This window comes from Agrobacterium sp. GD03872, from assembly GCF_029840625.1.
GTDB classification, from domain to species: domain Bacteria; phylum Pseudomonadota; class Alphaproteobacteria; order Rhizobiales; family Rhizobiaceae; genus Agrobacterium; species Agrobacterium fabrum_A.
Genome location: NZ_JAOCCY010000004.1, coordinates 283,638 through 398,102 on the forward strand (window position 1 = coordinate 283,638; position 114,465 = coordinate 398,102).

The following is a 114,465-nucleotide window of genomic DNA, read 5'->3' on the forward strand; positions in this document are numbered from 1 at the left end:
TACCTCTCCCTCATCGCCGCGCAATCGGAGGTGCAGTCGGTGATGCTGGTGGGCCACAACCCCACCATGGAGGCGACGCTGGAGGCGATGATCGGCGAGGATTTGCTGCATGCCGCCCTGCCCTCGGGTTTTCCCACCTCCGGCCTTGCCGTGCTTGACCATGACGCGAGCGCCGCAAACGGTAAAAATGCCTGGCGGCTCGTCGATTTTCTCGCACCCGGCAAGTAGCCGCTGCGGCGTCCGCTGAAAATTCTGGAGCGCAGCCCTGCTGAAAATCCGCTGAAGCGCTTCTTTTTTGGGCAGCCATACCTTCCTATATTGCAGCCGTGACCGTGAAACACAGCCAGGAAACTGCCATTGCCGCCTTCTCTTACGTCCCTGACAGACAGCGCGCTGATCGCTTTCGATAATCTGGCCGACCGTGCGAGCAACCTCACCCATCCGACATTGCGGCTTGGCGTCACCGGCCTGTCGCGGGCGGGCAAGACGGTTTTCATCTCTTCCCTCGTCCACAATCTTCTGAATGGCGGCCGGCTGCCGCTGTTCGAAGCGATGCGGTCCGGGCGCGTCTCGAATGTACGGCTGGAGCCGCAGCCGGATGACGCCATTCCGCGCTTCCAATACGAAGACCATATTCAGGCGCTGGTGCGCGACCGGCTGTGGCCGGATTCGACACGGGCGATCTCGGAACTCAGGATAACGCTGGATTACCAGAGCGCCAGCGGCTGGGGTCGATGGTTTTCTGCCGGCAAGCTTTCCATCGATATTGTCGACTATCCCGGCGAATGGCTGCTCGACCTGCCGCTTCTGTCGCAGGATTACAAACAGTTCAGCGACGCGACCGTAGCACTGGCACAAACCGGCATTCGCGCCGAACTGGCGCAGGAATGGCTGGCGATCGCCTCTTCGCTCGATATCAACGCACCGGCCGACGAGATGACGGCCCGACGTTTGGCCGAAAGTTTCGCAGCCTATCTGAAAGCCTGCAAATCCGACGAAAGATCGCTCTCCACCCTGCCGCCCGGCCGTTTCCTGATGCCCGGCGATCTCGAAGGATCGCCCGCGCTGACCTTTGCGCCGCTTCCGGGCCTGACGGATGAGAAAGCGCCCAAAGGCTCGCTGCGCGCCATGATGGAACGGCGCTATGACGCCTACAAGTCGATTGTGGTCAAACCCTTCTTTCGCGAGCATTTCGCCCGCCTCGACCGTCAGATCGTGCTGATCGACACGCTGCAGGCGGTCAATCGCGGCCCTGAAGCCGTACAGGATCTGGAGCGGGCGCTGGGCGATGTTCTCGCCTGTTTCCGGCCGGGCACCAACAGCCTGCTGTCGTCGCTGATCGGCCGGCGTATCGACAAGGTGCTGATCGCCGCCACCAAGGCCGACCATCTGCATCACGAAAGCCATGACCGGCTGGAGCGGCTGACCCGCCGTCTGGTGGATCGCGCCATCACCACCATCGGCATGAACGGCGCCGGCATCGAGGTCATGGCGCTGGCTTCCGTGCGCGCCACCAGAGAGGCAAGCGTGCGACAGGATGGCCACGAGCTGCCCGTCATCGTCGGCACGCCAATGGCCGGGGAAACCATCAATGGCGAGACCTTCGACGGCAATCGCAAGACGGCGATCTTTCCCGGCGATCTGCCTGAGGATCCAGAATCGCTATTCCGCAGCATCGACCAAGATGGCGACAAGGCGTCGCTGCCCGATGTCAATGTCGTCCGCTTCCGCCCGCCGAACATTGATGAGCCGGGCAGCGGCGGCATCAGGCTTTCCGTTCCCCATATCAGGCTCGACCGCGCCATGCAGTTCCTGTTCGGAGACAAGCTCGCATGAAGCTTCCCACACAAAACGATCCGCAGGCGCGCCGTCCGGCCGCTTTCACGCTCGAAACCGAAGAGACGGCACGACCGTCTGCCGCACAGAAACGCGCGCCGCGCAGTTTCGACGCCGAGATTTCGCTGACGCCCGACGAGGACGATCCGTTTCTGGCGCCTGAAATCACCGACTCCGCCGCATTGCCGGTGGCGACGCCGAAGAAAAACCGCTTCTCCTTCGGCAAGCTCGCGCTCGGTGCATTGGGCGTGCTGTTCTCGCTCGCCTTCGGGCTCTGGGCGGATCAGCTCATCCGCAACCTGTTCTCCCGCTCCGACTGGCTGGGTTATACGGCGACGATTGCGCTCATCGTCGCGCTTTTCGCCGTTCTCGCTCTCGTCGGCCGCGAAGTCTTCGGTATCATGCGGCTCAATGCCGTGCAGTCGCTCAAGGCCGATGCCGAGGCGGCAAGCCTCGACAAGAGCCCGAAACCCGCGCGCGCCATCGTCGCCCGCCTCAATGCCGTCCTCTCCCACCGGGCAGAAACGGCCAAGGGGCGTGCGGCGCTGAAGGAAACGGAAAGCGACGTCATCGATGGTCCGCATCTGATCGAGCTTGCCGAACGTGAGCTGCTCGTTCCGCTGGACAGGCAGGCCCGCGCCCTCATTCTCAATTCCTCCAAGCGCGTCTCCGTCGTCACCGCCGTCAGCCCGCGCGCGGTGGTCGACCTTGCTTATGTGCTGTTTGAAGTGACGCGGCTGGTGCGCGCCATGGCGGAGCTTTATGGCGGCCGCCCCGGCACGCTCGGCATGCTGAAGCTGCTGCGCGATGTCGTCGCCCATCTTGCCGTCACGGGCTCAATCGCCGTCGGTGACGGGCTCGCCCAGCAGGTTCTCGGCCACGGCCTTGCCTCAAAACTCTCCGCACGTCTCGGCGAAGGCGTCATCAACGGCCTGATGACGGCGCGAATCGGCATTGCCGCCATGGATCTCTGCCGTCCGCTGCCGTTCGGGGCGGTGAAGCGGCCGGGCATCGGTGATTTCATGTCCGACCTCACGCCCGATTTAAGCGGTGGAAAAACCGGTGAAAAAGCCTGATCGTTCGGGCTTGGACGGCTCAAAAGGTTACGAACGACGCCGCAAATGAGAGCGAAATAAACCAAGCATTAACCATTCCGCCGGTAGATTGCAGCCTATCGAACAGGCATCTTCGCCGGGGAAAGTATCATGTATTCGCGCTTCTTTTCGCTTGTGGGCGGGCTTGCCGCCATATTGTCCGTCAGCGGCGGTTTCGGCATGTCTGACGTCCATGCGGCATCGCGCGATCGCGACGACGTGTTCTTCCGCTCCGTGGCCGGTATCTGGAAAGGCCCGGGCGAAATCGTCGCCGGCAAATACAAGGGCACGAAGTTCACCTGCGATCTGACGGGCGAGCCGCTCGACGACAAGCAGACCGGCATCAAGCTCGGCGGCACCTGCCGCGTCGGCGTCTTCAGCCAGCCCATGTCGGCCGTCATCAGCCAGAAGGGCAACTCTTACGAGGGCAAATTCCTCGACGGCGCCGAAGGCAAGGGACTGGACATCACCTCCGGACAGGTCAGCGGCGACAAGGTCGTCGTCGGCATCAACCGCGCCAAGCTCAACGGTGCGATGGTCGCCCGCGTTTCGAACGACAATTCGATGAACATCACCATTTCCGTCAAGGTCGCCGACCAGATGATCCCGGTCATCGGCGTGACGCTGGCGCGTGATATCGACCAGCTCGCCGTCGGCTCGATCAAGCCTTAAAAGTCATAGTCTTCTCAGCCATCACCAAGCGGGAGTGTCCACCACTCCCGTTTTTCGTTTGCGCTGACAATGCCCGTCTTGTCCGCCTGCTGAAGCCATTCCCGCACGGGCTTGCCTTTTACCTCAAGGTCGGGCGCGATATCGGCAAGCGGCATCAGCACGAAAGCGCGCTCCGTCATGCGCGGATGCGGCACTTCGATACTTTCCGTAACGAGAGACTCATCCCCATAGGTCAGCACATCGATATCGATGGTGCGCGGGCCCCAGCGCTCCGTGCGCACCCGCTTCATGCCCCTTTCAATGTCGAGGCATAATTGCAGCAGCGCGGGCGCCGAAAGCGAGGTTTCGACCAAAGCGCAGCAATTGAAGAAATCCGCCTGATCCGTCTTGCCCCAGGGCGGCGTGCGGTAAAGGCCGGAAACGGCCAGCAGTCGGCAATCGCCATGCGTATCGAGTTCGTGGAGCGCCCTTGCCATGGCGGCGGCGGGATCGCCGATATTGCCGCCGAGCCCCAAGGCGGCGATGGTCATCCTTTCAGGCACGGTGCTCAACGCTCACCTGCGCATAATCGAGAATGCCCGGAACCGGCGCCGAAGGTTTGCGTACCGTGATCCTGAGCCAGACGATCTGTGGATAACGGGCGCGAAGCGCCTTGGCGATATCGTTCGCCAGCGCCTCGATGAGATAACGGCGCTGGCCGACGACGATTTTTTCGATGACGGCGAAAGCCACGCCATAATCGACGGTGTTTTCGATATCGTCGGTTTCCAGCGCATCGCCCGCCTCGACTTCCATCTCGGCGTCGACGAAAAAGCGCTGGCCCAGCACCTCCTCCTGCTCGAGAAGGCCATGACGGGCGAAAAAGGAACAGTTTTTAAGGATGATGGTATAGCGGCTCATCGCATCGCCTCCATGGCAGGACTGTTTCGCCTGAAAACCGCGCCATCTCCGGCACACGGCATTCCGGCACTCATTGATCTAGGCATCGGCCTTTGCCGATGTTTTGGCAAGAACCGCATCGGCGATTGCCAGCGCATCGCGGGTTGCGGCGACATTGTGCACGCGAAAAATCGAAGCACCGGCAAGCCGCAGGATCGCAGTGGTCGCAGCCGTTCCGATATCGCGTTCATGGGCCGCATCCCGGCCCGTCAGCGACCCGATGAAACGCTTGCGCGACGTGCCGGCCAGAACCGGCAGGCCGAAAGCGGCAAGTTCGCCGAAACGCGCCATCAGCGCGACATTTTCGCTCTCGTCCTTGGCGAAACCGAAACCGGGATCGAGCACGACGGCATCGCGGGCGATACCTGCATCCTCGGCGATCTCAAGCGAGCGATTGAGGAATTCGAACTGGTCGGCGATGACATCGGCAAGCTTCTGCCGGTCGCGGCCGGTATGCATGATGCACACACCGGCGCGGGTGGCGGCGACCACACCGGCCATCTCCGCATCTTTCTGCAGGCCGAAGACGTCATTGACGATATGCGCGCCCGCGCCGATTGCCAGCCGCGCCGTCGAAGCGCGATAGGTATCGACGGAAATCAGCACGTCGGTTTCTCGGCGAAGTTTCTCGATGACCGGCAGCACCCGATCCTGCTCCTCGGCCTCCGTTACCTGGGCGGCGCCGGGACGGGTGGATTCGCCGCCGATATCGATGATGTCGGCCCCCTCCTCCAGGCAGGTCAGCGCATGGGAAAAAGCCGCATCGACGGCGAGATAACGGCCGCCGTCGGAAAAGGAATCGGGCGTTGCATTAACGATGGCCATAATACGGCCACGCCCATCAAGTTTCAGGGAGCGGCCATGGGCCGCTTGCCACGCGTTGCTGCCGACTGTTATCACGTAACACGCGCCTTTCGGGAATAACGGAGTGTTATGCCAATTCTTATAAGTTCCGCTCCGCCTATGCAGCAAACCTTTTTCAAGTTCAACCGGAAGGCCGGGTCATGACCAAATCATCACGTGCTCTTTGCGCCGCTTTAGCAGGCGTACTGGCACTTTCCCTACCCGGATCGGCTTTTTCCGACACCATTGTCCGCAAGACCTATTCCTATTTTTCGATCGGCGGCAAAACCGCTGCGGATCTCGACCAGCAGCTTTCCAAGCATGGCCCGCTGACGCGCAATACCGGCGCGCGCCATCCCGGTGCGACCGAAATAAAATTCGGCGGTGAACTCACCTATGTCGAGAAAAACGGCCTTTGCAGCGTCGGAACGGCCAAGGTCGTGCTGAACACCCGCATTCTCCTGCCGAAATGGAAAAACCGCCGCCGCACCACGGCGGAGTTGGCCTTCATCTGGGATACGCTACTGGCGGATATCAAGCGCCATGAGGAACGCCACGCGGAAATTGCCCGCACCCATGCCCGTACGCTCGAAAGACAGCTGGCGGCGCTTCGCCCGCAGAAAAGCTGTGAGGCGCTGCAGGAAATGGTCGGCAAGATCAGCCAGACGGTGATGGACGAGCACGACCGGGATCAATTGCGCTTCGACGTGGTGGAATCGAAAAATTTCGATGCCCGCATGACCCGGCTTCTGAAAAACCGGCTTGAACAGGGTCAGAACCGCCGCTGACGGCCGTTGGCCGCCCCTGCCAAAATCCCGAGGAACAACACGGACTTGACGTTACGTCATGTCCGATATCACCCGTGAATTCTCGTCATGGTGCGGCCGGCAAGACTCATTGTAGCTTGTTCTTACGGTTTGAAATGGTTGCGGCCCACGGCGGGTCCGACGGTTGCAACCGTCTCCGGTTCTCCCGGTGCGCACTTGAGGGCTCGCAGGTGTTTCCTCCCTCGCCTGCATGCTGCGTACCCGCCTCGCCCCGCTCCCCGCTACCAGGTGAGCGGGGCTTTTTCTGCGCAAAGCAATGGAGAAATTCTCAGCCCTGACGCTCGGGAACATGAACGACGAGACCGTCGAGCTCGTCATTCATCTTGATCTGACAGGAAAGGCGCGAGGTGGGGCGAACGTCGAAGGCGAAGTCCAGCATGTCCTCTTCCATCGGTTCCGGTCCGCCGACGCGCTCAGCCCAGGCGTCGTCGACATAGACATGACAGGTCGCACAGGCACAAGCGCCGCCGCATTCCGCGTCGATGCCGGGAATGGAATTGCGTACCGCATTCTCCATGACGGTGGAGCCGTTGCTCACGTCGAGTTCATGGGACGTGCCGTCAAAGGCAACGATGGTCAGTTTTGTCATGCCGGAAATCCAAAATGTGATCTAAGAACTGTTCTAAACACATAGAAAGGCCGGTTCGCCTTGGCAACCCGCTTCAAGGGCGCACAGGCACAACCGGCCCTGCAAAATGGCAGATTTGATGTGTTACGCCTCAGCGGCAGAGCTTGAGGATGAAGTTTTCGGCCTCGACAATGGCCGCCGCGAGTTTTGCGATCAGGGCGCTGTCATTGCCCTTCTCCTCCACAGCCGCCGCCGCCGAGGAAACGGCGGAGGCGCCGACGGCCTGCGCAGCCCCCTTCAGACGGTGGGCCGTCGCCGTGACGGCCTTGTCGTCGGCGCCCGCCATTTCATGCAGGGCGGCACGCGCGTTGCGGCTGAACAGTTGCAGCACCTCGATCTCCAGATCCTTGTCACCCATGGTCTGCCGGGCGAGATGATCGAAATCGATCGGTTTTTTACCGACGACGGGCGCGCCGCCGCAATTGTCGGGAGCTTCGAAAGCAATACTGACCGCTGCCATGGCTGGAATTCCTGTCTCGCCGTTTCCTGTTTCGTGTCACATCTGTGTCGTATTCACGCATTCAAACCGGTGCTATCGGCTTAAATTACGGCGTGACGCGGGCGAAAATCTTCTGCTATGGTTAATTTATGTTAAACTTATGCGAAACAAGGCGTTCAGCGTGAAACTCAGGTTTAAAAACTGTTAAAAAGCCGACACTTCGCCGCCGCCGCAAATCCGCATTAATTGTTTCGAACACCTAAATGTGTCACTACGGTACTGCCGTTCCCGCAGGGCTTAAGCACAAGCTTTGTTATTGCGGCACAGTGATGTAATTTCGCCCGAAAGCTGGACCACCAGCAATTCGGGATTTGGTAAATGGCGGAATTGTTCTCTCCTGAGAGATAATGTTCCGCTGGCATGATGGCGGCAGTCTGCTTGCGGAACGCAAGTGGTCAACGGCATGAAGCCGGGCGTATGTGTAACGAGGCGTAATCGCATGGCGAATAACAAGATCAGCGACTCTGTCGACGAGACTGCATTCCAGGCATTGGAAGATGCCCTGCAGCTTGGCGCTTTCGAAGAAAAGCCGGAGACGCGGAAAACTGCAGCGCCGAAGCAGCCGGAGGCCAGATTGAAGGAAGCAAGCCGACAGACCCCTGCTCCCGAGGCCGCGCGCGCGCCTGCCGAACAGACGCCCAGATCGCCCAATCTCGAAGCGGCCAATGACGGTTCCAAGCGCAGCCCGGCCATGATCCTGAAATCGCTGGAAGGCGGCTCCATCGGCGGCGCGCTGCGCAACGCCACGATCATGTCGGTGATCTGGGCGCTTGGCGGCCTCGGCATCGCACATCTTCTTTATGGCAACGCGCTGTGGAACATCGCCTCGCTGGCCGATCTCACCGCGATCCCCGGCCTGATGGCGATCGTCGTCGGCATCCTTGTTCCCGTCATGCTGTTCTTCGCCTTCGCTATCATGATGGCGCGCGCCCGCGATCTTCGCAACGCCGCCCGCTCCATGGCCGAAGTCGCCCTTCGCCTTGCCGAGCCCGAGACGGTCGCATCCGACCGCATCATGTCCGTCGGCCAGGCGGTTCGCCGTGAAGTCTCGGCCATGAATGACGGCATCGAGCGCACCATCGCCCGCGCGACGGAACTCGAAACCCTCGTTCACTCCGAGGTCAACGCGCTCGAGCGCAGCTATGCCGACAATGAACTGCGCGTGCGCAGCCTCGTGCAGGAACTGACCGCCGAGCGCGACGCCATCGTCAACCATGCGGAGCGCATCCGCTCCTCCATCGTCGGCGCGCAGGAACAGATCAAGGAAGAGCTTTCCATCGTCGGCGAAGAGCTTTCGATGCGGATCGCCACGACCGGCGAGGCTTTCGCCTCGATGATCGACACCCGTTCGGCCGCGCTTTTGGAAAAATCGCGCGCCTCGACCGAAGCGATGGGCAGCCTGATCGCCGCCAAGACCGAAAACCTGCTCCAGGCGCTGAACTCCTCCGGCACGACGATTTCCAACGAATTCGACATGCGCCTGCACAACCTCACCTCGACGCTGGACGAGCGCGGTGAAGTGCTGCTGGAGCGTTTCGCCATCCATGCCTCGACGCTGGATAGCGGCGTTGAAAGCCTCAACAGCGCGCTTGAGGAACGCACCCGCCAGCTCAACGAGACGCTGTCGAACCGCACGCTGGAACTCAACCGCAATATCGACCGCGGCCAGCAGATCATCGGCGGTTCACTGGATACCGTTCTCGACAAGCTGTCCACGACGCTTGAGGAAAAGGGTCTCTCCTTCCGCCAGAGCCTGCAGAGCACGGCGGACGATGCGATCATGGATCTCGATCTTCGCTCCGGCCTCTATGAAGAGCGGATGCAGGCGACGGTCGGCCAGGTCAATTCGGCCTTCGACGAGCATGTGGCGCAATTCGCCAGCGCCTTCGACCAGCGCGCCGGCAGCCTCGACAGCAAGCTGATGGAAAGCCTCGCCCGCATCAACGAAACCGTTGCCGGCGGCTCCGAAGCGCTCGACACCATGCTGAGCGCCGGTCTGGAGCGCATCGGCACCACCATGACCGATCAATCGCTGGCGCTCGCGACAGCGCTGGGCACGGGTCAGGAAATGCTGGAAAGCGCGCTTGAAAGCCGGACACAGGCCTTCAGTGACGCCATCGGCCAGCGCACCGCCGAAATTACCGATGCCTTCGCCAATTCGCATGCGACAATCGACGCCGTGCTGGCGGAACGCAGCAATGCCCTGTTCGGCGCGCTTTCGGCCAGCCAGAACCGTTTCGACGAGGCACTCGCCAGCCGTTCGATGGCGATTACCGGTTCCGTCTCCGGCACGGCCGAGCGCCTTGCCGCGATGCTCGACGAACGCGCGGCCGCGATCAACAACGTCGTCGCCGATGTCGAGCGCCGTCTTGCCGAAACGCTCGAAACCCGGGCCGCCGCCATCACCGGTGCGGTTTCCGGCATCGAGGACCGCATTTCCGACACGCTGGAAAGCCGCACGGCCGCCCTGCACGATGTCGTCTCCGGTGCGGAGAGCCGTATCGCAGAAACCCTGGATGGCCGCACGGCCGCGCTTTCCAGCACCATTTCCGGCGTCGAGGAACGCATCGCCGACACGATGGACAGCCGAACGCTGTCTCTCGACATGACCTTCGCCAATGTCGAGGAGAGACTTTCCGAGACGCTCGACAACCGCACCTCTGCCCTCACCGGCATTGTTGCAGGTGCCGAAGAAAAGATCGCTGGCGCGCTCGACAGCCGCACTGCTACCTTCGGCGACCTGGTCGCAGGCGCTGAAACCCGGATCGCCGAGACGCTTGATGGCCGCACCGCAGCCCTCAACGCCGTGGTTTCCGGCGCGGAAGAACGTATCGCCGATGCACTCGACAGCCGAACCATGGCGCTCGACATGGCATTCTCCGGTGCAGAGGAAAAAATCACCGAAGCGCTCGACACCCGCACCGCAGCCCTTGGCGAGTTGGTGGCAGGCGCCGAGACCCGTATCGCCGGCGCTCTGGACAGCCGCACGGATGCGCTGAAGACCGTCGTTTCCGGCGCGGAAGAGCGGATCACCGATGTGCTCGACAGCCGCACCATGGCGCTCGACATGAGCTTCTCCGGCGTCGAGGAAAAGATTACCGAGATTCTCGACGGTCGTACCGCGGCCATCCATAGCGCCGTTTCCGGCGTCGAGGACCGCATCGCCAGCGCGCTGGACAGCCGCACGTCGGCCCTTTCAGGCATCGTTTCCAGCGCGGAAGAACGCATTGCGGACGCGCTCGACAGCCGCACCATGGCGCTCGACATGACGATTTCGGGCGTCGAGGAACGGATCGCCGAGGCCATGGATGCCAGGGCATCGTCGCTTTCGCTTGCGGCGGCGGGCGTCGGCCAGCGTCTCGAAGCCACCGCTTTCACGCTTGAAAACGCACTTGCCAGCGGCCACGAGCGGCTGGAAACCATGCTCGGTTCGCAGGCGGAACGCATCGCCGGTTCGCTGGAGCGCAATAGCGGCCTGATCGAGCAGAGTGTCTCGGGCGCGGCCAACCGCATCGAAAGCGTCGTTGAAGACGGCAGCACCCGTTTTGCCCAGACGGTGGAAGAAGGTGTGTCCCGCCTCGAAACCAACCTCTCGCAATCGCATGAGGATATTCGCACGGCGCTCGACCAGCGCCAGGCGGACCTTGCCGCAACGCTCAGCTCCGCCACGACCCAGATGGGCGACATGCTGTCCGAGCAGGCGATGATGATCGGCACTACCGTCGCCTCCAGCGCCAGCATGCTGGAACTATCGCTCGAGACCCAGCAGGAAACGCTGCAGAAGGCCATCGACGGCAGCGCGCAGACGCTGGAAGAGCGCCTGCGCAACAGCGCCGGCGACATCGCCGTCAAGATCGGCGAGGCTGCCCGCGAAATCGGCGGTGCGACGGATGCCCTGTCCTCGAAAATCGAGACATCCATCGGCAATGTCACCACCCGCCTCGACGAGACCGGTGCGCGTATCGAGACCTCTCTCGATACGCTGCAGGCACGCGTCGGTGGCGATCTGGCCAATGTGAACACCTCCATCGAAGATGCCGGCCGCCGCTTTGCCGAAGCGCTGGAAGACAAGACGGCAGTGTTCGCCCGCGCCAGTGACGAAGCGGCCGAGCGCATCACCGGCATTCTCGATGAACAGACCACACGTGTCGCAGATACGTTCGAAAACCGTACCAGCCGTCTGGCCGAAACCTTCGATACCGGCACGGCGCGCATCGATGAGCGCCTCGGCACCATGGACCGGGCGTTGACCATCGGTCTTGAAAATGTCAACCGCACCATTGAAGGCAAGGCGAGCGATCTCGCCGTCAGCCTGCGCGGCGCGGTCACCTCCGCTACCCAGAGCATCGGCGAAGAGGCCGTGCGCTCCACCTCCCTGCTTGCCAAGTCCGGTTCGGAATTCGCCGAACAGGTGCAGGCGCAGAACGAAGCCTTCACCAAGGCAATCGAGGAGCGCTCCGGCGAGATCGTCAACCGTATCTCGGATGCGCAGACGCGCCTTTCCGGCCAGGCCGCCGCCGTCGCCCAGACCTTCTCCGAAGCGGGCAACATCATCGTCAACAAGGTTGCCGAGGCTGAAGCCGTCGTTCGGTCTCAGGTCGGCGTTATCTCCGAGACGCTCACGGGTGTCGAATCCGCCCTCGACGCCCGCGGCGAATCCATCCGCTCGGCGCTGGACAACCGCACCCGCGAACTCAACTCGATGCTGGCCAGCCGTTCTGCCGAACTGTCGCGCCTGATCGAGGAGAAAGCCAAGCCCGTCGTCGACGAATATGCCACCATCGGCCGCGAAGCCGCCGAGAAGATCGTTTCCGCCGCCCAGCAGAGCGCCGAGCTCCTCTCTCAGAGCAACAGCGGCATGGTCGGCATGGTGGAGCAGGCGATCAGCGATTACGCCAATGCCGGCACGGATGCGGCGAGCAAGCTCGTCGCGGCTACCCGCCAGAGCACCGACATGCTGTCGGAGACGCATACGGCCATGGCGGACGCCGTCGAACAGGGCATCGACAAATATGCCCGCGCCGGCAGCGATGCGGCCAACAAGCTGGTCGCCGCCACCCGCCAGAGCACGGATATGCTGTCGCAGACCCATAACAGCATGGCGGAAATCGTCGAACAGTCGGCAACCAACTTCAATTCCGCTGTCGAGCGCGCCGCACAGGGCTTCGGCGCGGCAGACGAGGCATTGAACGCCTCGGCGACCCGCTTCTCCGAATCCACCTCGCAGGCTGCCGACATGGTGTCCAGCTCCAGCCGTCTGCTCGAAGGAAAGATCGACCGTCTGTCGAATATTTCCGGCCAGACACTGGCGCAGGTTGCCGGCATCGTCGGCCGTTTCGAGGAACATTCGAAGGTGCTGAGCCAGGCGTCCGAACTGCTCAATGCGGCGCAGTCAAGCCTTGTCGGCACGCTGGAAGAGCGTCAGGACGCCCTGCGCAGCCTGTCGGTCGGCCTCGTCAAGCGATCCGAGGAAATCGAAAGCGCCATGCGCAATGTCATCGGCGTGGTGGAAACCACGCTCAACGACGCCGAAGAGCGTTCGCAGAACGTCGCCGGCAATCTGCGCGACAATCTGCAGGCGTCCTTCTCCGATATCGGCCGTTCGCTGGATGAGACCGAACAGCGCGCCCGCTCGGCCGCACAGACCATGCGGGGCGCCCTGCTCTCCGCCGGTCAGGATGCCAGCCGCTCGATTGAAAGCACGCTCTCCGACGCGCAGAAATATTCCGACGAGCTGGTCAACCGCCTGCGCGGCGGTGTCGAATCCTCGCTTTCGGAAGTCGACAATCTTCTCGGCAGCGCCTCGGAAAAATCCAATGCCGCTGCCGCCAGCCTCAAGGAGACGCTACGTCAGGCCGTGGAAGAAGCCGTCAGCCGCTTTGCCGGCGCAACGGACGAAATCCGCCGCTCCAGCCACGATATCCGCCGCGAACTGGATGCGACCCGCGCCGAACTGAAGCGCGGCGCCTTCGACCTGCCGGAGGAAGCCAAGGAAAGTGCGGCCGCCATGCGCCGCGCCGTTTCCGAACAGATCAAGGCGCTGCAGGATATTTCCCAGCTTGTGGGTCGTTCGACGCACCAGATGGAGGTCTCCGAACCGGTAGCCCGTGCCATTGCCGCGACCCAGCCGGTGGCGGAACGCCGCGTGGAACCGCGTCCGCAGCCTGCAGCAGCCGCGCCCGTGCAGCAGCGTCCTGCTCAGCCGCAGCCTGCCGCTGCCCCGGCCCTGCGTGGCGCCCTGCCGCTTGAGAACCGTCAGGTCGAGAGCCGTCAGGCGCCCGCCGCGACCCAGCCGGGAGCCCCGGCCGGACGGCGCGAAGAAGGCGGCGGCTGGATCAGCGATCTTCTGCGCGGTGCTTCGCGTGACGGTCAGGAAGGCTCAGCCGCTTCCACCCCGCGCACCGGTGCGGAGCAGCAGCCGACCCGCGCGGCCGACACCCGCAATCCGCGCCACATGGTGGAATCGCTGAACTCGCTTTCGGTCGATATCGCCCGCGCCATCGACCACGATGCATCGGTGGAACTGTGGCGCCGTTACCAGCGCGGCGAGCGCGACGTCTTCACCCGTCGCCTCTATACGCTGAAGGGCCAGACGACCTTTGACGAGATCAAGCGCAAATATGAGCGGGAAGCGGAATTCCGCACCGCCGTGGACCGCTACATCACCGATTTCGAGAAGCTGCTTGCCGATGTAGCCCGCACGGATCGCGACCGGACCGTCACCCAGTCCTACCTCACCTCCGATACCGGCAAGGTCTATACGATGCTTGCCCATGCTGCGGGCCGGTTCAACTGAAGTGAATGTCGCTGAAATGATAAAACCCCGGTCAAGGCCGGGGTTTTTCTTTTGGCTTATCAGCTGCTGTGTCGTCGCTTTTCACCGGTGTAAACACACGCGATTACGCTGAACTCAGATCTCGAACTTGCCCGATGCAACGCGCACCGCATGGCCGCCGATGCGGGCCCGGGCGATTTCATTGTCCTTGATATCCATGCGCAGATGGATATGGGACGGTCTTCCCATCTCCACGCCCTGCTCTATCAGGAGCGGATGGTGGCCGTCGGTCAGGCCGTCGAAATGATGGATCGCGCCGGAAAGGGCAGCGGCGGCCGAGCCGGTGGCCGGGTCTTCCGCAATGCCCATATCGGGGGAGAACATGCGGGCATGGAACTTCGCCGCATGGTTGACGCCGCCACGACAGTAGACATAGGCCGCCGTCAACAGGCCTTCGACCAGCGGCGCGGTGCGCAGCCACAGGCTGGCGTCGAAATCCATGTCCCTGATGGCGGCGATATTGTGCATCGGCACCAGCAGGAAGGGTACGCCAGCCGTCCAGATCGACGGTACGTGATTCTCAAACCCGAGATGTCCTTCGCTGACGCCGAGTGCATCGGCGAGCGCGGCGTGATCGAGCGGCAGCTCGACGCGGGATGATCTACGCGGCAGGTCGAATTCCGCGAAGCTGACCGCGCCCGCGCGCATCTTTACCGCGCAGCGCACCGGCCCCACCTTCTCCTCCAGTACGCAGACCATATCGACGTCATCATCGCCCTCGCCGTGATTGCGCTCGGCAATGGCGACCGCCGCGCCGACGGTCGGATGGCCGGCAAAAGGCAATTCACCTGAAGGCGTGAAGATGCGCAGCGAAGCCGCATGCGCCGGATTGGTCGAGCGGTTGATGAAGACCGTCTCGGAAAGGTTCATTTCCCGCGCGATCGCCTGCATGGCGGTCTGGGGAAGATCATCGGCGTCATACATGACCGCCAGCGGATTTCCCGCCATTTTCGTCTCGGTAAAGACATCGTAGATATCGTAGTTCAACGCCACATCCGTCTCCTGCCACTCGTCATTCCGGCTGATTTGGCAAACTGCATCACGCCGCCGCGCATCGCAACCCTTGTCGGCAGCCGCAAATCAAGAAGCTGTGGACCGGAAGGGAGCAACCCTTCGCGAGGGAACGCCTGCTGGTCCGAAAGGCCTTGTCCCCGGACGCCGTCTTCATGTACCAAGGATGCGTCTGGCGGCTTGATATCACTCCCCTTGGGGAGGTTTGAAGATTTCGAGCCGCTTCAACGGGTTACAGCGCCTTGCGCCGTTGTCGAGGGAAGCGGATGTCGCATTCTACCTATTCACTGTCCTTCGTCGCCTCCGCAACCGAGGAGGCGCAGACGGCGCTGAAAGAGCTGAAAGGCATTTACGGCGATACGCCGTTCGAAGAGGCGGAGGTGATCGTCGCGCTCGGCGGCGACGGCTTCATGCTGCAGATCCTCAACGAGACGATGAATTCCGGCAAGCGGGTCTATGGCATGAACCGGGGATCCGTCGGCTTCCTGATGAATGACTACCGGGTGGAGGGCCTCATCGAGCGCATCGCGGTGGCGAGCGGCAACGATTTCCATCCCCTGCGCATGACGACGACGGATTCCGACGGCGATGAATTTACCGCCCTTGCCATGAATGAGGTCAGCCTGTTTCGCCAATCGCATCAGGCCGCCAAGCTGCGCGTGGAGGTGGACGGCAAGGTGCGGCTGGAGGAGCTGATCTGCGACGGCATGATGGTGGCGACGCCGGCAGGGTCGACAGCCTACAACTTCTCCGCCCATGGCCCCATCCTGCCGCTGGAATCGCCGCTGCTGGCGCTGACCCCCGTCAGCGCTTTCCGTCCGCGGCGCTGGCGCGGCGCGCTGTTGCCGAACAAGGTAACCGTCGACATTCATGTTCTGGAGCGCGACAAGCGCCCGGTGAACGCCGTGGCCGACCACACCGAGGTGAAATCCGTTCGTCACGTTCGGATTGCACAATCCCAGGACAGGACGGCGAGGATCCTTTCGGATCCGGACCGTTCATGGTCGGACAGGGTTCTCGCCGAACAGTTCAACAATTGAAGCCAAATTGCCATGCATGTGAAAAAATCGATCCTCGTTGCCCTTCTTCTCGCCGCCGCCGTGCTGCCTGCACGGGCGCAGACACAGGCGATCGATATGCTGCCGGTCTCCGCCATATTCGTCGTCAGCAGCGGCATGTGGGAAGACCGGAATCTCGAACCGGTGAAAGGCCCGGACGGGCAGCTGCGGCCGCCGCCTGCCTCGCCCACGCGTGGTTATTACAAGGTCATCGCAATCCGCCAGGGCGACGGCGCGGCAAAAATTTACCTGCAGCGCATCGCCTATACGGCGGATGGACCGAATCTTCTGGAAAATGTCGAGCTTGAAGAGTTCAACCAGATGAAATCCTATGTCACGGATATTCGTCCCGAGAGCTCCAACGGCGCATCCGCCTCACCCGGCCTCTTCGTCACCGTTTATCTGAAAACGGACCCGGTGGCCAAGGAAGCGGAAAGCTGGACGATCCTGATCGACGAGCTGGGTGAGATGAAGATCGAGAGAGCCTCGAACTGATCGGGACGGCGGGGAATGTCCGGCTCACCGCCATGTGTTCAGTTCATGCGGACCGGCCAGAACCGCGCCGAAATGATGTTTCCATAATCGTGCGCCAAGCTCTCCGCTGCGGTCGAGACTGGAGCCTATCGTCAGCCACGGCAAAAGCGTGGGATGCAGCCCCGCATCAAAAAGGGCAAAACCAGCGGCCAGCACGCAGGTATCAGCCTGAATGCCGCAGACCAGCACCCTGTCGAGTTTCAGCGACAGGAGATAGCTGACGACATCCCGGGGCGGCGCATAACCGTGCTTGATGAATACGCGATCTGCCGCAACAAGCGACTCGTCGTCCCTGCCCGGTTTCCAGCCGAGTTGCCGCTCAAAGGGCGTCACGCTTTCGTCATGGCGCTCGACGGTAGCGATGCTGGGCATCGTCAGGGCGAGTGCGGATATATCCGCCACCAGCGCAGCCGGCGGATTGAAGCTCGGCTGGACGTCGACGATATAGAGCGCCTGTTTCATGCTTGTCCTCCAACGAAAAACCCCTCGCAATGGGTTTGCGAGGGGCAACTTTCCAGTCAAGACGCGGAGCGTCCTAGTCGATATCCGCGACTTCCACATCCGCGCCGCCGCTGATGCGATGGGCGAGAGCGGCTTCCATGAATTCGTTCAGGTCGCCATCCAGCACGTTGCCGGGTGCGGTGCTTTCCACGCCGGTGCGCAGATCCTTGACCAGCTGGTAAGGCTGCAGAACGTAGGAACGGATCTGGTGACCCCAGCCGATATCGGTCTTGGATGCGGCCTGCGCATTGGCCGCCTCTTCCCGCTTCTGCAGCTCCACCTCGTAGAGGCGGGCGCGCAGCATGTCCCACGCCTTGGCGCGGTTCTTGTGCTGGGAACGCTCCTGCTGGCAGGCAACGGCAATACCGGTCGGAATATGCGTGATACGCACCGCCGAGTCGGTGGTGTTGACGTGCTGGCCGCCCGCGCCGGACGAACGATAGGTATCGATGCGGCAATCGCTCTCATTGATGTCGATCTGGATCGAATCGTCGACAACGGGGTAAACCCAGACGGAAGAGAAGGATGTGTGGCGACGCGCATTGCTGTCATAGGGCGAAATGCGAACGAGGCGATGCACGCCCGATTCCGTCTTCAGCCAGCCGAAGGCGTTGTGACCCTTGACGAGGATCGTCGCCGACTTGATGCCGGCCTCTTCGCCGTCGTGAACTTCGAGCACCTCGACCTTGAAACCTTCGCGGTCGGCCCAGCGGGTATACATGCGCAGCAGCATGTTCGCCCAGTCCTGGCTTTCGGTGCCGCCGGCGCCGGAATGCACTTCGAGATAGGTATCGTTGGTATCGGCTTCGCCTGACAGCATGGCTTCCACCTGACGGCGGTTCGCCTCGCTCTTCAACGCTTTCAATGCGTCTTCGGCGTCCTCGACGATCTCGTCATCGCCTTCCATCTCGCCGAGTTCGATCAGCTCGATATTGTCGCGGAGCTGCTGCTCGAGCGCCTTGACGCCATTGATGCTGTCATCCAGCTGCTGGCGTTCGCGCATCAGCTTCTGGGCTTCAGCGGCATCGTTCCAGAGGGTCGGGTCCTCTGCCTTGTTATTCAACCAGTCCAGTCGTCTTATCGCCTGGTCCCAGTCAAAGATGCCTCCTCAGCAGGCTTATGGCCTGCTTGATTTCGTCGACTACGTTCACGATTTCATTGCGCATTTCGCTGGTTCTTCACCTTCATTGAAACTCGTTGCTCAAATAAATGCGGGGGGCGCGGATGTAAAGACCCGCGCCCCCGCCAAACGTCAGGACTGATGTCAATAAAGACCGCCGCCACCGCCGGTGATGGCCTGCTGCGCCTGAGGCGAGGTCTTCAGAATGTCTTCCTGCGACATATACCCGTCATCGCCGATGACAGAGAAGGTGGAAGCCGGACCCGTGCCGGGCTTGAAGGCTTCCATGATGGTGTCAGGCTCGCCTTCGATGGCCGCCATGCCGGTCTTGCGGTTGACGGCGACGAAGTTCATGCCGGCAGGCACGATAAACTTGCTCTGTTCCATGTGCTTGGCCGCATCGGCGATGAATTCACCGAAGATCGGCGCCGACAGCGAACCGCCGGTGCCGCCGCGACCGAGCGGTGCGGGCGAATCGAAACCGATATAGAGGCCGGCAACCATGTCCGGCGTGTAACCGACGAACCAGGCGTCCTTTTCATCGTTGGTCGTGCCCGTCTTGCCGGCAACCGGCAGATCGACCTTGATCTTGCCCGCCGCCGTGCCGCGCTGCACGACGCCTTCCAGCATCGAGGTCGTCTGGTAGGCGGTCATCGGGTCGAGAACCTGTTCGCGATTGTCGACGATGACGGGCTCGTCCTGGTTCTGCCAGCTGCTCGCATTGCAGCCTTCACAGGCGCGCTCCTCATGGCGGAAGATCGTCTTGCCGTAACGGTCCTGAATACGGTCGATCAGCGTCGGCTTGATCTGCTTGCCGCCATTGGCGATGACCGAATAGGCCGAGACCATACGCATCACGGTCGTTTCACCAGAACCGAGCGACATGGACAGAAGCGGCGGCATCTTGTCGTAGATGCCGAAGCGTTCGGCATATTCCGCGACAAGGTTCATGCCCATGTCCTGCGCCAGGCGCACCGTCATAAGGTTACGGGATTTCTCGATGCCGAGACGCAGCGTCGAAGGACCGGCGGAACCGCCGCCGTAATTCTGCGGCTTCCAGACCTGATTGCCGGAGACGACCTCGATCGGCGCGTCGAGAATGACCGATGCCGGCGTATAGCCGTTATCGAGCGCCGCCGCGTAGATGAACGGCTTGAAGGAGGAGCCCGGCTGGCGCATCGCCTGCGTCGAGCGGTTGAATTCCGACTGCGCATAGGAGAAACCGCCGACCATGGCCAGAACACGGCCGGTATGCGGGTCCATCACCACCATGCCGCCCTGCACTTTCGGCGGCTGGCGCAGGCGGTATTCATTGCCGGAATTGGAAAGCGGCTGTGCATAGATCACATCGCCTGCCGCCACGACACCGACAGGCGACTTGGCGGTCGCCTTTTTGCCGGTCGCATCGCGGAAAGCCCAGCGCATGTTTTCAGCGGAGATATGGCCGCGCGTGCGCTTGTCGCCATCTTCCGTTTCCGTATCGGGCTGCACGCCGATGTCGACGCCATCGGCAGCGACGGCAAGGACGACGGCGACTTTCCATTCGGGAACGTCGCGCAGGCCCTTGACCTTGGCGAGCGCCGCCGTCCAGTCACCCGCAGTCTCGATCTTTTCGACGGGTCCGCGGAAACCGCGACGCTCATCATATTGCACCAGACCGTCCTGAAGCGCCTTGCGTGCTTCCATCTGGATCTGCGGATCAAAAGACGTACGGACAGAGAGCCCGCCTTCGAGAAGCGCTTCCTCGCCGTATTTCTCGACGATCTGGCGGCGGACTTCCTCGGCGAAATAATCGGACGCGAAGATATGCGCGCCGCCGCGACGCAGATTGACGCCAAGCGGCTGCTTTTTGGCGTCCGTGGCGTCGGCGACCGTGATGTAACCGTTTTCGGCCATGCGGTCGATCACCCAGTCGCGACGCTCAAGAGCCGCCTTTTCGCGACGGATCGGATGATAATTGGCCGGGCCCTTGGGCAGCGATGCGAGATAGGCGGTCTCCGCAATCGTCAGTTCCGTCACCGACTTGTTGAAATAGGTGAGCGCCGCACCGGCGATGCCGTAGGAATTCAGGCCGAAGAAAATCTCGTTGAGATAAAGTTCGAGGATCTTGTCCTTGGAATAGGTCTGCTCGATACGGAAGGAAAGGATGGCTTCCTTGAGCTTGCGGTCGATGGTCTGGTCGTTGGTGAGAAGGAAGTTCTTCGCCACCTGCTGGGTGATGGTGGAGGCGCCGACCGGACGGCGGCCGGAGCCGAGATTCTGGATATTGACGAGAATGGCGCGGCCGAGACCGAAGACATCCACACCCGGGTGGTTGTAGAAATTCTTGTCTTCCGCCGACAGGAAGGCGGCCTTCACCCGGTCGGGAATGGCCTGGATCGGCAGGAACAGGCGCTTTTCATGGGCATATTCCGCCATCAGCGCACCGTTGCCCGCGTGCACGCGGGTCGTCACCGGCGGTTCATACGTGCTCAGAACTGCGTAATCCGGCAGGTCCTTCGTCACGCCGTGCAGATAAATCGCACCGGCGGCGGCGGCGCACAGGAAGAGTACGCTGGCCAAGCCGAAAAAATATCCAATCAGTCTGATCATACCAAGCTACCGATAATTCGAATCGTAACCATCCACGCCCGACGAAATACGGGCGCATCTTTGCATATCGCGTGCCGTTTTGCACACCATACCTTCGATGACAAGCCGGATACGGCAGCATTCGCCGATATGTTACCGGGCCGCAGCCCCGCAATCGCGCTGCGAACGCTTGCGGATTGCCACCGAATCCGGTTTCCGAGTAACGCGGCGAATGTGAGTAAAATAGGGCTTCGCCTTGGTAATCGTCCGCAAGGCCCAAGAATTGAACAGCTTTTTCGGCGACTGGCGGCATGGCGGCAACAACATTGTCGCGCCGCCTATCCGCATTTCAGCCGCCATTCGCCATGGCCTTGGTGCGGTATTGTCCCACCGCCGCCGCCAGCCTGTCGGCGACCTTCTTGCGCCATTCGGCATCGAGAAGCAGTTTTTCGTCCTCCGCATTGGAAAGGAAACCGAGTTCCAGCAGCACGGAGGGCACGTCATGGGCGCGCAGCACCTGAAAACCGGCATAACGGTGCGGATTATTGATGAGGCCCACCTGCCCCTCGAAGGAGGAGACGATGTTTTCCGCCAGCGTCACCGAAAAGGCCTGGGTTTCGCGACGGGTGAAATCGAGAAGAATATCGGCAACTTCCGGCGGCTCGCTGGAAGCGGCGACGCCGGCGATCTGATCGGACTTGTTCTCGCGCTCCGCCAGTTCCTGCGCCTGCCGGTCGGATGCCCGGTCGGACAATGTATAGACTGTCGCACCGCGGATGCCTTTCTGCTTGAGAGTGTCGGCATGAACAGAGATGAACAGGTTGGAATTGTTCTGCCGGGCTATCGTCACCCGTTCGGATAGAGCGAGAAACGTATCGGCATCGCGGGTCAGAAACGCCTTGATGCCCGGCTCCCGGTTCAGCCGTTCCGCAAGTTCCCGCGCAAAGGCCAGCGTGATGATCTTTTCTTCCGTACCGGTTGCGCCACCCGTCGCCCCGGCGTCGATACCGCCATGGCCGGCATCGACCGCGATGACGAATTCCGCAGGACGCGATGTCTTGTCATCAGGCGTGATCGCGGCAGTCGTCACCGGGGCTGGCGCCTGCCATTGCTGATCTTTCACCAGTTCCGCGAACTTGCCCTTGGTGGTGATCTCCGTATCGAGCACAAAGCGGAAAGACTGGCCGTCCTCACCCCGCTTCGTTTCGGCAACCGCCACCTGAACCGACTTTTTCGCCGTCAGCACGATGCGGGCGCTGTTCTGGCCCATGCTGCCGAAGCGGATATCCGAAAAAAGGCCGGTCGGCTTGAGATCGGATGTCGGGAAGGCGAAATTTACCGCCGGAAAGTCCACGACGATGCGCGCCGGCGAATCGAGATAGTGAATGTCGAATTCCGGCTCCTCGGCAAAATCGAGTACAATGCGCGTACGCGCCTCATCGCCGATGATGCGCGCCTGATGGGCGACCAGCGGCTCCACGGCATGGGCTGCCGGCGCAACGGAAACAAGGGTGGCGACGAAAAATGCAAGAGCCGCCGAGGCCCGCGCGATTCGCGCGCCAAGCCGCCCTGCTCCGCCTGATATCGCTGCATTGCGCGTGAAATTCATGGCCTTCAAGAAATTCCGTATTTCAGTCATTTTCGATAATCAGCGCGGAAAAACGCCGGTAACGGTGCCGTTTCAACCACGCCGCACGATAGTTTGCGCATCTGCGCCCCACAATCGCAGGCCTTGGTGAACCAATTGTTAACCCGGAAATTCCACCAGTAATATGGCATATTTAGCCAGCCTATTGCTATTATGACAGAGAAAACATACAACACGGATGAGGGTTAAAAGTGTTGACGGGATAGATGCCCGCCGGCTGCCAATCGAAAAAGACGCTGGCGCTGCAAATCGGGCAATCATCTGCCGTCGTTACATTTATCCTGAAACTCGATCAATTCCGGCCGTGGCCGGAGACCTACCCGGTGGCGCTGCCACCGCCGCTCTGAGGAGAGCAAATTCATCGGACCCCAAGGGGTCTATATATTATTGTCGTTCCGCCTGGCCAATGATGTCGCAGCAGTTTTCACATGAACCGGATACCAGGAGCAGGCCAAGCGCCTCGCCGTCGGTCCGGATGCTGCCAGTTTACAGACGCCCGGCAGGAGACTTCATTTCCGGCACATCCTTGCACTCATATGAAAGGCCCGTCCCTATGGCGGGCCTGTTCTCGTATAAAACAAGGCTGCGCCGAGGAGCACAGCTTACATGGCAGACAAAATGCTTATCGACGCCTCCCACGAAGAGGAGACACGCGTAGTCGTTGTCCGTGGGAACCGGATCGAAGAATTCGATTTCGAATCGGAGCACAAGAAACAGATCCGCGGCAACATCTATCTTGCCAAGGTCACCCGCGTTGAGCCTTCCCTTCAGGCGGCCTTCGTCGATTACGGTGGAAACCGCCACGGCTTTCTCGCTTTTGCGGAAATCCATCCCGACTATTACCAGATTCCGCTCGCCGACCGTCAGGCCCTTCTGAAAGCGGAAGCCGAGGATCATCGCCGCAGCGACGATTTCGAATCCGCTGACGCACCCGAGCCCGGCGCCCCCATGATCGACCTTTCGCAGGTGGATCAGCCGGATGTCGGCATTGTTTCCGCCAGCGAAACCATTGAAACGGTTGTCGTTGAAGAGACTACAGCTGTCGCGGAAGAGGTTTCCGGGGAAGCGGCCGTCGAGGCCGTAGCCGAAGAAGCGGCCGCAGAGGAAGAAAAGCCGAAGAAGCGCACCCGCCGCCCCCGCGCCAAGAAGAAGACGGCCGAAGAAGAAGCCGCAGCGGCCGAGGCCGCCGAAGCATCTTCCGAGGACGACGGCAGCACCGGCGGCGAAATGGCCGCGATGGTCGATACCGACACGATTTCCGAGGAAGTCGAGGGTCTTCGCCGCGGCAATGACGATGATGACGACGACGATGACGACCATCACGAAAAGGAAGTGATCGAATCCGTCGGCGCCGAAGACGCCATGGAAGAGGTTCCGGACCGCGTCGCCCGCAAGCCGCGCAAGCAGTATCGCATCCAGGAAGTCATCAAGCGCCGCCAGATTCTTCTGGTGCAGGTCGCCAAGGAAGAACGCGGCAACAAGGGCGCGGCGCTGACCACCTATCTGTCGCTTGCCGGCCGTTATTCCGTGCTGATGCCGAACACGGCGCGCGGCGGTGGCATTTCCCGCAAGATCACCCAGCCGACCGACCGCAAGCGCCTGAAGGAAATCGCGCGCGATCTGGAGGTTCCGCAGGGCATGGGCGTCATTCTGCGTACCGCAGGCGCCAACCGCACCCGCGTCGAAATCAAGCGCGACTTCGAATATCTGATGCGCCTGTGGGAAAATGTCCGCACGCTGACGCTGAATTCCACGGCACCCTGCCTCGTTTACGAGGAAGGCTCGCTGATCAAGCGCTCGATCCGCGATCTCTACAACAAGGATATCGGCGAGATCATCGTTTCCGGCGAGGAAGGCTATCGTGAAGCCAAAGACTTCATGAAGATGCTGATGCCGAGCCACGCCAAGGTGGTTCAGCCTTACCGCGACATTCACCCGATCTTCTCGCGCTCCGGTATCGAAGCCCAGCTCGACCGGATGCTGCAGCCGCAGGTAACGCTGAAGTCTGGCGGTTACCTCATCATCAACCAGACGGAAGCGCTGGTTTCGATTGACGTCAACTCCGGCCGTTCGACGCGCGAACATTCCATCGAGGAAACCGCGCTGACGACCAACCTCGAGGCGGCGGAAGAAGTGGCGCGCCAGCTGCGCCTGCGCGACCTTGCCGGTCTTGTCGTCATCGACTTCATCGACATGGAAGAAAAGCGCAACAACCGCGCTGTCGAGAAGAAGCTCAAGGATTGCCTGAAGAACGACCGTGCGCGCATCCAGGTCGGCCGCATCTCGCATTTCGGCCTTCTGGAAATGTCGCGCCAGCGTATCCGCGCTTCGGTGCTGGAATCGACCACACAGGTCTGCCAGCATTGCGGCGGCACGGGTCACGTCCGCTCGGAATCCTCCATCGCGCTGCATGTGCTGCGCGGTATCGAGGAATATCTGCTGCGCAACACCACGCACAACATCACCGTGCGCACCACGCCGGAAACGGCGCTTTACCTGCTCAACCACAAGCGCGGCACGATTGTCGATTATGAAGGCCGCTTCGGTGTATCGATCATCATTGCCGCCGATTCCGGCGTCGGTGCGCAGCATTTCGCCATCGATCGCGGTGAAGCCGTCGAAAATCCGGTGAAGATCGAAAGCCTCATCCAGATGCTGCCGAACTTCGTGGAAGAGGAAGACGATTTCGTCGCTGAAGTCGAAGAGGACGAAGACGAGGAAGAAATCGTCAAGGCAGAGGGCGCCCAACCACGCCAGCAGCCGCAGGGCGAGAACGGCGAGGAAGGCAAGCGCAAGCGCAAGCGCCGCCGCCGCCGTCGCGGCAAGGGTGGCCAGGGCGACCAGAACGGTGCGCTCGACGCCCAGTCCGGCGATGCGGAAGGCGACGATGCCGAAGGTGACGACGATGGCGTCGAAGCCGATGAGGCCGATGCTGAAAACGAAAACGGCGCAGCGGAAGCAGCAACGTCCGATGAGGATGGCAAGCGCAAGCGCCGCCGCCGCGGCAAACGGGGCGGTCGCCGCAACCGCACCGAGGACGAAGCCCTTGATGCGGCCGAATCCGACTCTGACGGCGAAGAGGGCGAAGAGCAGGCTGCCGCTGCATCCGTGACGGAAGAACCGACTGCTGCGGAAGTGGTGGAAGGTGCTGTTGCCGAGGTCGCAGAAGAGGCCGCGCCTAAAAAGCCACGCCGCACCCGCAAGGCAAAGGCCAAGACTGAAACCGAGGAAACGCCGAAGGTCGAAGCCGTGGAACCGGTGGAACCGGTGATCGTCGAGGAAACCGTCGCCGAGGTCGCGGTTGAAGAAGCTGGTGAGGCTTCGGCCGATCTGGCTTCGGAAGCGGAAGCACCGGCCACGGAAGAAAAAGTCCGCGCGAACCGGGGCAGCAATGTCTCCAGTTCGGAGCCGGTGGTGACCTCGTCTTCGCAGAACCCCGACGGCGACGAACCCAAACCCCGCAAGGGCGGCTGGTGGCAGCGCAAAGGCTTCTTCTGAGAGAAGCCGCACCTTGGATAAAAGACGCCCGCAACGATGTTGCGGGCGTTTTGTTTTATCGGTGCAAAGAACGGGCGTTGAGCGCTTACATTTCCTCTGCGCTTGTCACAGGATTCCGGTCGACGCGCATCCGCGCGGGGGAGAGTCCTTTCAGCCCAAGGAGACGTGGGCTGGTTCGATCCCTGTGACAAGCACAGGGATGAGGAACGGGAAAGGCCAACCCGTCAAACAGACCGCGTCAACCCACCATCAACGCGGATATTCTGACCGGTAATATACCCGGCCCCCTCAGATGCGAGAAATGCCACGGTGGCGGCGATTTCCTCGCTCTTGCCGTAACGCTGCATCGGCACGCTCTCGCGGCGTTCCTCCGTCGCCGGCAGGCTGTCGATCCAGCCGGGCAGGACATTGTTCATGCGCACATTGTCGGCCGCATAGGTATCGGCGAAAATCTTGGTGTAGGAGGCGAGGCCGGCGCGAAACACGGCCGACGTCGGGAACATGCTGCTCGGTTCGAAAGCCCAGGCGGTCGAGATATTGACGATGGCGCCCGCCCTCTGTTTCACCATGACCGGGGCGACGATCCGTGTCGGGCGGATGACGTTCATGAGGTAGACATCGAGGCCGGTGTGCCATTGCTCGTCGGTAATATCGAGAATGGAGGCACGCGGGCCATGGCCGGCGCTGTTCACCAGCACGTCGATGCGGCCGAATTTTTCTAGCGTCAGATCCGTGAGCCGCTGGAGATCGTCATTGGACTGGTTGGAGCCGGTGACGCCGATGCCGCCCAGTTCCCGCGCCAGCGCCTCCCCCTTGCCGGAAGACGACAGGATCGCGAGCTTGTAGCCATCCGCGGCCAGACGTTTCGCCACGGCCGCCCCCATGCCGCTGCCGCCTGCCGTTACAATCGCTACTTTTTCTGCCGACATCGCTTTTCTCCTTGTCCAATCCTAAGGGTGTCCCGCACCACATTGGCCCATCTATAACGGGTTTCAAAGATGAGTTCGAACCAGAAAGCCTTGCAGCGGCATGCAGAAAAACTGATGCTGGAAATATCAGCCTAAGCTGTTCCCTCTGCCGGATGGGCTTTCCGGCTGTCGACTGGCGCTTCCTCCCGTTCCTCCAGGCCATAGTCGCGGATCACCTGCGCGATACGCAGCCGGTAATCGGAAAAAACACCGGACCGGCCCAGCGACTGCGCAGCGCGATGCGGCAGGGTGTTGCGCCATGCCCTCACCGCCTCCTCATCCCGGAAGAAGGACAGCGAGAGCATCTTGTCCGGATTGCCGATGCTTTGAAACCGCTCGACGGATAGGAAGCCGTCGATGGTTTCCAGCTCAGCCCGCAGGCCTGCCGCGATGTCGAGATAATGCTGCTTCTCGCCTTCAGCCGGCCAGACCTCGAAAATGACGGCGATCATTGTCCGCCTCCGGCGTGCTGAGCGGAGGCGAGACGCAGGAAAAGCCGGTCCTCTCGGCGGATGAACTGTTCGCGGCGGGCGAATTCGTAATTTTCCCGCCCCGCAGGATCGGCGGCGAGCCTTGTCCTGTAGGCTTCGTAAGCGGCGAGATTTTCGATGTTGTAGACACCGTAGGCAATGGTGCTCGATCCCTCCTTCGGCGCATAATAACCAATCAGATCGGCCCCGCAGCGCGGTATCGCCTCACCCCATGTCCGGGCATATCGTTCGAAGGCGTCAACCCTGAAAGGATCGATCTCGTAGCGGATGAAACAGGTCAGCATCGTTTGTCTCCTCGTATTTTGCCTTTCTCATTTACGCTATTGCCTTGCATCAATGCTTCGGCTACCATCGAAGCATGAAAGACGGACCCCTGATCGCCAATGTCGCCGCACTGATCGGCGACCCTGCCCGCGCCAACATCCTGACGGCGCTGATGGACGGACGCGCGCTGACCGCAAGCGAGCTTGCCGAAGCCGCCGGCGTGACCCTGCAGACCGCCAGTGGGCATCTGTCGAAGCTCTCCGAGGCGCAGCTCCTGAAAGCGGAAAAACAGGGCCGCCACCGCTATTTCCGTCTTTCCGACGAGGATGTGGCGCATGTTCTGGAAGCGCTTATGGGTCTTGCCCAGCGCACGGGCGCGGTCCGCGTCCGCACGGGACCGAAGGACAAGGCGCTGCGGGAAGCGCGCATCTGCTACGATCATCTGGCCGGGGAAAGCGGCGTGGCGCTGCTTGCCGGCATCACCGCAAAAGGGCTCGTGACGTTAGGTGATGATCCTGCCCTGACGGAGAGCGGACGCGACTTCTTCTCGAACTTCGGCATCGACCTTTCGCCGCTCGAAAAAGCCCGACGCCCGGTCTGCCTGCATTGCCTCGACTGGAGCGAACGCCGCCATCATCTCGGCGGCGGGCTTGGCGCATCGCTGCTTCAAGCCATGCAGCAGCGCGACTGGCTGCGGCGCGGAAACGGCCGTGTGCTGACCTTCACTGCCAAGGGCGAAAAGGCATTTAACAGCACTTTCAGCTGCGCACCCGCCTGATCCTCCATGTGGGCAGGAGAGCCGGCGGCTTATTTCAGCCAGCCGGCAATACGTCCAACGGCCTCGGCAATGTCAGACACGGAACCCGCATAGGAAATACGCAGCGCCCTGTGGCCTTCCTCGGGATCGAAATCCATGCCGGGCGTTGCCGCCACATCGATTTCCGCCAGCATGCGCCTGGCAAAATCCATACTGTCATTGGAAAAACGGCTGGTATCGACATAGGCGTAAAAAGCGCCATCCATCGGGGATGCCAGCGGCAGGCCGATCTCCGGCAGACGCGCCATCAGGAAATCACGGTTGGTGCGATAGCTTTCCCGGTAGACATCCAGCTCCTCCGCCGCCGAAAAGGCCGCCGTCGCCGCCAGCTGTGACAGTTCCGGCGCGGAAATATAGAGGCTCTGGGCCAGGCACTCGACCGGACGGACCAGATTTTCAGGCAGCACCATCCAGCCGATGCGCCAGCCGGTCATGCAATAATATTTGGAGAAGGAATTGATGATCACGGCACTATCGGTGATTTCGAGCGCGCTCGTCTCTTCGCCGACAAAGGTAAGGCCGTGATAGATCTCATCGGAAATGAAAGCCATGTCGCGGCTTTCGCAATAGCTCGCCAGCCGCTTCAGCGCCTCACGGCCGGTAACGGTGCCAGTCGGATTGGCCGGGCTTGCCAGCAACACGCCCTTCAGCTTGCAGCCGGCCTTTGTCTCCGCCCTCTCCAGACTTGCCGGCGTCAGCGTATAGCCGGTTTCGGCGGTGACCGGCACTTCCACGACATTGAGGCCGAGCGCCTTCAGAATGTTGCGATAGGCCGGATAGCCGGGCCTTGCGATGGCGACATGGTCACCCGCATCGAAAAGGCTGAGGAAGGCAAGATTGAAGGCCGCAGACGAACCGGTAGTCACTGCGATGCGGGCCGGATCGATGGCGACCTGGTGACGCAGCCGGTAGTGACCGGCAATCGCCTCGCGCAGCTCACGCAGGCCAAGCGCATCGGTATAACCGATCCGCCCGTGTTTCAGCGCCGCCTCAGCCGCCGCAAGCGAGGCTTTCGGTGCGGGATGGGAGGGTTGCCCGACCGCCATGGAAATGACGGGGCGGCCCGCCTGCCTGCGCCTGTTCGCTTCCGCCAGAATATCCATGGCGTGAAAGGGTTCGACTGCGCTCCGCTTCGACATCGTAATCAAGGGCATGCTCTTTCCTGAACCGTATTTCAGAGACTTGCCGCAGAATCACAATCTTCACAATCATGCGACCATAATGCGGACAAGTATTTTTGCCGTATGGCATTTGGCTTAAAGTAAGGTAATTGCCTTCATAAGATTTCAAGAGGCTTCGGCCGCACAGAATGAGGACCGATATGGCGCATTTTCTCCGTTCCACCCTTCTCGCCAGCATAACGGCCCTTTCAACGGTATTCGTCACCCTGCCCGCCCATGCGCTCGACGAGCAGCAGAAGAAGGAAATGGGCGAGTTCATCAAGCAATATCTGATCGAGAACCCGGAAATCATGCTCGAGGTTCAGGATGCGCTTGAGCGCAAGCAATATGCGGCGCGCAACGCCAAGGCGGCGGAAGCCGTCGCCGACAACAAGAAGGCCATTTTCGAATCGAAATACGACCTGGCGCTCGGCAATCCGGATGGCGACGTCACGCTGGTCGAATTTTTCGATTACAATTGCGGTTATTGCAAACGCGCCATGGGCGACATGGACAATATTCTGAAGAGCGACAAGAATGTGCGCGTCGTCCTCAAGGAATTCCCGATCCTGGGGCCGGAATCGGTCGCCGCCCACCGCGTTTCCAGCGCCGTGAAATTGCTCGCGCCGGCCAAATATGCCGAATTCCAGCGCACCCTGCTCGGCGGCCGCGGACGGGCCAATGAGGATAGCGCCATGGAAGTCGCCACCTCGCTTGGCCTCAAGGAAGCTGATATCCGCAAGTCGATGGCGGAAAACCCCAATGACGCGCAGGTGCAGGAAACCTACAAGCTGGCAAACAGCCTCGGCATCACCGGCACACCGTCCTATATCGTCGGTGACGAGGCGGTTTTTGGCGCGGTCGGCGCCGATCCCCTGAAGGAAAAAATCGCCAATATGCGCAGCTGTGGAAAAGCCACCTGCTCCTGATTGCAAAAAAGCCCCCACATTCCCTGTGAGATGCCGGCCAAGCCGGCGCTTTACGGCCTTCGGGGGCTTTTCCTTGACCGCTGCGCAGTCTATAGCTGTCGCTGATTTTCTTATGGAAACGTGAATGAGCAACATCATCATCGTCATCAACGGCCCCAATCTCAACATGCTGGGAAAACGGGAACCGGGTATCTATGGTGGCAAGACGCTGAAGGACATCGAGAACGATTGCCTTCAAGCCGGTGCCGATCTCGGTTTCGCAGTGGAATTCCGCCAGTCCAACCACGAAGGCGTGCTGGTGGACTGGTTGCATGAGGCGGGCGAGCGGGCGGCGGGCGTCGTCATCAATCCCGGCGCCTACAGCCACACGTCGATCGCGTTGCACGACGCCATTCGCGCGATTTCCACGCCCGTCGTGGAAGTGCACATTTCCAACATCCACGCCCGCGAGGAGTTCCGTCACAAATCGATGGTATCCCCGGCGGCGAAGGGCATGGTCTGCGGTTTCGGACCATATGGATACATCATGGCGCTTCACGCGCTGAAGAACATCACGGCATAAAAAGAAACAAAGAATAGGGTTTGTCATGTCTGAAAAGAAACAGGGTATCGACAAGGAACTGATCCGCGAGCTCGCGAATATCCTCAACGATACCGACCTTTCGGAAATCGAAGTGGAGCAGGACGACCTGCGCATCCGCGTTTCCCGCGCCGCTCCCGCCGCCACGGTCTACGCCGCAGCGCCTGCTGCTTATGCGCCCGCACCGGCAGCAGCCCCCGTTGCCGCACCGGCCGCAGCCGCGCCGGCCGCCCCTGCGGCTTCCGCAGCGCCTGCCCGCAACCCGGCCAACACCGTGTCCTCGCCCATGGTCGGTACGGTCTATCTGTCGCCTGCCCCGGGTGCACGTCCCTTCATCGAAGTGGGCGCGACCGTCAAGGAAGGCCAGACCATCCTCATCGTCGAAGCGATGAAGACCATGAACCAGATCCCGGCTCCCAAGTCCGGCAAGGTCGTGGAAATCATCGTCAACGACGCTCAGCCCGTGGAGTATGGCGAAGCCCTCGTGGTCATCGAATAAAGGCGGTTCAGCATGGTTTCGAAGATCCTCATAGCCAACCGCGGCGAGATCGCGCTACGCGTCCTGCGCGCCGCGAAAGAGCTTGGCATTCCGACGGTGGCCGTGCATTCCACGGCCGACGCGGACGCCATGCATGTGCGCCTTGCCGACGAAAGCGTCTGCATCGGCCCGCCGCCCTCGCGTGACAGCTACCTCAACATCCACCAGATCGTTGCGGCCTGCGAAATCACCGGTGCGGACGCCGTTCACCCCGGCTACGGCTTCCTGTCGGAGAATGCCAAGTTCGCAGACATTCTCGACGCGCACGGCATCACCTTCATCGGGCCGACCGCCGAACATATCCGCATCATGGGCGACAAGATCACCGCCAAGCAGACGGCGCAGGAGCTCGGCATTCCCGTGGTTCCCGGCTCCGATGGCGAAGTGAAGCCTGAAAACGCGCTCGAAATCGCCCGGACGATCGGCTTCCCGGTCCTCATCAAGGCGACGGCGGGCGGCGGCGGTCGCGGCATGAAGGTGGCCAAGACCGAAGCCGATCTGGAAGAGGCTGTTGCGACGGCCCGTTCCGAAGCGGCGGCAGCCTTCGGCAACGACGCCGTTTACATGGAAAAATACCTCGGCAAGCCGCGCCATATCGAAGTGCAGGTTTTCGGCGATGGTGAAGGTAATGCCGTTCACCTTGGCGAACGCGATTGCTCGCTGCAGCGCCGTCACCAGAAGGTGCTGGAAGAAGCCAATTCGCCGGCTCTGACCGTCGAACAGCGTATGAAGATCGGCGAAATCTGCGCGAGCGCCATGCGCAAGCTGAAATATCGCGGCGCCGGCACCATCGAGTTCCTTTATGAAAACGGCGAGTTCTATTTCATCGAAATGAACACCCGTCTGCAGGTGGAGCATCCGGTTACGGAAGCCATCACCGGCATGGATCTCGTGCAGGAACAGATCCGGGTCGCTTCCGGCCAGGGCCTGTCGGTCACGCAGGACGATATTGAATTCCATGGTCATGCCATCGAATGCCGTATCAATGCCGAGGACCCGCGCACCTTCGTACCCTCGCCGGGCACGCTGACCTATTTCCACACGCCGGGCGGCCTTGGCGTGCGCGTCGATTCGGGCGCCTATCAGGGCTACAAGATCCCGCCCTATTACGACAGCATGATCGGCAAGCTGATCGTTCACGGCCGCGACCGTGACGAATGCATTCGCCGCCTGCGTCGGGCGCTGGACGAATTCGTCGTTGATGGCATCAAGACCACGCTGCCGCTTTTCCAGGATCTTCTCCAGAATGAGGATATTCTGAACGGCGATTACGATATTCACTGGCTGGAAAAATATCTGGCCGGTGACGCGTCTCACTAAAACGATATGGCTGGGCGGCGCAGCAGAAATAACGGCATAACGGTCGATATTCTGCTGCGCGCCTATTCCGCCGGCCTGTTTCCCATGGCCGATTCGGCTGACGATCCCGAGCTTTTCTGGGTCGAGCCCGAGATTCGCGGCATCATCCCGCTCAATGATTTTCACATTTCCAAAAGTCTCGCCAAGGCGATGCGCAAGAAGCCGTTCGAGATACGCTTCAACACCGCCTTCGAAGCTGTCATGGCTGGCTGCGCGGCGGAAGCGCCTGACAGGCCAAGTACCTGGATCAACGCCACCATTCGCAGGCTTTATACCGAGTTGCATCAGATCGGCCATGCCCACAGCGTCGAGGCATGGGAAGGCGGGGAACTTGTCGGCGGGCTCTACGGCGTTTCGCTCGGGGCCGCCTTTTTCGGCGAAAGCATGTTTTCCCGTCGCACCAATGCATCGAAGATTTGCCTCGTGCAGCTGGTGGAGCGGCTAAAAACAAGGGGCTTCGTACTGCTCGACACACAATTTACCACCGAACATCTGAAGACATTCGGTGCAATCGACGTACCCAAGCAGGACTATGCGAAAATGCTTGACCTCGCCGTCAACCGGCCGAGCCTGCAATTCTGATCGTTACGTAAGGCTATTTACTTGCCGTTGAGGGAGCGGGAACTTCCGAGTCCTGCTTGCAGCCCGTCAGCCACACGTCATAGATCGGGTGTTCCACCGCATTGAGGCCGGGGCTGTCGGCAAACATCCAGCCTGTGAAAATCCGCTTGATCTTGCGGTCGAGCGTGATTTCGTCAACCTCGACAAAAGCATCGATCTTCTGCGCTTCCGTCTGGTCGCGGGAATAACAGACCTTCGGCGTTACCTGAAGCGCGCCGAACTGCACCGTCTCGTCGATATAGACATCAAAGGAGGTAATGCGGCCGGTGATCTTGTCGATGCCGGAAAACACCGCCACGCGGTTTTCCAGCCGGGCGGCGGAGACTGGGGATACGAGGATAACGGCAGAGACCGCGGCAAACAGCGACACTGTCAGCGCACGCAAAGAACGATCCCGCGTGATTTTCCTCATATAGTGGTCTCCAAAATTTGCCTGTGTCGCGACGCCGACCGGATCAACGCCTAAGGGCGGAATGTGGCAAAAACCGGTGAGGCCGGCGTCAGCGCGATGTTTTGCACAACACCGCGCATCACAACAGCTTAGTTGCCGGGGGTCCAGGCGTCGTAATCGCCGGTCACACGCGGGCGCTCACCGGCGACTGCCAGCGACCCTTGAGGGCGATAGGCCTTGGATGTGCCGGTGAGGTTCGGCTGATGCGGCTTCTGCCAGTCGCGCGCCGCGTAATCTTCCTGGCTCGGCGGCACGTCGGTGCGGTAATGCATCCAGCCATGCCAGCCGGGCGGAATGGCTGACGCTTCCGCATAACCGTTGTAGATCACCCAGCGGCGCGGCATGCCCCAGGAGGTGGTGCCGCCTTCGTAATAGGTATTGCCCAGTTCGTCCTGCCCCACCTTCTTGCCGAAACGCCAGGTATGAAACCGCGTTCCGATCGTCTGGCCGTTCCACCAGGTGAAGATTTGCGTCAGGAGAGTCTTCATTATGTGTTCCTCGGGCTTGAATGCGCCGCAGCGATTTTCAATGCACGGCACAAGACATGCTTATGCCGCCCCTCACGGCAATTGTCCAGCATTTCGAGATATATCCGCGCTATTTCAGCTTCATCCTGAAGCCTAAATGCCGCTTCTCGAAACCCAACCGCTCATAGAAGCGGTGAGCGTCCAGCCGGGCCATGTTGGACGTCAGTTGCGCAGCGTTCAGACCCTGCCGGCGGGCTTCTTCAAGGCAATGATTGATCATCACCGCGCCGATGCCGCGACCGCGCATATCGGAGCGTGTCTGCACCGCCTCAATCAGCATTGATCTTGCCCCTCGCCCAACGAGCTTGGTCAGGATGGCGGTCTGGAAGGTTCCGACCACCTCACCGTCCAGTTCCGCGACATAGAGCGTTTCGGTGGGCGATGCCGCTATGGCCCGGAAAGCCGCGAGATAGTCCGGCAACGCCGCTTCATCGGTGGTATCACCATGGCCACCGATCTCGTCGGCGGCAAAAAGGGCGGCGATGGCCGGGACATCCTCTGCGCGCGCCGTGCGGATGATCAGTTTCTGCAATGTCGCATTCATCGGGTCAGGCTCTTTTCCATGACGATACCGGGCAAACCCTCGATGCCCGCCATGCGCTCGATTCGGTCCACCTCGACAAATCCGACGCCTTCATAAAAGGCGATTGCGACAGTATTTTTAGGCTCGACTTCCAGCCGCATGATCTCCGCATCCGGAAAACAGGTTTCGAGTTCGGCGAAGAGGTCGCGGCCGATGCCCTGCCGCTGGAGGTCGGGCGCCACATAAAGCTGGTGCAGCAGGGCCGTCTTCGCCATCTTGGTGGACATGGAGCCATAGGCCATGCCGCCAATCCGCTTGCCGTCGTCAGCCACCAGAAATTCACCGCCCTTTTTCTCGATACGGTCCTTCATGGCCTGCGGCGAATGCCATGCGGCAATCAGCTCGTTCACCTTGTCGACGCCATAGATCGCATCATAGGTGGCGTGCCAGGTTTCGGCGAGCAAGGCCCTGACCGGCTCAATGTCACGCAGACTGGCTGTGCGGATGAAAAACATGATGGGGCTCCGTCTTGAAACAGAAAAGCCGGGCTTTGATCCCGGCAAAACAATGTCAGTCCGTCTTATTCGATGTCATCCTCGGGTCTGTACCGAGGATCTGAGCGCGTTCGACCTTGTGGGTCGTTGAATCCTCGGGACAAGCCCGAGGATGACGGATGAGAGCTTTCTGCCTCAACACCTCTCGGGCGCGAGGCAGCGTCCGCTTACTCTTCCTCGATACCGAGCTTGGCCTTGACCAGCGCCTGCACTGCCTGCGGGTTGGCCTTGCCGCCCGTCGCTTTCATGACCTGGCCGACGAACCAGCCGGCAAGCGTTGGCTTCGCCTTCACCTTCTCGACCTGATCGGGGTTGGCGGCGATGATCTCGTCGACGGCCTTTTCGATGGCGCCGGTATCGGTCACCTGCTTCATGCCGCGGGTTTCCACGATTTCAGCCGGATTGCCGCCCTCATTCCAGACGATTTCAAACAGGTCCTTGGCGATCTTGCCGGAAATGGTCTCGGCCTTGATGAGATCGATGATGCCGCCCAGCTGCTCCGGCGAAACCGGCGTCGTCTCGATATCCTTGCCGGATTTGTTGAGCGCCCCGAGCAGATCGTTGATGACCCAGTTGGCGGCGGCCTTCGCATCGCGGCCGGCGGCGACGGCCTCGTAATAATCGGCAATCGCCTTTTCCGAAACGAGGATCGAGGCGTCATAGACCGACAGGCCAAGATCAGCGACGAAACGGGCCTTCTTGTCGTCAGGCAGTTCCGGCAGATCGACCTTCAGCGCTTCCACGAAAGCATCGTCGAATTCAAGCGGCAGCAGATCCGGATCGGGGAAATAACGGTAATCATGCGCGTCTTCCTTGGAGCGCATGGACCGCGTCTCGCCCTTGCCGGGATCGAACAGACGGGTTTCCTGATCGATGGCGCCGCCATCTTCCAGAATGGCGATCTGGCGGCGCGCCTCATATTCGATGGCCTGGCCGACGAAGCGGATGGAGTTGACGTTCTTGATTTCGCAGCGCGTGCCGAAACCTTCGCCCGGACGGCGCACGGAGACATTGACGTCGGCGCGCATCGAGCCTTCATCCATGTTGCCGTCGCAGGTGCCGAGATAACGCACGATGGAACGCAGCTTGGTGAGATAGGCCTTGGCCTCATCCGATGAGCGCATGTCCGGCTTGGAGACGATTTCCATCAGCGCCACGCCCGAACGGTTCAAATCCACGAAGGACATGGTCGGGTGCTGGTCGTGCATGGACTTGCCGGCATCCTGCTCCAGGTGCAGACGCTCGATTCCAATTTCGATATCTTCAAAATTGCCCTGACGGTCCGGGCCGAGCGAAATGGTGATGGTGCCCTCACCGACGATCGGGTCCTTGAACTGCGAGATCTGGTAGCCCTGCGGCAGGTCCGGATAGAAGTAGTTCTTGCGGTCGAAGATCGAGCGATGATTGATCTTCGCCTTCAGGCCGAGACCGGTACGCACCGCCTGCTTGACGCATTCCTCGTTGATAACGGGCAACATGCCCGGCATGGCGGCATCCACCAGCGACACGTTGGAATTCGGCGCATTGCCGAAGGTGGTGGATGCGCCGGAAAACAGCTTGGAATTGGAGAGAACCTGCGCATGCACCTCCATGCCGATCACGATTTCCCAATCGCCGGTGGCGCCGGGAATGAAGCGTTTCGGGTCAGGGGTGCGCACGTCTACAAGGGTCATCTGAAGCTCACGATATACGGGTTCTTTGGCCTTGGTGGGTAGAACAAATGGAGCGCGGGCGCAAGACATCTTGCACCCTCTCACGTCAGGCGCGGGATTTTCGCCGATACCGGATACGCGTTTTTTACGCTTCCCGGTTTCTATTCACGCCATGGTGACGATCGCTCTCTGCTTCATGGCTTATATCGCCTTCAATCTTTTCGTCTTTCTTGTCTATTGGCGGGACAAGGAAGCGGCGAGGAATGGCGAACGGCGTATTCGGGAAAGCACGCTGTTATCGCTCGCGCTCGTCGGCGGCAGCTTGGGCGCAATCTCGGCACAACGGCTGCTGCGGCATAAAACACGCAAGGAACCATTCCGCAGCATCCTGATATCAATCGTGATATTGCAGTCGGGCCTCGGCGCATCGCTTGCCATCATGCCGGACTGGCCGATGCGGCTTGCCGGCCCCTTGAAAACACTGCTTCAGAACACAGGCCCATAAAGACCGCTCTCAACCTCGGCCAGCTGCTTTTGCAGGCCGACCGACTGCACCTCACGGTCGAGCTTCGGCGCATAGGAAACCGAGAGCCAGCGGACGCTGTAGCCATGCTGGCGGAAAAAGGCGACGGCTGGCTCATTCTGGGCGTGGGTTTCAAGCCGGATGGTCTCGAAACCCTTTTCCTCTATCAGCCTTTCGACATCGCCCAACAGGCGGCTGCCGACACCTCTGCGATGAAAATCCGGATCGATCCAGAAATCGGAAATCGTCTCGTCGAAATGCTCCCGCGCCGCCCACCCGGCAACCGAGCCGCCAAACTCCGCCACCCTGATCGCCAGCCAAGAGGAACGGGTAAAATTGGAAAAGGCGCTGGCCGCATTGTCGTAAAGGGTCGGAGTGATGCCGAGAGCCGCAGTTGCCTGCCGCCATGCCCTGAGGCCAATGGCCGCCAGAACCTCCGCTTCCTGCTCATGCGCATTGCGAATGACGATCAAGCCGCGCCCTCCATGGCCATCGAAAGTAAACCATTGCCAGGACGATTCGACCAGCATGGTTTTGCTGGGTGCACAGCAGACTTGACCGTGGCGGCCTGGCCCGCTAACCAGAACCGGCAAGAACGGAGTTTTTATGTTCGCTCAATCGGAGTCCCGGTAAAGGCCCTGCCCGCAAGTTTATTGCGCGCCGGGCCATGCTGAAACCGAGCCGGCTGCCTTAACAGCACCCGGATTTGTTTTCACGCGTCTATATGACGCCGACCGGACTTCCAAAAAATGGACATTTCCCGCGCAGAACAGCGCATTCTTCACCTGCTCGCCCAGGGCGGCAGAATTGAACTTACCCGAGACGACGCCCATAAAATCGAAAAACTCGCGCTCTATACGCGCGACGGCTGGATTTTCGGCGGCCTCGATCTCCTCACCTTCCGCAAGCTGAAACGGAAGAGAGCCATTGCCTCCTCAGGCGGCAAGCCCTACCGCATCACCACGCGCGGTCTGGAACTCGTGCGAGGTGAGCTGGACAATAGATAAATCAACCGGGCGGCGGCAGTGCTGTCGCCCGGCATTTCGCCGAGAAGCCGCTACGACCGTAAGAGCGGATTATGGCGAGAGCCTGCGCTCTAGCTTCACCTTCTCGAGTTCGACTTTCATGATGTCGGACCATTCCATGCCGCGCCAGACGATCTCAAATCCGCAACGCTCGTAAAGACCGATGGCTGCGCGGTTTCTGGCATGGGTGTCGATGGTGGCAAGCGGCAGGCCTTGCGCGCGCATCCTGTCGAGAAAATGAAGGATCAGGGCTTTGCCGATCCCCTTGCCCTGGCAGTTCGGGTCCACCCAGAGATCGGAAATGTGATGCGGTGCCGTATCGCACGCTCCCCAGCCGGCAACAACGCCGTCCATTTCAGCGACGACAATATCACCGGCCGGAGACTTGACGAAACTCTCGAACTCGCCCCTCACCCGCTCGATGACATCAGGATCGAGATAGCTGTCATCGAAGGCGTCACCGGAACGCCATGCCGCAAAACCGACAAAGCCGACCGCATCGCGGTCGGCTTCGTTCATGTCTCGTAGCTTTAGGCTTTTCACCACCATTTGGCGGGGGTGAACTTGCCGGCTGCCTGCTCGATGGCGTGCGCCGTCTTGAACAGCGTTTCTTCCTCAAACGGCTTACCGATGAGCTGCAGGCCGAGCGGCAGGCCCTTGCCGTCAAGGCCGGCCGGCACCGAAAGGCCCGGAAGGCCGGCCATGTTGACCGTGATGGTGAAAACGTCCTGCAGGTACATCTTCACCGGATCGGAGGCGAGTTCCTCATCACCGACTGCGAAGGCGGAAGACGGGGTGATCGGCGCCAGAATGGCGTCGACGCCTTCGTGGAAGACGTTTTCGAAATCGCGCTTGATCAGCGTGCGGACCTTCTGCGCCTTCAGATAATAGGCGTCATAATAACCGGCCGACAGCACATAGGTGCCGACCATGATGCGGCGCTGCACTTCCTTGCCGAAGCCGGCCGCACGGCTCTTTTCGTACATGTCGGCAATGTCCTTGCCGTCGACGCGCAGGCCGTAACGGACGCCGTCATAACGGGCAAGGTTGGACGAGGCTTCCGCCGGCGCGACGATGTAATAGGCAGGCAGCGCGTATTTGGTGTGCGGCAGCGAGATATCGACCACTTCGGCACCGGCATCGCGCAGCCACTCGACACCCTTGGCCCAGAGCTTTTCGATTTCTTCCGGCATGCCGTCGACGCGGTACTCTTTGGGAATACCGATCTTCAGGCCCTTGAGCGACTGACCGATGGCCTTTTCGTAGTCCGGCACCGGCAGATCGACGGAGGTCGTGTCCTTGGCGTCGACGCTCGCCATGGTCTTCAACAGGATCGCGGCATCACGCACGTCACGGGCGATCGGACCGGCCTGATCGAGCGAGGAAGCATAAGCGACGATGCCGAAGCGCGAGCAGCGGCCATAGGTGGGCTTGATGCCGACGGTGCCGGTGAAGGCGGCCGGCTGGCGGATGGAGCCGCCGGTATCGGTCGCGGTGGCGCCGGCGCAGAGATGCGCGGCCACGGCTGCGGCCGAACCGCCGGAAGAACCGCCGGGCACCAGCTTCTGGTCGGAGCCATTGGCGCGCCAGGGGTTGATGGCCGGGCCGTACCAGGAGCTTTCATTGGACGAGCCCATGGCGAATTCGTCCATGTTGAGCTTGCCGAGCATGACGGCGCCCTGATCCCAGAGGTTCTGGGTGACGGTGGATTCATATTTCGGCTTGAAGCCATCGAGAACGTGCGAACATGCCTGGGTGTGCACGTCACGGGTGGCGAACAGGTCCTTCACGCCAAGCGGAACGCCCTCCAGCTCGCCGGCCTTGCCGGCGGCGATGCGGCCGTCGGAGGCTTTTGCCATGTCGCGCGCCTTTTCAGGCGTCGTCGCCACATAGGCGTTCAGCGCGCCGTTGGCCGCATCAATGGCGGAGAGATAGGCGTCGGTCAGCTCGAGGGCGGAGAATTCTTTGGCCTTCAGCTTTTCGCGGGCTTCGGCAATGGTCAGGCTCGTCAGGTCGGTCATGGTCGGCAACGGCTTTCGAAATCTTGGAAAAATCGGGCGGCAGAGGCGGTCGCTTATTCGACCACTTTCGGGACCATGAAGAAGTCCCGGTCGGTCGCGGGCGCATTGGCGACAATGTCTTCCGCCTTGTTGCCGTCGGTCACCACGTCGGCGCGTTTTTTCATGTCCACCGGGGTCACCGAGGTCATCGGCTCGACGCCGTCGACATTCACTTCCGAAAGCTGCTCCACGAAACCGAGTATGCCGTTCAGCTGGCCGAGCATATTTTGTGCTTCTTCTTCGCTGACTGCGATACGGGCAAGGCGCGCAACGCGCTTTACGGTGGCGAGATCGACGGACATGGTTCTACTCCGGTCAGAATTTTCCTACCCGCTATAATCACCATGTCCGCCATTCGCAACGGTAGAAAGCATGTCGCGCAAAAGAGTGACGCGGTTTTACGCTCACGACATGCACGGGCAAAATGTCAGAAGGACAGCGTATCGCCGGCCTTCGGCGTGTGGACGCGCGCTTGCGCCCCTTCCATGCCGGCCACGAACTTCTCCGGCGTCTGGTCGATGATCGGGAAGGAACCGTAATGGCAGGGAATGACATTGCCGAAATTGAAGAAGCGCTGGCAGGCAAGCGCGGCGACGGCTCCGCCCATGGTGAAGCGGTCACCGATCGGCACGAGGCCGATATCCGGCTGATGCAGTTCATTGATGAGCTTCATGTCGGAAAAGATGTCGGTATCGCCCATGTGATAGACGGCCGGGCCGTCTTCGAAATGCAGCATCAGACCGTTGGCATTGCCGAGCGAATGGGAAACGCCATCCTCGGTGATCTGGGCAGAGGAATGCAGCGCATTGGTGAAGGTGACGGAAAAACCGTCGAAATGCACCGTGCCGCCGGTATTGCCCATATCGACCTTCGCGACGCCCTTGGCGGAAAGCCAGGCGGCGAGATCGGCATTCGCGAGCACGGTCGCGCCTGTCTCGCGGGCAAGCTGGACGGTATCGCCGACATGGTCGCCATGGCCGTGGGTCAGGAGAATATGGGTGACGCCTTCGGCTGCCGACTTCCCATCCTGCCCGGCAAAACCGGGGTTACCGGTGAAGAACGGATCGATGAGGATCTTCGCGCTGCCGTTTTCGAGGCGGAAGGCGGAATGGCCGAGCCAGGTGATTTTCATGGGAAGTTCTCCTTTGTATCGCCGGTATATTATGACATAGGACGGCCTGAACAACCGCACTACCAATATTTAAGAGAGGCGACCATGGCCGCAAATGATGACGAGTACGTGTATGACGAGGCGACCGGTGAATGGCGACCGGCCTCCGAGCTGGCTGCAGAAGCGGCGCGTGCGAATGAAGTGCGCGATGCGGCGGGCAATGTGCTGGCGGATGGCGATTCCGTTACCCTCATCAAGGATTTGAAGGTCAAGGGCACCAGCACGGTCATCAAGCAGGGCACCGTCATCAAGTCGATCCGCCTGACCGATAATCCGGAAGAGATCGATTGCAAACATGATGCGGTGAAGGGTCTGGTGCTGCGCACCGAATTCGTCCGCAAACGATAAAGGCAACTCGCGACATGGCAACACTCACCATTGAGGAACTGGCGCAGGCGCTTCAGCCGGGACAGGCGATTGCCGGCCTCGACCTTGGCACGAAGACGATCGGGCTTGCCATGTCGGACCTGTCGCGGCGTTTCGCAACGCCGCGCCCCGTCATCAAACGGGTGAAATTCACCCAGGATGCGGAAGTACTGCTGGCCTTCGCCGAAAAGGAAAAAGTTTTCGCCTTCATCATCGGCCTGCCGATGAACATGGACGGCTCGGCCGGACCACGCGTGCAGGCAACCCGCGCCTTCGTGCGCACCATGGGCGAAAAAACCGCCCTGCCCTTCATTTTCTGGGATGAGCGGCTTTCAACGGTCGCGGCCGAGCGCGCCTTGCTGGAAATGGACGTCTCACGCGCCAAGCGGGCCGAACGCATCGATTCGGCCGCCGCCAGCTTCATTCTTCAGGGCGCGCTGGACAGGCTTTCCGCACTCGCCCGCGCGGCCGACTGACGGCCCCGCCACCAGGCGGCAATATGCTTTCTCCTGCGGAAGGCGAGAATCGCAAAAACGATCAGGCTGTCGACCGCAATGGCCCGGGCCACCAGCGGCGGCAGGCTTTCCGGCGGCAGGCCGAGAATATTGCCGTAAATCTCGAACACCAGATCATGCGTCTGGCGCGTCAGCATGTAAAAGCCGAAGCTCATGTCGTAATAGGACAGCCAGTACCAGCTGCCCAGCAATGCGACGGGACCGGCCCAGAGGATCAAAAACCACTTCATGCCGCCTGCCCCCGCGCAAAAAACGTATCGGGAAGGCCGGCAAGCACCGCCCAGCGCACCACGGCCATCAGGCAGAGGTTCAGCGCCGGCGCGTCGATATCCAACGGCAGCAACACAAAAAACGTCATCATGACGCCCAAGGCTGTCCAGCGGCTCACTTGCGGCTCCCTTATGCGCAGTCATTGCGCATGGTTAACATTTCGTTAATTCACACTGGACCGGCGGCCGTAGCGAGGCAAATGAAAGCTGTCATTATGGTTAACGACAACCGCGGGCATGTGGAAAACAATGCGGCCGCGTCCACGGACAGATGCTCCGGGCGGTCGCCGACCCGGTGAAAACATGGATGATTTTTCTCTGACGTCGCGCCTGCCGTAGGGTGCTTCACCCGCCCCGCAAACCGGGATCAGCCGTAAACACCGCGCACCAACCGTTTGACGGCGGTGGTGATCTTGTCCCAGTCCCGCTCTGACTTGAGCGGCACGCCCGCAAACTGACCGCTCGTCGCAGCCGATATGACGAGATGCTGGATGGCGGCGAACAGTACCGCGTTGACGGCGGCGGTATCCACGCCCTTCGGCGCCGCCAGCGAACCGCGCATGCGCTCCAGCCACTTGCCCAGCGATTTGGCGCGGGCTTCGGCCAACTGACGCACCTGCGGTGAACCGTCAGACACTTCCCAGGCGATGATCTTGCAGACAAGGGGATCGCTGCGCAGCGCATCCATGAAATAAAGCGCCAGCTTTTCCATGAGATCGCCATAGGTCAGCAGGAACATGCCGCCGGTGTCTTCGGGAATGCGATCCTTCACCCAGGAGCCGAGATCCTCGCCGATCGCCTCGATCAGACCGTCCAGGCCGCCGAAATAACGGTAGATGAGCTGCTTGTCGCAGCCGGCGCGGCGGGCAACGGCATTGATGCCAAAACCCTGAAATCCCTCTTCGGCAAGCAGCGACCGCGCCGCATTAAAAATCGCCTTCTCGGTCTGAGCGCGATCCTTGATGCGCTTTTCCGGTCTGTCGGCTGAAATCGCCTCTGCGGTCGCCAGCATGATTCCCTACCCGTGTTTTGAAAGGCCTCTCTCAACGGGTTAACAAAGCATGAAGGGAAGAACAACGTGGCGGAGAGGATGGGCAGAAGGTTCTTGTGGATGAAGGGTACGCCATGCCGTTTCCGGCACGCGCCGGAAAAGCATCCACGCATTTTCAGGCGCTGACATCTCCATAGTAAACCGGGAGATGCCGTTCGATTTCCATGGAATCATGAAGAACGCGACCGATGCCGACCAAATCGGGATTCAACACGCGATAAAGCAGCAGATGCCTCGGATATTTAACTAAGCCGGTTTCACTTCTCGCCCTCTCCCGGCTGTAACGGAGATGATAGCTGCGCACATCGTCTGCCACTTCCGGGCGGAGACTTGTTCCGGAACGAAACGGATCCCGCGCAACATCACGCAGCGCCGTGACAAGCAATTTTTCGTAGCGTTTTCTCGCCGCGGCCCCAAATGTCGTGTGGGTCCATCCAAGAATTCCAATAATGTCCGATTGCGCGGCTTCGGACAGACGGTACCTCGTCATGCCTTATCAGATTTGGCAAGGCGCGCTTCAGCGTCGCGTCCGAGAGCGGAAATGAAGTCGTCGAGATCATCATCCGCCACATCCGTAAAACGGCCTTGATCAAGGTCTGCGAAGCCCTGTTGCGCCGCCGCCCTCAAGGCTTCCAATCTGGTCACCTCAAGGCGCTCGCGCCTTTCAATCAATCGTAAGCCCTCGCGCAGCACTTCGCTGGCATTTTGATAGCGGCCAGATTTGACGAGTTCGTCTATGATCTCTTCGTGATGCTGTGTCAGAACGACGTTACGCGTTGGCATCAGAGCCTCCACCAGACATTAGAGTTTTTCCGCTTTTCTTCGAACCGCGAAAACACTCTAACTAACTCTCTATTTCAGCGCATTTCCGGACGGAAAACCGGGTTCCACTTTTCCTGGAAATGCTCTAGCGACGTCCAACAATACCACCGATTGGCATAATCTGCCAATATTACTCCAGCGCCATGCCGAACCAGACGCTGCCGGGCGTTTCGTGACTTTCGAGCCGCTTGAAGCCGCGTGTTTCCCAGAAGCGCATACCCGCATGGTTGCGTTCGCTGGCGCCGAGGTGGATGCCGTAGACGTTGTTCTGTCTCGCCATATCGAGCCAGCGCGACAGAAGCCGGGTGCCGCCGCCCTTGCCCTGCGTGCGCGGCAAGAGGTTCATGTGGATATGGGCCGGAAACGGGTCGGTAAGCCAGGTGGGCGTGCGGCGCGGATGGTGGATGAACTGGGCGCGGCGCTGGTCGGCGTCCCATGTCTGCTGGTCGCCGCCGGGATCGGGATAAAGGCTGCGCAGATGCGGCCACCATTCCCGCTCCAGCCGCTCTTCGTGCACCGCCGTATCGAGTGCGCCGACGATATAACCGCACACACCTTCATCATCCTCCGCCACGAAAACGGCATCGGGCCAGAGATGCAGATAGGGGACGGAATAGATATGCCCGACCATGCGGCCATCATTGTAAAGGGCGGTGGCGTCCTGCCCGGCATCGCCGGTGGCGAGGCTTATGGCGTAGAGCGCGTCTTCATCCTCGGCGCGGGCGGAACGGAACGTCAGCATTGGCGGCCGCCTTCCCTTACCCCGCATCGATGCGCGAAAGTGTCACGACAGATCAGAACACGCTTTACGCCATTGCTGTTTTTCAAATCCGAGACCCCTCCCGCCGGGACTGCAAAATCTTCATCCGCAAGCATCGGTCAAGATGCAGGCGGATAAAGAAGATCGATTATATAATTCGGATCGAAGCGGGAATCGAGCATGCCGTAAGTATGCCGCCAGCCGCCCGCGAGACGGGTCTCGAGGAAGGCATCGGCAATCTTGCCGGCGCCGAGACGGCAAAGCTCGGCGGCAGCGGCCGCAAGCGCGAACTGCTCCACCAGCAGGCGGGCCGCTCCCTCGTCACGTTCGGCAAGGGCGATTGCGGCGCGCAGCACGTCGGTGGTTTTTTTGCCGGCTGCACCCAGATCACGCTCCAACGTCTGGAAGACGAGATCGAACAGATCCTTGCCGCGCTGGAGAACCCGCAGCACATCCAGCGCCATGACGTTGCCGGAGCCTTCCCAGATGGCGTTGACGGGCGCTTCGCGATAGTGGCGGGCAATCGGCCGCTCTTCCACGTAACCGTTGCCGCCAAGGCACTCCATGGCCTCATAGATAAGCGCCGGCGCGATCTTGCAGCACCAGTATTTCACGATGGGCGTCATCACCCGCGCATAGGCGGCCTCGGCCGGATTGTTGCGGGCGGCGTCGAATGCGGTCGCCAGCCGGAAGGAGAGCGCAGTGGCCGCCGCCACATCCAGCGCCATGTCGGCGAGAACACGCGTCATGATCGGTTGCGTGACCAGCATCTTGCCGAAAACAGAACGGCCACGGGCATAATGCACGGCTTCGGCAAGCGAGGCGCGCATCATGCCGGCGGAGGCAAGCGCGCAATCGAGCCGCGTCAGTGTCACCATGTCGAGAATGGTACGGATGCCGCTGCCGGGATCGCCCAGCAGATAACCGAAGGCATCGGTGAATTCGACTTCGGCGGAAGCGTTGGAGCGGTTGCCGAGCTTGTCCTTGAGGCGCTGGAAATGCAGGCCGTTCTTCGAACCGTCTTCCAGATAACGCGGCACGAGGAAGCAGCCCATGCCGTCGCCCATCTGGGCGAGCATGACGAAACCGTCGCTCATCGGCGCGGACAGGAACCACTTGTGACCGGACAGGCGATAGATGCCCTCGCCCACCCGCTCCGCCGTGGTTCGGTTGGCGCGCACATCCGTGCCGCCCTGCTTTTCCGTCATGCCCATGCCAATGGTGACGGCGGTTTTCTGCAGGGCCGGTTTCTGCGAGGAATCATATTTGCGCGAGAGAATCTTCGGCGCCCATTCCTTCTGCACGCGCGGCGAAGCCATGATGGCAGCGACGGAGGCGCTGGTCATGGTGAGCGGGCAAAGATGCCCGGCCTCGAGCTGCGAGGTCAGGTAGAATTTCGTGGCGCGGGCCTTGTGCTCATTGCCGCGCGTATCGGGAGAATTTTCCCAGACGCTGGAATGCAAGCCTGACGACATGGAACGGCGCATCAGCGCGTGCCAGGCTGGGTGGAACTCCACCTGATCCAGACGCTCGCCACGCGGGCCGTGGGTATGCAGCTGCGGCACGCCCTGATTGGCCATGCGCGCCAGCTCCTGCGCCTCATGCGACGTGACGTAACGGCCGAGCTGGTCGAACTCGTCTCTCAGATTGCGCGACAGGCCGGAGGTCAGGTCGACGATCAGCGGATCGGAACGATAGGCGTTGATACCGGACCAGAGGCTTGGCTGGTTCAGTTCGGCGAGCGTTTCTTCTGTCCGGGAATTCTGGGTCATCCGCTGCTTCTAGCTGTTTTGTACTGGCGTTGCATAGTGGGGTGATATTGCATAATTCCACCCGCAGGAAGCGATTGAGACGATTAAACCGCCGCTTTCAGCATTTTTCGGGAATGTCCCTGATTTAGGGATTCGGCCAGGTGAATGCCAAACACGTTTCCGGCAAGATCAACGACAGTCCCCAAAAAAGCCGCGCAGAAGTTGCGGCAACAACCGGCGGGCATGCGGATAAACGCATTCTCCATAATCTGCGGCCCGACGTGGAACCTGCGGCAGGCTTTTTCGGTTGGCGACTTTGCTGAACGGCTGCACAGGGAGGAGACCATGGAGGCCAGCGTAAGAAGGCTCTTCGAGCGATATGAGCGATTTTTCAATAAGTCTCTCAAGGGTGACATGGATATGGAGGAGGTCGCCTCCCTCTACGCCTCCGACTTTATCGCCGCCTCCCCCGCCGGGGTGATGACCGGAAAGAACGATGACCACTTGAAGCAGGTCATGATGAAGGGCTACGAGCGCTATCGGACGATCGGAACGAAGGAAATGCGGATACGCGACATCCGTATCTCGCCCATCGACGACCATCATTGCCTTGCCCATGTTGCCTGGACGGCGACCTTTGATCGCAAGCGGCAACCGGATGTCGCAATCGATTTCGATGTTCATTACTTCGTCCAGAGGCTGGACGGAGCCCCGAAAGTTTTCGGCTGGGCGTCAGGAGACGAGCAGGCGCTTTTGAAGGAGCATGGCATCGTTTAATGCCTGCGCCTTCCATCGTCAGGCCGTTTGTGCTCGAGGGTTGGGGAAACATCGCCATGTTTTCATTTCAGGAGTTGCGGGCGCTTGCCCCGCGACCATGCAGTCTCTATAGAGCGCAGGACCGAATTCCGCCGCACTCCTGAGGCGTGTTCACAGCGAATGGGAGCGCACGGATCAGCATTCGGGCGTTCCGGGCATTTTCACGGGAAAATGCGGCGCCCGTCAGGAGGCAAACCGCATGGTCTTCTTCCCCCATCGCCATCTCCTCGGCATCAAGGGGCTTTCCCATCAGGATATTACCCTGCTTCTCGACAAGGCCGACGAGGCGGTGAAAATCAGCCGCCAGCGCGAGAAAAAGACCTCGACGCTTCGGGGCCTGACGCAGATCAACCTGTTTTTCGAAGCCTCGACGCGTACACAGTCCTCCTTCGAGCTTGCCGGAAAACGCCTTGGCGCGGATGTGATGAACATGTCGGTCGGCAATTCCTCGGTGAAGAAGGGCGAAACGCTGATCGATACGGCGATGACGCTGAACGCCATGCGCCCGGACGTGCTGGTCGTGCGCCATTCTTCCGCCGGTGCGGCAGCGCTTCTAGCGCAAAAGGTCGCCTGCTCCGTCGTCAATGCCGGCGACGGCCAGCATGAGCACCCGACGCAGGCGCTGCTCGACGCGCTGACCATCCGCCGCGCCAAGGGCGAACTCTCAGGCATCACCGTGGCGATCTGCGGCGACGTGCTGCATTCGCGCGTTGCCCGCTCCAATATCATCCTGCTCAACCAGATGGGTGCACGCGTTCGCGTCGTGGCCCCCGCCACGCTTCTTCCTTCCGGTATCCGCGACATGAGCGTGGAAGTCTTCCACGACATGAAGGAAGGGCTGAAGAACGCCGATGTGGTGATGATGCTGCGCCTGCAGCGCGAGCGCATGTCCGGCTCTTTCGTGCCTTCGGTGCGCGAATATTTCCATTATTACGGCCTCGATGCCGAAAAGCTGAAGGCGGCGAAGGAGGATGCGCTGGTCATGCATCCCGGCCCGATGAACCGCGGCGTGGAAATCGCCTCCGACGTGGCCGACGGTCCGCAGAGCGTGATCGAAAGTCAGGTGGAAATGGGGGTTGCCGTGCGCATGGCGGTCATGGAAACCCTGCTTGTCTCGCAAAATCAGGGTGAGCGCGTATGAGTGCCGTTACCGTTCTCAAGAACCTTCGCATCGTCGATCCTTCCCGTAATCTCGACGAGACCGGCAGTGTGATCATCGGCGCTGACGGCACCATTCTCGCGGCCGGCAAGGACGCGCATAATCAGGGCGCTCCCGAAGGGGCGACCGTTCGCGACTGCAAGGGTCTGCTGGCGGTTCCCGGTCTGGTGGACGCCCGTGTTTTCGTTGGCGAACCCGGCGCCGAGCATCGCGAGACCATCGAATCCGCCTCGCGCGCGGCAGCGGCCGGCGGTGTGACCAGCATCATCGTGATGCCCGATACCGACCCCGTCATCGATGACATAGCGCTCGTCGAATATGTGAAGAAGACGGCGCGCGACAAGGCGCTCGTCAATGTGCATCCCGCAGCAGCACTCACCAAGGGTCTGAACGGCGAGGAAATGACCGAATTCGGCATGTTGAAGGAAGCCGGCGCAGTCGCCTTCACCAATGGCCGCAAGGCGCTTTCCGATACGCTGGTGCTGCGCCGCGCCATGACCTATGCGCGCGAACTGGGCGCAGTGATCGCGCTCGAGACGCGCGACAAATATATCGGCGGCGGTGACATGAACGAGGGGCTTTTTGCAAGCTGGCTCGGGTTGTCGGGCGTTCCGAAGGAAGCCGAGATCATTCCGCTGGAGCGCGACCTGCGCATCGCCGGGCTGACACAGGCGATCTACCACGCCGCCAAGATTTCCGTGCCCGAATCGGCAGAGGCGATCCGCGTTGCGCGGCAGCGGGGCGTAAAGGCCACCTGCGGCATCTCGATCAACCATCTGACGCTCAACGAGAACGATATCGGCGAATACCGCACCTTCTTCAAGCTTTCGCCGCCGCTGCGCGCCGAAGATGACCGCAAGGCGATGGTGGAGGCGCTGAAGGACGGCACCATCGACATCATTGTCTCCTCACACGACCCGCAGGATGTCGACACCAAACGGCTGCCGTTTTCGGATGCGGCGAGCGGCGCGGTCGGGCTGGAAACCCTGCTGGCGGCGGCGCTGCGCCTGCACCATAGCGGCGAAGTTCCACTGATGCGGCTGATCGATGCGCTCTCCACCCGACCGGCGAAGATTTTCGGACTGGATGCGGGAACGCTGAAGGCGGGCGCGAAGGCCGATATCACGCTGATCGACCTCGACGAGCCGTGGCTCGTGGCAAAGGAGCAGCTGGTCTCGAAATCCAAGAACACCCCGTTCGAGGATGCCCGTTTCAGCGGCCGCGCGGTTGCCACTTATGTGGCTGGCAAAGCCGTTCATTCCTTGGCATAAGATCACCAACAGAGATCACGCGGCCAGCGCGACAGAGGGGACGTTTGAATGAGTGCTTTGACTGACTGGCAGACGGCGCCTGCCCTTCTCGCGCTTTCGGCGCTGATCGGCTATCTGCTCGGTTCCATCCCCTTCGGCCTCATTCTCACCCGTATGGCGGGGCTGGGCGACGTGCGCAAGATCGGCTCCGGCAATATCGGCGCGACCAATGTGCTGCGCACCGGCAACAAGAAGCTCGCCGCCGCGACCCTGCTGCTCGACGCGCTGAAGGGCACGGCAGCGGTGCTGGTCGCCAATGCGCTCTGGGGCTACGAAGCGTCGCTGGTCGCCGGTTTCTTCGCCTTCCTCGGCCACCTGTTTCCGGTATGGCTCGGCTTCAAGGGCGGCAAGGGTGTGGCCACCTATATCGGCGTGCTCCTGGGTGCCGCACCGCTGATGATGCTGGCCTTTGCGCTGATCTGGCTCGCAACCGCCTTCATCACCCGCTACTCGTCGCTGTCGGCGCTTTTGGCCATGCTGGTCATTCCCGTGGCTCTCTGGGTACTCGGGCCTGAAAAGACGGCGCTGCTGGTGACGCTGTTGAGTGCGATTTCATGGTGGAAGCACCGCGAGAATATCGCGCGTCTGCTGGCGGGCACTGAAAGCCGGATCGGGCAAAAGGGCTGAGACCCATTTAAGGATATGCCATGCCGCATGAGGAAACGACACGGCAGGGCATAGAGCTTTCCGCGCGGCAGCGGGTCGCGTGGCTGAGGCTGATCCGCAGCGACAATATCGGTCCCGTCACCTTCCGCGAACTCATCAATCATTTCGGCAGCGCCGAAAAGGCGCTCGATGCCCTGCCCGAGCTTTCAAGGCGCGGCGGCTCGTCGCGCAGCCCACGCATCGCCACGCAGGCGGAAGCGGAAGGCGAGATCGAAACGGCCGAAAAATTCGGCGCGCATTTCGTCGGCATCGGTGAGCCGGATTACCCGCCTGCCCTGCGGCAGCTGGATGGCGCGCCGCCGTTGATCGCCATGAAAGGATCGGCAGCGACCGCGACCAGACCGAGCGTCGGCATCGTCGGCTCCCGCAACGCCTCCATCAACGGCGCGAAATTCGCCGCCATGCTGGCGCGCGATTGCGGCCGGGCCGGCTATACCATCGCTTCGGGGCTGGCGCGCGGCATCGATGCGGCCGCACACCGGGCAAGCCTTTCAACGGGCACGGTTGCCATGCTGGCCGGCGGCCTCGACCGCCCCTACCCGCAGGAAAATTTCGGGCTCTTGCAGGAGATATATGACGAGGGCGGCACGACGATCAGCGAAATGCCCTTTGGCTGGGAACCGCGCGCCCGCGATTTTCCCCGCCGCAACCGATTGATCGCCGGTGTCTCCCTCGGTGTCGTCATCGTCGAGGCGGCGGAGCGCTCCGGTTCGCTGATAACGGCAAGGCTTGCCGGAGAAGCGGGACGGCTGGTTTTTGCCGTACCCGGCTCCCCGCTCGATGCACGCTGCGAGGGCACCAACCGGCTGATCAAGGAAGGCGCGATGCTGACCACGGGTGCGGCCGACATTCTGGAAGCGCTGCGGCCGCTGATGGAGCCGCAATTGCCCTATGAACGCAAGATCGAGGAACCGAGATCCGACACGGAGATGTCACCACCAGGGGACGACGAGCGCAACATCATCGCCGCCGCTCTCGGTCCCTCGCCCGTGGAAACGGACGATATCATCCGTCACACAGGTTTTTCCGCTGCCACCGTTCACCTGGTGCTGCTGGAGCTTGATATTGCCGGACGTCTAAACCGGCATCCCGGGGGGCGCGTGTCGCTCTTCATCGCGGATTGACAGCTTGCGCCTTCCGCTCTGGATATCGCCGACTTCGACATAGGCCATCTCGATCAGATAACACAGCATGTCGGCTCCCTCGCGGCTCGCGACCTGCCGCAGTTCCGCGAGCATCTGGCGAATGTAAGCCAAGTTCTCTCTGGTCCCTTCATTATCGGCATTATTGTTTGTTGCGTTCGGGACCATATATTTATCCTAGGAATTCCGCCTGAAACGAAGAGCAATAAGTAGATTCAAATGATGTTGCCCATCATAACCAATTTACCAAAGATTGCAATACAACAATAGATTATCCATAGGTTGCAATCACCTTGAAGCGATAAAATCGGCCTTGCCTCTTGACCCGCGCGCATTACCTGTCCATGTCGAAATATAAAGAAGGCGAATTGCGGCATTGCGCCGTGACCCGGCCACGTTAACGGACCAGTTCCAGAGAAAAACAATATGAATGTCGTCGTCGTAGAATCTCCTGCCAAAGCCAAGACGATCAACAAGTATCTTGGCTCGGGCTACAAGGTTCTTGCATCTTTTGGCCATGTCAGAGACCTTCCTGCCAAGGACGGATCGGTGCTGCCCGACCAGGATTTCGAAATGTCCTGGGAGGTCGACAGCGCATCCGCCAAGCGCATGAAGGATATTGCCGATGCGGTAAAATCCTCCGACGGCCTTTTTCTCGCAACCGACCCGGATCGCGAAGGCGAGGCCATTTCCTGGCACGTTCTCGATCTTTTGAAGAAGAAGCGCGTCCTCGGCGACAAGCCGGTAAAACGCGTGGTCTTCAACGCCATCACCAAAAAGGCCGTGCTGGACGCCATGGCGAACCCGCGCGACATCGATGTGCCGCTGGTCGACGCCTATCTCGCCCGCCGTGCGCTGGACTATCTCGTCGGTTTCAACCTGTCGCCGGTGCTGTGGCGCAAGCTGCCCGGCGCGCGTTCCGCCGGCCGCGTTCAGTCGGTGGCGCTGCGCCTCGTCTGCGACCGCGAATCCGAGATCGAGCGTTTCGTTTCCGAAGAATACTGGAACATCAGCGCGCTTCTGAAGACACCGCGCGGTGACGAGTTCGAAGCCAAGCTGGTTTCGGCTGACGGCAAGCGGCTGCAAAGCCGCGGGATCAAGACCGGCGAAGAGGCGAACCGGCTGAAGGTGCTGCTGGAAGGTGCCACCTATGTCGTGGATTCCGTCGAAGCCAAGCCCGTCAAGCGCAATCCCGGCCCGCCCTTCACCACCTCGACACTACAGCAGGCCGCATCCTCGCGTATGGGCTTTTCCGCCTCGCGCACCATGCAGGTGGCGCAGAAGCTTTACGAAGGCATCGATATCGGCGGCGAGACCGTCGGTCTGATCACCTATATGCGTACCGACGGCGTCCAGATGGCGCCGGAAGCGATCGACGCCGCCCGCCGCGCCATTGGCGAGCAGTTCGGTGACCGTTACGTGCCGGAAAAGGCGCGTTTTTATTCCACCAAGGCCAAGAACGCCCAGGAAGCGCACGAAGCGATCCGCCCGACCGATTTCAACCGCACGCCGGATCAGGTGAAGCGTTACCTCGATCCCGATCAGCTGCGTCTTTATGACCTGATCTGGAAGCGCGGCATAGCGAGCCAGATGGCCTCGGCCGAAATCGAGCGGACCACGGTGGAAATCCTCGCCAGCAATGGCGGCGAAAAGGCAGGCCTGCGCGCCGTCGGTTCGGTGATCCGCTTCGACGGTTTCATCGCCGCCTATACCGACCAAAAGGAAGATGGCGAACAGAGCGATGACGGTGACGACGAAGGCCGTCTGCCGCCGATCAACGAGCGCGAGAGCCTCGCCAAGCAGAAGATCAACGCCAGCCAGCACTTCACCGAACCGCCGCCGCGTTATTCGGAAGCCTCGTTGATCAAGAAGATGGAAGAACTCGGCATCGGCCGTCCTTCCACCTATGCGGCAACGCTGAAGACGCTGAGCGACCGTGAATATATCGTCGTCGACAAGCGCAAGCTGGTGCCGCATTCGCGCGGCCGGCTGGTGACGGCTTTCCTCGAAAGCTTCTTTACCAAGTACGTCGAATACGACTTCACCGCCGCGCTTGAAGAAAAGCTCGACCGGATCTCCGCCGGCGAACTGGACTGGAAGCAGGTTCTGCGCGATTTCTGGAAGGATTTCTTCGCACAGATCGAAGACACCAAGGAACTGCGTGTCACCAACGTTCTGGATGCTCTGAACGAGGTTCTGGCGCCGCTGGTCTTCCCGAAGCGCGAGGACGGTTCCGATCCGCGCATCTGTCAGGTTTGCGGCACCGGCAATCTTTCGCTGAAGCTCGGCAAATACGGCGCTTTTGTCGGTTGCTCCAACTATCCGGAATGCAATTACACCCGCCAGCTGACCTCTGACGGTTCGGAAGCCGAGGCCGCCGCATCGAACGAGCCGAAGGCGCTGGGCGCCGATCCGATGACCGGCGAGGAGCTGACGCTGCGGTCGGGCCGTTTCGGGCCCTATATCCAGCGTGGTGACGGCAAGGACGCCAAGCGCTCCTCGCTGCCCAAGGGCTGGAAACCTGAGGATATCGACCACGAAAAGGCCTTGGCGCTCATCAACCTGCCGCGCGATATCGGCAAGCATCCGGAAACCGGCAAGATGATTTCCGCCGGCCTCGGTCGCTACGGGCCGTTCCTTTTGCATGACGGTTCCTATGCGAACCTCGAAAGCATCGAGGACGTGTTCTCTATCGGCCTCAACCGCGCCGTGACTGTCATTGCCGAAAAGCTGAGCAAGGGACCGGGTCGCGGCCGCAGCGGCACGCCGGCAGCGCTGAAGGAGCTGGGCGACCACCCCGATGGCGGCCCGATCACTGTTCGCGACGGTCGTTATGGCGCTTACGTCAACTGGGGCAAGGTCAACGCCACCATTCCAAAGGGTCAGGATCCGGCTTCGGTGACGCTGGACGAGGCGCTGGTGCTGATCGCCGAGCGCATCGCCAAGACCGGCACCGGCGGCAAGCCTGCCAAGGCCAAGAAAACCACAGCCAAGAAGGCAGACGGCGACGCCGCAGCAAAGCCGAAGGCGACCAAGGCCAAGGCGGCAACCAAGAGCAAGACGGCCGCCAAGCCGAAGGCAGCGGCCAAACCCAAGAAGGCAGCAGAGTGAGCAAAGCGCCGCGTCAGAGACAGGGTTCCGCCAGCGACGGTTTCGGACGCACCGGGCGCGGCAAGCGGGTCAGTGAAGGCGAAGGTATCATCCATGGCGAGGTGCCTTCCCGCGAGGTGCTGCTGAAATTCATCGCCGACCATCCGCAGCAGGCCTCCAAACGCGAAATCGCCAAGGCTTTCGGCCTGAAGGGTGAAAACCGCGTCGTCCTGAAAGCGCTGCTGAAGGAGCTTGAAACCGACGGCATGGTGCAGAAGAGCCGCAAGTCGCTGACGCGGCCGGGTGGCCTGCCGCCCGTGACGGTTCTCGATATCACCACCCGTGACAAGGACGGCGAGCTGATTGGCCGCCCGGCGGAATGGCCTGACGATATGGGTGCGGCTCCGGCGGTACTGATCCGCCAGTCGTCGCAGGATCGTGGCAAGAAAGCGCCCGCAGCCGGTCTTGGCGACCGTATCCTTGCGAAGATATTCCCCTCGAAGGAAAGCACTGGTCCTGCCTACACGGCCCGTGTCGTCAAGCTGATCGACCGCCGACAGAATGCACTGCTCGGTGTATTCAAGGAGACGGCGGGCGGCGGCGGACGGCTGATGCCGATCGACCGGCGCGGCGAGGAAATGGTCATCGACCCCGATGGCGTCGGCGACGCCAAGGACGGCGATCTGATCGAGGTGGAAACCTCGCGCAACAGCGGCCGTTACGGGCTGACACGCGCCAAGGTGCTGTCGGTCATCGGCTCGGTTGCCTCGGAAAAGGCGATCTCGATGATCGCCATTCATTCCCACGGCATTCCGCATATCTTCCCCTCGGATGTTCTGGCCGAAGCGGATACCGCCAAGGCGGCCAGCATGTCCCACCGCGAGGACTGGCGCGACCTGCCGCTCATCACCATCGATCCGGCCGACGCCAAGGACCATGACGATGCGGTTTATGCCGAGCCCGACACGTCGCCCGACAATCCTGACGGTGTCATTGTCACCGTCGCCATTGCCGATGTCTCCTGGTATGTGCGTTCCGGTTCGCCGCTGGACCGCGAAGCGCTGAAACGCGGCAACTCCGTCTATTTCCCCGACCGCGTCGTACCGATGCTGCCGGAGCGGATTTCCAACGATCTCTGCTCGCTGAAGGAAGGCGTCGACCGCCCTGCCCTTGCGGTGCGGATGACCTTTTCGAAGGAAGGCCGCAAGGCCGGCCACACCTTTCACCGCATCATGATGAAGAGTGCTGCCAAGCTCTCCTACAGCCAAGCTCAGGCCGCCATCGACGGGCGGCCGGACGACAAGACCGGCCCCTTGCTGGAGCCGATCCTGAAGCCGCTGTGGCACGCCTATGCCGTGATGAAGCGCGGCCGCGACCGCCGCCAGCCGCTGGAACTCGACATGCCCGAGCGCAAGATCCTGCTTCGGCCTGACGGGACGGTTGACAAGGTCGTCATTCCCGAACGCCTCGACGCGCATAAGCTGATCGAGGAAATGATGATCCAGGCGAATGTCGCCGCCGCCGAGACGCTGGAAAAGAAGAAGCAGCCGCTGGTCTATCGCGTCCACGATGCGCCCACACTTTCCAAGCAGGAAGTGCTGCGCGAATTCCTTGGCACCATCGGCATTTCCATGGCCAAGGGAGCGGCCATGCGCGCCAATTCCTTCAACGGCATTCTGGCCCGCGCGCTCGATACGCCGCACCAGATCATGGTCAACGAAATGGTGCTGCGCAGCCAGAGCCAGGCGATCTACAGCCCGGAGAATATCGGCCATTTCGGCCTCAACCTGATGAAGTACGCGCACTTCACCTCGCCGATCCGTCGTTATGCCGACCTCATCGTGCATCGCGCGCTGGTGGGGTCGCTTGGCCTCGGCGAAGGCGGCATCACGCCGCAAGAAGAGGCGACGCTGGACGATATCGCTGCCGAAATCTCGACCTTCGAGCGCCGCGCCATGGCAGCCGAACGCGACACCGTCAACCGGCTGATCGCGCATCATCTGTCCGAGCGTGTGGGCGAGGAATTCGAAGGCCGCGTCGGTGGTGTCACCAAGGCGGGACTATTTGTCGCGCTGCCGCAGTTTGGCGCGGACGGTTTTGTTCCTATATCTACACTCGGAACCGATTATTTCCTGTATGATGAAGCCCATCAGGCCCTGACGGGGGAAAAGACCGGTCTTGGTTATCAGCTCGGCGACACGGTACAGGTGCGGCTTGCGGAAGCAGTGCCACTGGCGGGTGCGCTGCGTTTCGATATGCTGAGTCCGGGGCGCAAGATGCCTGTGGGCACGCGCTCGTTCCATAAAACCGGCCGGCGGGCCTCGCGTCTTGCCGCCAAACCAGGAACGCGGCCGCCGAGACGGCGACGTTAGGGCAGCGACAATAAATAAAAGACCGCGTCAGGCGGTTGAACGAACGGGAGAAGGACTTAAGGATGAGTGCACATCAGGGCTCGGAAACGGTCACCTTCGGAGACAACAGCGCGGAACGGCCGCTTGGCCGCTCGATCATGCGGGGAATGGCCAATCGCTGTCCGGCCTGCGGCAGCGGCCGCCTGTTCCGCGCCTGGCTGAAGCCGGTGGACGCCTGCGCAGCCTGCGGCGAGGAAATGCACCATCACCGTTCAGACGACCTGCCGCCCTATATCTCCATCGTCATCATCGGTCATATTGCCGTTGGCGGCTTCATGATGACGGACATGGTCCTCAACATTCCCATGTGGGCGCATTTCGCCATATGGGTGCCAATCACCATTCTGGCCGCGCTTTTGACGCTGCAACCGATCAAGGGCGGCGTCATCGGCCTGCAATGGGCGCTGCGGATGCACGGCTTCGACCGAAAACAGCAAAAAGTGCAGATAGACGGCTCGTCGCACTGACGGCGGGCAGGACCTTGCACGTGCCTCAGCCTCCCCGCGACGCCGAAACGGCAAGCGCAGCCATGCGGCCGCGTGACGCCGCCTCCATCATCCTGTTCGACCGTTCCGGCCCGCAGCTCCGGGTGCTGATGGGCCAGCGCAGCAGCGCCCATGTCTTCATGCCGGGCGCCTATGTCTTTCCCGGCGGCAAACGCGACCCGCGCGACCATGCGCTCCCCTTTTCGGGCGATCTGCACCCCGCCGTCCTCCACAGGCTCACCGCTTCAGCCGCGCGGCGGCTCAGCATTGCCGGCGCAAGGGCTCTGGCGCTTGCCGCTGCGCGCGAGCTTTTGGAGGAAACCGGCGTGGATCTCGGGCAAAGCGCCGAAGGTCCGGATCTTTCCCGTTTCAGATATGTGGCGCGAGCCATCACCCCACCCGGCAATGTGCGGCGTTACGACACGCGATTCTTCTGCTGTTATGCCGACGAACTCCGGCTGGATACCCGGCTAACGCGGGATTCCGACGAGCTGCACAATGTGCAATGGCTTGACATGACAGACCTTTCCGGTCTGAACATGCCGAAAATCACGCGCACGGTTCTCGAAGATGTCACAAAACTCATGATAGGTGATCCCTCATTGCCCTTTGAAAGCCCCGCGCGGCTCTATGTCACGCGCCACGGCCGGTTCATTCGAGACTTTGTATAAAGGCCGTCATGTCACAAATGAAATGCGAAGAAGCGGACGCCATTCACTGGCCCTCACTGATCGCCGCCATTTCCGCCATCAGCGCAGTGGGTGTCGCCATCGGTCTCGGCCTGCCGCTTTTGTCGATCATCCTTGAAAAACGCGGCATCTCCTCCACCATGATCGGGGTGAATTCGGCCATGGCCGGCGTGGCGGCGATGATGGCCGCCCCCGTGACGACCAAGATCGCCCATGATTTCGGCGTAGCCCGAACCATGCTGTTCGCAGTCGTCGTTTCGGCGCTCAGCGCTCTCGGTTTCTATTTCGCCGAGGCCTTCTGGATGTGGTTTCCGCTGCGAATCGTCTTTCACGGTGCGACCACCACGCTTTTCATCCTGTCCGAATACTGGATCAACATGACGGCGCCGCCGAAGAAACGCGGCACGGTTCTCGGTATCTATGCAACCGGTCTTGCGGTCGGCTTTGCTGTCGGCCCGCTGCTGTTTTCCGTGGTCGGCAGTGAGGGCATATTACCGTTTCTTGTCGGCGCGGCGATCATATTGCTCGCCGCCATCCCGATCTTCATGGCGCGCGGCGAAAGCCCGGAGCTGGATGAGCGGCCCAACCACCATTTCGTGCGTTACGTCTGGCTGGTGCCGATGGCCTCGGCAGCGGCCTTCGTCTTCGGTTCGGTGCAGGCAGGCGGCCTGTCGCTCTTCCCGATCTACGCGACGCGGGAGGGCTTCAACGAATCGCAGGCGGCGCTTCTCCTCACCGTGATGGGCATCGGCAACATGGTCTTCCAGATACCGATCGGCCTGCTCTCGGACCGGATGAAGGATCGGCGCACGATGCTGGGGCTGATGGCCTTTGCGGGTGTCTGCGGCACGCTGGCGCTGCCTTTCCTGGTGGAAAGCTGGATTCTGGTGGCGGCCCTGCTGCTATTCTGGGGCGGCCTGGTCTCCGGCATGTACACTGTCGGCCTCACCCATCTCGGATCGCGCCTGAAGGGGGCCGATCTGGTCTCCGCCAACGCCGCCTTCATCTTCTGTTATGCCATCGGCACCATCGCAGGGCCGCAGGCTGTCGGCATTTCCATGGATATTGCCGGAACCGATGGCTTTGCCTGGTCGCTGGCGGTATTTTTCGGGCTTTACGTGGTGCTTTATCTCGTCCGTTTTGTTTTCCGGGCAAAACAGGCTTGACTTTTCGGGCGCGATACGTAGTTTCGCGCCAGATTTAGCCGAGGTGAGAAGCGCCTGCGGCTTCTCTTTTGTTTAAAGGCAGGACGACCATGGCGAAAGCTACAACAATCAAGATCAAGCTGCTGTCGACAGCCGACACCGGTACCTTCTACGTCACCACCAAGAACAGCCGTACGTTCACGGACAAGATGACGAAGACGAAGTACGACCCGGTTGTACGCAAGCACGTCGAATTCAAGGAAACCAAGATCAAGTAATCTCTTGATCGGGTCTCCGACAAAAGCGCGCCCAATGGGCGCGTTTTTTGTTTGTGCTGAGAACAAGGGCCGCCACAAAGCTCCTCGCGCCCGGAAGCTGCCTGCGGGGAAATAAGGCCCTTCATGTCCCTGCAGGGCACGCAAAATGCGACAGCCACTGGCAAGGTGTTAAAGCAGGCTGCGGACAGGTCTGATCAAGCGGCCCCGCCACCCCGCTTATTGTTACAATCACCGGAATATTCGCAGCCATTCCCAAAGGCTGCCTGGAGCCGTTTCCGCCTCCCATCGCGCCGTTACACGACTGTGAACGGAACCATGATAGCAGCCAGCGCTCCGCAACATCGGCGCAACGAACAGGCGATTTTGGGGAAGAAGGCGGTCGGCCAACGACGCGATTACGGCACGAGGAACCGATTCGGACATCGTCAGCCGACCGACCCCACGATTCAGGAGATGCGGCGGACCTGAGCATCATGGGGCATTCGAACTACGCAATACCAGCCCCTGACGAGCGAAATCGCAGCGGCTGAAGCCGCCATCATTCCATCATCACAAGACGGATCAACCGCCGGAAGAACTGTTATTCTCGATTTTGAGTGTGCGCAAAAGTAAAATAAAAATCAACAAATTCTTAAGCCAGAGATACATCACCTGAGAAACATGGTTAAATATACCAAGCTGGCACACTATAGTTCCCTGCGAGATTGAATTCAATGCATTTTTCAACTTGAACTCTATTAATTCCGCTCAATTTCACGCGTTCATTGCAAAGCGATAAAATACACCTGAAGTCAAAGGCTTGCGGTTTCGAGACGGTCTACCGGGTCTTCCGAAAGACTATTTCGCCGGGATATGCCGGGGAGATTACCCAGTATTTCTTAATTAAGCCGCCACTGAAGCTCAGGCTGCGGCGGCCACGACACGATTGCGGCCGGCGTGTTTCGCCTCGTAAAGCGCCTTGTCCGCCTGTTTCAATATCTCGTCCGGCGCGCCGAAGGCGCCGCTGCTGGTGGCGATGCCGAGAGAGGCGGTAATGCTCAATTCGCGGTCGATGGAACGAACATAAAAAGGCTTGTCCTCCACGATCGCTCTCAGGCGCTCGGCAACACTTGCCGCAAGCTCCATCGGTGTATCGGGCATGACGACGACGAACTCCTCTCCGCCGTAACGGCAGGCGAGATCCGCACCGCGCACCGTGCTGCGGACGCGTGCTGCAAATTCCCGCAGCACCTCATCGCCGACATCATGGCCGTAAGTGTCGTTGACCAGCTTGAAGCGGTCTATATCGGTCATGCAGATGGAGATCGGCCGACCGCGAACGGCGGCGCGGTCAAAGAGTATCTTCAGGTGATTGTCGAGATAGCGGCGATTGTTGAGGCCCGTCAGCCCGTCGACAATGGCAAGTTCCATCGTGTGCTGGAGATTGAGCCGAAGGTGCTCGTTGTAACGCTTGCGTCTGATCTGTGTCAGCGAGCGGGCCACGAGTTCGTTCGGATCGATCGGCCGGAGAATATAGTCGTTCACACCGAGATCGAGCGCCCGCGCCACCATCTCATCCGCCCCCTGCTCCGCCACCAGGAGCAGCGGCAGAAAACGGGTGCGTTCCAGCGAGCGAAGCTGCGAGCACAGTCTCAGCGGATCGTAGTTTTCGAAATTTGAATTGACGATGACCAGCTCGAAGGGGCTGCTCGCCGCCTTGAGCAGGGCCGCCTGCGGCTCGGTGACGGCATCGACCTCTGCGACCGGCTTCAGCGCCCGCACGATGCGCTCCTGCGAGCTGGCGCGGCCATCCGCAACCAGCACACGGCCCGGCGTCTGCATCAGACCATCGCTGCGCAGCATCTCCTCGATGCCGATCTGCCGCGCGGTTTCAGCGCGCAGCCGCAACTCGTCGCTGACGGCCTTGAGGCGCACGAGGCTTTTCACACGGGCGATGAGCTGAAGGTCGTTGACGGGTTTGGTGAGAAAATCGTCGGCGCCGGCCTTGAGGCCGCGCACGCGGTCCGACGGCTGGTCGAGTGCCGTGACCATCACCACCGGAATATGCGCGGTATTCGGATTGGCCTTCAGCCTTTCGCAGACCTCGAAACCATCCATGCCCGGCATCATGATATCGAGCAGGATGATATCGACCTGCTCCTCGTCGCAGATCGCCAGCGCCTTAAAGCCATCCTCGGCGGTGACGACATCGAAATATTCCGCCACAAGACGGGCTTCGAGAAGCTTCACATTGGCCGGAATATCGTCAACAACCAGAACTCTCGCCGTCATAACCGTTCCCCAGTCGCCTCACGCATCGCCCAGATAAGTCTTGATGACTTCGATGAACTTCGGAACGGAAATCGGTTTCGACACATAGGCCTCGCAGCCGCCCTGGCGAATGCGTTCCTCGTCGCCCTTCATGGCGAAAGCCGTGACCGCGATGACCGGAATGACATGCAGCTCGTCATCCTCCTTCAGCCATTTCGTCACCTCCAGCCCGGAAACTTCCGGCAGCTGGATATCCATGAGAATGAGGTCGGGGCGATGCTTGCGGGCGAGATCGAGCGCTTCCATGCCGTTGCGCGTCTGAATCGTCGTATAACCGGACGCCTCGATCAGGTCGCGAAAGAGCTTCATGTTCAGCTCGTTGTCTTCGACTATCATGACCTGCTTGGGCATGGTGAGCAGTCCCCGTTTCGCTTTGAAACCTTCATCCAGACATATAAGTTGCCAGAGAACCGATTCCATCGTCCATTTGTTGCGCAAGGCTAGAGGGATTTGGTTTCAAAATAGGTAACTTCGGGGAAGAAATGCTGCGCGATACGAAAAACAAAGGCAATGCCGGCCAGGATCCGCAAGAAACGGCAGCCGCCATACTTGGCTGGCTGGCGAACGAACCGGACATGCTGGCGCGTTTCCTGGCGCTGAGCGGGCTGCAGGCGAACATGCTGCGGCAGGCCGTCAACGATCCCGGCTTTCTTGCGGGCCTTACCGATTTCCTGATGAGCCATGAACCGGACCTCATGGCGTTTTGCGCTGCGACCGATACTTCGCCCGAAACGGTGGCGGCCGCATGGCATCATTTTTCCGGGCCAGGGCTGGATTCAGGCGTGTATTGACGGGGGAGCCCCTTGAGCCGTTGTCACGGCCGGAGTATGGTCGGCAACGTTCTGGTTTTGTTTTCGGCTCATGTCCACGTCGCACCCCTATGACCCCGGTTTTTGCCGCGACTGTCTGGCCGGCCAGCCAGAGGGGCTGAGGCGTTGCCGTGCCTGTGGCAGCCCGCGCCTTGTTTATCACGCCGAACTCTACGATCTGAGCATCGCCCATATCGACTGCGACGCCTTTTATGCCTCCGTTGAAAAACGGGACAATCCGGAACTGGCAGACAAGCCTGTGATCGTTGGTGGCGGCAAGCGCGGGGTGGTTTCCACCGCCTGTTATATCGCCCGCATTCACGGCGTGCGTTCCGCCATGCCGATGTTCAAGGCGCTGGAAGCCTGTCCTGATGCAGTGGTCATCAAGCCTGATATGGAAAAATACAGCCGTGTCGGGCGCGAAATCCGGGCGATGATGCAGGAATTGACGCCGCTCGTGCAGCCGCTTTCCATAGACGAGGCGTTTCTCGATCTTTCCGGCACCGAGAGGCTGCATCACGACCCACCGGCCCGTGTGCTGGCGAAATTCACCCGGCGCGTGGAAAAGGAAGTGGGCGTGACCGTTTCCGCCGGGCTTTCCTATTGCAAGTTTCTCGCCAAGGTCGCGTCCGACCTGCAAAAACCGCGCGGCTTTTCGGTGATCGGCGAAACGGAGGCGCTGTCCTTTCTGGCGACACGGCCGGTCACCACCATCTGGGGCGTCGGCAAGGCCTTTGCGGCGACGCTGGAGGCGGACGGTATCCGCATGATCGCGCAACTGCAGGAGATGGAGGAAAGCGAGCTGATGCGCCGCTATGGCGTGATGGGACAACGCCTCTTCCGGCTTTCGCGCGGCATTGACGAGCGGCATGTGCACAATAACGACCCGGTCAAAAGCGTGTCTTCCGAAACCACCTTCTTCAACGATATTTCCCGCCATGAGGATCTGGTGCCGATCCTGCGCTCGCTTTCCGAAAAGGTTGCCTGGCGGCTGAAGAAGAGCGGCATTTCCGGCCAGACGGTGGTGCTGAAGATGAAGACGGCCGACTTCAAGCTCCGCACCCGCAACCGCCGGCTGGACGACCCCACCCAGCTTGCCGACCGGATTTTCCGCACCGGCCTTTCGCTGCTGGAAAAGGAAACGGACGGCACCAGGTTTCGCCTCATCGGTATTGGCGTCGGCGATCTGCGCGATGCCGGCCTTGCCGATCCGCCCGATCTCGTCGACAAACAGGCGGGGCGGCGGGCAGCGGCGGAAGCGGCGATGGACAAGCTGCGCGACAAATTCGGCAAGGGCAGCGTCGAGACCGGCTATACGTTCGGAACACGCAAATAGTTTGCTGAAGGAGGAGGTGCGGAACCGCATATCCGCCGTCCTCAGCCACAACACACATGTATTTTAGATTTTACACAAATTAGTGATGTTGCGAGCGCTCTGTCCTTAAACTTCATTAAACTTCGCATGATTGAGTGAAGCAAGTTTTGTGCATGTGGTGTATTGCGTCATGTCCCTTCGCCTCCGTCTTGTGGCTGGCATGTTGTCAGCCAGCATTCTCGCCTTTCCGGCGCTTGCCGCCGACAACAGTTCCCTGCAGATACTGGTGTCAAAAAGCGACCAGTCGCTCTCGCTTTATGAAAACGGCGAGATCGTCGCCACCTCGAAAGTCTCCACCGGCAAGGCCGGTCACGAGACGCCAAGCGGCATATTCTCGATTCTGGAAAAGCGGAAATACCACGAGTCGAATATCTATTCGGCCGCGCCCATGCCCTTCATGCAGCGGCTGACATGGTCCGGCATCGCGCTGCACGAAGGCAAGGTGCCGAATTATCCGGCCTCGCATGGCTGCATTCGCCTGCCCTCGAAATTCGCGAAGTCACTTTTCGGAGATACACGGGCCGGGGTGCATGTCATCATCACCGACCGACCGGTTTCACTGCGTTTCGTAGAACATCCCGCGCTGTTTTCCCCGCGTGACGATGCCGATGACGGCAAGCTGCTGCTCTCGGATGTGGAATTGCGTCCGGCGACTTTCGATGCGGCACTGGGAGCGGTCGAGGTTGCCGTCAATGAAAAGACGCAAGCTGTCAAACCGGCGGCCAAGGCCAAGGCCCCCTCGCCGCTGCGCATCCTGATTACCCGGCGCGGCGAGCGGGAAAAGGTGATGGATATTCAGACCGTGCTGACCCGTCTGGGCTTCGACGCCGGTTCTGCGGATGGTTATACCGGAGAGATGACGATCAGCGCCGTCAACGGGTTCAAGCGCTGGAAAGGGCTGAAAACCACCGGCCCGCTTCTGACCGATGCTTTCGTGACGGCGCTTTATGCCTCCGCTGGCGAAGACCACCCGCCGACCGGCCAGATCATGGTGCGGCAGGATTTCAAGCCGCTGTTCGAGGCCGCCATCGACATCAAGGACCCGGAAGTGGCGCTCGGAACTCATTTCTTCGAAGCCGTCTCCGTGGATCGCACCGCCGGAACCGCCGAATGGAACGGCGTGACGCTGGAAAACCATCTGCCGGCGGCATCCCGCAAGCGGCTCGGCATCACCGTGACCGAAGCGCCCGGCGGTTTCGACCAGCTGAGCGCCGCGCTCGGTCGTCTCGAAATTCCTGCAGAGATACGCAGCCGGATCGAACAGGAACTTTCAACCGGAAGCTCGATCACTGTTTCAGACCTCAGTCACCAGATGGAGACAGGGGCCGGGACCGACTTCATCACGGTTACAAGGGAAGGACCGGTGTGACGGCTTTCGCCTCACACCAGCTCCACATCAACGACACCGGGCGCAGACCGTAGCGCAGCGGCGATTTCCGGCGATATTCGGTATTTCTCGGTCAGCTCCACCTCGATCTCGCGGCTGCCCTCATCCTTGATGACGATGAAATAGACCGAACCGTCACCCTTGGTGTTAAGGTGGCGGGCAACGGTTTTCAGCGGGCCGGAATCGCGCACATAAACCCGCAGGGCCTTCTGCATCTGCACGGATTTCTCTTCCAGCGACTGCGCCGTCTGGATACGCAGACCGATGCCCTCAGGGCGTTCTTCCGCCTGCACGGTGATGACCAGCGATTTGCCGACTTCCAGCAGATCGCGGAACTGGCCGAGCCCTTCGGAAAACAGCACCGCCTCATATTGTCCTGACGCATCCGAGAAGGTGACGATACCCATCTTGTTGCCGGTGCGCGTCTTGCGCTCCTGCTTGCCGGTGACGGTGCCGGCCAGACGCCCGGCGGTCGCGCCCTGTTTCACCGCGGCGGAAAAATCGGCGAAATTCTGCACCCGCAGCTTTTCCAGCACGGGGCGATAGGTATCGAGCGGATGGGCGGTGAGGTAAAAGCCGAGCACCTGATATTCGCGCAGCAGCTTTTCGGAGGCAAGCCAAGGCTGGAAGGCGGGAAGGATGAGCTTTTCCGGTCCGCTTCCACCACCGGAGCCGAACATGTCCGATTGTCCAATGGTGCGGTTGTTCTGCGCCATCTGCGCATAACCGATGATACGGTCCAGCCCGCCGATCAGTTCGGCGCGGTCGCGGCCGAAACAATCGAAGGCGCCGGCATTGATGAGGCTTTCCAGCACCCGCCGGTTGATCTGCCTGGGATCGATGCGCAGGCAGAAATCCTCAAGGCTCGTGAACGGCTTGCCGTCGCGAACCTGGACAATGTGTTCCACCGCCCCCTCGCCCACGCCCTTGATGGCGGCCAGCGAATAATAGATGCGGTTCTCGCCCGTCTCGAATTGCCGGAAGGAAGTCTGCACCGACGGTGCGACGACCTCGATGCCAAGGCGGCCGGCATCCTGGCGGAAATCGTTGAGCTTTTCCGTGTTCGCCATATCGAGCGTCATGGAGGCCGCCAGGAACTCCACCGGATAATGCGCCTTCATATAGGCGGTCTGGTAGGAAACGATGGCGTAAGCCGCGGCATGGCTCTTGTTGAAGCCATAATTGGCGAATTTCGCCAGAAGATCGAAGATGGTGTCGGCCTGCGGCTTCGAGACGCCGTTCTTGATGGCGCCGTCGACGAAACGTTCGCGCTGCTTGTCCATCTCCTCCTTGATCTTCTTGCCCATGGCGCGGCGCAGAAGATCGGCTTCGCCGAGCGAATAACCTGACAGGACCTGGGCGATCTGCATCACCTGTTCCTGATAGACGATAACGCCCTGCGTTTCCTTCAGCAGATGGTCGATGGTCGGATGGATCGATTCCAGCTCCTCCTCGCCATGTTTGCGGGCATTATAGACCGGAATGTTCTCCATCGGGCCGGGACGGTAAAGCGCCACCAGCGCGATAATGTCCTCGATGCAGTCCGGCCGCATGCCGATCAGCGCCTTGCGCATGCCGGCACTTTCCACCTGGAACACGCCGATGGTCTCGCCACGCGAGAGCATCTCATAGGTTTTGGCGTCTTCGAGCGGGATGGCGGCAAGATCGACCTTGATGCCGCGCTTGGCAACGAAATCGACGGCGACCTTCAGCACCGTCAGCGTCTTCAGGCCGAGGAAGTCAAATTTGACAAGGCCGGCGCTTTCCACCCATTTCATGTTGAACTGGGTGACCGGCATATCCGAGCGCGGATCGCGATACATCGGCACCAGCTTCGACAGCGGACGGTCACCGATGACGATACCGGCGGCGTGGGTGGAGGCGTGGCGGTAGAGCCCCTCGATCTTCTGGGCGATATCGAGCAGACGGGCGACGACCGGCTCCTTGTCCGCCTCTTCCTGCAGCCGCGGCTCTTCCTCGATCGCCTTTGACAGCGGTGTCGGGTTGGCCGGATTGTTGGGCACCAGCTTGCAGATCTTGTCCACCTGCCCATAGGGCATTTCCAGCACGCGGCCGACGTCGCGCAAGGCCGCGCGCGCCTGCAGCGAACCGAAGGTGATGATCTGCGCCACCTGCTCGCGGCCATATTTGGCCTGCACGTAGCGGATCACCTCTTCGCGACGATCCTGACAGAAGTCGATATCGAAGTCGGGCATCGAAACGCGTTCGGGATTGAGGAAGCGTTCGAACAGCAATGAGAAGCGCAGAGGATCGACGTCGGTAATCGTCAGCGCATAAGCGACAAGCGACCCCGCACCCGAACCACGGCCCGGCCCGACCGGAATATCATGCTGCTTGGCCCATTTGATGAAGTCGGCAACGATCAGGAAGTAACCGGGAAACTTCATGCGCGAGATGACGCCGAGTTCGAAATCCAGCCTGTCGCGGTACTCCTGCTCGGTATAGCCGGGCGCCATGCCAAGCGCCGCCAGCCGCTGATCCAGCCCCTCCACCGCCTGGCGGCGAAGCTCTTCGGCTTCGGCGCGTTCCGCCGCCTCCGGATCGTCGCTGGCGCCGGTGAAACGCGGCAGGATCGGCCCGCGCTTCTTCAACACGTAGGAGCAGCGCAGCGCGATCTCGACGGTGTTTTCCAGCGCCTCGGGAAGATCGGCAAACAGCGCCGCCATTTCCTCCCGACTTTTGAGGTAGTGATCGGGCGTCAGCCTGAAACGGCTGTCATCCGAGACAATGGCGTTGTGCGCCACCGCCATCAGCGCATCATGCGCCTCATAGTCAGCCTTGGAGGGGAAAAATGCTTCGTTGGTGGCAACCAGCGGAATATCATGGTCATAAGCGAGACCGATCATGCGCCGCTCATGGGAACGGTCATAACCGGACTGGCGCTGCAATTCGATATAAAGCCTATCACCGAAGAGTGACTTCAGCGCCAGCAGCCGTTCCTTCGCCTGGGCAGCATGCCCCTCCTTCAAGGCCATATCCACCGGACCGCCGGAAGCGCCCGTCAGCGCGATCAGGCCGGCATTGGAGGCTTCTTCCAGCCATGCACGGGTAATATGCACGGAATGGCCACTGCCCTCGCCTTCCAGATAGGCGCGGCTGACGATATCCACCAGCCGCTCGTACCCTTCGGCATTGGCCGCCAGAAGCACGATGGCCGGAAGTTTCTGAAAATGGCTGTTGTGGTTGCGGCGATCCTCCGCCGCATCCTGCATGTCGATGGACAACTGGCAGCCGATGATGGGCTGCAAACCTTCATCCCGCGCCTTTTCGGAAAATTCCAGCGCGACGAAGAGATTGTTTGTGTCGGTAATGGCAATGGCCGGCTGGCCATCTGCGACGGCCTTGGACATGATTTTCTTGAGGGGCAAGGCCCCCTCAAGCAGGGAGTAGGCGGAATGAACCCGCAGGTGGACGAAACCGGGAGTTTTCAGCGTTTCGCCAGAGGTCTCTCCACGCGCAACCGTATCGCCCATATCATCATCCTGTCATTCTGAATCGAGGGGGCGATTTTCCGATTTCCGGCGCTCAAAGTCCACCGCTTTACGGCGTCCATACAGGTTTCTGCGCCGGTGTACTCTTCACAGGGCGGTGAGGATCACCGAAAAGCTGGCTACGAAGACAGCGATGGAGGCAAAGGCGGCAACGTCACGGATGAAATCAGTCATTGGTCTCTCCTTACTCGTTATGTTCCAACTTTGTTCTCATTTTGTTCGATTGTCAACAGGGTTTTGCTGATATTCCCCTTGCCAATGCCGTAGAATCGCCTTCGGTTCCCACATGGAGAACAGCAAGCCACTGACTCCAAAACGAAAAAACCCGGAGGTAAAAACACCCCCCGGGTTCGGAAAAAATTCAAATTTGGAGAACGGGCGTTCTCTGGAGAGCACCGGACGGATCGACTTTCCAGCGTGGCGCAATCCCGCCCCGGAGCCGTCATTCACCCCAATCGGCGGGAGCGATCGTTTCGAGCGCTATGGAAAAATTGGCGCACGAGGGTTGTGCATCGCGCATCAGCTCAGAAATCGACGATCTTGCCGTCGGCCAGCGTCACGCGACGGTCCATGCGGGCGGCGAGTTCATGATTGTGGGTGGCGATCAGCGCCGCGAGGCCGGATTGACGCACCAGCGCTTCCAGCGCATCGAAAACATAATGGGCGGTTTCCGGATCGAGATTGCCGGTCGGCTCGTCGGCAAGCAGCAGGAGCGGTGCATTGGCAACGGCGCGGGCGATGGCGACACGCTGCTGTTCACCGCCGGAGAGTTCCGCCGGACGGTGTTCACCACGATGGCCGACCCGCATGTAGTCCAGCAGCGCGCTGGCGCGCTTGCGCGCTTCCGCCTGCGTCAGGCCGGCGATAAGCTGGGGCATCATCACATTCTCCACCGCCGAGAATTCCGGCAGGAGATGATGGAACTGGTAGACAAAACCGATATCGCTGCGGCGGATCGCGGTTCGCGTTTCATCCGGCAGACCGTTGCAGGGCGCGTTGTTAATATAGACCTCGCCGGCATCTGGATGTTCCAGCAGCCCCGCCAGATGCAGCAGCGTGGATTTGCCGGTTCCCGAAGGCGCGACCAGCGCCACCATCTCGCCGCTCTTCAATTCGAAATCAGCCTTGCGCAGAATGGAAAGCGACGTCTCGCCCTGACCATAGGTTCTCTCGACGCCGGTAAGCCGCAGCACTGTTTTTTTTGCCATATTGCGAAGCGGTCCTTATTCGTAACGCAGGGCCTGCACCGGATCGAGCTTGGAAGCCCGCCATGCCGGGAAGATCGTTGCCAGGAAAGAGAGCGTCAGCGCCATGATGACAACGGAAATGGTTTCGCTGATATCCATTTCGGCCGGAAGCTGGCTCAGGAAATAAAGCTGCGGATCGAACAGCACCGTGCCCGATATCCAGGAGAAGAACTGGCGGATGGATTCCACGTTGAGGCAGACGATGACACCGAGCGCCACGCCGGCAAAGGTGCCGACCATGCCGATGGCCGCCCCGGTCATGAAAAAGATGCGCATCACGGAGCCGGAGCTTGCGCCCATGGTGCGCAGGATGGCGATATCGCTGCCCTTGTCCTTCACCAGCATGATGAGGCCGGAAATGATGTTCAGCGCCGCCACCAGAACGATGAGGGTGAGGATCATGAACATCACGTTTCTTTCCACCTGCAGGGCGGAGAAGAAGGTCTGGTTCCGCTGTCTCCAGTCGGTGATATAGATCTGCCGTTCGGCGGCCTGCTCCACCAGCGGGCGAATGCCATCGACATCGTCAGGACGGCTGACATATAGCTCGATGGATTGCACGATGCCGTCGGCATTGAAATAAAGCTGGGCTTCGGACAGCGGCATATAGATCATCGAGGCGTCATATTCCGACATGCCGATCTCGAAGACGCCTGAGATCTTGTAGGATTTGACGCGCGGATTGACGCCCATCGGCGTCACGTCGCCTTCCGGGGAAATGAGGGTGATATCGTCACCGGCCGTTACGCCGAGCTGGGCGGCGAGCCTGGAGCCGACAAGAACGCCCTCACCCGCCATGAAGCCGACGAGATCGCCGGTCTTGATGTTGGTGGCGACTTCCTTGACCTTGTCGATATCCTCCTGGCGCACGCCGCGCACCAGAGCGCCGGAGCCCGCACCGCCCCGGCCGGAGGCAAGCGTCTGGCCTTCCACCAGCGGCAGGGCCATGGTGACGCCGGGAACGGCGGCGAACTTCTTCGCCAGCTCATCGTAATTATTAAAGGGCTGGTCGATCGGCTGCACGATCATATGGCCGTTGATGCCGAGAATGCGCGAAATCAGCTCCGTGCGGAAACCGTTCATGACAGCCATGACGATGATCAGCGTCGCCACGCCAAGCATGATGCCGACAAAGGAAAAACCGGCGATGACGGAAATGAACGCTTCCTTGCGCCGCGACCGCAGATAGCGCCAGGCCACCATGCGTTCAAAAGCGGAAAACGGCCGGGCGGTCTTTGTCCCGGCGGAAACAGCCGCACCCTTGTCAGCCTCGGCTTGTGCCATGTCGTCTCCCTGATCTCAAACTGCAAGGCCGGTCTTTTCCTAAAACCGGCCCCTATTTCGCGGCATCCGCGTTACAAAACCGGAGCGGACTTCAGGTGAAGCCGCTCCGTCTTCCACTCGCGCTTAGCCGAGCACCCTGTTCATCGCCGCTTCGACCGTGACGGTTTCCCGCTCGCCGGTCTTGCGATCCTTGACCTCGACTTCGCCATTCGCGACCGAACGCGGACCGACGATGATCTGCAGCGGTACGCCGATCAGGTCGGCGGTGGCGAATTTCTGGCCCGCACGGTCGTCCGTGTCGTCGTAAAGAACATCCTTGCCGGCGCTGGAGAGCTGATAATACAGCTTTTCGCAAGCAGCATCGCAGGCAGCATCGCCAGCCTTCATGTTGATGATGACGACATCGAAGGGAGCGACCGAAGCCGGCCAGATGATTCCGTTCTCGTCATGCGATGCTTCAATGATGGCGGGAACAAGGCGTGTCGGTCCGATACCATAAGAACCCATGTGGACAGGGTGTTCCTTGCCGTCCGCACCCTGCACTTTCGCGCCCATCGGCTCGGAATATTTGGTGCCGAAATAGAAGATATGGCCAACTTCAATGCCGCGCGCGGAAAGGCGCTCGCCTTCGGGAATGGCGTCATAGGCGGCTTCGTCATGCATTTCGGACGTCGCGGCATAATCGGCCGTCCATTCGTCGAATACGCCCTGAAGTGCTGCGACATCGTCGAAGTCGGTGCTTTCGGCCGGAATGGCGCGATTGAGGAAGCTCTTGTGGCAGAAGACTTCGGATTCGCCGGTATCGGCCAGAATGATGAATTCATGGCTGTGATTGCCGCCGATGGGGCCGGTATCGGCGCGCATGGGGATGGCGCGCAGGCCAAGGCGCTCGAAGGTGCGCAGGTAAGCCACGAACATCTTGTTATAGGAATGGATCGCGTCTTCCTTGGTGAGGTCGAAGGAATAGGCGTCCTTCATCAGGAACTCGCGCGAGCGCATGGTGCCGAAACGCGGACGCACCTCGTCGCGGAACTTCAGCTGGATGTGATAGAGGTTAAGCGGCAGGTTCTTGTAGGACTTCACATAGGAACGGAAGATGTCGGTGATCATCTCCTCATTCGTGGGGCCGTAGAGCATCTGGCGGTCCTGACGGTCCTTGATGCGCAGCATTTCCTTGCCGTAATCGTCGTAACGGCCGCTTTCCTGCCAGAGTTCGGCCGATTGCAGCGTCGGCATCAGAAGCTCGATGGCGCCGGAACGGTCCTGCTCCTCGCGGATGATCCGGTTGACCTTGTCCAGAACACGCTTGCCGAGCGGCAGCCAGGAATAGATGCCAGCCGATTGCTGCCGGATCATGCCGGCGCGCAGCATGAGGCGGTGGGAAACAATCTCCGCTTCCTTGGGGTTTTCCTTCAGAATGGGCATGAAGTAACGGCTGAGACGCATGACGGCTTCCATTGATGCGGACGACAGCGCCAAAGACGCGGGAATCGCCCCGAATAGAGGGATATTGGCGCCGGATATAGCCGTTTCCCGTCAAGAAGAAAACCCGGCATGAAAAGAGCGACAAAGGCCATTTCAAGGTATTTTCGCGATAGCTAATTCGCATCAAAACGCTTTGGCCGGAATAATATTCTTGATCGGGTGCGACATAATGCACCATAGGGAATTTTTTGCCGACTGTAACAAATATGCAAAAAATGAGATGACAAGCATGGGGGTTTGAGCTAGCTTTAGCTTACAAAAGAGGCAAGAAGTTTAAATTCTTGTCATTTTCGCGGTCAGTCTTGGGAGGATCAGATCTTAGGCGCGCTCGTTCGCAGCCCCGGCAACGGTTACAGATCACGCGAAACCTGGAAAACAAGGCTGAAAGGCCTTGTTTTTTTTTGCTTTATACCCGCACATCAGCCCCGGCTCGTTATTCCGGTAAAATTATGACGGTGAATCGCCGTCAGACACGCTTCTGTTGTGTGCACGACGGAGATGACATCCATATGACAGGCCTTCGGCCGCGGTGATAACCGGCAAGCACAGGCGCGGGCTGCGATTACCCGCAAACCGGGCGGCCGTCCGCATCATATTCAGTCAAAAACGGGGATAATTCTCGGCAGATCATCGAGGCTGACACCGAACCACCAGGTTCCGCCGTACCAGAGCCCACAGATCAGGGCGGAGATAAGCGTCGTCCACAGGACGATCCGCCCGCCTTTGAAGCTGGATGGTGCGCTGGCGACCGTGCCGAGCGCCACATCGCCCTCCTCCTCCTGGGTGCGCAGGCCAATCGGCAGCACGATGAACAGCACCGTCCACCAGACGATGAAATAAACGGCGAAAACCGAAAGAAGCGGCATGTGATCCTCCTGCACAATGCGCTTCTTGTAACGCATTCATCGGCAGATCGGAATCACTTCTCCGCAAGAAACACTAAAAGAAAAAACAGAAGGGCCGCGCTTTGCGGCACGGCCCTAAAATCAACGAAGAAGAGACAGGCGCCCGGGCTGGTTGCCGGGAATCCCCCGGCTCAGACCTTGGTCACAAAAACCGTCACGATCGGCTTCTTGCCCCAGCTCTGGTTGGCGGCGGCGCGCACGGCGCGGCGCACCGCTTCACGCAACAGATCCAGATCCTTGCGGCGAGCGCGCGGAATGCTTTCGACGGCGCCGAGCACGGCGTCATAAAGCGTGTCTTCCATCGCCTCGTCCTCGTCGTCGAATTCCGGCAGGCCGAAGGGCACGACATCGGGATCGCCGACGAAATCATAGCGGCTATCCAGCACGACATTGACCGCGACATGGCCGGCGAAGGAAAGCTTGCGGCGATTGCTGATGCCCATCTCGTCCATATCGCCGACGAGATTGCCATCCTTGAAGACGCGGCCATGCGGCACGTCATCGATGACCTCGGCCGGGCCGGGCGCAAGGCGCAGGACATTGCCGTTGCGCACCTTCGGCACCTGCGCGATGCCGGCCTGTTCGGCCAGTTCCTTCTGCGCCACCAGATGCGCCGCCTCGCCATGCACGGGCACGACGATCTGCGGCTTCGTCCATTCATACATCCTCAGAAGCTCATTGCGGCGCGGATGGCCGGAAACATGCACCAGCGCCTCATTGTCGGTGACGATATGGACGCCCTGTTCGATGAGGCCGTTCTTGATGTCGATGATCGCCTTCTCATTGCCGGGGATGGCGCGCGAGGAGAACACCACCGTATCGCCGGAAGCGAGCGCCACGTTGCGCATCTCGTCACGCGAAAGCTTGGCGAGCGCGGCGCGCGGCTCGCCCTGCGAACCGGTCAGGATCAGCACCACCCGGTCGCGCGGAATATAACCATATTCATCTTCGGCGAGGAACGGCTTGATGCCTTCCATGATGCCGAGATCCTGCGAGACATTAACGACACGCTTCAGCGACGAGCCGAGCAGCAACACCTCGCGACCCGCGGCCTCTGCCGCCTGCGCGATCGAGCGGATGCGCCCGACATTGGAGGAGAAGGTGGTGACCGCCACGCGGCCCTCGGCATTCTCGATGATCTGCCGCAGGCCTTCGGAAACCTCGTGTTCGGAGGGCGACACACCATCGCGCACCGAATTCGTGCTGTCGCACATCAGCGCCAGTACGCCCTCTTCGCCGATGGCGCGGAAACGCGCCTCATCCGTCAACGGCCCGAGCGATGGGGCCTCGTCGATTTTCCAGTCACCGGTGTGGATGACATTGCCGAGCGGCGTGCGGATGACCAGCGACATCGGCTCCGGAATGGAGTGGTTGACGCCGACCGCCTCGATTTCGAACGGGCCGACATTGATGCGGTCGCCCGCCTTGAAGATCGTCACCGGAATTTCGGCGCGTGTGCCTTCATAGGCGCGCTTGGCTTCCAGCATGCCGGCGGTGAAAGGCGAGGCATAGACCGGCACGTTGAGGCCGGGCCAGAGATCGTTCAGCGCGCCATAATGGTCCTCATGAGCGTGGGTGATGATGATGCCCTTGAGGTTCTTCTTCTGCTCGGCGATATAGCCGATGTCAGGCAGTACCAGATCGACGCCCGGCAGGTCCGGGCCGGCGAAGGTTACGCCGCAATCCACCATGATCCATTGGCGCTTGCTTTCCGGCCCGTAGCCGTAAAGCGCCAGATTCATGCCGATTTCACCCACGCCGCCGAGCGGCACAAAGACCAGTTCGTCCTGTTTAGCCATTGTTTTTCTTATCCATTCACAAAGGCGCGCAGGCGACGGCATCATGCCGCGCCCGCCGCTCTCTTTAGCATCGGACCTGTTGAACCATCTGATAGACCGGGCCGATGCGGAACCGGTTTGTCACCCTGCTTTTCATGAGCTGCAGGAAAGCTCCAACCCGTGGAATCCGGTTCGGCGCGGGTTCATGGCCCGCACCGTCCACCTCATCCGAAAAATACGTCGCCGGCGGCGATGGAGCGCCTTCCGCCCTCATCCTCATCCAGCAGCAGATAACCATTATCATCAATTCCGGCAAAACGCCCGCCAATCGAACGATCCGGGAAATTGACGGTAATATGTTCGCCAATACCGCAGGCCGCCGCCCGCCAGCCGGCGATGATGCCGGCAACGCCCCTGCCCTCATCCCAGTCCCGCAGCACCTCCGCCGTCTCTTGGAAAAGATGGGCGAACAACTCATCGGGTGAGCAGAACGCGCCGTGTTCGGAAAGCATGGTGACGGGATAAAGCGGATTGTCCGGCTTATGGGCGATGTTGATGCCGATGCCGATGACGATGGCGCGCCGGCCATCCGGCAGCAGTTCCGCTTCCATCAGGATGCCGCAGGTCTTGCGGCGGCCGATCAGCACATCATTCGGCCACTTGATTTCGAGCGGCTCACCACCCGTCGGCAGCACCGCGCGGATGGCGCGATAGACAGCCAGCGCGAAGGCAAGCGGCAGAGACCCTATACGGTCCATCGGCGCGGGATCGATCAGGAGAAGCGAGGCGTAGAGATTGCCGGGTTCGGAGACCCATGGACGGCCGCGACGGCCGCGTCCACCAGTCTGGCGGATGGCGGTGATCCACAGATTGCCGCCATCGCCCGCCCTTGCCCTGGCGAAACATTCCAGATTGGTCGATGGCGTTTCCGCCATCGCCTCGTGCCGGAAGTCATCGATGGACATCCGGCCCGTATGCTTGTGCGTGCTGCTCAAAAGAAGGTCTTCGCCGCAACTGTCACCGCGTTGCCGAGCGCACCGCCGAAGACGATGAAGGCGACAACGAACAGGGCCGAAAGTGCGTAAACGACCTTGAGTTCACCAGCGGGACGCTCGAATTTGTCCTTGGCTTCATCGAACCACATGACCTTGACGACGCGGATATAATAATAGGCGCCGACAACCGAGCCGATCACACCGATGATGGCGAGCGGATAGAGCTTCGCCTCGATGGCTGCGAGGAAGACATAATACTTGCCGAAGAAGCCGGCGAGCGGCGGGATGCCGGCAAGCGAGAACATCAGGATCGTCAGCACAACCGCCATGAAGGGGTTGGAGGAGGAAAGACCAGCCATATCCTCGACAGTCTCGACATTGCCGATTTCCTTGCGGCGCATGGAGAGAATGCAGGCGAAGGTGCCGAGCGTCATGACCATATAAACGGTCATGTAGAGGATGACGCCGGCAACACCGGCTTCGGTGCCGGCGGCAAGACCGACCAGCGCATAACCCATGTGGCCGATGGAGGAATAAGCCATCAGGCGCTTGATATTCTTCTGGCCGATGGCGGCAAAGGAGCCCAGCAGCATGGAGGCGATGGAGATGAACACGACGATCTGCTGCCAGTCGGCGAAGACCGGCTGGAAGGCCTCGATGACGATGCGAACGAGGATCGCCATGGCGCCGATCTTCGGCGCAGCCGAAAGGAATGCCGTTACCGGGGTCGGCGCACCTTCATAAACGTCCGGCGTCCACATGTGGAACGGCACGGCCGAAATCTTGAATGCGAGACCGGCAAGAACGAAGACCAGGCCGAAGACCAGACCGAGCGAACGGGTTTCCGAGGCCAGAACCTGGGCGATTTCGGTAAAGCCGGTATTGCCGGTGAAACCGTAGACCAGCGACATGCCGTAAAGCAGCATGCCGGAAGACAGCGCGCCGAGCACGAAATACTTCAGGCCCGCTTCCGTGGAGCGCAGGCTTTCACGGTTGATGGCGCAGACGACATAGAGCGCCAGCGACTGCAGTTCCAGCGCCATGTAGAGCGAGATCAGGTTGTTGGCCGAGATCATCAGCAGGATGCCGAGCGTCGCAAGAACCAGCAGCACCGGATATTCGAAACGGCCTATGGGTTCGAAGCGGCCCTGGCCGACGGCGAGGATCATGGCGGTGATGGAGCCGATCAGCGCCAGTACCTTCATGAAGTTGCCGAAGGCATCGGCGATATAGACACCGCCGAAGGCCACGCCCGAAGCGGGGGCAAAAATGATCCAGAGACCGACGACGAGCAGGAGGGCAACGGCAAGGCCGGTGACCGTCGTTGTCGACTTGTCGCCCGAGAAGACGCCAATCATGAGCAGCGCCAGCGCGCCGACCGCAAGGATCAGCTCGGGCGTCGCAATGTGCAGACTGGCAAAAAGGATTTCAGCGGTCATGTCCAACGGGTCCTGTCGTCAATTCATAGTGAGCGCAACATTCTGCGCCGCCTGCAATGCAGCCGTATAGTTGTTTACCAGAAGATCGACCGATGCGGCTGTCGCATCGAACACCGGAGCCGGATAGACGCCGAAGAAGATCGTCAGCACAACCAGCGGATAAAGGATGACCTTTTCGCGGGTCGACAGGTCGAGCATCGATTTCAGGCTTTCCTTCTCCAGCGCACCGAAGATCACGCGGCGATAAAGCCACAGCGCGTAAGCGGCCGAGAGGATGACGCCGGTTGCCGCAAACAGCGCGACCAGCGTGTTGGCACGGAAGACGCCGATCAGCGTCAGGAATTCACCGACAAAGCCCGACGTGCCGGGCAGACCGACATTGGCCATGGTGAAGACCATGAAGGCGACGGCATATTTCGGCATGTTGTTGACGAGGCCGCCATAGGCCGCAATCTCGCGGGTGTGCAGCCGGTCGTAGACAACGCCGACGCAGAGGAAGAGCGCGCCAGACACGATACCATGCGACAGCATCTGGAAGATTGCGCCCTGCACGCCCTGAACGTTGGCGGCGAAGATGCCCATGGTCACGTAACCCATGTGGGCGACGGAGGAATAGGCGATCAGCTTCTTGATGTCGTCCTGCATCATCGCCACCAGCGAGGTGTAGATGATGGCGAGAACCGAGAGCGTGAAGACGAAAGGCGCGAAATAGTCAGACGCCAAGGGGAACATCGACAGCGAGAAGCGGATGAAACCGTAACCGCCGAGCTTCAGCATGACGCCGGCAAGAATGACGGAGCCTGCGGTCGGGGCCTGAACGTGGGCGTCGGGCAGCCAGGTGTGCACCGGCCACATCGGCATCTTGACCGAGAAGGCGGCGAAACAGGCGAGCCAGAGCCAGGTCTGCATGCCGGCCGGGAAGCCGTATTTCAGGAGTTCGGTCATGTCGGTCGTGCCGGCCTGCCAGTACATGGCCATGATGGCGAGCATGGTGAGAACCGAACCGAGCAGCGTGTAGAGGAAGAACTTGTAAGATGCGTAGACGCGATCCTTACCGCCCCAGACACCGATGATGATGAACATCGGGATCAGCGTCGCTTCGAAGAAGACGTAGAAAAGAACCGTATCCAGCGCCACGAAGACGCCGATCATGACGACTTCCAAGAGCAGGAAGGCGATCATGTATTCCTTGATGCGCTTTTCGATCGAATCCCAGCTTGCCAGCACGCAGAAGGGCATGAGGAAGGTGGTGAGGATGACGAACAGCATGGAGATGCCGTCGACGCCGAGATGATAGGCGGCGATATTGCCGAACCAGGCGTGCTTTTCGACCATCTGGAAACCGGGGTTCGAATTGTCGAAACCGATCCAGATGAACAGCGACACCAGGAAGGTGAAGACGGTCGTCAGCAGCGAGACACTGAGAATGTTGCGGCGACCGTAAGGGCCGTTCTCATTCGTCAGAAGCAGGAGCACCACGCCGACGAGCGGCAGAAAGGTGACCGTTGAAAGAATGGGCCAATCGGTCATCAGAGGGCACTCCCGAGCATCATCCAGGTGACAAGCGCCGCGATGCCGATCAGCATCGCAAAGGCATAATGATAGAGGTAGCCGGATTGCAGGCGGACCATGCGGTTGGTCACGTCAACCACACGCGCTGCAATGCCGTTCGGTCCATAGTGGTCGATGACGGCGACGTCACCCTTCTTCCACAGGAAGCGGCCGAGCGCCTTTGCGGAACGTACGAAGAGGAAGTCGTAGAGTTCGTCGAAATACCACTTGTTGAGAAGGAACTGGTAGAGGCCGCGATGGGTCTCGGCCAGACGCTTCGGCGTCTCCGGCGACTTGATATACATGTACCAGGCGGTCACGAAACCAAGCGCCATGGCGAAGAACGGGCTCCACTTCACCCACAGCGGCACGTGATGGAACTCCTCGAGGATTTCATTGCCGGGAAGCGTGAACAGGGCGCCCTTCCAGAATTCGGCATATTCTTCGCCGAAGAAATAACCTTCGAAAGCAACACCGGCGAAGATCGCGCCGACCGTGAGGATGAAGAGCGGGATCAGCATGACCATCGGCGATTCATGCACATGGTGCATGACGTCAGCCGAAGCGCGCGGCTTGCCGAAGAAGGTCATGAAGGCCAGACGCCAGGAGTAGAAGCTGGTGAACAGCGCGGCGATGACCAGCAGCGTGAAGGCGACGCCCGAGAGAACCGAATGCGAAGCATAAGCGGATTCGATGATGACGTCTTTCGAGAAGAAGCCGGCAAAACCGATCATCGTGCCCGGGATACCGACGCCGGTCAACGCCAGCGTGCCGACGGTCATGGTCCAGAAGGTGATGGGGATATGCTTGCGCAGGCCGCCCATGTAACGCATGTCCTGCTCGCCATCGACGGCATGGATGACCGAGCCGGCGCACAAGAACAGGAGAGCCTTGAAGAAGGCGTGCGTGAAGAGGTGGAACACGGCAGCGCCATAAGCGCCGACGCCGAGCGCCACGAACATGTAACCGAGCTGCGAGCAGGTCGAATAGGCGATAACGCGCTTGATGTCGTTCTGCACGAGGCCGACGGTCGCCGCGAAGAAGGCGGTGATCGCGCCGATCAGCGTCACGACGGTGAGCGCATCCGGCGACAGTTCGAACAGCGGCGACATGCGGGCGACGAGGAAGACGCCGGCGGTGACCATGGTTGCGGCATGAATGAGGGCCGAAACCGGGGTCGGGCCTTCCATCGCGTCCGGCAGCCAGGTGTGCAGCAGGAACTGCGCCGACTTGCCCATGGCGCCCATGAAGAGCAGCAGGCACACGCCCGTCATCGCATTTACCTTGTCCAGCTGCATGCCGAACAGGTTGATGACGGTTTCCGTGGAGGCGGCACCCTCGGCCGGCAGATAGGTGCTGGCGGCGGCGAAGATGGTTTCGAAATTGATCGAGCCGAACAGCACGAACACGCCGCCAATGCCGAGAATGAAGCCGAAGTCGCCGACGCGGTTGACGATGAAGGCCTTCATGGCGGCAGCCGAGGCGGACGGCTTCTTGAACCAGAAACCGATCAGCAGATAGGACGCCAGACCCACGCCTTCCCAGCCGAAGAACATCTGCAGCAGGTTGTCGGAGGTCACCAGCATCAGCATGGCGAAGGTGAAGAGCGACAGATAGGCAAAGAAGCGCGGACGATGCGGATCGTGGTGCATGTATCCGATCGAATAAAGGTGCACGAGCGTCGAGACCGTATTGACCACGACGAACATGACGGCCGTCAGCGTGTCGATGCGGAAGGCCCATTCGACATCGATGCCGCCGGACTGGATCCAGCGCAGCACGGTGACCTTGATCACCTCGCCCGGCTCGCCATGGGCGAGTGCCACGGTGAAGAACACGATCCATGACAGGATGGCGACCACGATCATCAGACCGGTGGTGACATATTCCGACGCCTTGGCGCCGATCGAGCGGCCGAACAGGCCAGCGATCAGGAAGCCGATCAGTGGAAGAAAGACGATAGCCTTGTAGATCATAGCCTTATCAGCCCTTCATCATATTGACGTCTTCGACGGCGATCGATCCGCGGTTGCGGTAGAAGACAACGAGTATTGCAAGACCGATGGCCGCTTCGGCGGCTGCGACGGTCAGAATGAACAAAGCGAAGACCTGGCCGACGATATCGTTCAGGAAGGCCGAGAAAGCCACCATGTTGATGTTGACCGCCAAGAGGATGAGTTCGATCGACATCAGGATGACGATGACGTTCTTCCGGTTGAGGAAGATGCCGAAGACGCCGATCGTGAAGAGGATGGCGCTGACCGTCAGGTAGTGGGAAAGACCGATTTCCATATTCTGTTTCCTTGGATCCGTTCGCGCCTCAGATGCCCTGGCCCGGCTTGACCTTGACCGTGGTGACGGCGGTCTTCGGGTCGCGGCCGACCTGCGTGGATATATCCTGCCGCTTGATGTCGGTGCGATGACGCAGCGTCAGCACGATGGCGCCGATCATGGCCACCAGCAGCACGAGGCCGGCGAGCTGGAAGAAGTAGACGTAATTGGTATAGAGCACATCGCCGAGTGCGGCCGTATTGGTGCGTTCGGTGACAGGCGGGATCGGCATGGTGATGGACTTGGCCGCGATCGGGTTCAGCATGCTGCCGCCGACCACAACGATCAGTTCCGCCGCCAGGATGACACCGATCAGCGCACCGACCGGGGCATATTGCAGCACGCCCGAGCGAAGCTCGGCGAAATCCACATCCAGCATCATGACGACGAAGAGGAAGAGCACCGCGACGGCGCCGACATAAACCACCAGCAGGATCATGCCGAGGAATTCGGCGCCCGTCAGCAGGAACAGCGCGGCTGCGTTGAAGAAGGTCAAAATCAGAAACAGCACCGAATGAACAGGGTTCTTCGATGCGATGACCATGAACGCAGACGCCACGGCGACGAAAGCGAATATATAAAAGAATACAGCGTGCAGACCCATCTTGGTGCCTTCTTGTCCTCATCGGGAGAAGATGGCTCGAAGGCCCCTCACCCGTTTCGTCCCCGCCGGCGAAAACCGCGCAGGCATTTTACTTTTCATCGCTCTCCGGGGTCTCCCCCGGAAAGACGGTTGCACCTTAGCGGTAAGGCGCATCCAGTGCGAGGTTGCGTGCGATTTCACGCTCCCAGCGGTCGCCATTGTCGAGAAGCTTCTGCTTGTCGAAATAAAGCTCCTCGCGGGTTTCCGTCGCGAATTCGAAGTTCGGGCCTTCGACGATGGCGTCCACCGGGCAGGCTTCCTGGCAGAAACCGCAATAGATGCACTTCACCATGTCGATATCGTAACGCACCGTGCGGCGGGTGCCGTCGTTGCGGCGCGGGCCGGCTTCAATGGTGATCGCCTGAGCGGGACAGATCGCTTCACACAGCTTGCAGGCGATGCAGCGTTCTTCACCGTTCGGATAACGGCGCAGCGCATGTTCACCACGGAAGCGCGGCGACACCGGACCCTTTTCGAAAGGATAGTTGATCGTCGCCTTCTGTTTGAAGAAGTGGCGCATCGTCAGGAAGATTGCACCGACGAATTCCTTGAGGAACAGCGAGTTGACGGCTTGGGAGAGGCTTGCCATCTCAGTCTCCAGATCTTTGAGCGAGGAGTTCAGGCATCAACCGGCCCACCCCGTCAGCTTCAATACGAATGCAACAATAACGACCATGGCGAGCGACAGCGGCAGGAACACCTTCCAGCCAAGGCGCATGAGCTGGTCATAGCGGTAACGCGGAACGAAGGCCTTCACCAGAGCGAACATGAAGAAAACCATGCAGCCCTTGATCGCGAACCAGACAATGCCCGGCACCCAGTTCAGGAACCATACATCCACGATGGGCAGCCAGCCGCCCAGGAAGAGGATGGTCGTGAGGCAGCAGATCAGCACGATCGCGGCATATTCGCCGAGCATGAACATCATGTAGGGCGTGGAGCCATATTCGACCATGTGACCGGCGACCAGCTCCGATTCCGCTTCCGGAAGGTCGAAGGGCGGACGGTTGGTTTCGGCAAGGCCCGAAATGAAGAACACGATGAACATCGGGAACAGCGACAGCCAGTGCCAGTCGAGGAACGAGGCAGGCAGGCCGAGCATGGTGCCGAGGCCGGTCTTCTGGGCCAGAACGATATCCGTCAGGTTCAGCGAACCAACGCAGAGCAGAACGGTAACGATGACGAGACCGATAGAGACTTCATAGGACACCATCTGCGCTGCGGAGCGCAGTGCGCCGAGGAACGGATACTTCGAGTTCGAAGCCCAGCCGCCCATGATGATGCCGTACACCTCGAGCGAGGAGATCGCGAAGATATAGAGGATGCCGACATTGATATTGGCGACAACCCAGCCTTCGTTGAAGGGAATAACGGCATAGGTGGCGAGCGCCAGCGTCACCGCAACCAGCGGCGCCAGAAGGAAGACGGCCTTGTTGGCGCCGGCCGGAATGACCGGCTCCTTGAGGATGAACTTCAACAGGTCGGCGAAAGATTGGAAGAGACCGAAGGGACCAACGACGTTCGGACCACGGCGCAGCTGAACGGCCGCCCAGACCTTGCGGTCGGCAAGCAGCAGGAAGGCGATGGCCACCAGAAGGCAAACGAGAAGCAGCAGGGACTGGCCGACCATGATCAGCGCGGGCCAGACGTAGCTCCAGAAAAACTGTTCCATAAATCCCCTACCCTTACTCTGCCGCAGCCTGGAAATTGTTGCGGGCCAATGCGGAGCACTCGGCCATGACGGCGGATGCGCGCGCAATCGGGTTCGTCAAATAAAAGTCTTTTACCGGCGAGGCAAACGCCGACTTGGTGAGCGCGCCGGTCTTGCCGGCCAAAGCCTCGATATCCGTGGCCTTGCCGGCGGCGATCTCGTCGGTTTCCGCCAGATGCGGATGCGCGACATAGAGCTGACCCCGGAGCGCCGACAGCGAATCGAACGGCAGCTTCTTGCCGAGAACATCGGACAGCGCACGCAGGATCGCCCAGTCTTCGCGGGCTTCGCCCGGTGCGAAACCGGCGCGGTTGCCCAGCTGCACGCGACCTTCGGTGTTGACCCAGATACCGGATTTTTCGGTATAGGCCGCACCCGGAAGGATGACGTCGGCGTTCATCGCGCCCTGATCGCCATGGCTGCCGATATAGACGGTGAACTTCGCACCCTTGTTGGAGAGGTCGAGTTCATCGGCGCCGAGCAGGAAGAGAACATCCATGGAGGCAACCATGTCTGCTGCGGCAACACCGCCCTCACCCGGCACGAAGCCGATATCGAGACCGCCAACGCGGGCAGCGGCGGTGTGCAGAACCGAGAAGCCGTTCCACTCTTCGGTGACAGCGCCGACCGAAACGGCAAGCTTTGCAGCAGCGGCGAGCACGGTCGCGCCATCGGCGCGCGCCAGAGCACCCTGGCCGATGATGATCAGCGGGTTCTTGGCAGACTTCAGCTTGTCGATGAAGCTGTGCGAGCCATTGGCCAGATCGGACAGCGTTTCAGCGCCGGAACCGAGATATTCGTAATTGTAGCGCAGTTCGCCGGCTTCACCGATCACGCCGATCGGGAAACCGCCGCGACGCCAGCGCTTGCGGATGCGGGCGTTGAGCACGGCCGCTTCGTAACGCGGATTGGAACCGACGATCAGCAGGGCGTCGGCCTGTTCGATACCTTCGATGGTGGAGTTGAACAGGTAGCTTGCACGGCCGAGCGACGGATCGAGTGCAGCGCCATCCTGACGGCAATCGACATTGGCCGAACCGAGCGACGCGAGAAGCGACTTCAGCGCGAACATTTCTTCAACGGAGGCCAGATCGCCGGCGATAGCGCCGATCTTGCTGCCGGATGTTGCGGCAACAGCCTGCTTGATCGCACCGAAGGCTTCGCCCCAGCTTGCGGGCTGCAGACGGCCATCCCTGCGGACGTAAGGGCGGTCGAGGCGCTGCGTCTTCAGGCCGTCCCAGATGAAACGGCTCTTGTCGGAAATCCACTCTTCATTGATCGCCTCGTTGACACGCGGCATGACGCGCATGACTTCGCGGCCTCGTGTATCGACGCGGATGGCCGAACCGAGCGCATCCATCACGTCGATGGTTTCGGTCTTGTTCAGCTCCCACGGACGGGCGGTGAAGGCGAAAGGCTTGGAGGTGAGCGCGCCGACCGGGCAGAGGTCAACAACGTTGCCCTGCAGCTCCGAGGTCATCGCCTGCTCGAGGTAGGTGGTGATTTCGGCATCTTCGCCACGGCCGATGAGGCCGAGTTCGGCAATGCCGGCCACTTCCGTCGTAAAACGGACGCAGCGCGTGCAGTGGATGCAGCGGTTCATCACCGTCTTGACGAGCGGGCCGATATATTTGTCTTCAACCGCGCGCTTGTTTTCCGCGTAACGCGAACCGGCGATGCCGAAGGCCATGGCCTGGTCCTGCAGGTCGCATTCGCCACCCTGGTCGCAGATCGGGCAATCCAGCGGGTGGTTGATGAGCAGGAATTCCATCACGCCTTCGCGGGCCTTCTTGACCATCGGCGTGTTGGTGAAAACCTCAGGCAACTCGCCGTTCGGGCCGCCGCGAACGTCACGCACGCCCATGGCGCAGGATGCAGCCGGCTTGGGCGGTCCGCCCTTCACCTCGATGAGACACATGCGGCAGTTACCCGCGACCGACAAGCGCTCATGAAAACAAAAGCGCGGAACTTCGGCGCCAGCCTCCTCGCACGCCTGCAACAGCGTGAAATGATCCGGAACCTCGATCTCTTTACCGTCAACCTTGAGCTTTGCCATGGTCCTACTTACGTCCTGTTGCCTGTTCGTCCCATGTCTCACACGGTCCGCAACAAATCCTTAATCGCGCCCGGCACTCTTATCGTCTGCCAGACGCTTCATGGTGTCGCGAGGCCGGAAAATTCCGGCTCCGCCAGAAGCCTCAATGCTTATTCAGCGGCTTCCAGAACAGCGCCATCATCCATGGCCCTGTAGGTATATTGGTCGATGCGCTTTTCGATTTCCGGACGGAAATTGCGGATCAGCGCCTGTACCGGCCATGCGGCGGCGTCGCCGAGCGCACAGATGGTGTGGCCTTCGATCTGCTTCGTCACTTCGAACAGCATGTCGATTTCGCGCTTCTGGGCATTGCCCTTGACCATGCGCTCCAGCACGCGCCACATCCAGCCGGTGCCTTCGCGGCACGGCGTGCACTGGCCGCAGCTTTCATGCTTGAAGAAGGCCGCGATGCGGGCAATCGCCTTGATGACGTCGGTGGACTTGTCCATGACGATCATGCCGCCGGTGCCGAAGGAAGACTTCACTTCGCGCATGCCGTCGAAATCCATGATTGCGTCCTTCATGTCCTCACCGCGAACGATGGGGCAGGATGCGCCGCCGGGGATGACGCCGAGCAGATTGTCCCAGCCGCCGCGAATGCCGCCGCAATGGTGCTCGATCAGCTCGCGGAAGGACAGACCCAGCGCGTCTTCGAAGGTGCACGGACGCTCGACGTGGCCGGAGACCATGAACAGCTTGGTGCCGACATTGTTCGGACGGCCGATGGAAGAGAACCATGCCGCACCGCGACGCAGGATGGTCGGCGCAACGGCGATCGATTCAACGTTGTTGACGGTCGTCGGGCAGCCATAAAGGCCCATATTGGCCGGGAACGGCGGCTTCAGGCGCGGCTGGCCCTTCTTGCCTTCGAGGCTTTCGAGCAGAGCCGTCTCTTCGCCGCAGATATAGGCGCCGGCGCCGTGATGGACGTAGATGTCGAAATCCCAGCCGTTCTTGTTGTTCTTGCCAAGCAGGCCGGCATCGTAACATTCGTCGATGGCCGCCTGCAGCGCCTCACGCTCGCGCATATATTCGCCGCGAACATAGATATAGGCGGTATGCGCGCCCATGGCGAAACCGGCGATCACGCAGCCTTCGATCAGCGTATGCGGATCGTTGCGGAGGATTTCGCGGTCCTTGCAGGTGCCGGGCTCGGATTCATCGGCATTCACGACGAGATAATGCGGACGGCCGTCATTTTCCTTCGGCATGAAGGACCACTTGAGACCCGTCGGGAAGCCAGCGCCGCCGCGACCGCGAAGGCCGGAAGCCTTCATCTCGTTGATGATCCAGTCACGGCCCTTTTCGATGATCTGCTTGGTGCCGTCCCAATGGCCGCGCGCTCTCACGCCCTTCAGGGACTTGTCCTTGAGGCCGTAGAGATTGGTAAAGATGCGATCCTGATCTTTTAACATGCTTCACCTCTTACCGCGGCTTCTTGCCGAAGACCCTGATATACTCGGCTTCGCCACCCTTGGCGAGCGCCTCGGCCTGCTTGATCCACTCGTCGCGTTCGATGCGGCCCTTGAAATTCAGATAACCGTCGACCCAGTCGCATTCGGCTTGTCTCCAGCCCGCGACCTGCGCGAAGGTGAAGATGCCGAGTTCGTGCAGCGTGCCCTCGATCTTCGGACCGACGCCGGAAATCAGCTTCAGGTCGTCGGGCGTTGCGGGCTTTTCGATGCCGGCCGGACGATCCTTGGAATCGAGCGACGGCTTCGCAGAGCCCGAAGCCTCCTTTTCGGCGGCCTTCACATTCGCTTCCGCAGCCTTCGGCGCGGTCGCCGGCGTCTTCAGCTTCGGATCGGTTTCCGGAGCATCCGTCTTCGGCTTGGCGGCATTGGACGGCGGAACCGGCGCGGCATCCGCAGGCGCTTCGGCCGGCTTGTCGAGATTGGAACGATCCGGCTTGATCTCTTCCGTCAAGGTCGTCAGGCCACCGACCGGAACCGACTCGTGACGATCGATCTGCGGGCCGGTCTTGACGGTGTCGCCCTTGCCTGCCTCGAACGTGTCGATGATTTCTTCCAGACGCTCGGGCGTCAGGTCCTCATAGGCATCCTTGAAGATGATGACCATCGGCGCGTTGACGCAGGCGCCCTGACATTCCACTTCTTCCCAGGAGAGCGTGCCGCTCTCATTGGTGTGCAGCGGATCGTGGTGGATTTTCTTGCGGCAGACATCCATCAGCGCTTCCGAGCCGCGCAGCATGCAGGGCGTGGTGCCGCAGACCTGAACGTGGGCGCGCGTGCCAACCGGCTTCAGCTGGAACTGGGTATAGAAGGTCGCCACTTCCAGAACACGGATATAGGCCATGTCCAGCATATCAGCGACTTTTTCGATGGCGGCGCGGGTTACCCAGCCGTCCTGTTCCTGCGCACGCATGAGCAGCGGGATGACCGCCGATTGCTGGCGTCCCTGCGGATATTTCAGAATCGTCTTTTCCGCCCATGCGGTATTTTCCGCATTGAAGGCAAACGCCACGGGCTGGAACTGATCTTCGGCTAGTCGACGAACGGACATACTTCCTCACGCCTTTTCAGTTTAACGTCTCACAACGCGATCTCGCCACCGTGACGAATTCGCAGGCGTAAGCCGCCTTGTCTTTCTGCATGAACACGATGAACTTGCTGCCATTGGGAACCGAGGCCTTGATCTCGTATCCCGACGACAGAAGCTGCTTGATGGTCGAAGAGCCGCCGCTCGACAGCGATATGCTGCCCTCGTCCGTCGCCGTCTGGGCGAGAGCGGGGGCAGACATCGCAGCGAGAAAAGCCGGTATGGCCAGCGGCAGACGCATCAGCGGTCGACCTCCCCGAACACGATGTCGAGGGAGCCGAGCACGGCTGTAACGTCGGCAAGCTGATGGCCCTTGCACAGGAAATCCATGGCCTGCAGGTGTGCGTAACCCGGCGCGCGGATCTTGCAGCGATAGGGCTTGTTCGAACCATCGGCGACCACGTAAACGCCGAACTCGCCCTTGGGCGCTTCGACGGCGGCGTAAACTTCGCCAGCCGGAACGTGATAACCTTCGGTGTAGAGCTTGAAGTGGTGGATCAGCGCTTCCATCGAGCGCTTCATCTCACCGCGCTTCGGCGGAACCACCTTGCCGTCAAGCGAGGAAACCGGGCCGATGCGGTGCTTGCCGGACAGAAGCTCGACGCACTGTTTCATGATCTTCACGGATTCGCGCATTTCCTGCATGCGGATCAGGTAACGATCGTAGCAGTCGCCGTTCTTGCCGACGGGAATGTCGAATTCGAGATCGGAATAGCACTCATAGGGCTGCGCGCGGCGCAAATCCCAGGCAGCGCCCGAGCCGCGCACCATCACGCCGGTGAAACCCCAGGCGAAGGCGTCTTCAAGCGAGACGACGCCGATATCGACGTTACGCTGCTTGTAGATGCGGTTGTCGGTCAAAAGGCCCTCGATATTATCAAGAACGGTGATGAAGGGATCGCACCATTTGCCGATATCCTCGACCAGCTCCGGCGGCAGATCCTGATGCACGCCGCCCGGACGAACGTAAGCCGAGTGCATGCGCGCGCCGCAGGCGCGCTCATAGAACACCATCAGCTTTTCGCGTTCCTCGAAGCCCCAGACCGGCGGCGTCATCGCGCCGACGTCCATGGCCTGGGTCGTGACGTTCATGATGTGCGACAGGATGCGGCCGATTTCCGAATAAAGCACGCGGATCAGCTGGCCACGCATCGGGATTTCGAGGCCGAGTAGCTTTTCGACGGCGAGTGCGAAAGCATGTTCCTGGTTCATCGGCGCGACGTAGTCGAGGCGGTCGAAGTAAGGAACGGCCTGAAGATAGGTCTTGGTCTCGATCAGCTTTTCGGTGCCGCGATGCAGAAGACCGATATGCGGATCGACACGCTCGACGATTTCGCCGTCCAGTTCCAGAACCAGACGCAGCACGCCGTGCGCGGACGGATGTTCCGGACCGAAGTTGATCGTGAAATTGCGGACGTTATGCTCAGTCATTCTAGTGCTCCGCCGAGGTGATCATGGCGATGAATTCGGGGCCGGTCATGTTCTGCGTGGTTTCGGCGAAAGAGTAGCTCGAAGGCTTCTCATCCGTGAAAATCTGCGACGCGAACTTGAAACTGGAAGGGTTATCGAAAGCCTGCAGCGAAACGGCAAAATGCTTGCCGTCCTTGGAACGCCACATCAGCGTGCTGCCGCAGTTCCTGCAGAAGCAGCGCTCACCCCATTCCGACGAGGAATAGACGCCGAGGTTCTCTTCGTTTTCGACGGAGATATCAGCGCATTCGACAGCCAGAAACGCACCGCCGGACCAGCGGCGGCACATGGAGCAATGGCAAACGCCAAATTCACGGGCACCGATGACGGCGTTGAAGCCGACGGCGCCGCAAAGACATTGCGCATGCTCTGTCGCGGGGGCTTGGCTCATTGCTTGGCCTTTTCGTCACCCGGGAGAACATATTCGGTTCCTTCCCATGGGGAGAGGAAATCGAAGTTGCGGAATTCCTGCTTCAGTTCGACCGGTTCATAAAGAACCCGTTTCAGCACGTCATCGTAACGTACTTCCACAAAGCCGGTAACCGGAAAATCCTTGCGCAGCGGATGGCCTTCGAAACCGTAATCCGTGAGGATACGGCGAAGGTCCTTGTGGCCTTCGAACGGAATGCCATACATGTCCCAGGCTTCGCGCTCGAACCATTCCGCGCCCATGTAAACGGAGGTCGAAGACGGCACGCCCTCGTCTTCCGCGACCTGCAGCTTGATGCGGACGCGCAGGTTCTGGCGCGGCGACAGCAGGTGATAAACGACATCGAAACGCTTTTCGCGCTGCGGCCAGTCAACGCCGCAAATGTCGATGATGTTGACAAAACCGCACTGCACGTCGTCACGCAGGAAGGTCAAAAGCGCGATCACGCTTTCAGGCGTCGTGTTCAGCGTCAGCTCGCCATAGGCGATATCGGCCGACACCACGAGGGAACCGCGCGCTTCCTTAACGTAAGCAGCAAGATCGTTGAGAGCTTCGCTCATTCTTAATCCGTCCTTTGCCCTTAGCGCTCGATCGTACCGGTACGACGAATCTTCTTCTGCAGCAGAAGCACGCCATAAAGCAGCGCCTCCGCCGTGGGGGGACAGCCCGGAACGTAGATATCCACCGGCACGACACGGTCGCAGCCGCGCACCACGGCGTAGGAATAATGGTAATAGCCGCCGCCATTGGCACAGGAGCCCATGGAGATGACGTAACGCGGCTCAGGCATCTGGTCATAGACCTTGCGCAGAGCGGGCGCCATCTTGTTGGTCAGCGTGCCGGCAACGATCATGACGTCCGACTGGCGCGGTGAGGCGCGCGGGGCAACGCCGAAGCGCTCCATGTCGTAGCGCGGGCCGGAAGCCTGCATCAGGCCTTCAACGGCGCAGCAGGCGAGACCGAACTGCATCCACATCAGGGAGCCGGTACGGGCCCAGGTGATCAGTTCGTCGGTCGAGGTGACGAGAAAGCCCTTGTCGGCCAGCTCGTCGTTGATTTCCGTGAAGTAGGCATCGTTGCTGCCAACCGGCTTGCCGGTCGAGGGATCGATGATCCCCTTTGGCTGCGGCGCAACGAGCGTGGTGTCGTTCTGGCTCATGCCCATTCCAGCGCTCCCTTCTTCCACTCATAGATAAAGCCGATGGTGAGAACGATGAGGAACACCATCATCGACCAGAAACCGAACCAGCCCATCTCGCCGAAAGACACCGCCCAGGGAAACAGGAAGGCGACTTCCAGATCGAAGATGATGAAGAGGATCGACACCAGATAAAAGCGGATATCGAACTTCATGCGGGCGTCGTCGAAGGCGTTGAAACCGCACTCGAAAGCGGAGAGCTTTTCCGGGTCCGGCGCCTTGTAGGCGACAGCAAAAGGCGCAATGAGAAGCGCCAGGCCGATGACGAGAGCGATACCGATGAAGATTGCGATCGGAATGTAGGAACTGAGGAGTTCAGTCATGGTCTCTTCCCTGCCCGGCCGGGTGCCGGACCTGCCTTTGCGACCCGAGGTCTCAAAGAGCGGACAAATATGTTGCAACGCCAAAGTGGTTAGCGCAGCCGCGCCCTCTCTGCAAGAGTTTAGGCACCATTTCAAGACACCTGCCGCATTGATTGGCAACAATATTGCCGGAATTGACGCAAATTTGGGCCACAATTCCGACCTAACCCCCTCAAATACAATAATAATCGATTGAACGACGCAACCGCAAAAAAGTCACACGAATTTTACGTCGGAATGGCGATGAAGTGACGATATCGGAAAATCGAAACTTGACTAAAAAATGCAGGAAAAATCGCGTTAAAAAAGCCCGGAATCAGGCGCCGGAATTGTCAAAAAATAGACTCGCGCTGGCGGCGCGTTGGTCTGGTTTTGAGGAGACATTTCAGGAAGAAGAAATGGCGCGAGTGACGGGGCTCGAACCCGCGACCTCCGGCGTGACAGGCCGGCACTCTAACCGACTGAGCTACACCCGCGCACCACAGACATTCATCTGCGTTTTCCGAGGAACAGGATGGCGCGAGTGACGGGGCTCGAACCCGCGACCTCCGGCGTGACAGGCCGGCACTCTAACCGACTGAGCTACACCCGCATCTCCTGACGACAGGAGCCAGTCCCGCCGCTCGAACCAGCCTCGGCCGTTCGATGAGCGGCTAACTACGGCGTTCGTGCGGGGGTGTCAAGCAGGTTTCACGACAAAAGAATAAGCTTCTTCATTTTGATCGGGAAAAACCTGAGGGCCTTTGAAGGCGAATGCCGCAAACGCCCTGTTTTGCGAGCTTTTCCCAACGAAAACAAAAAACTTGTCCACAGCCAGGGGCTTCCCCAGCGGTATTTCCACAGAGCCGTCAACGCGTCACTGGTTTCCGATTTTACCAAAAAGCCCGCAGTTACCGGCTTTTCCGCCCTCCCCCTGGATGGCGGAAAAGGCCGCCCCGAAAAAAAACAAAAAAACTTCACAAAAGCCCTTGCGGTTTTTTTCCGATCCGAATACATCACGGCCACCGACGCGGCGGACATGATCCGAGACACGCGAAGGGCGATTAGCTCAGTTGGTAGAGCGCCTCGTTTACACCGAGGATGTCGGGAGTTCGAGTCTCTCATCGCCCACCATTTTCCAAACCCTTCAGATCATATGTCACCAGTCAAATGTTTTTTTGGGTCGGCGCAATGTTTTGTCCGGAATTTTCCGCACATGGAATCAGGCTGCCCTGCATTTCGTTATTATGTGACCGAATCCGAACCCATGACCGTCGGAATCGCTTTTCCGGCCCTTCCTTATTCCAAATCGATACGACTGTTCCGGATTCCGACAGCTTCGCCCAATTCCTGTCTCACTGCGTAACATACCGAAAAATAAGCAGATTTATACTTTTTAAAGAGATTTCGGGCATTGTTTGCGCACCGTTTCATGATGAACGGCTGAACTGATGGATGAAGCCATGTCGATCGACGCGTTTGTAACACTCGCGCTTATTGCGCTGCCTGTTTATATTTTTTTTCGCTGGGTCCAGCAGGACTCGGAAAAAGGCAATACTCCCGAAAGCAAGAATTCCATGGGGCGGTGACCGCCCTTTGCGACCGGTCCTCGGCTTTCCCCCGAAGTCCCCCGACAGCTCCCCGATGACCGACAACAAAGCCGCAATGTCAGCTTAACGGGCTGCGTCGCGAAACATCGCACCGAACAGGCACCCGCACCGGGTTGCCTCTGCCGCATAAAAAAGCCGGGCTATGCCCGGCTTTTCTCATTCATTGCACCATCGGGATCGATCAGTTGATCGCCTTCAGATTGACGGTGAAGAACAGCGTCTCACCGGAGGAATCGTCCACGCCGTCATTGTCGGTCACGGCATAGGCCGTTCCTGCCTTGTCGAAAGTGAAACCTTCCAGCTTGTCGACGACGTAACCATTGGTCTGGGCCTTGAGGTCCGGCAGGAAGTCATGGGCTTCCTGCTTGGTCACCAGCGGCAGCTCGCCGCCAATCTTGCCCGGCTTCAGGTCGGCAATGGCGACACGATAGAGCTTCTTGATCTTGGCCTTGTCGCCGATCTGATTGTCGCGCTCGACGATATAGACATACTCGCCCTGCGCGGTGATTTCAGAAAGGCCAATCCAGCCGGCTTCAGTCTTGTCGAGCGGGTAACGCACGGCGCCCCACTCCTTGGACTTCGGATTATAGGAGACGAGCTTCACGAAGCCTTTCTCGTCCGTGCCCCATTCGCGCTGCACGGCCATCCACAGCGTGGCGTCATCGCCCTTGCCGATCATGGTCACGCCTTCGAAACCGAAGCGGGTCTCGCCGGCGAGAAGTTCCTTCGGCAGCGCGATCTCGGCCTTGATTTCACCCTTGGCGTTGACGTTGTAGAGCGCGTGCGGAACGAGCTTGGCGCTGTCGCCTTCCGAGGCCAGCCAGAAGCCGCCCTTGCCGTCGAGCGTGATGCCTTCGATGTCGAGTTTCTGAGCGGCAATGCCGTCACGCTTGATGCGCAGCACGCTGGTGATGGTGGCAGGCTTCTTCGTTGCGTCGATGGTGTAGATCGACGGCTGGTTGCCATAGACCGAGTCGGACACGGCATAGAGGATACCGGGCTTCTCGGCATCGCCGACCAGGCCCGAAAGAGCGCCCCAGCCGATCGGCGCGCCGTCGACGGTGGCGGAAACGAGCTGCGGATAGGCTGCTTCGCCCTCTGCACGCTCATAGAGCATGACATGCGAGCGGACGCCGCCATCCTCGATCAGATCGACCTCATTGGCCGTGGCAAGAAGATTGCGCGACGGGATGGCGACAGCGCCTTCCGGCGAAACGCCCGAAGGCAGCAGCTGCGTCAGCTGCGGTTCTGCGCCCGTATCCTTGTAAACCGCGACGATGGAGCCGCGCTCGGAAAGTACGAAGAAATATTTCTGGTCACCAAACGTCGCCGCTTCCAGGCCTTCCGGCTCGATGCCCTTGGCCCTAGAGCGCTTTTCCGGATAGTGGCCGATAGCCGCAACTGCGTGTTCGAGCGAGGAACCGGCTTCATAGAGAAGCTTGCCGGTCTTGTCGAAGATGGTGAAGCCGCGCGAGCCGCCCTGCCAGTCGCCTTCATTGGCGATGACGATGCGGTCATTGTCCAGCCACTTCACGGCGTCCGGCTCGCGCTTGCGGCCTTCCTGCTTGTCGGTGAATTTCAGCTGGCCGTCCGACTTCGTGTCGATGCCTTCGAGATCGACCGTGCCGGCGGAGAAATGCGTCTTAACCGTGCCGGTCTTGCCATCGATGATGACGATATGGTTGTTTTCCTGCAGGGTGAGCGCGATCTCGCCATTGGCGTTGATCGAAACAAATTCCGGCTCCGGATCCTCGGGGGAAATTTCGGCGAGACCGGTGACGTCGATCTTCTTCAGCGTCGCGCAGTCGGCAACGCCGTCCTTCAGACCAACCGTTACCAGATAACCCGCCGGCATCTGCGGCAGGGCGCCTTCATTCACTTCTTCGTCGCGCTCGTTTTCGATGGCGATGGCGGCAAAGGTCTTGTCAGGGGAAACGGCAACCGAATCGGGCTGGCCGCCGAGATCGCAGCTTGCATCGATCTTCTTGGTGGCGATGTCGACGGTTACCAGCTTGCCGGACGGATTGGCGCGGTTTTCCGACGTGTTGACGCCGGCCAGAACCTTAAGGCCAGCGACGGCAACGGAGGTCGGCTCGCCTTCGAGCAGCAGGGCGCCGCCGGCCTTGGGGGCCTTGGCGTCGGTGATGTCGATGAAACCGATGCCGCCGAGCGGGCTATCCGAATAGATCAGCGTCTTGCCGTCTTCGCTGGCGGTGATGATTTCAGCCGACGTGACGGACTTGGCGTCCTTGTCCGCGGGAAGATTATTCGCCACCGGGAAAGATGCAATGCGGTTGAAAACCGGCTCGGCAGCCGCCGGAAAGGCGGCGGATGTGAGCAGCGCAGCGGTCAAAGCCATGTGAGAAAATCGGAACGCCATTTTAATCCCCCTTTGGGTCCAGAAATACCCCATGGCTTCTGCGTCAAAGACATGACAGTGGCATGACATTTCCCTACGGGAGAATCAAAAAGCCCGGCTGCAGGAGCCGGGCTTTCGTGTTTATGCGCACATTCCGCGTTTCGAAACGCCGTGTGTTCGGATGGAAGCTACACAGGCATTCCCCTACTCTCATTCACATCTTGGCCCGAAAATGCAGGCTGTCCGAAAAGAGCTTTTCGAAGCACCACCCGCTTTTGGTAACAATGCGATGGCGTCAGGGCGTCAAAACATGTTTCCTCGTGAACCTGAAAAGCCGCTCGCCCGCCGCGGGCATTGCGGCCTTCCGGAAACCTTACGAGTTGACGGCGTCCTTCAGGCCCTTGCCTGCGGAGAACTTCGGCACGTTGCGAGCCGGGATATCGACTTCAGCACCCGTGGAAGGGTTACGGCCCTTGGAGGCTTCACGACGGCTGACGGAGAAGCTGCCGAAGCCGGCGAGGCGGATGTCGCCACCGTTCTTCAGTTCGCTCTGTACGGTTTCGAATACGGCATCAACAGCGGAAGCAGCATCTGCCTTCGTGAGACCAGCCTTTTCGGCAACAGCAGAGACGAGCTCGTTCTTGTTCATGTTTCCACCCCTTTCAATGGTTTGAAACGACTCAAATTAAGCCGGCGCAGAATACGTTCGCATCCGCGCGCCGCAACCCAAAAGCGCTGGAATCGCCTGAAAAACAAGGGGTCTGCGTTTTTTTTCACAAAAAAGGCCGACATTTCTGCCGGCCTTCCACATATTCGTGCCAAATTCGCATCACTTGTGCGCAGCTTTACGCCACATGCGCCTTCGGACACCTAACACATTGAATCTATGCAGCACCCGTCGCGAAAGGCGATTCCCGCCCCTCGCGACGATGCCTGTATCAATGCGCGATGGTCTGGCTGCCGTCGTCGACGCCTTCGACGGTTGCGATCACCGGCGTCTCGATGCTGCCGTCCCACTCGATGGGCTCCGGTTGGCGGATAAGGGCGTGCTTGATGACCTCGCCCATGCGCGATACCGGGATGATTTCCATCTCGTTCTTCACATTGTCCGGAATCTCCGCCAGGTCCTTGGCGTTTTCTTCCGGGATCAGCACCTTCTTGATGCCGCCGCGAAGGGCCGCGAGCAGCTTTTCCTTCAGGCCGCCGATCGGCAGCACGCGACCACGAAGCGTGATCTCGCCCGTCATCGCCACATCCTTCGAGACCGGAATGCCGGTCATGATGGAGACGATGGCGGTCGCCATGGCAACACCGGCGGACGGTCCGTCCTTCGGGGTTGCACCTTCCGGAACGTGGACGTGGATGTCGCTCTTGTCGAAGCGCGGCGGTTCGATGCCGAAGTCCACGGCGCGCGAACGGACATAGGATGCCGCCGCCGAAATGGATTCCTTCATCACTTCCTTGAGGTTGCCGGTGACCGTCATGCGGCCCTTGCCCGGCATCATCACGCCTTCGATGGTGAGCAATTCACCGCCGACTTCCGTCCAGGCAAGACCGGTGACGACACCGACCTGATCCTCGCGCTCGGCCTCGCCGTGGCGGAACCGCGGAACGCCCAGGAAATCCGGAACGTTGGCAGCGATGACTTCCACTGATTTGACCTTGCCCTTGATGATCTCGGTGACAGCCTTGCGCGCCAGCTTCATCAGCTCGCGTTCGAAGCTGCGCACGCCCGCCTCGCGGGTGTACTGCTGGATGACGACCATCAGGGCATCATCGGTAACCGAGAATTCTTCCGGACGCAGGGCATGTTCCTTGATCGCCTTGGGCAACAGGTGACGCTTGGCGATTTCGCGCTTTTCGTCTTCCGTGTAACCGGCGATGCGGATCACTTCCATACGGTCCATCAGCGGACCGGGAATGTTCAGCGTGTTGGCCGTGGTCACGAACATCACGTCGGACAGGTCGTATTCCACTTCAAGATAGTGGTCCATGAAGGTGGAGTTCTGTTCCGGATCAAGCACCTCAAGCAGGGCCGACGACGGATCGCCGCGGAAATCCATGCCCATCTTGTCGATTTCGTCGAGCAGGAAGAGCGGATTGGACTTCTTGGCCTTCTTCATCGATTGCACGATCTTGCCGGGCATGGAGCCGATATAGGTGCGGCGATGACCGCGGATTTCCGCCTCGTCACGCACGCCGCCAAGCGCCATGCGCACATATTCGCGACCGGTCGCCTTGGCGATCGACTTGGCGAGCGAGGTCTTGCCGACGCCGGGAGGGCCGACGAGGCACAGGATGGGTCCGCGGATCTTCGAGGCGCGCGCCTGTACGGCGAGATACTCGACGATGCGTTCCTTGACCTTGTCGAGACCGAAATGATCCTGATCGAGGATTTTCTCGGCGGCGTTGAGATCGGCCTTGATCTTCGACTTCTTGCCCCAGGGCAGACCCAGCAGCCAGTCCAGATAGTTGCGCACGACGGTCGCTTCCGCGGACATCGGGCTCATCTGGCGAAGCTTCTTCATTTCCGCCTCGGCCTTTTCCTTGGCCTCCTTGGAAAGCTTGGTCTTGGCGATGCGCTCTTCCAGTTCGGCCATCTCGTCACGGCCATCCTCGCCGTCGCCGAGTTCCTTCTGGATCGCCTTCATCTGCTCGTTCAGGTAATATTCGCGCTGCGTCTTCTCCATCTGGCGCTTGACGCGCGAGCGGATGCGCTTTTCCACCTGCAGCACGGAAATCTCGCCTTCCATGAAGCCGAGCGCCTTTTCAAGCCGCTGCTTGACGCTGACGGTTTCCAGCATTTCCTGCTTTTCGGTGATCTTGATCGACAGGTGCGAAGCGACCGTATCGGCGAGCTTCGAATAATCGTCGATCTGGCCGGCAGCGCCGACAACCTCGGGCGAAATCTTCTTGTTGAGCTTCACATAGCTCTCGAATTCCGAAACGACCGAACGCGAGAGCGCCTCGATCTCGACCGGATCTTCGGCAGGCTCCTGCAGCGGCGTCGCGGAGGCTTCGTAGAAATCCTCGCGGCCGGTATAGCTGTCGATCTGGGCGCGGCCCTTGCCTTCCACCAGCACCTTGACCGTACCGTCGGGAAGCTTCAGAAGCTGCAGGACATTGGCGACCGTGCCGACCTTGTGGATGGCTTCGGGGGCCGGATCGTCATCGCTGGCGTTGATCTGGGTGACAAGCATGATCTGCTTGTCCGAACCCATGACTTCCTCGAGCGCACGGATGGATTTTTCCCGCCCGACGAACAGGGGAACGATCATATGCGGGAAAACGACAATGTCGCGCAGGGGAAGTACCGGATAGGTACCGCCAGATGCCGCAGACGTGATGTTCGTCATATCATTTCCTTTCCTGGTCCCTTTCGGGACACTTTGCCGGACAGCTTGGGGCATCCGGCACATTCATTTCTCGAGACTGAAAGTGGAGTTTCGAAACACCGATTTCAAGTCGCCGGAACAGACGGCCCCGCTGAGCGGCAAGACCGTGAAATTCAACAAAACCCAGCGCCGGCTAGTACTCCCGACATTTCCGGTTATCCCCAATGACATGGGAACCGGGTCGCCGACGGGAATTCACATTTCCGTCATATCGCGCTGCAAATCAGTTGTAAGACTTTATCAGCAAAGCGCAATCCGCTCCAAACGCAAAATGGCGGACGGAGCTTTCCTCCACCTGATTGTCGGAAATGTAACTTACGGGGATGCTTCGAACATCCAGGAACGTTACAGCACCTCCGCGACCATGGGCCCGCGAATGCCGATGCAGTTGCCCCAGGGATCGCGGAACTGGCACATCCAGAGTTCCTCATCGATTTTCATCGGGCCACGATATAGAACGCCGCCCGCTTCACGCAGATGCGCCAGGGACTGCCCGAAATCATCCGTCCACCAATAGACGACGGACCCGGCCGCCCCGCTCTCAACCTTTTCATCGGCGGGGACGATTTCCAGCTGGATATCGCCGATCCGCAGAAATTCGAAGCCGGACGGGAGGCTGACGGATGGGACGGCCTGCGGAAACGCCTTGCCGTACCAGAGCAATCCCTCGGCGGGATCGGAAACATGAACAAGGATCGCGGTTACAGGGTTCATCGAGATACCGAAATATTGACGGGAGCCCCTTTGCTCTTCGACAAAAGGCGAAGACGCTCCATCTCTCTGTTTCTACGTATGTTCGGAGGCGAAACGCTTCCGTTTTATCGGATATGCCCGGAATGCCAGGCAGACGACGCATAAAGAAAAGCCCCCCGCAGCCTTTACTGCGAGGGGCTTTGTTCTTCTCGAACCGATCAGGCCGAAACGTTGGTCTTTTCTTCCTGACGATCCGCATAGATGTAGAGCGGACGCGCAAGGCCGCTGACGACCTCGTCGGAAATGACCACTTCGCGCACGCCTTCCAGCGTCGGCAGTTCAAACATGGTGTCGAGCAGAATCTTTTCCATGATCGAGCGCAGGCCGCGGGCGCCGGTCTTGCGGGTGATCGCCTTGCGGGCGATTTCGCGCAGCGCGTCCTCGTGGAAGGTCAGCTCCACATCTTCCATCTCGAACAGGCGCTGATACTGCTTGACCAGCGCGTTCTTCGGCTCGGACAGGATCTGGATCAGCGCGTCTTCATCAAGGTCTTCCAGCGTTGCCAGAACGGGCAGACGGCCGATGAATTCCGGGATGAGACCGAACTTCACCAGATCTTCGGGCTCCAGCTCGCGCAGCACCTCGCCGACGCGGCGATCGTCTTCCGCCTTGACGGTCGCACCAAAGCCGATCGAGGTCTTTTCACCACGGGCCGAGATGATCTTGTCGAGGCCGGCAAAGGCGCCGCCGCAGATGAACAGGATGTTGGTCGTATCCACCTGCAGGAATTCCTGCTGCGGATGCTTGCGGCCGCCCTGCGGCGGAACGGAAGCGACCGTGCCTTCCATGATCTTCAGAAGCGCCTGCTGGACGCCCTCGCCCGACACGTCGCGCGTGATGGACGGGTTGTCCGACTTGCGGGAAATCTTGTCGACTTCGTCGATATAGACGATGCCGCGCTGGGCGCGCTCGACATTGTAATCCGCAGCCTGCAACAGCTTCAGGATGATGTTTTCCACGTCCTCGCCGACATAACCGGCTTCGGTCAGCGTCGTTGCGTCCGCCATGGTGAAGGGAACGTCGATGATGCGTGCGAGCGTCTGGGCAAGATAGGTCTTGCCGCAGCCCGTCGGGCCGACGAGCATGATGTTCGACTTCGCGAGCTCGACATCGCCATTCTTGGAGGCGTGCGCAAGGCGCTTGTAATGGTTGTGAACGGCCACCGACAGGATCTTCTTCGCCTGCTTCTGGCCGATGACATATTCGTCGAGGATCTTGATGATGTCCTGCGGGGTGGGAACACCCTCGCGCGACTTCACCATCGACGTCTTGTTCTCCTCGCGGATGATGTCCATGCACAATTCGACGCATTCATCGCAGATGAACACCGTCGGTCCGGCAATGAGTTTCCGGACTTCGTGCTGGCTCTTGCCGCAGAATGAACAATAGAGTGTATTCTTGGAGTCGCCGCCGTTGCTGCCGCTGACTTTGCTCATATCTCTTTCCTTCCAGCACGCCGCAGGTCCGCCAAACGGATCGCGGTCAACTTACCGCTCGCCGATACGGCCCGTCTTGGGTGCATTGCCGTATCCGCCTCGTTTCCCGGGGTACTAGCCGTATCAGATACAGGAGCTGACAACCGGCTGCAACGAATTCCCCATCAAACCAAAGGCCACGTCATAAAAATTCAACATAGCCTTTATATATACTAATATCGCTTTCTGTTGCGGTTGAAAGCCCCGAAATTACTTTTGCGGGTTCAAACAAACGTCAAAAAGCGGCGCGCCTCAATTCGCGGCGGCGCCTTCGATTTCCTGGCGCGAGGTCAGGATCTTGTCGATCACGCCCCAGTCCTTCGCCTCGTCTGCATCCATGAAGTGGTCGCGATCAAGGGTTTTTTCAACCTCTTCGAGCGTGCGGCCGGTGTGCTTCACGTAGACTTCATTGAGGCGACGCTTCATCTTGATGATGTCGCGGGCGTGGCGCTCGATATCCGATGCCTGTCCCTGGAAGCCGCCGGAAGGCTGGTGCACCATGATACGGGCGTTCGGGGTTGCGAAACGCATTCCCTTTTCGCCGGCAGCCAGAAGCAGCGAGCCCATGGATGCGGCCTGACCGACGCAGAGCGTGGAAACCGCAGGGCGAATGAACTGCATCGTATCGTAGATCGCCATGCCGGCGGTCACGACGCCACCTGGCGAATTGATGTAGAGCGCAATTTCCTTCTTCGGGTTTTCAGCCTCGAGGAAAAGCAGCTGCGCGCAGACGAGCGAGGCCATCTGGTCTTCCACCGGTCCGGTGAGGAAAATGATGCGTTCCTTGAGAAGACGGGAAAATATGTCGTAGGAGCGTTCGCCGCGATTGGTCTGCTCTACGACCATCGGCACCAGAGCCATGGCGGTATCAACTGGATTTTTCATGTCCGTCCTTTGTCAAACTCTGCCCTTCGCGAAAAACCGCTCCGGAATCACTTCTAACCTTCATACTCCCTACATAGAGTGTCCCTGCCCCGTACTTCAAGACACGAAGCCGCATATCCTTAACGGCTCAACAGCGTTTGCGGGCCGTGAGCGCCCGCGTTGACAGGGGTTTCGAACCGGGCGATGCCGGACGGGCCTCTTTCCCTCACCACCACCATTTTTTTACTATGGCGGGCGACGAGGATAAAAATCGCCCGCCATGCACAGATATAACTTCTCACCGGCAAGAACTCGTTAGGTATTTGCTGCTGATACTAGCCAGCGAATTTCCGGTTCCCATCGGGGAATGGAGCCCATACGGGCGAAATGGCAGCTCAACAATTCCAGCGGGCATAACGCACCTCGCGCGAAAGAGCCCGCTTTTACCGCATGATGGCGCAGATAGGATTTTGCAATGCTGGATGCAAAGACGAGCACGCTACTGTGGGCGGCGGAGACGCTTACCCTTGCGGTGCTTTTGGGAACGTTGTGGCTGCACCGCCCTTCCCGCAGGCATAATCTCTATTTCGCCGCCGGTTTCCTCGTCACCGGCATCGGCACTGTCATGGTGGCGTTTCGCGGGGATATTTCCAGCTTCCTGTCCATTCAGGTCGGCAACACGCTGGCGCTCGCCGCCTTCGGTTTCTGGCTCGCGGGCCTCCTGTGCTTCGAGCAGCGTAAAGTCGGCGGCTGGATTGCCATTCCGGCCCTGCTATGGATCGCCGGAATGTTCGTGCCACCCGTGCGCGAAGACATGGTCGCCCGCATCCTGCTTTATCACGCCAGTGCGGCCACGGGCTATTTCATGCTTGCCGGCGTGCTTCTTGCCAGCAAGGCGCGCGCATCGCGCAGCCGCAAGGTACTTGCCGTGATCCTGATCCTGCAGGCTTTTGCGGGGGCGCTCGTCGCATCCATCGTCATCCCGGCCAATGCCGCTGTCCCCAACGCCATTCCAATGACATCGGCCCTCTCCATTTCCGGCATGCTGGGCTTCACCGCCATCATCATGATCAGCGCCAAGATCATCATGGAGGACACGGAAGGCCGTCTCCAACGCCTGGCAATGACCGATCATCTGACTGGCGTTCTCAACCGGCGCGGGCTGATGGAGGAGTTCGAATACATCAAGAAGCACTCGCAGGGCTCCGATCGCTATGTGGCGCTGGTTCTCTTCGACATTGACCATTTCAAGAAGATCAACGACAGATACGGCCATCAGTCCGGTGACGCCGTGCTCGTACATTTCTGTAATATCGCACAGCGCGTCATCGGCGAGCGCGGCCTTTTCGTCAGGATGGGCGGCGAGGAATTCGCGCTGGTGGCCGAAGTCGAAAGTCCTTCCAGCACGGTGGCGCTTGCGGAATCCATCCGCAGCAATCTGCGTCTTTCGAAAATCACCGCACGCGGCGAAGCGATCGAGGTGACGACCAGCGTCGGCATCTCCGAAGCCATGATCAAGGATGCCGACCTCAGCAAGATGATGACGGAAGCCGACCGGGCGCTTTATGCCGCCAAGAAGGCCGGGCGCAACCGGACCGTCATTCACGTCAATTCGGCCAATGTCGTCGTGCCCGCCCCGGACCGCGACGAAAACCCGATGGACAACAATGCCGACCGGCAGGTCGCGGCGCTGAACCGGATATCCGCCATTGCCAGCCGATAAGGATGTAGCCATACGGTGACATGCGGAAGGCCTTCACAAGCCATTTTCCCGCCCTTCCCAAAGCATCACATGCGGAATAAACCATGGGCATGACAGCGACATTTCCCTTTCTCAAGATCGATCCCGCCAGCCGCCGCGTTTCACTCGACGCCCGCGACCCGGCCTTCTACAACGATCCGAACCCGGTCTATGCGGCCCTGCACGCTGAATGTCCCACCTTCTACTGGGAAGAGCAGCGGCAATGGTTCTTCACCGGTTATGACCATGTCAGCGCCCTGCTGCGCGACCGCCGGTTCGGCCGGCAGATACTGCATGTGGCCAGCCGGGAGGAAATCGGCCTGCCGCAACCGCTCGAGCATGTGAAGCATTTCGACGCCGCCGAGCAGCATTCGCTTCTCGAACTCGAGCCGCCGGAACACACACGGCTGCGCACGCTCATCAACCGCGCCTTCGTTTCGCGGCACGTCGACAAGATGAAGCCGGAAATCGAGGAACTCGCCAACCGTCTGATCGATGCCTTCGAAGCGAATGGCGAAACCGAACTGCTCTCCTCCTATGCCGATATCATCCCGGTGACGATGATCGCCCGGATGATCGGCATTCCCGAGGAAATGGGGCCGCAGCTCCTGAAATGGTCGCATGCCTATGTCGGCATGTACATGTTCAAGCGCACGCCGGAAGACGAGCTGCTGGCCGACAGGGCCGCGCATGAATTTTCAGATTATGTGCGCAGCGTGATCGCCGAGCGGCGGGCGGAGCCGAAGGACGACCTGCTGAGCCACATGATCCATACGGAACACAAGGGCCAGTATCTGACCGACGACGAGCTCGTCTCCACCACCATCGTGCTGCTGAATGCAGGGCACGAGGCGACCGTGCACCAGATCGGCAATTCCGTGCGCATCATTCTGGAAAGCGGCGTTTCCCCCGAGACCCTGTTCAACGACGATGCCGCCACGGAACGGACGGTGGAGGAAACCCTGCGCATCTGCGCGCCGGTGCATATTTTCCAGCGCTGGGTTCTGGAACCCGTCGAAATCGACGGCGTCACGTTCAAGCGCGGCGACAAGGTCAGCCTCATTCTGGCCGCCGCCAATCTCGATCCGGCAAAGTTTTCCGATCCGCTGACCTTCCAGCCGGACCGCAACGAAGGCGCCAACGTCTCCTTCGGCGCGGGTATTCATTTCTGCATCGGCGCGCCGCTGGCAAGACTAGAACTCAATCTTGCGCTGCCGCTGCTTTTCAAACGCCTGCCGGGTCTGAAGATCGCCGAGCCGCCCAGGGTCAAGGATGTCTATCATTTCCATGGTCTGGATCGGCTCGATCTCAGCTGGTGAGATTTGATCGGTAGCGCACTCGAACGGACCATCCGCCCTCACAGCCGAATGACGTAGTCCTTCCGCGTCGTTTCCACGACCTCCCAGGTGCCCGTAAAGCCCGGACGCAGGATAACACGGTCGCCCGGTCTCAGATCGCGCGGCTCACCGCCGTCTTCGGTCAAAATGGAATGGCCTTCGAGAATGTTGAAATATTCCCATTCATCATAGACCACCCGCCATTTACCGGGCGTGGACTGCCAGATGCCGGCATAGATGCCCCCGGGAGCCTCCTCGAGATTCCATGTGGTGAATCTGGGATCGCCGGAGATCAGCCGTTCCGGCGCGGGCGCGCCGTATTCCAGTTCGGCGACATCATCAAAGGACAGAAAATTCGTCATGACGTCCCCTGTCCGTCAAATGTGGTTGGCCATACAGCTTTGCGCAATTGTGGGCGTCCCGTCAAATATTCTTGAATGTCTGGGCGGAGCGTTGCGGCGGCGGAGACGCGGCGCTACTCCATTTTCGTCCAGCCGAAAACCAGCCAGGTATATTTCGATTTCCCGTCGGGTTCGGCGGTATATGTCATCTGCATATCGCCGTCCTTCGCATAAATATCGAGCCGCGGCGCCGTATCGAGCTTCAGCCAAAGCGAGCTTTTGTCAAAAGACCATGTTCCGCACCAGACGCATGAACCTGACGGATCACCCGCCTGATGGAAATTGTAACGTCCATCAGCCGTGATCTCCAGATAATCGAAGGCGGTGTAAAATGTCGTCACGGTTTCCTGGAACAATGTCGCGCCCGCCTCCTGCTCGGGCGTCGGCTCAGTCTTCATATCCCGCGGCGGGCGGGTGGTCGCACCGCTGAGCTTCCATTTGCCGACAAAATCCTGCTGCGTCGGGAAATATTCCTCCTGCGCCTTCGCCGGCGAAGTCGGTATTACGCCCGGAATATCGGCCGTGACCACAATTCCAATCGCCAGGAAGAAGGTAACAATTCGAAGCAGTCCGGTGTAGCTTTTCATCTGGCGCATCTTTCACGATGAGATTGCAAGGGTTCTGTTCTAGGCGGATTCGGCTCCGGAATCGATAGATGCACGGCCGGGCATATGGCGCGAACTCGACAGATCGACCGCCCCGCGACGGCGAACGGTGACAGCGTTCCGGATCGATTGAAGAAGGCCAGCGCCATAAAGCACGGACCCGCTTCCCCAGATTACCAATGCGTGCAGGCAGCACCGATCCTGAAAAAACGCGTGAATTGTTTCAGATATACGCCGCCGAAGACATCCTGTTTCCAAGGTTTTCGGCGGCGGCTCGATGGCTGTGAAATTTCAAGCCGAGCGACGCGGGATCAAGGCCGGATGATGGACCACATCAGACCCTGGCAAGCGATTGTTCGAGATCGGCGATGATGTCCTTCACGTCCTCGATGCCGATCGACAGGCGCACCACATCCGGCCCGGCGCCCGCCGCCGTCTGCTGTTCCGGCGTCAGCTGCGCATGGGTGGTGGAAGCCGGGTGGATGACCAGCGAGCGGGTATCGCCGATATTGGCGAGATGGGAGAAAAGCTGCAGCCCCTCCACCAGCGCCTTGCCCGCCGCATAACCGCCCTTGACGCCGAAGGTGAAGACTGACCCCGCCCCCTTGGGCGAATAATGCTGCTGGATGGCGTAGTTGTCGCTGTCCTCCAGCCCGGCATAATGCACCCAGCCGACCTTCGGATGCGCCTTTAGCCACTTGGCGACGGCGAGCGCATTGTCGGAATGGCGCTGAACGCGCAGCGGCAGGGTTTCTATGCCGGTGAGAATGAGGAAGGCGTTGAAGGGCGAAATCGCCGGACCAAGATCGCGCAGGCCAAGCACACGGCAGGCGATGGCGAAGGCGAAATTGCCGAAGGTCTGGTGCAGCACGACGCCGGAATATTCCGGCCGGGGCTGCGACAGCGCCGGATATCGGTCCGTCGCCGACCAGTCGAAAGTGCCGCCGTCAACGATGATACCGCCCATGGAATTGCCATGGCCGCCGAGGAATTTCGTCAACGAATGCAGCACGATGTCCGCACCATGTTCCAGCGGCCGCAAGAGATAGGGGCTTGCCATGGTATTGTCGACGATCAGCGGCAGGCCGTGCCGGTGGGCGACTTCGGCGATCGCGGCGATATCCACGAATGTGCCGCCCGGATTGGCGAGGCTTTCGATGAAGATGGCGCGGGTGCGCTCGTCGATCTGCCGTTCGAAACTGGCCGGATCGGTCGCATCGGCCCAGCGCACCTGCCAGTCGAAACCCTTGAAGGCGTGGCCGAACTGGTTGATGGAGCCACCGTAAAGCTGCCGGGCCGCGACGAAATTGTCACCGTGCTGCAGCAGCGTGTGGAAGACCAGCAGCTGCGCGGCGTGGCCGGATGCGACAGCAAGTGCGGCCGTGCCGCCTTCCAGCGCCGCCACGCGCTCTTCCAGAACCGCCTGGGTGGGGTTCATGATGCGGGTGTAGATATTGCCGAACTCTTTCAATCCGAACAGGGCGGCAGCGTGATCGGCGTCGCGGAAAGCATAGGCCGTGGTCTGATAAATGGGCGTGGCGCGCGCGCCGGTGGTCGGATCAGGCTGCGCGCCCGCATGGACTGCCAGCGTTGAAAAACCGGGATTGCTGCTCGGCATGATGTTTCCTCCAATGGAATTTTGGAGGGATCATAATGCCTTGGCGTCAAATGATAAGTCCGATCCGTACCAACTATCGCACAATATTGAGACGCGGATACTCAATTGCAGGGCAACGATCCATCACCACGTTCATGCCATAGGCTTCCGCCCTGGCGGCGGCGTTGTCATCACGCACGGAAAGCTGGCCCCAGATCACTTTCGGGCGCTGCGGCAACAAAATCGCCTCTTCGACAATTGCCGGCAGATATTCCGGTGCGCGGAAAACATCGACCATGTCGACCGGTTCGGGAATATCGGCAAGCCGGGCAAATACCTTCTGCCCCAATATCTCCTTGCCCGCCTGGCCGGGATTGACGGGGAATACGCGGTAGCCCTTGGACAGGAGAAAGCGCATCACACCATGGCTCGGCCGATCCGGATTGGGCGAGGCTCCAAGCAAAGCGATGGTGCGGACATCCGTCAGGATTTTTCTGAGGTAATCCGGTTCGTAAGTATCATGCTGCATGTCAACTTATCCCTCTGTCGCATCCGGCGATTTCAACGCCCCTGGCACAGGCGTGCGCGCTGAGCGGGCCGCAAGCAACGCGTTTCCCGCATGAGCATTGCTGGTAACGCCTACTGCGGCTGTCATCCTCATCTAGGGCGTGGCGGCACATTCTTGAAGCCCTGTCCGCCTTTAAATAATGGAGGTGATGACCTCATCGTCGAGACGGTCCAGTTTCACCTCCGCAAAACGATTTCACAAAAATGCCGTGACCAAATTTGCATGGAGTTTTTTCATCCAGTTTTCAAACCGACATATATTGGCAGGAATATCGACTCAAACACCATTAACGTGCATCTCATGCGCCATTCGTCTCCTGTTTGTTTTCATTCCGTTCACAGATGAATTAGGCTTATCTAATTTTCAGAAAGTTATTCAGTAAATCAATCCATATCCAAATCTGCAACGTTACAGTTGGCGATTTACTGATGCTGTGAAATTCTTTTTCATTTTTGATAAAAATACCAGCATTCGATTGATATAGCATCCCAGGCGGGAGCCAGCATCATTCCAGCCGGAATAAGCGGTCGAAAACGGCCATGTTTTCAGGAAATAGCGCTCTGCCGCGAAAGGACAAGCTGTGCATCCGGCGCCGATACACCTGTTACGCGGGATGAAATCATGAGCAGGACAACGCGTCATTTGATGCAGGAGTTACCCGCCCTGCCCCACAAGATGCACGAACCAGAAATTTGACGCATGTCATAATCCATGCAAACGGCCGCAGCCTGCCGGACACGATCCGGCAGATCAACGCGCCCGCTTTCGGAGGGCAAGCGCCCCGTTTCGCTGCCATCGAAAATGGATTCCGGTTTCCGGACAGATGCTGTAGGCTGGCCACAATAGCCCGCGAGCGAGTCTCTACTGTGACAATTGACATTCTTTTTCTGGTGCTCCTGGGCGCGATACTGCATGCCGGCTGGAATGCGCTGGTCAAATCCGGATCCGACAAATCGCTGGACGCCTCGCTGATAGCGGCGGGGGCAGCGGCCTGTTCCTTGCCATTTCTGCCGTTCCTGCCGTTTCCGGCGCCGGTGGCCATTCCCTTCCTCGTCGCCTCGGCCTTTCTGCAGTTTGCCTATTTCCGCCTTGTCGCGGCCGCCTATACGATCGGCGATATCGGCCTTGTCTATCCCGTCATGCGCGGCGTGGCGCCTCTGATCGTCGCGGCGACAAGCAGTCTTTTTCTCAGCGAGGTTTTGAGCCCGATGGCCCTTGCCGGGATCGCCATCATATCCGGCGGCATATTGACGCTCGCCTTCGAGGCGCGTCGCGGCGGCGGCAAGGCGATCACCCTTGCGCTTATCAACGCCTTGGTGATCGCCTCCTACACCTTCGTCGATGGTGTCGGCGCAAGGCTTTCCGGCAATGCGATCTCCTATACGCTGTGGATGTCGCTTCTGCCGCCCCTGCTGCTTTTCGGGTTTGCCTTTTTCCAGCGTGGCGTGGTCCCTGTCGTGCAGCACGTGCGGCGCAACTGGTGGCGCGGCCTGATCGGCGGCGGCGGCTCCATCCTATCTTACGGGCTGGCGCTCTATGCCATGACCAAGGCGCCCGTCGCCGTCGTCGCAGCGCTCCGGGAAACCTCCATCCTCTTCGCGCTGGTGATCTCCGTGGTGATCCTGAAAGAACGCGCCAGCATCTGGCGTTATCTTGCCGGAGGCATCATTGCAGCGGGCGTTCTGGTGATGCGACTGGGGTAAAAATCGGGTCGCCCGGTGAGGTAAAATAATACCCCATAAATAAGCCATTGTTTTTGCTTTATTATTTTTACGATCTCCAAAATCCGTCATATTGACGCTTTCGCTTGCGCACCGTATAAGCGCGCCAGATCGGATTCCAGCCGGAATAGGGTCATTTGCGGTTGCCTTTGACGGCAACCAAACCAAGCAACAAGAAACGCCCGTATGCTCTTTCATAAAGAGGATGACGGGTCCACGTTAGAAAGTGAAATCCATGTCTACTTTCGTTCAGAAGCCCGCTGAGGTGGAGAAGAAGTGGGTCATCATCGACGCCGAAGGCCTCGTTGTTGGTCGCCTCGCCACCATCGTTGCAACCCGCCTGCGCGGCAAGCACAAGGCCACCTACACCCCCCACGTCGATGATGGCGACAACGTCATCGTCATCAACGCGGAAAAGGTTGCCTTCACCGGCAAGAAATATTCCGACAAGAAGTACTACTGGCACACCGGTCACCCGGGTGGCATCAAGGAGCGTACGGCTCGCCAGATCATCGAAGGCCGCTTCCCGGAGCGCGTCGTTGAAAAGGCCATCGAGCGCATGATCCCGCGCGGCCCGCTCGGCCGTCGCCAGATGAAGAACCTGCGCGTTTACGCCGGCTCGAACCACCCGCACGAAGCACAGCAGCCCACCGTTCTCGACGTGGCCGCGCTTAACAAGAAGAACGTAAGGAGCGCCTGATAATGGCCGATCTTTCCTCTCTGAAAGACCTCGCCCCGGCATCGGAAGCTTCGGCTCCCGTGCATGTCCGCAAGGTTGACACCCTCGGCCGCTCCTACGCGACCGGCAAGCGCAAGAACGCCGTAGCCCGCGTATGGGTCAAGGCCGGTTCTGGCAAGATCATCATCAACGGCCGCGATTTCACCACGTATTTCGCACGTCCGGTTCTGCAGATGATCCTTCAGCAGCCGATCGTCGCCGCTGCCCGCACGGGTCAGTTCGACATCATCGCCACCGTTGCCGGTGGTGGTCTGTCCGGTCAGGCCGGCGCCGTTCGTCACGGTCTGTCCAAGGCCCTCACCTACTTCGAACCGGGCCTGCGCTCCGTTCTGAAGAAGGGTGGCTTCCTGACCCGCGACAGCCGCGTTGTCGAGCGTAAGAAGTACGGTAAGGCCAAGGCCCGCCGTTCGTTCCAGTTCTCGAAGCGCTAATCGCTCAATCCCAATCGAATACGGAAAGAGGCAGGTTTTACCTGCCTCTTTTTTTGTCTCAATATTCATTCGAATTAGCCGCAGACGTATTGCAAAATGTTGCTTTTCAATCAACCTTACGTAGAACCATATGACAATGCTCACTCAATTTAGGTAAAGTGGCTGCGGAGATTTTGTTTGTGAATAGTACGACACAACCTGAAAGAATTTGGGGTGCCAGCAAAGGCCTCGAGATCATTTCGGATGACAAGTCCGATGACAAAGATGAATTGGTCAACCTCATTGCTTACAGCCTGTTCAAACTAGAGCAATCCGAATGGGCCAAAGAGACAAAACCAACCAGAGAAGAAGTGGACAAACACCACCAAACGCTTCAGACATCGAGGGTTAAAAGTTTACGCGACAACGCCAAAAGTCGGTTAAACGAACGAATTACAGCCACACAAAAAGAGTGGCGAAAAGCCCTTTTTGACGAAATTCGAAAAGAAGTAGCAGATACCGTCGCAGCAGAAATTGAAGAGCGCGTTACGGACAGGCTTTCCCAAGATTTAAAGCATATAAAGAACTCGACCAGCTTCAAATCCGCACTTATGGCAAACGTTGCAGGATGGCTTGTATCAATTGGACTGACTGCGATTGTGATACTTGGCACTTTTTTACTCACGCCAGTCGAGGTAATTACTAAAATCGTCGAGCGATAATAGAGCAAAACCCAACTCGCTGATTTGGAGAAAACGGCTTGCCATCCAAAACCATCGACCATGCCTTCACCGCAACGACGCTGACATCGGCCGCCACCGACCCGACCCATGCGGGCGTGCTCTCCTTCATGCGGCGCAAATATACCAAGAACCTCAAGGGCGTATCGACGGCCATCTGGGGCATTCCCTTCGATGCGGCCACCTCCAATCGGCCGGGCGCCCGTTTCGGGCCACAGGCGATCCGCCGCGCCTCGGCGATCT

109 protein-coding genes and 3 tRNA genes (2 of these 112 running past the window's edge) are annotated in these 114,465 nt (G+C 60.1%); 43 read left to right on the forward strand and 69 right to left on the reverse strand.

All coding sequences use genetic code 11. The features are described 5' to 3' along the window. From N5D22_RS12425 to N5D22_RS12440, 4 genes are all read left to right on the forward strand, one after another. Positions 1-228, forward strand: the final stretch of a protein-coding gene (locus N5D22_RS12425; protein ID WP_279655516.1) for a histidine phosphatase family protein. It extends 249 nt beyond the left edge of the window; only the last 228 of its 477 coding nucleotides appear in the window; the start codon falls outside the window, past its left edge; it ends in the stop codon at positions 226-228. A 129-nt stretch (positions 229-357) separates the two neighbouring features. Then, a complete protein-coding gene (locus N5D22_RS12430; RefSeq protein WP_279655283.1) occupies positions 358-1,836 on the forward strand; it encodes a YcjX family protein in 1,479 nt (492 codons plus the stop codon). Continuing rightward, positions 1,833-2,912, forward strand: a complete 1,080-nt coding sequence (locus N5D22_RS12435; RefSeq protein WP_279655284.1) for a YcjF family protein — start codon at positions 1,833-1,835, stop codon at positions 2,910-2,912. The genes N5D22_RS12430 and N5D22_RS12435 overlap by 4 nt, the downstream gene beginning before the upstream one ends. Positions 2,913-3,041: 129 nt before the next feature. Continuing rightward, positions 3,042-3,602, forward strand: a complete 561-nt coding sequence (locus N5D22_RS12440) for a hypothetical protein (RefSeq protein WP_279655285.1) — start codon at positions 3,042-3,044, stop codon at positions 3,600-3,602. Between the two features lie 14 nt (positions 3,603-3,616). On the opposite strand, the gene folK is transcribed toward N5D22_RS12440, so the two are convergent. The 3 genes from folK to folP all read right to left on the reverse strand — a co-directional run bounded on the left by folK (position 3,617) and on the right by folP (position 5,366). Beyond that, positions 3,617-4,132 carry a 2-amino-4-hydroxy-6-hydroxymethyldihydropteridine diphosphokinase gene (gene folK / locus N5D22_RS12445; RefSeq protein WP_279655517.1) on the reverse strand — a complete coding sequence of 172 codons (516 nt, stop codon included), beginning with the start codon at positions 4,130-4,132 and terminating at the stop codon, positions 3,617-3,619. 4 nt (positions 4,133-4,136) lie between these two features. Beyond that, a complete protein-coding gene (folB, locus tag N5D22_RS12450; RefSeq protein WP_003502532.1) occupies positions 4,137-4,502 on the reverse strand; it encodes a dihydroneopterin aldolase in 366 nt (121 codons plus the stop codon). Positions 4,503-4,580: 78 nt separating this feature from the next. Further along, on the reverse strand, positions 4,581-5,366 hold the full coding sequence (gene folP / locus N5D22_RS12455) for a dihydropteroate synthase (RefSeq protein ID WP_279655288.1): 786 nt from the start codon (positions 5,364-5,366) through the stop codon (positions 4,581-4,583). Between the two features lie 179 nt (positions 5,367-5,545). Here folP and N5D22_RS12460 point away from each other — a divergent pair, with 179 nt between their 5' ends. Then, complete coding sequence (locus N5D22_RS12460) at positions 5,546-6,172, forward strand: DUF922 domain-containing Zn-dependent protease (protein WP_279655289.1); 627 nt, start codon at positions 5,546-5,548, stop codon at positions 6,170-6,172. A gap of 307 nt (positions 6,173-6,479) precedes the next feature. Here the strand turns inward: N5D22_RS12460 and N5D22_RS12465 are convergent, their stop codons facing one another. Together N5D22_RS12465 and N5D22_RS12470 are read right to left on the reverse strand one after the other, a co-directional pair. After that, positions 6,480-6,800 carry a 2Fe-2S iron-sulfur cluster-binding protein gene (locus tag N5D22_RS12465; protein ID WP_279655290.1) on the reverse strand — a complete coding sequence of 107 codons (321 nt, stop codon included), beginning with the start codon at positions 6,798-6,800 and terminating at the stop codon, positions 6,480-6,482. 130 nt (positions 6,801-6,930) lie between these two features. Further along, positions 6,931-7,299 (reverse strand): Hpt domain-containing protein, encoded by a 369-nt coding sequence (locus tag N5D22_RS12470; RefSeq protein WP_279655291.1) that lies wholly within the window; start codon positions 7,297-7,299, stop codon positions 6,931-6,933. 478 nt (positions 7,300-7,777) lie between these two features. On the opposite strand from N5D22_RS12470, the gene N5D22_RS12475 reads away from it, so the two are divergent. Beyond that, on the forward strand, positions 7,778-14,134 hold the full coding sequence (locus N5D22_RS12475) for a hypothetical protein (RefSeq protein ID WP_279655292.1): 6,357 nt from the start codon (positions 7,778-7,780) through the stop codon (positions 14,132-14,134). Between the two features lie 114 nt (positions 14,135-14,248). Here N5D22_RS12475 and N5D22_RS12480 read toward each other — a convergent pair whose 3' ends face one another. Continuing rightward, entirely contained in the window at positions 14,249-15,166 is a 918-nt protein-coding gene (locus tag N5D22_RS12480; RefSeq protein ID WP_279655293.1) for a PhzF family phenazine biosynthesis protein, read from the reverse strand. Between the two features lie 284 nt (positions 15,167-15,450). Between N5D22_RS12480 and N5D22_RS12485 the strand changes: the two genes are divergently transcribed. After that, positions 15,451-16,224 (forward strand): NAD kinase, encoded by a 774-nt coding sequence (locus tag N5D22_RS12485; RefSeq protein ID WP_279655294.1) that lies wholly within the window; start codon positions 15,451-15,453, stop codon positions 16,222-16,224. Positions 16,225-16,236: 12 nt separating this feature from the next. Further along, on the forward strand, positions 16,237-16,737 hold the full coding sequence (locus N5D22_RS12490; RefSeq protein ID WP_279655295.1) for a hypothetical protein: 501 nt from the start codon (positions 16,237-16,239) through the stop codon (positions 16,735-16,737). 24 nt (positions 16,738-16,761) lie between these two features. On the opposite strand, the gene N5D22_RS12495 is transcribed toward N5D22_RS12490, so the two are convergent. From N5D22_RS12495 to N5D22_RS12510, 4 genes are all read right to left on the reverse strand, one after another. Next, a complete protein-coding gene (locus N5D22_RS12495; protein WP_279655296.1) occupies positions 16,762-17,238 on the reverse strand; it encodes a cysteine hydrolase family protein in 477 nt (158 codons plus the stop codon). Between the two features lie 73 nt (positions 17,239-17,311). Further along, positions 17,312-18,443 (reverse strand): peptide chain release factor 2 gene (prfB, locus tag N5D22_RS12500; RefSeq protein WP_279655298.1). Its coding sequence is split into 2 segments (ribosomal slippage): positions 17,312-18,373 and positions 18,375-18,443, totalling 1,131 coding nucleotides; the frame shifts between segments, so codons are not numbered across the junction. A gap of 98 nt (positions 18,444-18,541) precedes the next feature. Further along, positions 18,542-20,989: a penicillin-binding protein 1A gene (locus N5D22_RS12505; protein WP_279655299.1), complete on the reverse strand. Its 2,448-nt coding sequence runs from the start codon at positions 20,987-20,989 to the stop codon at positions 18,542-18,544. Positions 20,990-21,317: 328 nt separating this feature from the next. Continuing rightward, positions 21,318-22,577: an N-acetylmuramoyl-L-alanine amidase gene (locus N5D22_RS12510; protein WP_279655300.1), complete on the reverse strand. Its 1,260-nt coding sequence runs from the start codon at positions 22,575-22,577 to the stop codon at positions 21,318-21,320. 645 nt (positions 22,578-23,222) lie between these two features. Between N5D22_RS12510 and N5D22_RS12515 the strand changes: the two genes are divergently transcribed. Next, a complete protein-coding gene (locus N5D22_RS12515; RefSeq protein ID WP_279655301.1) occupies positions 23,223-26,114 on the forward strand; it encodes a ribonuclease E/G in 2,892 nt (963 codons plus the stop codon). A 224-nt stretch (positions 26,115-26,338) separates the two neighbouring features. On the opposite strand, the gene N5D22_RS12520 is transcribed toward N5D22_RS12515, so the two are convergent. The 3 genes from N5D22_RS12520 to N5D22_RS12530 form a co-directional block, all read right to left on the reverse strand. After that, a complete protein-coding gene (locus N5D22_RS12520) occupies positions 26,339-27,043 on the reverse strand; it encodes an SDR family oxidoreductase (RefSeq protein WP_279655302.1) in 705 nt (234 codons plus the stop codon). A 131-nt stretch (positions 27,044-27,174) separates the two neighbouring features. Then, entirely contained in the window at positions 27,175-27,534 is a 360-nt protein-coding gene (locus N5D22_RS12525; protein WP_279655303.1) for an antibiotic biosynthesis monooxygenase, read from the reverse strand. Beyond that, complete coding sequence (locus tag N5D22_RS12530; protein ID WP_279655304.1) at positions 27,531-27,857, reverse strand: NIPSNAP family protein; 327 nt, start codon at positions 27,855-27,857, stop codon at positions 27,531-27,533. Before N5D22_RS12530 ends, N5D22_RS12525 begins: the two co-directional genes overlap by 4 nt. 74 nt (positions 27,858-27,931) lie before the next feature. Between N5D22_RS12530 and N5D22_RS12535 the strand changes: the two genes are divergently transcribed. Further along, positions 27,932-28,615, forward strand: coding sequence for a winged helix-turn-helix domain-containing protein (locus tag N5D22_RS12535; protein WP_279655305.1), 684 nt, complete (start codon positions 27,932-27,934; stop codon positions 28,613-28,615). 29 nt (positions 28,616-28,644) lie between these two features. On the opposite strand, the gene N5D22_RS12540 is transcribed toward N5D22_RS12535, so the two are convergent. Then, the gene (locus N5D22_RS12540) at positions 28,645-29,802 is read right to left on the reverse strand and encodes an aminotransferase class I/II-fold pyridoxal phosphate-dependent enzyme (protein ID WP_279655518.1); all 1,158 of its coding nucleotides are present in this window, start codon (positions 29,800-29,802) and stop codon (positions 28,645-28,647) included. A gap of 173 nt (positions 29,803-29,975) precedes the next feature. Between N5D22_RS12540 and N5D22_RS12545 the strand changes: the two genes are divergently transcribed. The 5 genes from N5D22_RS12545 to aat all read left to right on the forward strand — a co-directional run bounded on the left by N5D22_RS12545 (position 29,976) and on the right by aat (position 33,802). Next, a complete protein-coding gene (locus N5D22_RS12545; protein WP_279655306.1) occupies positions 29,976-30,743 on the forward strand; it encodes a DsbA family protein in 768 nt (255 codons plus the stop codon). A 124-nt stretch (positions 30,744-30,867) separates the two neighbouring features. After that, complete coding sequence (aroQ, locus tag N5D22_RS12550; protein WP_020012378.1) at positions 30,868-31,305, forward strand: type II 3-dehydroquinate dehydratase; 438 nt, start codon at positions 30,868-30,870, stop codon at positions 31,303-31,305. 25 nt (positions 31,306-31,330) lie between these two features. Next, entirely contained in the window at positions 31,331-31,822 is a 492-nt protein-coding gene (gene accB, locus N5D22_RS12555; RefSeq protein ID WP_078053996.1) for an acetyl-CoA carboxylase biotin carboxyl carrier protein, read from the forward strand. Between the two features lie 12 nt (positions 31,823-31,834). After that, a complete protein-coding gene (accC, locus tag N5D22_RS12560; RefSeq protein ID WP_003521459.1) occupies positions 31,835-33,181 on the forward strand; it encodes an acetyl-CoA carboxylase biotin carboxylase subunit in 1,347 nt (448 codons plus the stop codon). A gap of 6 nt (positions 33,182-33,187) precedes the next feature. Next, entirely contained in the window at positions 33,188-33,802 is a 615-nt protein-coding gene (aat, locus tag N5D22_RS12565) for a leucyl/phenylalanyl-tRNA--protein transferase (protein ID WP_279655308.1), read from the forward strand. Positions 33,803-33,815: 13 nt separating this feature from the next. On the opposite strand, the gene N5D22_RS12570 is transcribed toward aat, so the two are convergent. From N5D22_RS12570 to gatB, 5 genes are all read right to left on the reverse strand, one after another. Further along, a complete protein-coding gene (locus tag N5D22_RS12570; protein WP_279655309.1) occupies positions 33,816-34,253 on the reverse strand; it encodes a DUF2155 domain-containing protein in 438 nt (145 codons plus the stop codon). A gap of 128 nt (positions 34,254-34,381) precedes the next feature. Then, on the reverse strand, positions 34,382-34,780 hold the full coding sequence (locus tag N5D22_RS12575; protein WP_279655310.1) for an NADH:ubiquinone oxidoreductase subunit NDUFA12: 399 nt from the start codon (positions 34,778-34,780) through the stop codon (positions 34,382-34,384). Positions 34,781-34,889: 109 nt separating this feature from the next. Next, on the reverse strand, positions 34,890-35,363 hold the full coding sequence (locus tag N5D22_RS12580; protein WP_279655311.1) for a GNAT family N-acetyltransferase: 474 nt from the start codon (positions 35,361-35,363) through the stop codon (positions 34,890-34,892). Then, complete coding sequence (locus N5D22_RS12585) at positions 35,360-35,857, reverse strand: GNAT family N-acetyltransferase (RefSeq protein ID WP_279655312.1); 498 nt, start codon at positions 35,855-35,857, stop codon at positions 35,360-35,362. Before N5D22_RS12585 ends, N5D22_RS12580 begins: the two co-directional genes overlap by 4 nt. A 206-nt stretch (positions 35,858-36,063) precedes the next feature. Continuing rightward, positions 36,064-37,569: an Asp-tRNA(Asn)/Glu-tRNA(Gln) amidotransferase subunit GatB gene (gatB, locus tag N5D22_RS12590; protein ID WP_279655313.1), complete on the reverse strand. Its 1,506-nt coding sequence runs from the start codon at positions 37,567-37,569 to the stop codon at positions 36,064-36,066. A 151-nt stretch (positions 37,570-37,720) separates the two neighbouring features. Between gatB and N5D22_RS12595 the strand changes: the two genes are divergently transcribed. Next, positions 37,721-38,053: a DUF1294 domain-containing protein gene (locus tag N5D22_RS12595; RefSeq protein ID WP_279655519.1), complete on the forward strand. Its 333-nt coding sequence runs from the start codon at positions 37,721-37,723 to the stop codon at positions 38,051-38,053. Here the strand turns inward: N5D22_RS12595 and N5D22_RS12600 are convergent. Continuing rightward, positions 38,035-38,544, reverse strand: coding sequence for a GNAT family N-acetyltransferase (locus tag N5D22_RS12600; RefSeq protein WP_279655314.1), 510 nt, complete (start codon positions 38,542-38,544; stop codon positions 38,035-38,037). The two genes, N5D22_RS12595 and N5D22_RS12600, sit on opposite strands and share 19 nt — an antisense overlap. 276 nt (positions 38,545-38,820) lie before the next feature. Here N5D22_RS12600 and N5D22_RS12605 point away from each other — a divergent pair, with 276 nt between their 5' ends. After that, positions 38,821-39,078 (forward strand): YjhX family toxin, encoded by a 258-nt coding sequence (locus N5D22_RS12605; protein WP_279655315.1) that lies wholly within the window; start codon positions 38,821-38,823, stop codon positions 39,076-39,078. Positions 39,079-39,147: 69 nt separating this feature from the next. Here N5D22_RS12605 and N5D22_RS12610 read toward each other — a convergent pair whose 3' ends face one another. From N5D22_RS12610 to N5D22_RS12625, 4 genes are all read right to left on the reverse strand, one after another. Beyond that, the gene (locus N5D22_RS12610; RefSeq protein ID WP_279655316.1) at positions 39,148-39,615 is read right to left on the reverse strand and encodes a GNAT family N-acetyltransferase; all 468 of its coding nucleotides are present in this window, start codon (positions 39,613-39,615) and stop codon (positions 39,148-39,150) included. 20 nt (positions 39,616-39,635) lie between these two features. After that, the gene (gatA, locus tag N5D22_RS12615; protein WP_279655317.1) at positions 39,636-41,117 is read right to left on the reverse strand and encodes an Asp-tRNA(Asn)/Glu-tRNA(Gln) amidotransferase subunit GatA; all 1,482 of its coding nucleotides are present in this window, start codon (positions 41,115-41,117) and stop codon (positions 39,636-39,638) included. Between the two features lie 53 nt (positions 41,118-41,170). Continuing rightward, positions 41,171-41,458 carry an Asp-tRNA(Asn)/Glu-tRNA(Gln) amidotransferase subunit GatC gene (gene gatC, locus N5D22_RS12620; RefSeq protein WP_003521472.1) on the reverse strand — a complete coding sequence of 96 codons (288 nt, stop codon included), beginning with the start codon at positions 41,456-41,458 and terminating at the stop codon, positions 41,171-41,173. 125 nt (positions 41,459-41,583) lie between these two features. Then, a complete protein-coding gene (locus N5D22_RS12625; RefSeq protein WP_035262710.1) occupies positions 41,584-42,288 on the reverse strand; it encodes a metal-dependent hydrolase in 705 nt (234 codons plus the stop codon). Between the two features lie 84 nt (positions 42,289-42,372). Between N5D22_RS12625 and N5D22_RS12630 the strand changes: the two genes are divergently transcribed. Together N5D22_RS12630 and ruvX are read left to right on the forward strand one after the other, a co-directional pair. Continuing rightward, a complete protein-coding gene (locus N5D22_RS12630; RefSeq protein ID WP_003521474.1) occupies positions 42,373-42,675 on the forward strand; it encodes an alkylphosphonate utilization protein in 303 nt (100 codons plus the stop codon). A gap of 14 nt (positions 42,676-42,689) precedes the next feature. Next, on the forward strand, positions 42,690-43,169 hold the full coding sequence (gene ruvX, locus N5D22_RS12635; protein WP_220318432.1) for a Holliday junction resolvase RuvX: 480 nt from the start codon (positions 42,690-42,692) through the stop codon (positions 43,167-43,169). Here ruvX and N5D22_RS12640 read toward each other — a convergent pair. The 7 genes from N5D22_RS12640 to N5D22_RS12670 all read right to left on the reverse strand — a co-directional run bounded on the left by N5D22_RS12640 (position 43,121) and on the right by N5D22_RS12670 (position 47,882). Further along, positions 43,121-43,438 carry a DUF6105 family protein gene (locus tag N5D22_RS12640; RefSeq protein ID WP_279655318.1) on the reverse strand — a complete coding sequence of 106 codons (318 nt, stop codon included), beginning with the start codon at positions 43,436-43,438 and terminating at the stop codon, positions 43,121-43,123. The genes ruvX and N5D22_RS12640 overlap by 49 nt on opposite strands. Beyond that, complete coding sequence (locus N5D22_RS12645; RefSeq protein WP_174029276.1) at positions 43,435-43,596, reverse strand: hypothetical protein; 162 nt, start codon at positions 43,594-43,596, stop codon at positions 43,435-43,437. Before N5D22_RS12645 ends, N5D22_RS12640 begins: the two co-directional genes overlap by 4 nt. A gap of 248 nt (positions 43,597-43,844) precedes the next feature. Further along, positions 43,845-44,489 (reverse strand): TetR/AcrR family transcriptional regulator, encoded by a 645-nt coding sequence (locus N5D22_RS12650; RefSeq protein WP_279655319.1) that lies wholly within the window; start codon positions 44,487-44,489, stop codon positions 43,845-43,847. A 154-nt stretch (positions 44,490-44,643) separates the two neighbouring features. Beyond that, a complete protein-coding gene (locus N5D22_RS12655) occupies positions 44,644-45,018 on the reverse strand; it encodes a type II toxin-antitoxin system RelE/ParE family toxin (protein ID WP_279655320.1) in 375 nt (124 codons plus the stop codon). Beyond that, complete coding sequence (locus N5D22_RS12660; protein ID WP_279655321.1) at positions 45,015-45,311, reverse strand: type II toxin-antitoxin system ParD family antitoxin; 297 nt, start codon at positions 45,309-45,311, stop codon at positions 45,015-45,017. The genes N5D22_RS12655 and N5D22_RS12660 overlap by 4 nt, the downstream gene beginning before the upstream one ends. A 169-nt stretch (positions 45,312-45,480) precedes the next feature. Next, positions 45,481-46,092, reverse strand: a complete 612-nt coding sequence (locus tag N5D22_RS12665) for a GNAT family N-acetyltransferase (RefSeq protein WP_125145951.1) — start codon at positions 46,090-46,092, stop codon at positions 45,481-45,483. Positions 46,093-46,229: 137 nt separating this feature from the next. Further along, positions 46,230-47,882, reverse strand: coding sequence for an acyl-CoA dehydrogenase family protein (locus N5D22_RS12670; protein ID WP_020808932.1), 1,653 nt, complete (start codon positions 47,880-47,882; stop codon positions 46,230-46,232). A gap of 140 nt (positions 47,883-48,022) precedes the next feature. Between N5D22_RS12670 and N5D22_RS12675 the strand changes: the two genes are divergently transcribed. The 6 genes from N5D22_RS12675 (at position 48,023) to dprA (ending at position 52,936) form a co-directional block, all read left to right on the forward strand. Beyond that, positions 48,023-48,184 (forward strand): hypothetical protein, encoded by a 162-nt coding sequence (locus N5D22_RS12675; RefSeq protein ID WP_279659042.1) that lies wholly within the window; start codon positions 48,023-48,025, stop codon positions 48,182-48,184. Positions 48,185-48,206: 22 nt separating this feature from the next. Then, positions 48,207-48,638 (forward strand): nuclear transport factor 2 family protein, encoded by a 432-nt coding sequence (locus N5D22_RS12680; RefSeq protein ID WP_125145999.1) that lies wholly within the window; start codon positions 48,207-48,209, stop codon positions 48,636-48,638. Positions 48,639-48,876: 238 nt separating this feature from the next. Then, positions 48,877-49,818, forward strand: coding sequence for an aspartate carbamoyltransferase catalytic subunit (locus N5D22_RS12685; RefSeq protein WP_003521487.1), 942 nt, complete (start codon positions 48,877-48,879; stop codon positions 49,816-49,818). Beyond that, complete coding sequence (locus N5D22_RS12690) at positions 49,815-51,107, forward strand: dihydroorotase (protein ID WP_279655324.1); 1,293 nt, start codon at positions 49,815-49,817, stop codon at positions 51,105-51,107. The genes N5D22_RS12685 and N5D22_RS12690 overlap by 4 nt, the downstream gene beginning before the upstream one ends. Positions 51,108-51,155: 48 nt before the next feature. Continuing rightward, complete coding sequence (plsY, locus tag N5D22_RS12695) at positions 51,156-51,773, forward strand: glycerol-3-phosphate 1-O-acyltransferase PlsY (protein ID WP_279655325.1); 618 nt, start codon at positions 51,156-51,158, stop codon at positions 51,771-51,773. Positions 51,774-51,793: 20 nt separating this feature from the next. Further along, complete coding sequence (dprA, locus tag N5D22_RS12700; protein ID WP_279655326.1) at positions 51,794-52,936, forward strand: DNA-processing protein DprA; 1,143 nt, start codon at positions 51,794-51,796, stop codon at positions 52,934-52,936. Here dprA and N5D22_RS12705 read toward each other — a convergent pair. Further along, positions 52,889-53,122 carry a hypothetical protein gene (locus N5D22_RS12705; RefSeq protein ID WP_020012349.1) on the reverse strand — a complete coding sequence of 78 codons (234 nt, stop codon included), beginning with the start codon at positions 53,120-53,122 and terminating at the stop codon, positions 52,889-52,891. The two genes, dprA and N5D22_RS12705, sit on opposite strands and share 48 nt — an antisense overlap. A 258-nt stretch (positions 53,123-53,380) precedes the next feature. Between N5D22_RS12705 and topA the strand changes: the two genes are divergently transcribed. The 6 genes from topA to rpmG all read left to right on the forward strand — a co-directional run bounded on the left by topA (position 53,381) and on the right by rpmG (position 61,052). Continuing rightward, a complete protein-coding gene (topA, locus tag N5D22_RS12710) occupies positions 53,381-56,065 on the forward strand; it encodes a type I DNA topoisomerase (RefSeq protein WP_279655327.1) in 2,685 nt (894 codons plus the stop codon). Continuing rightward, entirely contained in the window at positions 56,062-58,416 is a 2,355-nt protein-coding gene (rnr, locus tag N5D22_RS12715; protein ID WP_279655328.1) for a ribonuclease R, read from the forward strand. The genes topA and rnr overlap by 4 nt, the downstream gene beginning before the upstream one ends. 62 nt (positions 58,417-58,478) lie before the next feature. Beyond that, positions 58,479-58,922: a DUF983 domain-containing protein gene (locus N5D22_RS12720; RefSeq protein WP_279655329.1), complete on the forward strand. Its 444-nt coding sequence runs from the start codon at positions 58,479-58,481 to the stop codon at positions 58,920-58,922. A gap of 62 nt (positions 58,923-58,984) precedes the next feature. Next, positions 58,985-59,611, forward strand: coding sequence for an NUDIX hydrolase (locus N5D22_RS12725; RefSeq protein WP_279655520.1), 627 nt, complete (start codon positions 58,985-58,987; stop codon positions 59,609-59,611). A gap of 17 nt (positions 59,612-59,628) precedes the next feature. Then, complete coding sequence (locus tag N5D22_RS12730) at positions 59,629-60,795, forward strand: MFS transporter (protein ID WP_279655521.1); 1,167 nt, start codon at positions 59,629-59,631, stop codon at positions 60,793-60,795. A gap of 89 nt (positions 60,796-60,884) precedes the next feature. Continuing rightward, positions 60,885-61,052 carry a 50S ribosomal protein L33 gene (gene rpmG / locus N5D22_RS12735; RefSeq protein WP_003496403.1) on the forward strand — a complete coding sequence of 56 codons (168 nt, stop codon included), beginning with the start codon at positions 60,885-60,887 and terminating at the stop codon, positions 61,050-61,052. Positions 61,053-61,952: 900 nt separating this feature from the next. On the opposite strand, the gene N5D22_RS12740 is transcribed toward rpmG, so the two are convergent. Together N5D22_RS12740 and N5D22_RS12745 are read right to left on the reverse strand one after the other, a co-directional pair. Further along, positions 61,953-63,323, reverse strand: a complete 1,371-nt coding sequence (locus tag N5D22_RS12740; RefSeq protein ID WP_279655331.1) for a PleD family two-component system response regulator — start codon at positions 63,321-63,323, stop codon at positions 61,953-61,955. 18 nt (positions 63,324-63,341) lie between these two features. Beyond that, a complete protein-coding gene (locus N5D22_RS12745) occupies positions 63,342-63,713 on the reverse strand; it encodes a response regulator (RefSeq protein WP_003521498.1) in 372 nt (123 codons plus the stop codon). A 131-nt stretch (positions 63,714-63,844) separates the two neighbouring features. Here N5D22_RS12745 and N5D22_RS12750 point away from each other — a divergent pair, with 131 nt between their 5' ends. The 3 genes from N5D22_RS12750 (at position 63,845) to N5D22_RS12760 (ending at position 66,915) form a co-directional block, all read left to right on the forward strand. Continuing rightward, positions 63,845-64,153 (forward strand): DUF3572 domain-containing protein, encoded by a 309-nt coding sequence (locus tag N5D22_RS12750; RefSeq protein WP_020012343.1) that lies wholly within the window; start codon positions 63,845-63,847, stop codon positions 64,151-64,153. A gap of 70 nt (positions 64,154-64,223) precedes the next feature. Next, positions 64,224-65,507, forward strand: coding sequence for a DNA polymerase IV (locus tag N5D22_RS12755; protein WP_279655332.1), 1,284 nt, complete (start codon positions 64,224-64,226; stop codon positions 65,505-65,507). A 169-nt stretch (positions 65,508-65,676) separates the two neighbouring features. Beyond that, the gene (locus tag N5D22_RS12760) at positions 65,677-66,915 is read left to right on the forward strand and encodes a L,D-transpeptidase family protein (RefSeq protein ID WP_279655333.1); all 1,239 of its coding nucleotides are present in this window, start codon (positions 65,677-65,679) and stop codon (positions 66,913-66,915) included. Positions 66,916-66,926: 11 nt separating this feature from the next. On the opposite strand, the gene dnaE is transcribed toward N5D22_RS12760, so the two are convergent. The 25 genes from dnaE to N5D22_RS12885 form a co-directional block, all read right to left on the reverse strand. Next, positions 66,927-70,427 (reverse strand): DNA polymerase III subunit alpha, encoded by a 3,501-nt coding sequence (gene dnaE / locus N5D22_RS12765; protein WP_279655334.1) that lies wholly within the window; start codon positions 70,425-70,427, stop codon positions 66,927-66,929. A gap of 542 nt (positions 70,428-70,969) precedes the next feature. Continuing rightward, complete coding sequence (locus tag N5D22_RS12770; protein WP_279655335.1) at positions 70,970-71,653, reverse strand: ABC transporter ATP-binding protein; 684 nt, start codon at positions 71,651-71,653, stop codon at positions 70,970-70,972. Between the two features lie 15 nt (positions 71,654-71,668). Next, the gene (locus tag N5D22_RS12775; RefSeq protein ID WP_279655336.1) at positions 71,669-72,976 is read right to left on the reverse strand and encodes a lipoprotein-releasing ABC transporter permease subunit; all 1,308 of its coding nucleotides are present in this window, start codon (positions 72,974-72,976) and stop codon (positions 71,669-71,671) included. Positions 72,977-73,099: 123 nt separating this feature from the next. Then, positions 73,100-74,422 carry a proline--tRNA ligase gene (gene proS, locus N5D22_RS12780; RefSeq protein ID WP_279655337.1) on the reverse strand — a complete coding sequence of 441 codons (1,323 nt, stop codon included), beginning with the start codon at positions 74,420-74,422 and terminating at the stop codon, positions 73,100-73,102. 635 nt (positions 74,423-75,057) lie between these two features. Further along, positions 75,058-75,363 (reverse strand): DUF1467 family protein, encoded by a 306-nt coding sequence (locus tag N5D22_RS12785; protein WP_279655338.1) that lies wholly within the window; start codon positions 75,361-75,363, stop codon positions 75,058-75,060. 134 nt (positions 75,364-75,497) lie between these two features. Further along, a complete protein-coding gene (locus tag N5D22_RS12790; RefSeq protein ID WP_279655339.1) occupies positions 75,498-77,165 on the reverse strand; it encodes a ribonuclease J in 1,668 nt (555 codons plus the stop codon). Between the two features lie 203 nt (positions 77,166-77,368). Further along, the gene (locus N5D22_RS12795; RefSeq protein ID WP_279655340.1) at positions 77,369-78,109 is read right to left on the reverse strand and encodes a biotin--[acetyl-CoA-carboxylase] ligase; all 741 of its coding nucleotides are present in this window, start codon (positions 78,107-78,109) and stop codon (positions 77,369-77,371) included. Positions 78,110-78,135: 26 nt separating this feature from the next. Then, a complete protein-coding gene (gene nuoN, locus N5D22_RS12800; RefSeq protein ID WP_279655341.1) occupies positions 78,136-79,578 on the reverse strand; it encodes an NADH-quinone oxidoreductase subunit NuoN in 1,443 nt (480 codons plus the stop codon). A gap of 18 nt (positions 79,579-79,596) precedes the next feature. Further along, positions 79,597-81,108: an NADH-quinone oxidoreductase subunit M gene (locus tag N5D22_RS12805; protein ID WP_279655342.1), complete on the reverse strand. Its 1,512-nt coding sequence runs from the start codon at positions 81,106-81,108 to the stop codon at positions 79,597-79,599. Further along, positions 81,108-83,105 (reverse strand): NADH-quinone oxidoreductase subunit L, encoded by a 1,998-nt coding sequence (nuoL, locus tag N5D22_RS12810; protein ID WP_279655343.1) that lies wholly within the window; start codon positions 83,103-83,105, stop codon positions 81,108-81,110. The genes N5D22_RS12805 and nuoL overlap by 1 nt, the downstream gene beginning before the upstream one ends. Positions 83,106-83,112: 7 nt before the next feature. After that, a complete protein-coding gene (gene nuoK, locus N5D22_RS12815) occupies positions 83,113-83,421 on the reverse strand; it encodes an NADH-quinone oxidoreductase subunit NuoK (RefSeq protein ID WP_003521516.1) in 309 nt (102 codons plus the stop codon). A gap of 28 nt (positions 83,422-83,449) precedes the next feature. Further along, positions 83,450-84,064 (reverse strand): NADH-quinone oxidoreductase subunit J, encoded by a 615-nt coding sequence (locus tag N5D22_RS12820; protein WP_003521517.1) that lies wholly within the window; start codon positions 84,062-84,064, stop codon positions 83,450-83,452. Between the two features lie 136 nt (positions 84,065-84,200). Beyond that, positions 84,201-84,692: an NADH-quinone oxidoreductase subunit NuoI gene (gene nuoI, locus N5D22_RS12825; protein WP_004441327.1), complete on the reverse strand. Its 492-nt coding sequence runs from the start codon at positions 84,690-84,692 to the stop codon at positions 84,201-84,203. A gap of 36 nt (positions 84,693-84,728) precedes the next feature. Continuing rightward, positions 84,729-85,775 carry an NADH-quinone oxidoreductase subunit NuoH gene (gene nuoH / locus N5D22_RS12830; protein ID WP_279655345.1) on the reverse strand — a complete coding sequence of 349 codons (1,047 nt, stop codon included), beginning with the start codon at positions 85,773-85,775 and terminating at the stop codon, positions 84,729-84,731. 13 nt (positions 85,776-85,788) lie between these two features. Further along, complete coding sequence (gene nuoG, locus N5D22_RS12835) at positions 85,789-87,870, reverse strand: NADH-quinone oxidoreductase subunit NuoG (protein WP_279655346.1); 2,082 nt, start codon at positions 87,868-87,870, stop codon at positions 85,789-85,791. A 149-nt stretch (positions 87,871-88,019) separates the two neighbouring features. Continuing rightward, complete coding sequence (gene nuoF / locus N5D22_RS12840) at positions 88,020-89,324, reverse strand: NADH-quinone oxidoreductase subunit NuoF (RefSeq protein ID WP_020012329.1); 1,305 nt, start codon at positions 89,322-89,324, stop codon at positions 88,020-88,022. Positions 89,325-89,334: 10 nt separating this feature from the next. Then, complete coding sequence (locus N5D22_RS12845; RefSeq protein ID WP_279655347.1) at positions 89,335-90,432, reverse strand: NADH-quinone oxidoreductase subunit E; 1,098 nt, start codon at positions 90,430-90,432, stop codon at positions 89,335-89,337. 16 nt (positions 90,433-90,448) lie between these two features. Continuing rightward, on the reverse strand, positions 90,449-90,709 hold the full coding sequence (locus N5D22_RS12850) for a hypothetical protein (protein WP_279655348.1): 261 nt from the start codon (positions 90,707-90,709) through the stop codon (positions 90,449-90,451). Beyond that, positions 90,709-91,899: an NADH-quinone oxidoreductase subunit D gene (locus tag N5D22_RS12855; RefSeq protein WP_279655349.1), complete on the reverse strand. Its 1,191-nt coding sequence runs from the start codon at positions 91,897-91,899 to the stop codon at positions 90,709-90,711. The genes N5D22_RS12850 and N5D22_RS12855 overlap by 1 nt, the downstream gene beginning before the upstream one ends. Position 91,900: 1 nt before the next feature. Then, positions 91,901-92,329, reverse strand: coding sequence for a GFA family protein (locus tag N5D22_RS12860; protein WP_279655350.1), 429 nt, complete (start codon positions 92,327-92,329; stop codon positions 91,901-91,903). After that, positions 92,326-92,928, reverse strand: a complete 603-nt coding sequence (locus N5D22_RS12865) for an NADH-quinone oxidoreductase subunit C (protein WP_035217676.1) — start codon at positions 92,926-92,928, stop codon at positions 92,326-92,328. Before N5D22_RS12865 ends, N5D22_RS12860 begins: the two co-directional genes overlap by 4 nt. Positions 92,929-92,948: 20 nt before the next feature. Further along, complete coding sequence (locus tag N5D22_RS12870) at positions 92,949-93,533, reverse strand: NADH-quinone oxidoreductase subunit B (protein ID WP_059762566.1); 585 nt, start codon at positions 93,531-93,533, stop codon at positions 92,949-92,951. Then, entirely contained in the window at positions 93,524-93,889 is a 366-nt protein-coding gene (locus N5D22_RS12875; protein ID WP_035259670.1) for an NADH-quinone oxidoreductase subunit A, read from the reverse strand. Before N5D22_RS12875 ends, N5D22_RS12870 begins: the two co-directional genes overlap by 10 nt. A 438-nt stretch (positions 93,890-94,327) precedes the next feature. Further along, a tRNA-Asp gene (locus tag N5D22_RS12880) sits at positions 94,328-94,404 on the reverse strand. A gap of 39 nt (positions 94,405-94,443) precedes the next feature. After that, positions 94,444-94,520: transfer RNA gene (locus tag N5D22_RS12885), tRNA-Asp, on the reverse strand. A 445-nt stretch (positions 94,521-94,965) separates the two neighbouring features. Between N5D22_RS12885 and N5D22_RS12890 the strand changes: the two genes are divergently transcribed. Both N5D22_RS12890 and N5D22_RS12895 read left to right on the forward strand, forming a co-directional pair. After that, positions 94,966-95,041 (forward strand) — tRNA-Val (locus tag N5D22_RS12890). 317 nt (positions 95,042-95,358) lie between these two features. Further along, entirely contained in the window at positions 95,359-95,496 is a 138-nt protein-coding gene (locus N5D22_RS12895; protein WP_279659044.1) for a hypothetical protein, read from the forward strand. A gap of 202 nt (positions 95,497-95,698) precedes the next feature. Here the strand turns inward: N5D22_RS12895 and N5D22_RS12900 are convergent, their stop codons facing one another. The 6 genes from N5D22_RS12900 to clpP form a co-directional block, all read right to left on the reverse strand. Next, on the reverse strand, positions 95,699-97,897 hold the full coding sequence (locus tag N5D22_RS12900; protein WP_279655352.1) for an esterase-like activity of phytase family protein: 2,199 nt from the start codon (positions 97,895-97,897) through the stop codon (positions 95,699-95,701). A 352-nt stretch (positions 97,898-98,249) separates the two neighbouring features. Beyond that, on the reverse strand, positions 98,250-98,525 hold the full coding sequence (gene hupB, locus N5D22_RS12905; protein ID WP_003502360.1) for a DNA-binding protein HupB: 276 nt from the start codon (positions 98,523-98,525) through the stop codon (positions 98,250-98,252). 289 nt (positions 98,526-98,814) lie between these two features. After that, a complete protein-coding gene (gene lon, locus N5D22_RS12910; RefSeq protein ID WP_279655353.1) occupies positions 98,815-101,232 on the reverse strand; it encodes an endopeptidase La in 2,418 nt (805 codons plus the stop codon). A gap of 384 nt (positions 101,233-101,616) precedes the next feature. Continuing rightward, positions 101,617-101,985, reverse strand: coding sequence for a glyoxalase/bleomycin resistance/dioxygenase family protein (locus N5D22_RS12915; RefSeq protein ID WP_279655354.1), 369 nt, complete (start codon positions 101,983-101,985; stop codon positions 101,617-101,619). Between the two features lie 197 nt (positions 101,986-102,182). Then, positions 102,183-103,460: an ATP-dependent Clp protease ATP-binding subunit ClpX gene (clpX, locus tag N5D22_RS12920; protein WP_059752638.1), complete on the reverse strand. Its 1,278-nt coding sequence runs from the start codon at positions 103,458-103,460 to the stop codon at positions 102,183-102,185. 291 nt (positions 103,461-103,751) lie between these two features. Further along, positions 103,752-104,384: an ATP-dependent Clp endopeptidase proteolytic subunit ClpP gene (gene clpP / locus N5D22_RS12925; RefSeq protein WP_003521529.1), complete on the reverse strand. Its 633-nt coding sequence runs from the start codon at positions 104,382-104,384 to the stop codon at positions 103,752-103,754. A 454-nt stretch (positions 104,385-104,838) separates the two neighbouring features. Between clpP and N5D22_RS12930 the strand changes: the two genes are divergently transcribed. Further along, on the forward strand, positions 104,839-106,086 hold the full coding sequence (locus N5D22_RS12930; protein ID WP_279655355.1) for a GGDEF domain-containing protein: 1,248 nt from the start codon (positions 104,839-104,841) through the stop codon (positions 106,084-106,086). An 83-nt stretch (positions 106,087-106,169) separates the two neighbouring features. Beyond that, entirely contained in the window at positions 106,170-107,423 is a 1,254-nt protein-coding gene (locus N5D22_RS12935) for a cytochrome P450 (RefSeq protein WP_279655356.1), read from the forward strand. 38 nt (positions 107,424-107,461) lie between these two features. Here N5D22_RS12935 and N5D22_RS12940 read toward each other — a convergent pair whose 3' ends face one another. From N5D22_RS12940 to N5D22_RS12955, 4 genes are all read right to left on the reverse strand, one after another. Continuing rightward, entirely contained in the window at positions 107,462-107,803 is a 342-nt protein-coding gene (locus N5D22_RS12940; RefSeq protein WP_279655357.1) for a cupin domain-containing protein, read from the reverse strand. A 113-nt stretch (positions 107,804-107,916) separates the two neighbouring features. Next, positions 107,917-108,429, reverse strand: coding sequence for a hypothetical protein (locus N5D22_RS12945; protein ID WP_279655358.1), 513 nt, complete (start codon positions 108,427-108,429; stop codon positions 107,917-107,919). 352 nt (positions 108,430-108,781) lie between these two features. Next, positions 108,782-110,065 carry an O-acetylhomoserine aminocarboxypropyltransferase gene (locus tag N5D22_RS12950; protein WP_279655359.1) on the reverse strand — a complete coding sequence of 428 codons (1,284 nt, stop codon included), beginning with the start codon at positions 110,063-110,065 and terminating at the stop codon, positions 108,782-108,784. Positions 110,066-110,138: 73 nt separating this feature from the next. Further along, complete coding sequence (locus N5D22_RS12955; RefSeq protein WP_279655360.1) at positions 110,139-110,573, reverse strand: CoA-binding protein; 435 nt, start codon at positions 110,571-110,573, stop codon at positions 110,139-110,141. Positions 110,574-111,478: 905 nt separating this feature from the next. Here N5D22_RS12955 and N5D22_RS12960 point away from each other — a divergent pair. The 5 genes from N5D22_RS12960 to speB all read left to right on the forward strand — a co-directional run. Beyond that, the gene (locus tag N5D22_RS12960; protein WP_279655361.1) at positions 111,479-112,315 is read left to right on the forward strand and encodes an EamA family transporter; all 837 of its coding nucleotides are present in this window, start codon (positions 111,479-111,481) and stop codon (positions 112,313-112,315) included. A gap of 253 nt (positions 112,316-112,568) precedes the next feature. Continuing rightward, on the forward strand, positions 112,569-113,033 hold the full coding sequence (gene rplM / locus N5D22_RS12965) for a 50S ribosomal protein L13 (RefSeq protein WP_279655362.1): 465 nt from the start codon (positions 112,569-112,571) through the stop codon (positions 113,031-113,033). A gap of 2 nt (positions 113,034-113,035) precedes the next feature. Next, entirely contained in the window at positions 113,036-113,503 is a 468-nt protein-coding gene (gene rpsI / locus N5D22_RS12970) for a 30S ribosomal protein S9 (protein ID WP_003521540.1), read from the forward strand. A 179-nt stretch (positions 113,504-113,682) separates the two neighbouring features. Next, positions 113,683-114,204, forward strand: a complete 522-nt coding sequence (locus N5D22_RS12975; protein ID WP_279655363.1) for a hypothetical protein — start codon at positions 113,683-113,685, stop codon at positions 114,202-114,204. A gap of 38 nt (positions 114,205-114,242) precedes the next feature. Beyond that, positions 114,243-114,465, forward strand: partial view of an agmatinase gene (speB, locus tag N5D22_RS12980; protein ID WP_279655364.1) — the 5' portion only. Its footprint extends 731 nt past the window's final position; 223 of the gene's 954 nt are visible here — the first part of the coding sequence; it begins with the start codon at positions 114,243-114,245; its stop codon lies beyond the right edge, outside the window.

Bases quoted from the DNA above. Each gene is read 5' to 3' on its own strand.
- N5D22_RS12435 (WP_279655284.1), top strand. From the start codon at position 1,833: ATGAAGCTTCCCACACAAAACGATCCGCAGGCGCGCCGTCCGGCCGCT.
- N5D22_RS12440 (WP_279655285.1), top strand. From the start codon at position 3,042: ATGTATTCGCGCTTCTTTTCGCTTGTGGGCGGGCTTGCCGCCATATTG.
- folK (WP_279655517.1), bottom strand. From the start codon at position 4,132: ATGACCATCGCCGCCTTGGGGCTCGGCGGCAATATCGGCGATCCCGCC.
- folB (WP_003502532.1), bottom strand. From the start codon at position 4,502: ATGAGCCGCTATACCATCATCCTTAAAAACTGTTCCTTTTTCGCCCGT.
- folP (WP_279655288.1), bottom strand. From the start codon at position 5,366: ATGGCCATCGTTAATGCAACGCCCGATTCCTTTTCCGACGGCGGCCGT.
- N5D22_RS12460 (WP_279655289.1), top strand. From the start codon at position 5,546: ATGACCAAATCATCACGTGCTCTTTGCGCCGCTTTAGCAGGCGTACTG.
- N5D22_RS12465 (WP_279655290.1), bottom strand. From the start codon at position 6,800: ATGACAAAACTGACCATCGTTGCCTTTGACGGCACGTCCCATGAACTC.
- N5D22_RS12470 (WP_279655291.1), bottom strand. From the start codon at position 7,299: ATGGCAGCGGTCAGTATTGCTTTCGAAGCTCCCGACAATTGCGGCGGC.
- N5D22_RS12475 (WP_279655292.1), top strand. From the start codon at position 7,778: ATGGCGAATAACAAGATCAGCGACTCTGTCGACGAGACTGCATTCCAG.
- N5D22_RS12485 (WP_279655294.1), top strand. From the start codon at position 15,451: ATGTCGCATTCTACCTATTCACTGTCCTTCGTCGCCTCCGCAACCGAG.
- N5D22_RS12490 (WP_279655295.1), top strand. From the start codon at position 16,237: ATGCATGTGAAAAAATCGATCCTCGTTGCCCTTCTTCTCGCCGCCGCC.
- N5D22_RS12495 (WP_279655296.1), bottom strand. From the start codon at position 17,238: ATGAAACAGGCGCTCTATATCGTCGACGTCCAGCCGAGCTTCAATCCG.
- N5D22_RS12505 (WP_279655299.1), bottom strand. From the start codon at position 20,989: ATGATCAGACTGATTGGATATTTTTTCGGCTTGGCCAGCGTACTCTTC.
- N5D22_RS12510 (WP_279655300.1), bottom strand. From the start codon at position 22,577: ATGAATTTCACGCGCAATGCAGCGATATCAGGCGGAGCAGGGCGGCTT.
- N5D22_RS12515 (WP_279655301.1), top strand. From the start codon at position 23,223: ATGGCAGACAAAATGCTTATCGACGCCTCCCACGAAGAGGAGACACGC.
- N5D22_RS12520 (WP_279655302.1), bottom strand. From the start codon at position 27,043: ATGTCGGCAGAAAAAGTAGCGATTGTAACGGCAGGCGGCAGCGGCATG.
- N5D22_RS12525 (WP_279655303.1), bottom strand. From the start codon at position 27,534: ATGATCGCCGTCATTTTCGAGGTCTGGCCGGCTGAAGGCGAGAAGCAG.
- N5D22_RS12530 (WP_279655304.1), bottom strand. From the start codon at position 27,857: ATGCTGACCTGTTTCATCCGCTACGAGATCGATCCTTTCAGGGTTGAC.
- N5D22_RS12535 (WP_279655305.1), top strand. From the start codon at position 27,932: ATGAAAGACGGACCCCTGATCGCCAATGTCGCCGCACTGATCGGCGAC.
- N5D22_RS12545 (WP_279655306.1), top strand. From the start codon at position 29,976: ATGGCGCATTTTCTCCGTTCCACCCTTCTCGCCAGCATAACGGCCCTT.
- aroQ (WP_020012378.1), top strand. From the start codon at position 30,868: ATGAGCAACATCATCATCGTCATCAACGGCCCCAATCTCAACATGCTG.
- accB (WP_078053996.1), top strand. From the start codon at position 31,331: ATGTCTGAAAAGAAACAGGGTATCGACAAGGAACTGATCCGCGAGCTC.
- accC (WP_003521459.1), top strand. From the start codon at position 31,835: ATGGTTTCGAAGATCCTCATAGCCAACCGCGGCGAGATCGCGCTACGC.
- aat (WP_279655308.1), top strand. From the start codon at position 33,188: ATGGCTGGGCGGCGCAGCAGAAATAACGGCATAACGGTCGATATTCTG.
- N5D22_RS12570 (WP_279655309.1), bottom strand. From the start codon at position 34,253: ATGAGGAAAATCACGCGGGATCGTTCTTTGCGTGCGCTGACAGTGTCG.
- N5D22_RS12575 (WP_279655310.1), bottom strand. From the start codon at position 34,780: ATGAAGACTCTCCTGACGCAAATCTTCACCTGGTGGAACGGCCAGACG.
- N5D22_RS12580 (WP_279655311.1), bottom strand. From the start codon at position 35,363: ATGAATGCGACATTGCAGAAACTGATCATCCGCACGGCGCGCGCAGAG.
- N5D22_RS12585 (WP_279655312.1), bottom strand. From the start codon at position 35,857: ATGTTTTTCATCCGCACAGCCAGTCTGCGTGACATTGAGCCGGTCAGG.
- gatB (WP_279655313.1), bottom strand. From the start codon at position 37,569: ATGACCCTTGTAGACGTGCGCACCCCTGACCCGAAACGCTTCATTCCC.
- N5D22_RS12595 (WP_279655519.1), top strand. From the start codon at position 37,721: ATGGTGACGATCGCTCTCTGCTTCATGGCTTATATCGCCTTCAATCTT.
- N5D22_RS12605 (WP_279655315.1), top strand. From the start codon at position 38,821: ATGGACATTTCCCGCGCAGAACAGCGCATTCTTCACCTGCTCGCCCAG.
- N5D22_RS12610 (WP_279655316.1), bottom strand. From the start codon at position 39,615: ATGAACGAAGCCGACCGCGATGCGGTCGGCTTTGTCGGTTTTGCGGCA.
- gatA (WP_279655317.1), bottom strand. From the start codon at position 41,117: ATGACCGACCTGACGAGCCTGACCATTGCCGAAGCCCGCGAAAAGCTG.
- gatC (WP_003521472.1), bottom strand. From the start codon at position 41,458: ATGTCCGTCGATCTCGCCACCGTAAAGCGCGTTGCGCGCCTTGCCCGT.
- N5D22_RS12625 (WP_035262710.1), bottom strand. From the start codon at position 42,288: ATGAAAATCACCTGGCTCGGCCATTCCGCCTTCCGCCTCGAAAACGGC.
- N5D22_RS12630 (WP_003521474.1), top strand. From the start codon at position 42,373: ATGGCCGCAAATGATGACGAGTACGTGTATGACGAGGCGACCGGTGAA.
- ruvX (WP_220318432.1), top strand. From the start codon at position 42,690: ATGGCAACACTCACCATTGAGGAACTGGCGCAGGCGCTTCAGCCGGGA.
- N5D22_RS12640 (WP_279655318.1), bottom strand. From the start codon at position 43,438: ATGAAGTGGTTTTTGATCCTCTGGGCCGGTCCCGTCGCATTGCTGGGC.
- N5D22_RS12650 (WP_279655319.1), bottom strand. From the start codon at position 44,489: ATGCTGGCGACCGCAGAGGCGATTTCAGCCGACAGACCGGAAAAGCGC.
- N5D22_RS12655 (WP_279655320.1), bottom strand. From the start codon at position 45,018: ATGACGAGGTACCGTCTGTCCGAAGCCGCGCAATCGGACATTATTGGA.
- N5D22_RS12660 (WP_279655321.1), bottom strand. From the start codon at position 45,311: ATGCCAACGCGTAACGTCGTTCTGACACAGCATCACGAAGAGATCATA.
- N5D22_RS12665 (WP_125145951.1), bottom strand. From the start codon at position 46,092: ATGCTGACGTTCCGTTCCGCCCGCGCCGAGGATGAAGACGCGCTCTAC.
- N5D22_RS12670 (WP_020808932.1), bottom strand. From the start codon at position 47,882: ATGACCCAGAATTCCCGGACAGAAGAAACGCTCGCCGAACTGAACCAG.
- N5D22_RS12680 (WP_125145999.1), top strand. From the start codon at position 48,207: ATGGAGGCCAGCGTAAGAAGGCTCTTCGAGCGATATGAGCGATTTTTC.
- N5D22_RS12685 (WP_003521487.1), top strand. From the start codon at position 48,877: ATGGTCTTCTTCCCCCATCGCCATCTCCTCGGCATCAAGGGGCTTTCC.
- N5D22_RS12690 (WP_279655324.1), top strand. From the start codon at position 49,815: ATGAGTGCCGTTACCGTTCTCAAGAACCTTCGCATCGTCGATCCTTCC.
- plsY (WP_279655325.1), top strand. From the start codon at position 51,156: ATGAGTGCTTTGACTGACTGGCAGACGGCGCCTGCCCTTCTCGCGCTT.
- dprA (WP_279655326.1), top strand. From the start codon at position 51,794: ATGCCGCATGAGGAAACGACACGGCAGGGCATAGAGCTTTCCGCGCGG.
- N5D22_RS12705 (WP_020012349.1), bottom strand. From the start codon at position 53,122: ATGGTCCCGAACGCAACAAACAATAATGCCGATAATGAAGGGACCAGA.
- topA (WP_279655327.1), top strand. From the start codon at position 53,381: ATGAATGTCGTCGTCGTAGAATCTCCTGCCAAAGCCAAGACGATCAAC.
- N5D22_RS12720 (WP_279655329.1), top strand. From the start codon at position 58,479: ATGAGTGCACATCAGGGCTCGGAAACGGTCACCTTCGGAGACAACAGC.
- N5D22_RS12725 (WP_279655520.1), top strand. From the start codon at position 58,985: ATGCGGCCGCGTGACGCCGCCTCCATCATCCTGTTCGACCGTTCCGGC.
- N5D22_RS12730 (WP_279655521.1), top strand. From the start codon at position 59,629: ATGAAATGCGAAGAAGCGGACGCCATTCACTGGCCCTCACTGATCGCC.
- rpmG (WP_003496403.1), top strand. From the start codon at position 60,885: ATGGCGAAAGCTACAACAATCAAGATCAAGCTGCTGTCGACAGCCGAC.
- N5D22_RS12740 (WP_279655331.1), bottom strand. From the start codon at position 63,323: ATGACGGCGAGAGTTCTGGTTGTTGACGATATTCCGGCCAATGTGAAG.
- N5D22_RS12745 (WP_003521498.1), bottom strand. From the start codon at position 63,713: ATGCCCAAGCAGGTCATGATAGTCGAAGACAACGAGCTGAACATGAAG.
- N5D22_RS12750 (WP_020012343.1), top strand. From the start codon at position 63,845: ATGCTGCGCGATACGAAAAACAAAGGCAATGCCGGCCAGGATCCGCAA.
- N5D22_RS12755 (WP_279655332.1), top strand. From the start codon at position 64,224: ATGTCCACGTCGCACCCCTATGACCCCGGTTTTTGCCGCGACTGTCTG.
- N5D22_RS12760 (WP_279655333.1), top strand. From the start codon at position 65,677: ATGTCCCTTCGCCTCCGTCTTGTGGCTGGCATGTTGTCAGCCAGCATT.
- dnaE (WP_279655334.1), bottom strand. From the start codon at position 70,427: ATGGGCGATACGGTTGCGCGTGGAGAGACCTCTGGCGAAACGCTGAAA.
- N5D22_RS12770 (WP_279655335.1), bottom strand. From the start codon at position 71,653: ATGGCAAAAAAAACAGTGCTGCGGCTTACCGGCGTCGAGAGAACCTAT.
- N5D22_RS12775 (WP_279655336.1), bottom strand. From the start codon at position 72,976: ATGGCACAAGCCGAGGCTGACAAGGGTGCGGCTGTTTCCGCCGGGACA.
- proS (WP_279655337.1), bottom strand. From the start codon at position 74,422: ATGCGTCTCAGCCGTTACTTCATGCCCATTCTGAAGGAAAACCCCAAG.
- N5D22_RS12785 (WP_279655338.1), bottom strand. From the start codon at position 75,363: ATGCGTTACAAGAAGCGCATTGTGCAGGAGGATCACATGCCGCTTCTT.
- N5D22_RS12790 (WP_279655339.1), bottom strand. From the start codon at position 77,165: ATGGCTAAACAGGACGAACTGGTCTTTGTGCCGCTCGGCGGCGTGGGT.
- N5D22_RS12795 (WP_279655340.1), bottom strand. From the start codon at position 78,109: ATGTCCATCGATGACTTCCGGCACGAGGCGATGGCGGAAACGCCATCG.
- nuoN (WP_279655341.1), bottom strand. From the start codon at position 79,578: ATGACCGCTGAAATCCTTTTTGCCAGTCTGCACATTGCGACGCCCGAG.
- N5D22_RS12805 (WP_279655342.1), bottom strand. From the start codon at position 81,108: ATGACCGATTGGCCCATTCTTTCAACGGTCACCTTTCTGCCGCTCGTC.
- nuoL (WP_279655343.1), bottom strand. From the start codon at position 83,105: ATGATCTACAAGGCTATCGTCTTTCTTCCACTGATCGGCTTCCTGATC.
- nuoK (WP_003521516.1), bottom strand. From the start codon at position 83,421: ATGGAAATCGGTCTTTCCCACTACCTGACGGTCAGCGCCATCCTCTTC.
- N5D22_RS12820 (WP_003521517.1), bottom strand. From the start codon at position 84,064: ATGGGTCTGCACGCTGTATTCTTTTATATATTCGCTTTCGTCGCCGTG.
- nuoI (WP_004441327.1), bottom strand. From the start codon at position 84,692: ATGGCAAGCCTCTCCCAAGCCGTCAACTCGCTGTTCCTCAAGGAATTC.
- nuoH (WP_279655345.1), bottom strand. From the start codon at position 85,775: ATGGAACAGTTTTTCTGGAGCTACGTCTGGCCCGCGCTGATCATGGTC.
- nuoG (WP_279655346.1), bottom strand. From the start codon at position 87,870: ATGGCAAAGCTCAAGGTTGACGGTAAAGAGATCGAGGTTCCGGATCAT.
- nuoF (WP_020012329.1), bottom strand. From the start codon at position 89,324: ATGTTAAAAGATCAGGATCGCATCTTTACCAATCTCTACGGCCTCAAG.
- N5D22_RS12845 (WP_279655347.1), bottom strand. From the start codon at position 90,432: ATGTCCGTTCGTCGACTAGCCGAAGATCAGTTCCAGCCCGTGGCGTTT.
- N5D22_RS12850 (WP_279655348.1), bottom strand. From the start codon at position 90,709: ATGCGTCTGCCGCTGGCCATACCGGCTTTTCTCGCTGCGATGTCTGCC.
- N5D22_RS12855 (WP_279655349.1), bottom strand. From the start codon at position 91,899: ATGACTGAGCATAACGTCCGCAATTTCACGATCAACTTCGGTCCGGAA.
- N5D22_RS12860 (WP_279655350.1), bottom strand. From the start codon at position 92,329: ATGAGCCAAGCCCCCGCGACAGAGCATGCGCAATGTCTTTGCGGCGCC.
- N5D22_RS12865 (WP_035217676.1), bottom strand. From the start codon at position 92,928: ATGAGCGAAGCTCTCAACGATCTTGCTGCTTACGTTAAGGAAGCGCGC.
- N5D22_RS12870 (WP_059762566.1), bottom strand. From the start codon at position 93,533: ATGGGCATGAGCCAGAACGACACCACGCTCGTTGCGCCGCAGCCAAAG.
- N5D22_RS12875 (WP_035259670.1), bottom strand. From the start codon at position 93,889: ATGACTGAACTCCTCAGTTCCTACATTCCGATCGCAATCTTCATCGGT.
- N5D22_RS12895 (WP_279659044.1), top strand. From the start codon at position 95,359: ATGGATGAAGCCATGTCGATCGACGCGTTTGTAACACTCGCGCTTATT.
- N5D22_RS12900 (WP_279655352.1), bottom strand. From the start codon at position 97,897: ATGGCGTTCCGATTTTCTCACATGGCTTTGACCGCTGCGCTGCTCACA.
- hupB (WP_003502360.1), bottom strand. From the start codon at position 98,525: ATGAACAAGAACGAGCTCGTCTCTGCTGTTGCCGAAAAGGCTGGTCTC.
- lon (WP_279655353.1), bottom strand. From the start codon at position 101,232: ATGACGAACATCACGTCTGCGGCATCTGGCGGTACCTATCCGGTACTT.
- N5D22_RS12915 (WP_279655354.1), bottom strand. From the start codon at position 101,985: ATGAACCCTGTAACCGCGATCCTTGTTCATGTTTCCGATCCCGCCGAG.
- clpX (WP_059752638.1), bottom strand. From the start codon at position 103,460: ATGAGCAAAGTCAGCGGCAGCAACGGCGGCGACTCCAAGAATACACTC.
- clpP (WP_003521529.1), bottom strand. From the start codon at position 104,384: ATGAAAAATCCAGTTGATACCGCCATGGCTCTGGTGCCGATGGTCGTA.
- N5D22_RS12930 (WP_279655355.1), top strand. From the start codon at position 104,839: ATGCTGGATGCAAAGACGAGCACGCTACTGTGGGCGGCGGAGACGCTT.
- N5D22_RS12935 (WP_279655356.1), top strand. From the start codon at position 106,170: ATGGGCATGACAGCGACATTTCCCTTTCTCAAGATCGATCCCGCCAGC.
- N5D22_RS12940 (WP_279655357.1), bottom strand. From the start codon at position 107,803: ATGACGAATTTTCTGTCCTTTGATGATGTCGCCGAACTGGAATACGGC.
- N5D22_RS12945 (WP_279655358.1), bottom strand. From the start codon at position 108,429: ATGAAAAGCTACACCGGACTGCTTCGAATTGTTACCTTCTTCCTGGCG.
- N5D22_RS12950 (WP_279655359.1), bottom strand. From the start codon at position 110,065: ATGCCGAGCAGCAATCCCGGTTTTTCAACGCTGGCAGTCCATGCGGGC.
- N5D22_RS12955 (WP_279655360.1), bottom strand. From the start codon at position 110,573: ATGCAGCATGATACTTACGAACCGGATTACCTCAGAAAAATCCTGACG.
- rplM (WP_279655362.1), top strand. From the start codon at position 112,569: ATGTCTACTTTCGTTCAGAAGCCCGCTGAGGTGGAGAAGAAGTGGGTC.
- rpsI (WP_003521540.1), top strand. From the start codon at position 113,036: ATGGCCGATCTTTCCTCTCTGAAAGACCTCGCCCCGGCATCGGAAGCT.